Raw genomic sequence first — 112,635 nt, 5'->3', positions numbered from 1 at the left:
CCCGGTGTCGGGCAGCGACAGCACGGCGATGTCGAGCGCGGGGTCGTAGAGAACGACCGACGCGGTCACCGAGGAGCCGCCGACCTCGACCTCGGGCCGGGTCACCCCGGCGACGACGTGGGCGTTGGTCATCAGCCGGCCGGGGGCGTAGAAGAAGCCCGTGCCCTCGACGCCGCCGCCGCAGCCGTTGGTGCCGCGGACCTTGACCACGCTGGCCTCGGCCGCGACCACGTCGGGGTCGGTCAGCATCCTGGGGTCGCCGGGACGGACCGCCACGATCCGCTCGGGTGCGAACGGCTCGAGGTAGCGCGGGAAGAACGTCGTGCCGACCACGTTGTTGAACGCCTGCAGGACCTTGTCGGAGTCGGTCGGCAGCGTCTGGTCGACCTTGGCCAGGATCGCCGAGTCACGCACCAGCGGCGTGAAGGCGCCGATGCGCGTGCCGGAGACGGCCACACCGAGCGCCCAGGCCACGAGCAGGACGGCCACTGCGCTGAGCGCCGATCCGCCGATGGCGTCAACGGCCCGGATCGGCTGCCAGGTGATGCGGTCGCGCAGCCGCGCACCGACGTACTGGAGGAGCGCCTGGCCGAGCGAGGCCGAGATGATCACGATGAAGAGCGCACCCAGCGACACCCACAGCGACGGGGCGGCGTCGCCCAGCGCGAGCGGCGCGGCCCAGATGCCGGCGAGGCCGCCGAGCAGCAGGCCGGCGGTCGCGCTGGCGCCGGTGATGAACCCCTGCCAGTAGCCCGAGAGGGCATAGATCCCCACGAGTGCGACGAGGCACCAGTCGAGGACGTTCATGGCTGCTACTCCTCGAGCCTGGTGTTCTGGGGCGTGTTGTCGGGTGTGTTGGGGGCGAGGTCGGTGCCCTGGGGGACACCCTGCAGCATGTGGTCGGGCAGGTCACGCACCCGCGCCCGGTCCCAGTCCTCGGCCCACCCGAGGTAGCTGAAGAGCCGGGCGATGATGCCGGCGGTGAAGCCCCACAGGATCACGTCGCGTCCGGCACCGATGAGGAACCCCGGCCCGAGCCATCCGCTCGGGTGGCGCACCATGATGCGGTTGTCGGGATCGAGCAGGTCGGCGATCGCCACGTGGTGGATCTCGTGGACCTCCTCGGGGCTCTCGATGCGCACCTCGCCGCGGTCGCGCCAGTAGCCGAGGATCGGCGTCACCGCGAAGTTGCTCGGCGGCAGCCACAGCTCGGGCAGCTCGCCGAAGACCTCCACCTCCGCCGGCACCAGCCCGATCTCCTCGTACGCCTCGCGCAGCGCCGCCTGCTCGGGGGTCTCGCCCTCGTCGAGCGAGCCGCCGGGGAAGGACACCTGGCCGGGGTGGGAGCGCATGTAGTGGTTGCGCTCGGTCAGCAGGAGCTCACCACGGTGGGCGAGGTCGTCGGGGGCGGCCGGGTCGGCCTCACGGTCGGCGAAGACCATCAGCACCGCACCGCGGCGGGGGTCGCTGCCCTCCGGCGGCATGAAGCGGGTCAGCTCGTGGACGGTGATGGTGGAGGCAGCCTCCACGACCGGCGCCAGCCAGCCCGGCAGAGCACTGTTCACAACGTGATCCCGAGGTGCTCGGCGACCTTGGACCGGATCTCCGCCACGGAGTCCACGCCGCCGGAGTCCTGCGCGACCACGACACCGTCCTCGTCGACGAACACGAACGCCGGCAGCCCGCGGCGGGCGACCGCGAAGGCGTCCTCGACCATCAGCTCGCCACCCGGGTCGGCGATGGAGGGATAGGTCGCCCCGGTCTCCTCGGCCAGCGCGAGGGCGCCGTCGGGGTGGACGTCGTTGAAGTCGATGCCCAGCACGGGCACCCGGTCGCCGTACTGCTGGTGGAACTCCTCCAGCGCTGGCATCTCCTGGCGGCACGGCTCGCACTGCGCCTGCCAGAGGTTGATCACGACAGGCCCGCGCAGCGAGGACAGGTCGACGTCGGGTCCGCCACCCAGGCACGGCAGCGTCAGCTCGGGGAGGCCTCCCTCGACCGGATCGCCGGTGCCGGGCTCGCAGTCCTCCATCCCGATGCGCGCCTTGACCTCGCGCAGCGCCGGGGTGTCGACGTCGACGTCGGGAGGGCGTACGTCGATGCTGCTGCCGCTCATCGACGACCAGGCCAGGGCGCCCACGGCGACGCACGCGGCGAGCGCCAGCGCCAGGAACAGCTTCCTCATGCAGGTCCCTGGGTGGTGACCAGCTTCTCCGCCTCGACCGGGTCGGTCGGGCCGGCGCCGAACGACGGGCACAGCCGGGCGACCGGGCAGGCGCCGCACGCGGGCTTCTTGGCGTGGCAGCGGCGGCGACCGTGCCAGATGAGGTGGTGCGACAGCATGGTCCAGTCGCGCTTGGGGAAGAGGGCGCCGACGGCGTGCTCGACCTTGACGGGGTCGGTCTCCTCGGTCCAGCCGAGGCGCCGCGCGAGCCGGCCGAAGTGGGTGTCGACGGTGATGCCGGGCAGGCCGAACGCGTTGCCCAGCACGACGTTGGCGGTCTTGCGCCCGACGCCCGGCAGCGTCACCAGGTCGTCGAGGCGGGAGGGCACCTCGCCGCCGAAGTGCTCGACGAGGGCCTGGCTCAGCTTGAGCACGGAGTCGGTCTTCTGCCGGAAGAATCCGAGCGGGCCGAGCAGCTGCTCGAGGTGCTCGCGCGGGGCGGCCGCCATCGCCTCGGGCGTCGGGTAGGCCGCGAATAGCGCAGGGCTGGCGGCGTTGACCCGGCGGTCGGTCGTCTGCGCGGAGACCACGGTGACGACCAGGCACTCGAACGCGTTGGTGAAGTCGAGCTCGGCGCGGGCGTCGGGATAGGTCTCGGCGAGGATCCGGTCGACCTTGCGCGCCCGTCGCACCAACGACGTGTCGGGCTTGGGGAGCGCGGCCGGGACGGCCTTGGTGGCCTTCGGGGTCACCTTGCGGGCGGGGGCGGGCACGCGCCCCAGCGTACGGTCCGGCTCCGACACCACCTAAGCCGAAGCCGCCGCGAACGGCGCCTCGCCCGCGCCGAGTCGCGGTTGTGAGCCGGACCACGGCTAGGATCGTCCCGGATCCCGAGCAGCACCCGTCGGGACGCACCCCACTGGGAGGATTGACGTGGACAACGACGTGCTCCGGCAGGCACCGCTGTTCAGCTCGCTCGACGACGAGGCGGCAACGGCGCTGGGCGGTTCGATGGCCGAGACCAAGCTGCGTCGTGGCGACGTCCTCTTCCACGAGGGCGACTCCGGCGACAAGCTCTACATCGTCACCGAGGGCAAGGTGAAGCTCGGCCGCTCCTCCTCCGACGGCCGCGAGAACCTCCTCGCCATCATGGGCCCGGGCCAGATGTTCGGCGAGCTCTCCCTCTTCGACCCGGGCCCGCGCTCCGCGACGGTCACCGCCGTCACCGACGCCTCCTTCGGCTCGCTCTCCCACGACGACCTGCTGCGCTGGCTCGACGGCCGCCCTCAGGTCGCGCGCGGCCTGCTCTCGCAGCTCGCCTCGCGGCTGCGCAAGTCCAACGACGTGGTCGCCGACCTCGTCTTCTCCGACGTGCCCGGCCGTGTCGCCAAGGCGCTCCTCGACCTCGCCGACCGCTTCGGCCGCACCGCCGACGACGGCGTGCACGTCCACCACGACCTCACCCAGGAGGAGCTCGCCCAGCTGGTCGGTGCCTCCCGCGAGACGGTCAACAAGGCGCTCGCCGACTTCGCCTCACGTGGCTGGTTGCGCCTCGAGCCCCGCTCCGTGGTGATCATGGACCTCGAGCGCCTCTCCCGCCGCGCCCGCTGAAACTTCTTCGTCCGCACTGACCCCCGTGGCGACGCATCCGTGCGTCGTACCTCGTGAAGGGGGTCACCGTGACTGATCGATCGGCGTTCGACGGGTTCGTGCACGCACGCGGACCCGCGCTCGCGCGCACCGCCTACCTGCTCACCGGCGACCACCACCTCGCCGAGGACCTGGTGCAGGCCGCGCTCGTGCAGGCGGCGAAGCACTGGGAGCGCATCGAGACCTCGCCCGAGGCCTACGTGCGGCGCACGATGTACCACCAGAACATCTCCTGGTGGCGCCGGCGCAAGCTGGTCGAGACCCCGCTGGAGTCGTACGACGCCCCGGTGGCCGCGGCCGACCCGACGCTGCGGCTGACCCTCGAGCAGGCCCTGCGCCGGCTCACCGCGCGCCAGCGGACCGTGCTGGTGCTGCGCTACTTCGAGGACCTCACCGAGGTCCAGACTGCCGCCGAGCTGGGCATCTCCAGCGGTGCGGTCAAGTCCATGTCGCGCCAGGCCCTCCACCGGCTGCGCGTCCTGGCCCCCGAGCTCGCCGACCTGGTGGGAGCAGACGCATGAGCACAGACCTGCGCGAGGAGCTCGACGCCCTCGCCCGCACCCAGTCCTTCTCCCCCGACCCCTCCGCCTGGGACCGCGGGCGCCGGGCCCGGCGTCGTTCCCGGGTCGCTGCCGGTGCGGCCGCCGTCGCCGTCGTCGCGGTGGTGGCCGGCGCGGGCGCCCTGGCCGTGCGTCCCTCCGCCGTCGGGCCGGCGGGCGACGTCGTACGCGAGGGCGCGATCCCGAGCCGGATCACCGAGCCGGACGGCCCGGTGGTCACGGACCTCGCGATCGGCCAGGCCTCGGTGGCCTATGTCGCTCCCGACGGCTCGCCCGTGCTCGTGGACGCGACCACCGGTGAGGCGCACCCGGTCGAGCTCCCCGACTTCCCCACTCCGGAGGTGGTCGACGTCGGAGCCGACTTGCGCCGGGGGCCGTGGCTCGCGCTGTCCCCGGACGGCCGGCGGCTGGCCTACCCGACCACCTCGGGGTACGTGCGGGAGCCGGGAGAGCTGCTCACCGTCCAGACCGCCTGGTACCGCGTCGTCGACCTGGCGACCGGCGAGAGCGACCTGGTGGACCTGCCTCCCGAGGGCGGCACGCCGCTCGCGATGTCCTGGACCACGGACGGGGAGATCGCGGTCGACGTCTTCGGCAGGCCGACGAGCCGGCCCACCAAGAACAATCCTCCGCCGACGATCAGCTGGACCATCGACCCGGTCACCGGTGACAGCAGCTCGGCGCCGCTCACCGGCGTCACCGCCCCCGGCCTCGGCATCAGCGCGCCCTTCCCGACCGACGACACCGCCGTCCGCGCGGTGCCCTTCGAGACCGCGACCGGCACCGACCCCGACCGGGCCCTGCCCGATGACCTCTATCCCGACGGTGCCGTCGTCACCCCGGTCGGCTGGGCCGACAACAGCCTGCTGGTGGCTGAGGTCGACGCCCCCTCCGGCAGCTTCGTCGAGGGTCCACACCTGGCGCTGATGACCTCGCCCGACCGGCCCGAGTCCGAGTGGACCTACCGGATCCTGGTGCGCGACGTGCCCGACTCGCTCGGCGTCAGCCTCGCCGTCGACCTGGTGCCCGACCTCGACGGCACCTCGTCGCAGGAGCTCACCCACGACTTCGACGCAGCCGACGAGCCCCCCGCGCCGCTCGGAATCGAGCTCTCGCTGTTCATCGGGCTCGGGGTGGCGGCCGCGATCGCCGTCCTCCTCGCCCTCCGGTGGCTCTGGCGTCGCCTGTCGTAGACGCACGGACAGAAGTCGGCCCCTGCCACCCTGTGCCCGCGAGCCAGCGGTGCGGCAGCGGGGGTTGTGTCCGCGCGGCTACGGATGCGGGCCGTCGTACGGACCCAACCCAAGGCGCCGCCCCGGCCACGCGAGAGCCAGGCCCGGCCGGACGCCCTTCGGTCCGTACGACGACTCGCGCGAGGCCGCGGCCGGCCCGCCGCGGGGTAGTCCAGTGGAAAGTGGTCGGAGATCGGCCTCCCCCACGACCAATCCGCACTGGACTACCCCACCCACAAGCCATTGCTCACTGGACTACCGGCGGGTGCGGGCGCGGCCGACCCAGGACGTACGCCGGGTCAGGCGCGGGGGTCGCGTCCGGCGAAGGCGACCAGCCGGTCGTAGGGCGGGGCGTCGTCGGGCACGTCGACCGGTGCGCCGAAGGCCTCGCCGCGGTTGTCGCCGGTCAGCCCCTGCTGCATGAACGCCAGGCCGCGCTCGGCGACCTCGTCGTCCAGCGGCATCGGCCGACCGAGGGCGCGCACGAGGTCCCAGGTGTGCACCCCGATCTCGGCGCTCTGCCAGTCGGCCTGGGCGACCTGGTCGTCGGGCTGGCCGTGCCAGTGGTGGAGGAGGTCGTCGGCGTGCAGGCGGAAGTGCGTCGCCAGGCGGTCCGGCTCGACACCGGCGCCGGCGCTCCAGTCGACCTCCTCGCCGCGGCTCAGCTGCAGGAAGTGCTCGGGAGCGGCGGCCAGGTGGTCGGCGAGCTCGCGCACCGTCCAGCCGTGGCACGGCGTCGGCTTGTCGAGGTCGCCGGGATGCACGACGGCGAGGACGTCACCGGCCTGGTCCAGGGCACGGGACAGGACGACGACAGGCTGGTGGGGGCTGGTCATCTGGGTGGTGTCCATGCCTCCACCTCACTCCTCGGGCGGAGCCGGCGCAAGGGTCATTTGCCCTGGAGGTAGGCCAGCTGGGCGCGCACCGACAGCTCCGCCGCGCCCCACAGCACGGGGTCGACGTCGGCGTACACGACCTCGACGATGGCGCGCGGCAGGTTCTCGTGCGGGAACATGCCGCCCTCTCGCTCGATCGCGTGCAGGTCGCGCAGGGCGCCGCGCACCTGCTCCAGTCGCTGCTCGCGGTGGGCGAGGTAGTGGTCGAGCGCACCGAGTGCGTCGTCGATGACCGGGCCGTGGCCGGGCCAGACGGTGGTGATGCCCTGCTCGCCGCAGAGGGCGTGGAGCCGTTGGAGCGAGGAGAGGTAGGCCCCGAGCTGGCCGTCGGGGTGCGCGACGACGGTCGTCCCGCGACCGAGGACGGTGTCGCCCGTGAGCACGGCGCCGTCCTGCGGCACGACGAACGACAACGAGTCCGACGTGTGGCCGGGCGTCGCCACGACGTGCACCTCCAGCCCGCCCACCGCGACCACGTCTCCCTCACCGAGGCCCTCCGAGCCGAGCCGGTAGGCAGGGTCCAGGGCGCGTACGCCGCACCCGTGCCGCTCGGCGTACTCCCGTGCCGCCTCGCTGTGGTCGGCGTGGTGGTGGGTCAGCAGCACCACGGACACGTCGCCGGCAGCCGCGTCGATCGCGTCGAGGTGGGCGTCGATCGAGGGGCCCGGGTCGACGACCACCGAGCGCGAGGAGTCGGGGTCGCGCAGCACCCAGGTGTTGGTGCCGTCCAACGTCATGATGTCGGCGTTGGGGGCGAGGACGCACGTGCCGGTGGCGCCGAACGTGCCCCCGGTCCAGCTCATCGAGCGGCCATGAGCTCGGTGTAGCGCGGTGGGGTGGAGAGGATGAACTCGTCCCCGTCGGACACGACCTCGGGCATGAACATCTCGACGGTCCGGCCGCTCGCCTCGGCGAGCACCGCGGCCGGGTCGGCGTGCTGGCCCACCTCGAGGCAGGTCAGCCAGGTCGGGGGCAGCATCAGGATCTCCTGCTGCTCGACGCGCGACACCGCGTCCATCGCGCCGGCCCACATGACCGACGACGACTCGCTCGAGACGTCTCGGGTCACCTGGCCCTCGGGCAGCCGGGCGACGAAGAACCAGGTGCGGTAGCGCCGCGGCTCGAAGACCGGCGTCAGCCACCCCGACCAGGCGCCGAGCAGGTCGGTGCGCAGCACGAGGGAGCGGTCCTCCAGGAAGGCGGTCAGCGAGACCTCGCGGGACTCGAGCGCGACCCGGTCGGCCTCCCAGTCGTCACCGGTCGTGTCGGCGACAACCGAGTCGGCGCCGGCCCCGGCGAGCAGCACCCCGGACTCCTCGAAGGTCTCGCGCACGGCGGCACAGACCAGCGCCCGCGCCTTCGCCTCGTCGCAGCCGAGCCGCAAGGCCCACTCCGCCGGCGACGGACCGGCCCAGAGCCCGCGGTCTACCAGCTCGTCGTCGAAGTCGCGCGGGTCGACACCGCCGCCGGGGAAGACGCACATCCCGCCGGCGAAGGCCATCGAGGTCTGGCGTCGCAGGAGGTAGACGTCCGGGCCGGACGCACCGGGGCGCAGCAGCACGACCGTCGCCGCGTCGCGCGGCTCGGCGGGTGCAGCCTCGCCCGAGGCGTACGACCTCGCCTGCTCGACGAGGGCGTCAGGCAGTGGGAGGCGCTCCATGCGGGACAGCGCTCAGACCTCGACGACGATCTCGACCTCGACGGGCACGCCGAGCGGGAGGGCGGTCACGCCGACGGCCGAGCGGGCATGCTTGCCGGCGTCGCCGAAGACCTCGGCGAGCAGCTCGGACGCGCCGTTGGCGACCTTGGGCTGGCCGGTGAAGTCGGGCGTCGAGGCGACGAAGACGACGACCTTGACCACGCGCTTGACGTCGTCGAGGGAGCCGATCTCGGCCTTGACCGCGGCGAGCGCGTTGAGGGCGCACTGGCGCGCGCACTGGTAGCCCTGCTCCTCGCTGACCTCGCCGCCGAGCTTGCCGACGGCGATCATCTCGCCGTCGCGCGCGGGCAGCTGGCCGGCGGTGAAGACGAGGTCGCCGGAGCGGGCGGTGGGCTGGTAGGCCGCGACCGGCGGGACCACCTCGGGGACGGTGATGCCCAGCTCGGCGAGCCTGGCCTCTGCCCCGGAACCAGACGCCGCCACGTCAGGCCTTCTGCTTCTTCAGGAAGGCGACGAGGCCGCCCTGGGCGTTGGTGTGGATGGCCACCAGCTCCCAGCCGTCCTGGCCGAAGTTGTTGAGCATCAGGGCCTCGTTGTGGAGCGGAATCGGCGCCACCTGGTATTCCCACTGGGTCATGGCTCGCACCCTACTCGGGCCCGACCGGGCGCCGCGCGCCGTCCTCCCGTGGTCTGACGCACCGCGACGGCACGACGTCTAACGTCTGCACCATGCGCGAACGACGGGACCAGCACCCGCGGCGCCTCGGTCCGCGCGGGCGGCGGTGGCTCGACCGGTTGCTGGTGGCGTTCGTGGTCGTCGTGGGTGGCGCGGGGCACGTCGCCGCGGGTCAGCCGGTGGCCACCGCCTTCACCGTCGCCGAGGCGTTGCCGCTGCTGTGGCGGAGACGCCACCCGTGGCCGGTCTTCCTCGCCGTCGCGGGGTTGTCGGCGCTGCAGGCGTGGGCGTACGACCAGCCGGCCGTCGGGCAGCTCGCCTTCCCGGTCGCCGTCTACTCCGTCGCCCGCTGGTCGCCGCGCTGGCAGGGCATCGCGGCGCTGCTCGTCGGGTACGCCGGTGCGCTGGTCGCCGCCACCCGCTGGCTCCACGGCTTCGGTGCCGGCGACCTCACGCCGGGCAACCTGGCGCCCTACACCGTCACCATCGGCGCGATCGTCACCGCTGCGTGGGCCCTCGGCACCGCCGCGCAGACCCGGGAGAGGTACGTCGCCTCGCTGGTCGCGCGCGCCGAGCAGGCCGAGCGGATGGCCGAGCGCGAGATCGAGCTGGCCGCCCGCGACGAGCGCTCCCGGATCGCTCGCGAGATGCACGACGTCGTCGCGCACGGGTTGTCGGTGATCGTCGTGCAGGCCGACGGTGCGCGCTACGCCGCGGCCAAGGACCCGGACGTCGCGGTCGGCACCCTCGAGACGATCTCGGCCACCGGCCGTGAGGCGCTCACCGAGATGCGACGGCTGCTGGGCCTGCTCCGCGAGGGCGACACCGGTGTGGTCCCGCAGCCGGGGCTCGACGACGTACGCCACCTGGTGGACGAGGCGCGGGCCGCCGGCACGCTGGTCACCGCCGACCTGCCACCGCACACGCCCGGCGTGCCCGACGGCGTCGGCCTGGCGGCGTACCGGATCGTCCAGGAGGCCCTCACCAACGTGCGCAAGCACGCGGGGCCGGATGCGCGGGTCGACGTGCGCGTCGCCGTGGACCGCGCCGTCACGATCGACGTGCGCGACGACGGACGCGGCGCGGCCGCCCGCCCCGACGGCCGCGGCCTCGGGCTCGTCGGCATGCACGAGCGCGCGGCCGTGCACGGCGGGACGCTGGAGGCCGGACCGGCGCCGGGCGGCGGGTTCGCGGTGTCTGCGAGGCTGCCGCTGTGAGCGAGCCGATCCGGGTCTTCCTCGTCGACGACCAGCAGATGGTGCGCGCCGGCTTCCGGATGCTCGTCGACAGCCAGGACGACATGGAGGTCGTGGGCGACGCCGGCGACGGCGCCGAGGCGCTGGAGCAGCTCGCGGTGACCGCCGCCGACGTGGTCCTGATGGACGTCCGGATGCCGCGCGTCGACGGGGTGGAGGCGACCCGGCGGCTGCTCGAGCGGGACCGGCCGCCCCGGGTGATCGTGCTGACCACCTTCGACCTCGACGAGTACGCCTTCGCCGCGATCCGCGCGGGCGCCTCGGCGTTCCTGCTCAAGGACGCCGCCCCACCCGACCTGCTCGGCGCGATCCGGGCCGTGATGGCCGGCGACGCCGTCGTCGCGCCCAGCACCACCCGGCGGTTGCTCGACCACTTCGCCGCGCTGCCCGACCCGGCCGGGCCGACGTCGTACGACGACCGGCTCGCGCGGCTCACCGAGCGCGAGGTCGAGGTGCTCACCCTCATCGCCCGCGGCCTCACCAACACCGAGATCGCCGAGCACCTCGTCGTCGCCGAGACGACCGTGAAGACGCACGTCGGCCGGGTGCTGGCCAAGACGGGCTCGCGCGACCGCGTCCAGCTCGTCGTCCTCGGCTACGAGTCGGGCCTCGTCACCCCCTGACCGCGTCCTCCCGTGGTCGTACGCCGACCGCGCGTGGTGGGCCCGCCGTCGGACGCCGGGTCCGTGCCGCGGGCCGACGCCCCGGAGGCCGCGCTCGACGAGCGTTGTCCCCATGACGACGACAGCACAGAAGACCCGCACCGCCGCCAGCGCCCGCGGCCTGACCCGCACCTACGGAGCGGGCGACAACGCCGTGCACGCCCTGCGCGGCGTCGACCTCGACCTCCCGGCCGGGCGCTTCACCGCGATCATGGGGCCGAGCGGCTCCGGGAAGTCCACCCTGATGCACTGCCTGGCCGGACTCGACGCCGCCACCTCCGGCGCGGTCACCGTGGCCGGGCGCGACCTCGCCGGCCTCGACGACACCGCCCTGACGATCTTCCGCCGCGAGCACATCGGCTTCGTCTTCCAGGCCTTCAACCTGCTGCCGATGCTCACCGCCGGCCAGAACATCGTGCTCCCGCTCGAGCTCGCCGGTCGCGCGGTCGACCGGGAGCGCTACGACCAGGTGGTCGGCGTGCTCGGCCTCGCCGACCGCGTCGGCCACCTGCCCAGCCAGCTGTCCGGCGGGCAGCAGCAGCGCGTCGCGATCGCCCGCGCCCTGGTCACGCAGCCCGACATCGTCTTCGCGGACGAGCCGACCGGCAACCTCGACAGCGAGGCCAGCGCCGAGGTGCTCGGCCACCTGCGCAGCTCGGTGCGCGAGCTCGGCATGACGGTGGTCATGGTGACCCACGAGCTCGCCGCGGCGGCGTACGCCGACGACGTGGTGGTGATCCACGACGGCGCGGTCACCGCCCACCTCACCGACCCCGGCCAGGACGAGCTCGTCGCCGCGCTGCGCGGGCGGAGCGCCTGATGCGCACCGTGCTCCTGGCGTCGATGCGCCACCACACCCGCCGGTACGTCGCCGCGTCGGTGGCCGTCGTCATCGGCGTGGCCTTCATCGTCGTCATCGGCATGCTCACCGGGGCAACCCGGTCCGGGTTGACCGCCGACGCCGGCGCACCCGTCCGCGCTGTCGACCTCGTCGTCACGCCGGACGCTCCCCGCGACGTCGAGCGCCTCGTCGACGCAGCCGCCGACGAGGGACTCCCGGCACTGACGCTCGGCTACGCCATGGAGCCGGTCAGCCGCGACGGCGTCCAGCTCGCGCAGTCGGTGGACGTCGCCGAGGCCTCCCTCGATCCGCGCCTGCAGTGGCAGGAGCTCGAGGACGGCCGCTTCCCCACCGCCGCGGGCGAGGCGCTGGCCGACGTCAACCGCGCGAAGAGCAGCGGCGTCGCCCTCGGCGACGTCGTCCGGATCGGCAGCGGGCCCGCTGCCACCGACGTCGAGGTGGTCGGCCTCGTCGACAGCCCGGCGGCGATGGGCGCCGCGCTCTACGTGCCGTGGGACGACCTGCGCCGCTTCGAGGACACCCTCTGGGTCGACGCCGTGGCGTGGGGCGGCACCGAGGAGCAGGCCGGCAACGTCGCCCGCGGCGCGACCGTCGAGACGGCCGCAGACTGGGTCGCTGCCCGGCAGGCGGAGATCTCCCGCGGCGTGGACGTCATCGCGATCATGGCGCTGCTCTTCGTGGTGATCGCCCTCTTCGTCGGCGTGCTGGTCATCACCAACACCTTCGCCATCCTCTTCGCCCAGCGGATGCGCGACTTCGCGCTGCTGCGCTGCGTCGGCGTCACCCGCCGCCAGCTGCGCCGCGCGATCCGGCTCGAGGCGCTGGCACTCGGCCTGGCGGCCGCCACGCTCGGCGTCGCCGTCGGCGCCGTCGCCGGGGTCGGGCTGGTGGCCGTCGTGCGGCACTGGTTCACCGACATGGGAGCGGCTGCGCTCGACCCGGTGTGGACCGGTACGGCGTTCGCGGTCGGCACCCTGGTCACGCTCGGCGCCGCCTGGCTGCCGACCCGCACCGCGACCCGGGTCCCACCCCTGGCTGCGCTGCGCCCCGACACCGGGGTCGACGTACGGTCCGCGGCCGGACGCTGGCGCCTGGCCCTTGCGGCACTGGCGATCACGGCGGGGGTCGCGCTGCTCGGCGTCGCGGTCGCCGCGAGCTCGGTGCCGGCGATGCTGGCCGGCGGCATCGTGTCCTTCGTCGGCGTGCTGCTGCTGGGGCCTGTGCTGGTGCCGCGTCTCGTCCGCCTCGTCGGCGGGCTCCCGGGCGCCGGTCCGGTCCGGCGGCTGGCCACCGGCAACGCCGTGCGCAACCCGCGGCGTACGGCGACCACCGCGGCGTCGCTGCTCGTCGGGGTCACCCTGACCACGGCCGTCCTGACCGGGCTGGCGTCCTCGCGCACCGCGATCGACACCGACATGGACCGGTCCTACCCGCTCGACGTCACCGTCACGGCGGGTGCCGAGCCCCTGGACGGTGGCCTCGTCGACCGCGTGGCCGCCACGACCGGAGTCGCCGGGGCGACCGGGCTGGACGGTGCCCCGGCGAGGATCGGGACGTTCGACCTGCCGCTCCTCGGGTCGGCCGGTGGGCAGGGGGTCGCGCGCGGGCCCGCCCACCTCGAGCCCGACGACGGGGTGCTGCTGCTGCCCTACGAGGTCGTCGAGGACCTGCCGGCCCGGGTGGCCGAGCGCGTGTGGGACGACGGCGAGGTGGCCGTGACGGTGGGCGGCCGGGAGCACCTCATGGAGGTGGAGACCGGGAGCGGGTGGGGACGGGCGGGCCTCGTGTCCACCGCGACCCTCGCGTCGCTCGAGCAGGACCCGCGGCCCATGGCGGTGTGGGCCCGGGCGAGCGACGGTGCCGACGCCGAGGACCTGGCAGGCGACCTGGCGGCGCTGGCCGGGGCGGCCGGCGCGGAGCTCGACGGCGGACACAGCAACCGGAGCTGGGTCTACCTCCAGCTCGACATCCTCACCGGCGCGGTGGTCGGGTTGCTGGCCGTCGCGATCGTGATCGCGCTGGTCGGGATCGCCAACACCCTCGGCCTCTCCGTGCTGGAACGGGCCCGGGAGAACGCCCTGCTCCGGGCGATGGGCCTGACGCGCCGGCAGCTCGGACGGGCGATGGCGGCCGAGGGGCTGCTGCTGTCGTCGGTGGCGGCGCTGATGGGCACCGCCATCGGGCTGGTGTTCGCGTGGGTCGGGGTGCAGGTGATGGTGTCCTCGGTCGTCGAGGACGCTGCCTTCACCGTCCCGGTCTGGCAGGTCGGGGCCGTCGCGGCGGTCGCCGCCGTCGCCGGCCTGGCCGCGTGCGTCGTACCCGCCCGACGCGCCGCGCGCGTGACGCCGGCTGCCGGTCTCGCGCTCGACTGATCACGACGCGAGCGCACGACGAGGGCCCCGGACCTCCTCGGGGGAGGGGTCCGGGGCCTTCTGGTGGGGGTCGTCAGTCGGTCTTGCGGCTGACCAGCACGCCGAGGACGGTGTAGCCGACGAGCAGGTGGACGACGGCCACGACGTGAGCCACCGAGTCGCCGAGCAGCACGAGTGTGGGGACCGTGACGACCGCCCAGCTCTCGGCGACCATCGGCCAGAAGCGCGTGACGCCCGTCCAGCGGCCGGCGATCGCGATCCGGATGCCGATGAGGAACATGCCCAGCATCGACAGCGGCCAGAAGGCGTCGAGGATGACGAAGCCGACCTTGTCGAAGTCGGTCAGCCCCAGCCCGTCGCTCGCCGTGGAGCAGATGGCCAGACCGACGGCGACGGCCTCGACGCGGAGGACGGCACGCGCGACCCGTCCCTCGCCGAGGGCCTTGGTGCGCCACAGGGTCCGCAGCAGGAAGAGCAGACCGACCTGGAAGAGGCCCGAGGACAGCGAGAACGCCACCTCTTCGCCATGGCCCTGCGGGTCGATGCCGACAACGGCCATGGTCGCCGCCCAAGCGAAGGCACCGGCGGCGAGCACCCGGCCGTGGACGGCGTACGGGCGGCGGCTCGTGCCGGTCGGCGCCGGGGTGGTGACGTCGGAACGAGCGGGAGCGGGAGAGTGCTGGATCGTCACGGTGGTGACTCCTGTCGAGGTGATGTGCGGGAGCCGCGGTCTGCGGCACACCGGAACTGTCGCCGTCCCGACGACCCGGCCCCCAGGGAGAGCGGTCCCGTCGCCGGTCCCCTCGTGGTGTCCCGTCGAGGAGGGACAGCAGTCCCCTGACGACGGGACCCCTGCGCGGTGATACTGCTCGCGTGAGCAGACTCCTCGAGCCCGTCGCGGTGGCGGCGGTCGCACTCGCCGCGGTCGTCACCGCGGTGTGGCTCGACCTCAGCACCACCGACGCCGAGCGGGCCGCCGCCTCGACCGGTCTGGCAACGCCGACGGCGCTGCCGGGCCTCCTGCTCGCCGCGGCCTCCGTCGTGGTGCTGCTCGCGCGGCCGCGCGACACCGTGGGCCGGATCCTCGGCGTGGTCGCCCTGGTGTGGACCATCGACGGAGCGCTCGACGGCTGGATCTCCTACAGCCTCGCCCACGACCTCCCGGGCACCGACTTCGCCTACTGGTTCGTCGCGCGGCTGGGAGCACTGCTGCTGACGGGCCTCGTCGCGCTCCTGCTCCTCTACCCCACGGGACGCCTGCTCCCCGGCCGCTGGCGGATCGCCGCGATGGTCGTCGTCGGCGCCTCGCTCGCACTGCCGGTCGCGCTGCAGCTGGCTCCCGACTCCGTGGTGCTCGCCGCCGGCGAGCCGGTGGGCTCGACCGAGCTCGTCGCCTTCCCGTGGTCCGATGCCGCCGCCGAGGCGATGCTCCGCGTCACCCAGGTCGTGACGCTCGGTTCGATCGTCGCCGCGGTCGGGCTGGTGTGGGCGCGGCACCGGCAGGCGCCGGCGACGGAGCGCACGCAGCTGAGGTGGCTGCTGTGGGCCGGCATCATGTGCGTGCTGATGGTCCTGGCGGCCGTCACCCTCTCCGTCGGCGGGGCCGTCACCTCGATCCTGCTCGACCTGGCCGTCGCGGCGCTCGCGGTCTCGGTGACGATCGGTCTGCTGCGACCCGGGCTGGGCGACGTCGACGCCCTCGTCGCCTGGACCCTCACCACCGCCGTCGTGGCGGCGATCGTGGTCGCCGTCGACCTCGCCGTGCTGGCGGCCGGCACCGCCCTGCTGGGCGACCGGCTCGACCAGCGCGACGTCACGCTCGTCGTGCTGGTGCTGGCCGTCGTCGTCTACGGGCCGCTCCGCGCCTGGCTCGGCGGGCTCGTCCACCGCGTGCTGCTCGGTCGGCGCAGCGACCGGTACGGCGCGGTTTCCGCGCTCGCGGCCCGGCTGGAGACCATCGGGACCGTCGACGAGCAGCTCCCCGCGCTCGCATCCGCGGTGGCGGACACGTTCAAGGTCCGTCACGTCCGCGTCGAAGTCCTCACCCCCGACGGCGGCCTGCTGTCCGCCTCGCACGGCACCCCACCCGCGGAGGTCCAGGAGATCGACATCGCCTACCAGGACGAGCGCGTCGGCCGGCTCGTGCTGCCCGCCCAGGGCTACCGCTCGATGCTGTCGCGGCGCGACCAGGGCCTGCTGGTCGACCTCGTGCGGCAGGCGGCGGTCGCCATCCGCGCCGGCCTGCTCGCGGCCGAGCTCCAGACCAGCCGCGAGCGGCTCGTGCTCGGCCGCGAGGACGACCGCCGCCGGATCCGCCGCGACCTGCACGACGGCCTCGGCCCGGTGCTGGGTGGGGTCGCGCTGCGACTCCAGGCCGCCGGCAACGCCATCGACACCGACCCCGGGCGCGCCCGCGAGCTGGTGGGGCTCGCCCGCAGCGAGGTGAGCGACGCCCTCGACGACGTACGCCGCCTCGTGCACGACCTGCGCCCACCCGCGCTCGACGACCTGGGGCTGGAGGCCGCGGTGCGCCAGCAGGCCGAGCGGGTGCGGTCCGAGGTCGACCTGGACGTGTCGGCCGCGGACGTGACGGGACTGCCCGCGGCCGTCGAGGTCGCGGCCTACCGGATCGTGTCGGAGGCGCTGGCCAACGTGGTGAAGCACGCCGACGCCCGCCACGTCGACGTACGCCTCACGGGCGACGGGTGCGCGCTGACCGTCACCGTCGCGGACGACGGCCGCGGCATCGGTCCCGACGTCACCGCCGGTGTCGGCCTGCTGTCGCTGCGCGAGCGCGCCGAGGAGCTCGGCGGCCGCTGCGAGGTGCTGTGCCCGGAGTCCGGCGGCACCACCGTCCGTGCGGTGCTGCCGTACGGCACCGCCACCCGGACCAGTCCCCCCGCCGAGCCCGTGAGGAGCGCCCGATGACCCAGCCGCCGACCCAGCCGACGACGCCGGTGCGGTTGCTGATCGCCGACGACCACCCCGTCTTCCGCGACGGCCTCGCCTCGCTGCTCGACCCGCTGCCCGGGATCGACGTGGTCGCCCGCGCGTCCGACGGCGCGGAGGCCGTCGCGCTCGTCGACGAACACCGGCCGGACGTCGTGATCATGGACGTGCAGATGCCGGTGATGAACGGCATCGACGCCACCCGGGCGGTGGCGGCGGCCCACCCGGAGGTCGGGGTGCTGGTGCTGACCATGGGCGAGGACGACGGCACGGTGCTGTCCGCGCTGCGCGCCGGGGCGCGGGGCTACCTCCGCAAGGGCGCCGAGCAGGACGAGATCGTCCGCGCGGTCTCCACGGTGCATGCCGGGGGCGTCGTCTTCGGCGCCTCGCTCGCGGCCCGCATCGCGGAGGTGCTCGCCCCCAGCGCCCGGCCCGAGCGGCCCTTCCCCGAGCTGACCGAGCGCGAGACCGAGGTGCTCGACCTCATCGCGGCCGGTCGCTCGAACGGCCAGATCGCGCAGGAGCTGTTCCTCTCCCCCAAGACGATCCGCAACAACATCACCAGCATCCTGGCCAAGCTGCAGGCCACCGACCGCGCCGACGTCATCATCCGAGCCCGAGACGCCGGACTCGGCCGTCAGGGGTGAGGACCCCGACCACGTCGCGGCACTAGATTCCGCTCATGGAGCAGCGCACCGATGCGGCCGAGAGCCGCAGGAAGAAGGAGGGGCTCGACCCCTTCGAGCGGTTCGTCGAGCTGTCGACGAAGGTGATCAGCCGGGCGCCGTTCTTCGCCGTCGTCGTGGCGATCGTCGTCATCTGGGCCGCGAGCTACCCGCTGTGGAAGTCGACCACCAAGTGGGAGCTGGCCATCCACACCTTCGGCGCGGTGCTCTCGCTGCTGCTGCTGGTGCTGCTGGAGAACGCCGGCCGCCGCAACACCGAGGCCATGCAGGAGAAGCTCAACGTGATCGCCGAGGCCCTCGCCGCGCTGATGGACTCACGCGCGGCGGACGACCCCGACCTCCGGGAGGCGGCGGAGGACCTCCGCGACGCGGTCGGGCTCGAGGAACGCCACTGACCGGTCAGGCGGCGAGCAGGCGCAGCGTCTCCTCGCGCGCGGGCGAGGTGCGTACGTCGGTCCCGGACGCGGCGCCCGCCACCGGGTGCACCATCACCTCGTCGACGCCGTGCTCGGCGGCGAGCTCCTCGATGCGGGCCCGCGCCTGCTCGGGCGAGCCGACGATCCAGCGCCGGGCCATGGCGTCGCCGAAGGAGCGCTGGTCGGCGGTCATCTCGACCGACTCGGCCTCCTCGACGAGTCGCTGCGGGTGGAGCGGAGCGCCGGTGCGCAGCGCGATCATCTGATGCACGTTGGGCAGCGCGCGTCGCCGCGCCTCCTCCTCGGTCTCGGCGACGACGGCGTTGACGGTGAGGAAGGTCCGCGGCTCGGGGTACTCCGGCGACGGGCGGTAGGACGAGCGGTAGAGGTCGAGGGCGACGCCGGTCCCCTCGCCCGAGAAGTGGTGCGCGAAGACGTAGGGCAGGCCCTTCTCGGCGGCCAGGCGGGCGGAGTAGTCGCTCGAGCCGAGCAGCCACATGTCGGCCAGGGTGCGGGCCGACGGCGTGGCCCGCAGCGGCTGGCGACGCGGGCCGACCTGCAGCTCGACACCCTCGGTCGTCATCAGGGTGCGGATGTCCTCGACGTATTCGGGGAACTTCGCCACCGCCTCGTCGGCCGACTCGGCGCTGCCGCCGCGCAGCACGTACCTCGTGAGCGGGTCGGTGCCGGGCGCGCGGCCGATGCCGAGGTCGATGCGACCGGGGAACGCGGCCTCGAGCAGCGCGAACTGCTCGGCCACCACCAGCGGCGCGTGGTTGGGCAGCATCACGCCGCCCGACCCGACGCGGATCCGCTCCGTCGCCGAGGCCAGCATCGCGATCAGGACCGGCGGGTTGGTGGCGGCCACGGCCGGCATGTTGTGGTGCTCCGCGACCCAGTAGCGGCGGTAGCCGAGCTCGTCGGCGACCTGCGCCAGGCTGCGGGACGCGGCGATCGCGTCACCGGTGGTCTGGTCGCTGCGGACGGGCACGAGGTCGAGCACGGAGAGGGCAGTCACTGTGGGCCCAGCGTCTCCGGCACCGCACTTATTCCGATTGACCTCAGGTGTACTGGAGGTCCTACCGTCGGGCCGGTGACCACCCGCACGACTCCGACCCAGCCGCGCGAGCGCATCCTCTCGCCGGCCTACGCCGCGACCACGATCGCGATGTTCGGCCTGATCGCCTTCGCGGCCTTCGAGGCGATGGCTGTCACCACCGTGATGCCGACGGTCGCGCGCGACCTCGGTGGCCTCGACCTCTACGCCCTCGCGTTCGCCGCGCCGCTCGCCAGCGGCGTCGTCGGCATGGTCGCCGCCGGCATGTGGAGCGACCGCACGGGTCCGGTGGTGCCGCTGCTGGCGTCGCTGGCGCTCTTCTCGGCCGGGCTGCTGGTGTGCGGGCTCGCGCCGTCGATGGAGGTGCTGCTGGCCGGTCGGGTGCTGCAGGGCCTCGGCTCCGGCGCGATGATCGTGGGCCTCTACGTGATCGTGGGGCTCGTCTTCCCCGACACGTTGCGGCCCGCGGTCTTCGCGTCGTTCGCCGCCGCCTGGGTGCTTCCGGCGCTGTTCGGCCCCGCGCTCGCGGCGTTCGTCGCGGACGTCTGGTCGTGGCGCTGGGTCTTCCTCGGCACCGTCGTGCTGGTGGCGGTCTCCCTGGTGCTGCTCGCTCCGGCGCTGCGCGGCCTCGAGCCGCACGCCGAGGGCGTGTCCACGCCGGCCGTACGCCTGTGGTGGGCGCTGCTGGGCGCGGTCGCGGTCCTCGTCCTCGAGCTGGTCGGCTCCACCCGGGGCATCGCTGCTCTCGGCGCCCTCGCCGCGCTGACCGTCGTGTGGGTGTCCCTCGGCCGCCTGCTCCCCGCCGGCAGCCGCACCCTGCGCCGGGGCCTGCCCGCGGTGATCGCCACCCGCGGCCTGCTCGCCGCGACGTTCTTCTGCGCCGAGGCCTTCATCGTCTACGTCCTGCAGGAGCACTGGGGCCTCTCCCCCGGCCGCGCCGGCATCGCGCTGACGTGCGTCGGCATCGTGTGGGCGAGCGCCAGCCAGGTCCAGTCCCGGCTAGGCCGGCGCGTGTCCCACACCCGCGCGATGGTCGTCGGCACCGGCCTGGTCCTCACCGGCCTTGCGGCGCTCGCCCTCACCGTGCTGCTGCACGACGCCGGCGCGCGCCCGTCCGCCGTCCTGCCGGCAGCGGCGTACGTCCTCGCCGGCGCCGGGATGGGATTCGCCTACCCGCGCACCGGGGTGGCGATGCTCGAGGCGTCGACCGACCGCGACCGGGGCTTCAACTCCTCCGCCCTCACGGTCGCCGACTCCCTCGGCGCCGCCCTCGCCCTGTCGGTGGCAGGCGCCGCGTTCGCCGCCGCGGAGCGGCAGGGCCTCGATCCGTTCCTCACGGTCTTCACCTTCGCCGCTGTCGCCGCGGTGCTGGGTGTGCTGGCGGCCACGCGGACCCGAGCCTCCGCCGCTCAGCCAGGTACCTGAGGACGTGGTGGTAGGTGCGATGGCCCGATCACCTACCGGGACGTCCTCAGGTATCCCGCCTGCGGACCGCGGCGTCGTGCTCAGCCGGCCGAGGCGACGCTGATCGCGGTGATCCTCTGCATGTTGACGTAGTTGGCACTCGTCCCGAAGCAGGACAGCGTGACGTCCGTCCGAGCGTCGGTGGTGAAGACGATCTGGGTCGACGTCGACTCGTACGCATAGCCGGGGCCGGCGTTCGTGACCAGCTGCTGGTCGACCTGCCCCCCAGCGGCCAGCTCACACTGCACGTGCCCGCCACCGCTGCCGTTGGTTCCGATCGTGGCCTTGGCGAAGGCGGCGTAGGTCCCGGCCGGAACCGACAGGGACGCCACCTGCTGCGGGGAGCCGGGCACCATCCAGGTGGAGTTGTTGACCGCCAGCGAGTACGCGCGCGACGGGAACGATCCGCCGGCAGGCCCGGCAGGCCCGGCGGGACCCGTGGGACCCGTGGGACCCGTGGGACCCGTCGACCCAGCGGGTCCTGCCGGACCCACGTCGCCGGACAGTGCCTCCTTGGCGGCCCCGGACATGTCCCTGACCTTGATCGTCTTGTCCTTGATGTCCTTGGTGGAGATCGTGTTGTTCTTGATCTGCTCGCCGGTCACGACGATGGCGGCGTAGGACGCGCCGCTGCATGCCACGACGAGCGCCAGCGTGGATGTGATCGCGGCGTAGCGTCCGCTGGTGAAGAGGCGCATTGCCCGCTCCTCCCTGAAGGTGGCCGCGCACGCGCGAACGGCCTCGGAGGGCTGACGCTACGGAGCGCACCGGCCCGCGAGAAGAGCGTCGGGTCCCGTCCGGGGCGGGACCTTCGGCCAGACCAGCGGCGGCTGCGTCCTGTGCGCCTAGGGGAAGTCGAGCGTGTCGCCGTCGACCAGGCCGTCGGCGCCCACCACCCAGGCCCCCTCGTCGTACCGGCTCACCAGCTGCTCGACGAAGTCGGCCGGGCTCGACCACCTGACGCGCTGCCGGTCCTCTGGCGGCGCGTCCCACCACACGACGTGGACCGTGTCGGGCTCGAGGTCCAGGGCGACGAGGCCCTTCCCGGACAGCCGCAGCACCGGGAACCACGACGAGCTCCAGAGCTGCTCGGCGGTCCAGGGCACACCCGGGTCGGCGCCGAGCTGCCGGGCGACGTCCCTGGCCTGTCGGCACTCGCCCGCGAGCAGCTCGGCGGACAGCAGCTCACAGCCCGGTGCGGCCTCGACCTCGCGCGACGGCGTACGACCCGGCTCGCCCGCACCGTCGTGCCAGCCGAACCACTCCCGCAGGGTTCGCTCGGGTCGAGGCCGAGCGGCTGCAGGACCTCCTGCAGCCGGCCCGGCGCCAGGCCCGGACGGGCGTGGGCGACGACCACGGCTCCCCGGTCCCGCAGGTGCGACTCCAGCCGCTCCAGTGCCTCACCCACCACCTGCCACCCCCGATGTCGACGTCCTGTGCGCGCAAGGACTACCGGTTCCGGCTCACCCCACGCAAGCACGACCGGTATCTGAGGACGTGGCGGTCGCCGATCACCCGAATCCACGTCCGTCACGTCCTCAGACATCCCGATTGCGGCCAGCGGATGACCTGAAGTCGCCCTAGCCTCGAGGCATGGACATGAAGCTCGAGCTGGTGATGGTGCCCGTGACGGACGTCGACCGGGCCAAGGAGTTCTACGAGAAGGTCGGCTTCGTCGTCGACCACGACCACGCGGTCAGCGACGACGTGCGGTTCGTCCAGCTCACGCCACCGGGGTCGGCGTGCTCGATCGCCATCGGCAAGGGCCTGACGCAGCTCGAGCCGGGGTCGCTCGACAACCTGCAGATGGTCGTCGCCGACGCCGACGCCGTACGCGCCGAGCTGGTGGAGCGCGGCATCGAGGTCAGCGACGTCGACGAGCTCCAGTGGGGCCGGTTCGTGTTCTTTGCCGACCCCGACGGCAACGGCTGGGCGCTCCAGCAGCTGCCCGACTGGTCGGCCGGTGCCGGGACCCAGGGGCTCAGCCCCTGAGGCGCTTGCGCCTCCCGGAAGCCTGCACGGCCGACCAGGCCTGCTCGAGGTCACGGGTCGCGGCGTCGGCGCGGGCCTGCTCGACCGCGTGCAGCCGCCCCAGGCTGAAACCGTTGAGTCCGTCGGTGTGCATGCGCGCTCCGAGCTCACGCAGGAACGCACGCGACATCACCGTGTCCTGGTGCTCGCCCAGGACCTGCTGCACACCCTTGGCGGCGGAGGCCAGCTCTTCCGCCGGCCGTCCCAGCGCCGGGACGGCCAGCTCGGCGGCGTACCGCAGCCGCTTCGCCTTCTTGCGGGCCGTGTGCAGCGCGACGTCACGCGCCTTCCCGTCCTCCGCCTGACGTGCGTCGCGGACGGCGCGCCGCAGGCGCGTGACGTCACTGCGCAGGAGTCGGGGCAGCACCTCCCGCGCGGGCGCGCCTCCGTCCCTCGTCATCGGGAGGTCGAGGACGAAGGCGTCGAGCGCGTCGAGCATCCGGAGGTAGCGAGGGTCGTCCAGCGCCTCGAGTGCCCGCGCCCGCCCGGATCGCTCGGCGGCACCCAGCGCGTCGTCGATCGAGACCGCCACCGGTCCCATCACGAGCTCCGACGGCTCCTCCGCCACGAGGCGGCGGAGCCGCTCACGCAACACCTGGGCGTCGCGGGCGGCGCTCAGCTCGCGTCCGAGCCACCGCAGGTCGTCACACAGGACGACGTACCCGCCGTCCTCGAACAGCGGCGCACAGGTCTGGAGGGCCGCCCGGAGTCGTCGCGCCGCGATGCGCATCTTGTGGACGGAGTCCGCCTCGCCCGACCGGACCCGCCCGTCCTCCCGCAGCAGCGCGCCGACGTGCTCGACCAGGTGGGCCCGTACGACGTCCGCTGCCGTGCCGTCTCGCAGCGACGCGGCGGACGGCGATCGTTCCGGGCCCGGCAGACGCCCGTCCAGCGCTCGGGCGAGCTTCGACGTCGAGGACGCCGACTGCGCTCCCGCCGCGCGGAGGCGTGCCTCCATCTGGTCCAGGAGCGACTCGTCGCCCGCGGCCAGCTCGACCTCCCACTCGCGCCACTCGACGACATCGCCGTCCTCGAGGAGCTGCTCGGCCCGGACCCTGTCGTCGCAGACCAGGGCGAGCACGGTGTGGTCGTCGTCGCGCAGGGCGTGCTCGGTGCGGTGCGTGCTGATGCGCACGACAGGAGCGAGCGTCCGCTCCCGGACGTGCGCGCGGACCCGTGCCAACAGGTCGCCGGGCACGGCCTCGTCCCCTGCACCCAGGGGGACGTGCAGCTCGGTGCGGGAGTCCCCGGAACGGGGGAGCTTGAGGTGCCACCCGTCGTCACGACCACCCGTACGTCGCCGCAGCGTGAAGCCGCCGCGCGCGAGGGCCAGGTCGGCCGTGTCGTGGTAGGTCGCCTCCAGCGCGAGCACCACGGTCGTCGTCGACGCCACCTGGCCCTCACCAGCCAGCGGCGGCAGCGCCAGGTCCGAGGTGACGTCGTAGGTGCGTTCGACCTCTGGTTCCTGCTCGACCGCCATGCCGCCATCATCCGGCACCCGGTCCGCCTCAGACCAGCGGCGGCTGCGTCTTCTCCCGTACCTCGTCCTCGGTGACGCCCGGGGCGAGCTCGACCAGCCTGAGCGCGCGGTCGCCGAGGGTCCCGGAGGGGGCGACCTCACCGGTCGCGGGGTCGATGACGTCGATCACCGCGAGGTCGGTGATGATCCGCTGCACCACGCGCTTGCCGGTGTAGGGCAGGTCGCACTCGTCGAGGATCTTCAGCGAACCGTCCTTGGCGGTGTGCTCCATCAGCACGATCACCCGCTTGGCGCCGTGGACCAGGTCCATCGCGCCGCCCATGCCCTTGACCATCTTGCCGGGGATCATCCAGTTCGCGATGTCACCGACCGCGGAGACCTGCATGGCACCCAGGATCGCGGCGTCGATCTTGCCGCCGCGGATCATCCCGAACGACTGCGCGGAGTCGAAGAACGACGCGCCCTTGCGCAGCGTCACCGTCTCCTTGCCCGCGTTGATCAGGTCGGGGTCCTCCTCGCCCTCGAAGGGGTACGCACCCACGCCGAGGATGCCGTTCTCCGACTGCAGCACCAGCTCCACGTCGTCGGCGACGTAGTTGGGCACCAGGGTCGGCAACCCGATCCCGAGGTTGACGTAGGAGCCGTCCTTGAGCTCCGAGGCCGCCCGCGCGGCCATCTCCTCACGCGTCCAGCTCATCTCAGCCTCCCAGTCCGTGCGTGGCCGAGTCCTCCGCGGGAGCGGGGTCGGTCGGTCGCGGCCGCGTCGTGACGCGCTCGATCCTCTTGTCCGCCGCCTGCTCCGGGGTCAGCGCGACCACGCGCTGCACGTAGACGCCGGGGGTGTGGATGTCGTTGGGATCGAGCTCGCCCGGCTCGACGAGCTCCTCGACCTCCGCGATCGTCACCCGCCCGCACATCGCGGCCAGCGGGTTGAAGTTGCGCGCCGACTGCCGGTAGATCAGGTTGCCGTGGCGGTCGCCCTTCCAGGCCCGCACCAGCCCGAAGTCGGCGACGATGGCCTCCTCGAGGACGTACTCCTTGTCCCCCTCAGCGGTGGAGAACACCTTGGTCTCCTTCGGCGGCGACGAGACGATGACGTTGCCGGAGTCGTCGTACTTCCACGGCAGACCGCCCTCGGCGACCTGCGTGCCGACGCCGGTCGCGGTGTAGAAGCCCGGGATGCCCGAGCCGCCGGCGCGCATCCGCTCGGCCAGCGTGCCCTGCGGGGTCAGCTCGACCTCGAGCTCGCCGTGCAGGTACTGCCGGGCGAACTCCTTGTTCTCCCCCACGTAGGAGGAGATCATCCGACGGATCCGCTTGGCGAAGAGCAGGCGGCCCAGGCCCCACTCGTCGACACCGCAGTTGTTCGACACCGCCTCGAGGTCCGTCGTGCCCGCCTCGAGGATCGCGTCGATCAGCACCGACGGGATGCCCGAGAGGCCGAAGCCACCGACCGCGAGGGTCGCACCGTCCGGGATGTCAGCGACCGCCTCGGCCGCGGAAGAGACCACTTTGTCCATGCCGCAGACCCTAGCGGGGGTGTGACCGGCGCCACCGTGTGGGCGGGCACCACAGTGTGCGGCCACAGGTGTGGGGTGGAGCCCCTGTGGAGGCACGCACGGCCGGACATGGAAGAGCCGGACCCGGGGAAGAGGCACCCTCCCCGGGCCCGGCCAGTCTCGGTGCCGGACCTGCTCGCTCAGCGCTTCGCCAGGCGCTCCTTCACCTGTGCGAGCAGGGCGGCGCGGAGCTCCCCGTCGAGCTTGCGACGGACCAGCTTGCGCAGCTGCTTCAGCTCCTTCTTCGCTGCCCGCCGGTCGCCGGAGCGCTCGGCCTTGCGAGCGTCCTTGTCGGCCTGCAGCAGCTTGGTGGCGAGCCTGGGCCCGACCTCACCGTCGGCAGCCAGCGTCTTCACGACCCTGGTGACCGACTTCCCGGTCGCCCGGACGGTGAAGACCACGGTCTGCGAGCTGGCGTTGCCGGCCACGTCCGTGGCGGTGACCGTCAGGACGTGACGACCCGTGGACAGCGTCCACATCTGCCACTCGCCCGGCTCGACGCTCTCGCCGTCGAGCATCGCCCGCACGCTCCGGACGCCCGAGGTCGAGTCCGTGCCCGTCCAGCTCACCGAGGCCGTCTTGTGGCTCGGGTAGCTGCGCTCCCGGATGCCTCCGACGAGCGCCTCGGGCTGCACGGTGTCGACCGCGAGCTCCTCGGACTGCGCCGTCTCGACGTTGCCGGCCTTGTCGACCGACCGCACCTCGAGGACCTGGCGGCCCTGCTCGGTGATCGTGAACGGAGCGGTGTACGCCGTCCACGCGCCGCTGCCGATGCGGTACTCGGTGCGTGCCACCCCGGACCCGTCGTCCGTCGCGGTGAGCGTCACCTTCGGGGCCGTGGTGAACCAGCCCGCGCGGCCGTCCGGCGCGGTCGGGTCGGTCCGCACGGTGGTCACCGGGGCTGTGGTGTCGGCGGACGGTCCGTCGACGGTGATCGTGAGGGACTGCTCGTCCTCCACGTTGCCCGCGACGTCGGTGGAGCGGAACCCGACCGTGTGCTCACCGGCTCCGGTCACGACGACCGGGTCGGCGTACGCCTTCCAGTCACCACCGTCGACGCGGTACTCCGTCGCGGCCACGCCGGAGGTGGCGTCGCTTGCCGTGAGCACGACCCGTACGCCGTCGCCGGCCTCCTCCTGGGTCGCCCCGGTCGCGGGGGTCACGGTGTCGACCGTGACCTCCGAGGACTGGTCGTCCTCGACGTTGCCGGCCTCGTCGGTCGAGCGGTAGGCCACGACGTGTGTGCCGTCGCCGTCGACCTGCACCTCACCGTCGTACGTCGTCCACGCACCGTTGCCGATCTTGTACTCCGTCGACGCGACACCCGAGCCGTCGTCCTCCGCCTCGAGCGTGAAGCTCGGAGCGCTGACGTACCAGCCCTCCTCACCGTCCGCCTCGGCCGGGTCCCAGGTGATGCTCGTGGTCGGGGCGTCCTCGTCGGCGGCCTCGACGACGACCTCGACGGACTTCACCGTCTCCTCGTTGCCGGCCCCGTCGGTCGAGCGGTACTCGACCGTGTGGGTGCCGGGCTCGCTGATGGTGAACGGAGCCGTGTAGTCGGTCCACTCCCCCTCGTCGATGCGGTACTCGGTGGAGGCGACGCCGGAGCCGTCGGTCTCGTCGGTCGCGGTCAGCGTGACCCGCACACCGTCCTCGACCACGGCCTGGGCGGCGGTGGTGACCGGTGCGGTCGTGTCGGCCGGCGGCTCCTCCTCGGTGTCGAGGTGGAAGTAGTCGAACTCGACCGTGGCCGGCTCGTCCTGCTCGGGACCGATCGCCATGATGCCCAGCGAGTTGAGTGGTCCGTCGTAGGTGATGCCGTCACCGATGGGCGTCCACGACGCGCCGGCGGTCGACTTCACCGCGGCGGTGTACTTCGTGCCGACCTTCGTCACCTGCACCCACCAGTAGCCACTCTCGGTGGTGTCGGCGATGTCGATCTGGTCGCCACCTCCGACGCCGCTGCCGCCCTTCTCCGCCGCGAGCTCTGCCCGCAGGTCGAGCGCGGCGCCCGGCGCGTTGTAGGCCACGACGTCCGCCTTCGCGTAGTTGTCGTCGTCGCCGTACATCAGCAGACCGGCCAGCTGCCAGCGGTGCTTGAGCGGGGCCTTGAGCTTGGTCTCGGCCACCCAGTCGCCCTCGGGCGCGTCCTGGAGGACGAAGTTGCTCGGCTGGACCGGGTTGTTGCCGTTGATGTCGCCCGGCTCCGTCTCGATCTTCAGGTGCCCGCCGGACACCGCCGCGGTGGTGGAGTCGTAGCGCACTGACTCCGCCCAGCGGCAGCCGTCGAGCGCGTGGCCGTCGAACTCGTCGTCGGCCTCGACCGCCTCAGCCGTCCGGTCCGGGGTCACCCGGAACCAGTCGACCTGCGCCACCCGCGGCGTCGTACCGAGGTCACCGGCCGCCATCAGGCCGATCCGCGCACCCGAACCGGTCTTGAGGTCGAGCGTGCCGTTGAGCGAGGTCCAGGCCTCGCCGTCGGCCGAGTAGGCGCCGCTCAGCTTGCCTGCGACGTTGGTGAGCCGCAGGTGGATCGTGCTCGGGAAGTCCGCTGCCACGACCGGGGCGGCAGGCGTGGTGCGCGAGCCGTTGGTCTCGGACTGGAACTCCACCAGGCGCGTCCCGTTCTGGTGACGGACGAAGGCCAGCTTGTTGTACTCGTCGTCCGACTGGTGCACGACCAGGCCGGCCCACTGCCAGTGCGAGCTGTGGTCGAGCGTGATCTTCGTGGTCGCGGTCCAGTCGCCGGCAGGCACCGGCTGGCCGGCGAAGCTCACCGGGCCGGGGCTCGCCTCGTTGATGTCACCGGACGTGACGGGCAGGCGCAGGGTGCCGCCGGCCTGGGTGATCGGCGCGCCCGGCGCGTTGCGCATCGCCCACTTGGGCAGCAGCGCCGGCGAGTCGAACTCGTCCGAGACGGGACCCGTCACGCAGGTGAGGGGCTCGCTCGGGGTCTCCGGCTCCGGCTCCTCCTCCTGCGGGTCGGTGTCGATCGCGAACTGCGAGAAGTCGGCGGTCCGGACCGCGGACTCGTGGGCCATGATGAACATGCCGACGTCCTGCGTGTCGGCGATGCCCGTGAGGGTCACCGTGGTCCCGACCTGGGTCCACGAGTCGCCGTCGTTGGACCAGTACGCCGACACCTCGGCGCCGCGGCGGCTCAGCTTGAGCCACTTCGGCACGGTGCTCGCACCGCCTGCGGTCGAGGCGTTGAGCTGGCCGTTGCCGTCGGGGTCGGACAGGAACTCCATCCCGGCGGCCCGGCGCCACGCGAGCATGGCGTAGCCGGGCGACGTGCCGGGCTGCGTCATGTCGTTGCGGATGATGAGGCCGGCCTTGCCGGAGTTGTGGTTGAGCGTGCTGGCGTCGACCCGCACGATCGCGTCGTAGGAGTCGTCACCGCCGCCGGGCTTGAACAGGGTCGTGTACTGGTCGGTGCCCTGCCAGGCGTTGGCGCCGGCGCCGGAGATCCGGAACGCACCGGCCCCGAGTCGCTCGAACTCGCCGTCGACGTTGCTGAAGGGGACGAGGTCGCCGAAGAGCTCGCCGACCTGCACCTGCACCAGGCGGGAGGTGGTCACGTTGCCGTCGTCGTCGGTCGCCTTCGCGGTCAGCTCGACGAGGCCCTCCTCGGCGGGAGCGGTCCACGTCGCGGTGTACGGCGCGGTGTCGTCCTCGCTGATCTTGGTGTCCCCGGCGAAGAACTCCACCTTCGCGATCGAGCCGTCGGCGTCGGTCGCGTCGGCTGCCACGGCCACCTCCGCACCCGGGTCGAGCTTGTCGCCGTCGACCGGCTCGGTGATCGCGACCACCGGCTTGGCGGTCGGGGAGATGCCCTGCCCGATCGCCTCGGTGAAGTTGAGCTTGATGTCGCTGGACCCGGTGAACACCAGGTACAGCTCCATCGACTCGCTGCCGACCTCGCTCACGTCGACCGCGACGTCGCGGAACTGCTGCCCGGTCGCCGGGACCTCGGCCGTGCCGATGACCTCACCGGTCGGGCTGCCGTCGCGCAGCTCGATGGTGCCACCGGCCGCAGCGGCCTGTACGCGCAGGTTGAAGGTGTCGATCTGGTGGAAGCTCACTGGCTCGAAGTTCACCCAGGCGCCGTCCTTGCCGACCACGACCTGGCCGCCGCCCGCGGCGTCGCGGCCGGGGGCGAGGGTGGCGGTGTCCGACTTGGCGTCGAACCACTCCGCCTGCCGCAGCTTCGGGAAGATCACCGACGTGTCGGAGCCCATGAGCGGGTTGTCACCGTCCGCGCCACCGGTGTCGGTGTAGCGGGCGTCGACGGCGTAGAAGATGTTCTCGTCGGCCGCGTGGCCACCGATGGTCGTGACGGTGCTCCCGGTGAGGCCGCGGGTGGCGGTCAGCGGGTGGGCGTGGTCGTCGTGGCCCAGCGCCGGCTGAACCTCGACGGCCTGCGGGTCGACGTCGTCGCCCTCCTCGGGGTCGGTGACCTGCACCTCCCAGCTGATCTCGTCGCCGAAGTCGAAGAACGCGCCGTCGGGCGGGGTCTCCAGCTCCACCACCGGCCGGGTGTTGCCGACCGTGATCGGCACCGTCGTCGTGCCGGTCTTGTCGGCCGGGTCGGTGACGGTCAGGCGGGCGTTGAACACGCCCGCCTCCGGGTAGGTGTGGGTCGCGGTCTCACCGGTGGCGTCGGTCGTGCCGTCGCCGTCAAAGTCCCAGGCGTAGGTCAGCGCCTCTTCCTCCGGGTCGGTGGAGCGGGAGCCGTCGAAGGAGACCTCCAGCGGAGCCTGGCCCGAGTCGGGGGTCGCGTCGATGCGTGCGACCGGCGAGCGGGAGCCGCTGATGTAGTCGATGCGGTAGAGGCCGGACGTGGGGTTGTCACGTCCGTAGCCGCCGCCCCAGTCCAGGACGTACATCGAGCCATCGGGACCGAACTTGGAGTCGATCGGCGCCAGGAACGGCACGTCGGGGAGGAACGGGTTGACCTTCTCCACCTGGGTGCCCTGCTCGGCGGCGGGGTCCTTGAGCTGGATGTTGTACATCTTGTTGCGCGCCCAGTCGTAGAAGAAGGGCTTGCCGTCGTAGGACGCGGGGAACTTGGTGTCGGACTCCAGCTCCTCGTCGTAGCGGTAGATCGGGCCGCCCATCGGGGCCAGGCCGCCGCCCTGCGGGATCGCGCCGACCGAGGACCGGCGGTAGCCGTAGTACATGTCCGCGGCGCGGGCCGGGGGCAGGTTGGTCAGGCCGGTGTTGCGCACCGAGTCGTTGACCGGGTTGGCGCAGTCGAAGTAGTCACCCACGACGGGCGGGTTGAGCGGCGTCGTGCTGCCGTAGTCGACGTCGCGGAACGGCTCGCCGTTGGGGTTCGTGCCCTGGTGGTTGCCGCCCATGCAGAGCGGCCAGCCGTAGTTGCCGGGGCTCTTGATGAGGTTCCACTCCGCGATGCCGGCCGGGCCGCGGGTCGCGGGGGCGTCGGTGCCGTTGTCGGGCGAGTAGTCGGCCATGCTGAGCCAGCCGGTCTCGCTGTCGATGGAGAAGCGGAACGGGTTGCGGAAGCCCATCGCGTAGATCTCGGGAAGGGTCTTGTCGCGGTCGACGTCCTCGGCCTCCGGGAACAGGTTGCCCTCGGGGATCGTGTAGGTCGACCCGGCACCCGGCTCCTCGCCCGGCTCGTCGACCGGCGTGATGCGGAGGATCTTGCCGCGCAGGTCGTTGGTGTTGGCCGAGGTCTCGCGGGCGTCGTGGAAGGTGCCGGCGCGCTCGGACAGGGGGGCGTAGCCGCCGGACGGCTCGGAGTGCGGGTTCACGTCGTCACCCACGCCGATGAAGAGGTTGCCGTCGTCGTCGATGTCGAGGCCGCCTCCGGTGTGGCCGGGCTCGTCGGGCAGGCGACGGGCGGGGATCTCGATGATCACCTTCTCCGAGGCGGGGTCGACGGACCCGTTCTCGAAGGTGAAGCGCGAGACGGTGGAGACGAAGTTGTCGGGGTCGGAGTTGTCGGGCGACTCGGCGGAGCGGTAGAGGAAGACGTGCCCGTTGGTCGTGAAGTCCGGGTCGAGGGCCACGCCGAGCAGACCGTCCTCACCGCCGGAGTAGACCGGCAGGCTGAGGACCGTAGTCACGGCCTGCGACTCCGGGTCGTACATCCGCAGCTGGCCGCGGACGAGCTCGGTGTAGAAGACCTTGCCGTCGTCGGCGACGTCGATCGCGAAGGGGGCCGAGGTGTTCTGGTCGAGCGGGATGCGTTCGTAGTTGCTCCACACCGTGCCGCCGCAGTCGCCCTCCTCGAGGCCGGCGACGTACTTCACGCCGCCCACGAGCTCGGCCATGAAGTCGGGCTCGTCGTAGTGGGAGGGGAAGTGGCCCAGCGCGGTGCCCCAGAAGCGGCCGCCCTCGTAGGGCTTGCACCAGGTGATCGGGTGGTCGTAGCCCATGGTGCCGCCGGAGTAGGTGGACTCGTCCATGGACTGGAGCACGTGGGCGGTGCCGCGCACGTTGTTGCTGAAGTTGTACCACTCGTCGTTGCGCGTCCAGCGGGTCACGTCCTCGGTGCCCTCGAAGTGCTCGGTGGACGGGTGGGTGGTGTCCTCGTTGCGCACCACGCCGGACGGGCCGGGGTCGGTGCCGGTGGGCGCGTGGCCGGGCATCAGCGAGCCCACCATGTTGTCCCACCAGGGGTAGTTGCCGCGCATGTCGAGCGCGTTGTGCACCGCCGCGATGCCGTTGCCCGCCGCCTGCCAGCGCTCCAGTGCCGCCTTCTCGGAGGCGTTCCAGGGGTCGCCGTTGGCCTGGAAGACGAGGATCGCGTCGAAGGGCGCGAGGCCCTCGTCGGTGAACACCGCCTCCGAGCCCCCCGCCGTCTCCTTGTGCACGACCTCCACCGTCATGCCCTCGGCCTCGAGCGCGGCCTGCACCTTCGGCGTCGCCTGCGCGATGGCGGCGTCATGCCAGTCGCCGGCGGCGTCCTCGGTGAAGATCAGCACGTGCCCGTGCCCCTCGTGGGCCTGGGCGGGCGCGGCCGCGACGACGCCGAGCAGGACACTGCCGACGAGCGCGAGGGCGGCGGTCAACGCGGTGCCGACGGACGATCGCCGGACGATCGGTCGCGACGAGGTGGTGAGGAACATCCCGGAGCCTCCAGAAGGCGAACAACGTGTGAACAGGGCGTGGGCAGCAGGCAGCCGCGCTTGTGACGTGGGTCACGGACCATCTCGGGCCGACGCTCGCAGACTTTTGTTTGGTCGTCAAGCAAAAGATGGCTTACATGAACATAAAGACGCATAGAGATGCATGAAAGGCCGTGCCGGGGGGTCTGACCGGGCTGGCTATCCTCGGCTCGTGACCGCCAGCGCCGACCGACCCGTCGACTGGCCGAAGGTGCGTCTCCACGTCATCACCGGCAAGGGCGGGACCGGGAAGTCCACTGTCGCGGCTGCGCTCGCCCTCGCGCTGGCGACCTCGGGACGCAACGTGCTCCTCTGCGAGGTCGAGGGCCGCCAGGGGATCGCGCGGATGTTCGACATCGATCCGCTGCCCTACGAGGAGCGCCGCATCGCCAAGGGCGCTCCCGACGAGGACGGCCGCGCCGGTCAGGTCCATGCGCTCCACATCGATCCCGAGTCGGCGCTGCTCGAGTACCTCGCGATGTACTACAAGCTCGGTCGCGCAGGGAAGGCGCTCGACCGCTTCGGGGTCATCGACTTCGCCACCACCATCGCTCCCGGCGTGCGCGACGTGCTCCTGACCGGCAAGGTCTACGAGGCCGTGCAGCGGCCCCGCGGCGGACGGCACAGGGACCAGATCATGTACGACGCCGTGGTGCTCGACGCGCCGCCCACGGGTCGCATCTGCCAGTTCCTCGGCGTCAACTCCGAGCTGGCCGGGCTCGCCAAGGTGGGACCCGTCAAGGCCCAGGCCGACAAGGTGATGGAGCTGCTGCGCTCACCGCGCACGGCCGTGCACCTGGTCACGATCCTCGAGGAGATGCCCGTGCAGGAGACCTCTGACGGCATCGCCGAGCTCCGCGCGGCCGGCCTGCCCGTCGGCGGTGTCGTGGTCAACCTGGTGCGCCCGCAGGCCCTCAGCCCGAGCGCCCTCGCGCAGGTGCGCGGCGACACCGTCGACCCGACCGCGGTCACCTCCGACCTGACCCGCGCCCGGATCGACGTCGACGCCGCGCTCGTGGAGTCCCTCGTCGCCGAGGCGCGCGACCACGCCGTACGCCGGCACCTCGAGGACGAACAGCGCGAGCTCGTCGCGGCCGAGGGCGTGCCGACCTACGAGCTCCCGCGCCTCGCTGGCGGGATCGACCAGGGCGCGCTCGTCGAGCTCGCCCAGCTGCTCCGCCGCCAGGGGATGGCATGAAACCCACCCCAGCGCCTGGAGATGTGCCCGCGCCAGCACTCGACGTCGACGCGCTGCTCGACGACCGGACCACCGAGATCATCGTGTGCTGCGGCGCCGGAGGCGTCGGCAAGACGACGACGTCGGCGGCCCTCGCGCTGCGTGCCGCCGAGCGGGGTCGCAAGGTGGTCGTGCTGACGATCGACCCGGCCCGCCGCCTCGCGCAGGCGATGGGCATCGAGCAGCTCGACAACACGCCGCGCCCGGTGCCGTCGGTGGACGCCCAGGCGGGCGGGTCGCTCGACGCGATGATGCTCGACATGAAGCGCACCTTCGACGAGGTGGTCGAGTCGCAGGCCAGCCCGGAGAAGGCGAAGCAGATCCTGGAGAACCCGTTCTACATCGCTCTGTCGAGCTCGTTCGCCGGCACCCAGGAGTACATGGCGATGGAGAAGCTGGGTCAGCTGCACCGGCAGGCGCTGGCCGACGGCAGCCACGACCTGATCGTGGTCGACACCCCGCCCTCGCGCTCCGCGCTCGACTTCCTCGACGCCCCGGAGCGGCTGTCGAGCTTCCTCGACGGGCGCTTCATCCGACTCCTGCTGGCCCCGGCGCGCGGGCCGGCCCGGCTGATGACGGCCGGCTTCTCGGTGGTCACCAACGCCCTGACCAAGGTGCTGGGGGCGCAGGTGCTGCGCGACATGCAGACCTTCATCGCGGCCTTCGACACCCTCTTCGGCGGCTTCCGGCAGCGGGCGGACACGACCTTCGCGCTGCTCCAGGCCGACGGCACGGCCTTCCTCGTGATCGCCGCGCCGGAGCCCGACGCGCTGCGCGAGGCGGCGTACTTCGTCGACCGGCTCACCGACGACGACATGCCGCTGGCCGGCCTGGTCGTCAACCGGGCCAGCCCCTCGGCTCGAACCGAGCTGTCGGCCGAGGCGGCGATCACGGCCGCCGACCGGCTGCAGTCGGGCGACTCCTCGTCACTGACCGCGGGGCTGCTGCGGCTGCACGCCGACCGGGTCCGCATCATCGAGCGCGAGAAGCACCTGCGCGACCGCTTCGCGGCGGCCCACCCTAGGGTCCCGACGGCGGTCGTGCCGGCGATGGCGAGCGACGTCCACGACCTCGACGGCCTGCGCGCGATCGGCGAGAGCCTGGCGCAGCAGCGCTGAAGGTCAGACGGAGACGGAGGGCGTCTCGACCTTGGTGCGGGCCGTCTCGAGGATGGTGCGCCACGACGAGCCGGGCCGGCGGCGGAGCAGCGCACGGCGCTCACGCTCGGTCATGCCGCCCCAGACGCCCCACTCGATCTGGTTGTCGAGTGCCTCGGCCAGGCACTCGGTCCTCACGGGGCACCCCGCGCAGACCTGCTTGGCCTTGTTCTGCTCCGCGCCACGCACGAACAGCGCGTCCGGAGTGTCGCCCTTGCATGCGGCGCGTGCTGCCCAGTCCTCGACCCACATAAGTCAAACCCCACGGTGATTGTCGAGCCGGTCGGCCGCCCCCATAGCGGCCATCCCTGACTCAGAATGAAAAGTAAACGAATCACCCCCGGTCCAGACAGGGACCGTGTGGCTCAATTCGTATAGCCCGATGTGACTATCCGGCTGCGCGGTTGGAATTCCGGGTGGTAGGCGTCCGCCCCGTACTCTGGTGCGCATGTCCTCACGCTCGTCCTCCACCTCTGGGCGCCCCCAGGGCCGTCCTGACGCCGGTCGTGTCGCGTCCCACCTCGCGGTCATGGCGGCCGTCGCGGTCGTCATGGGTGTCCTCGTCGCCTGCCTCGCCATCCCGTTCGCGGGCCTGGTCGGCGTCGCGGCCAAGGACGTCAGCAAGGGCATGGTCAACCTCCCCGAGTCCCTCGAGGCCAAGGACCTGTCGCAGAAGACCCGGATCTACGACGTCAACGGCAACCTCATCGCCTCCCTCTACGACCAGAACCGCATCAACGTGCCGCTCGGCTCGATCTCGCGGCCGATGGTGAAGGCAATCGTCGCGATCGAGGACTACCGCTTCTACGACCACGGCGCCCTCGACCTCAAGGGCACGCTCCGCGCCTTCATCACCAACCAGGCCAACGGCGGGTCAGTGCAGGGTGGCTCGTCGATCACCCAGCAGATGGTCAAGCAGACGCTGCTCTACCAGGCGGAGACCGACGAGGAGCGCAAGGCCGCGACCGAGGAGACCTACGCACGCAAGATCCGCGAGCTGCGCTACGCGATCGCGTTCGAGAAGAACCACACCAAGGACTGGATCCTCGAGCGCTACCTCAACATCGCCTACTTCGGCGACGGCGCCTTCGGCGTCCAGTCGGCCGCGGTCCACTTCTTCTCCAAGAACGCCAAGGACCTCAACCTCCTCGAGGCGGCCACGCTCGCGGGCCTGGTGAAGAACCCGGTGGGCTACGACCCGGTCGACAACCCCGAGCGGGCCCAGAGCCGCCGCAACGTCGTCCTGGACCGCATGGCACAGCTCGGCATCCTGACCGAGAAGAAGGCCGAGCGGCTCAAGGCCACGCCGATCGAGGAGACGCTGAAGATCAAGACGTCGCCCAACGGCTGCCAGCAGTCGCGCGCGCCGTTCTTCTGCGACTACGTCGTCAACTGGCTGCTCAAGGACCCGGTGCTCGGCGACACGCCCAAGGAGCGTCGCCGCACCCTCAACAACGGCGGCCTGACGATCAACACCACGATCGACCTCGACATGCAGAAGGGCGCCGACGACGCGGTCTCCAGCCACGTGTTCCAGACCGACCAGGCCATCGGCGGGCTCGCGATGGTCGAGCCCGGCACCGGCGACGTACGAGCGATCTCGCAGTCCCGGCCGATGGGCAAGGACAAGCAGGGCGGCGAGACCTACCTCAACTACGTCGTGCCCAAGAAGTACGGCGACGCCAACGGCTTCCAGGCCGGCTCGACCTTCAAGGTGTTCGTCCTCGCCGAGGCGATCAACCAGGGCATCCCGCTGAGCACGACGATCAACTCGCCGCAGGAGATGACCATCCCGGACGAGGCGTTCGAGAACTGCGACGGTCCTTACCGCGGCGACGGAGAGGGGTGGAACGTGTCCAACTCCACCGGCTCCGGCACGTTCGACCTCTACTCCGGCACCCAGCAGTCGGTGAACACGTTCTTCGCCCAGCTCGAGACCCAGACCGGCATGTGCAAGCCGCTCGAGCTGGCCAAGGAGATGGGCGTCAAGGTGCCGCTGGCGCAGAAGGTGCCGTCGTGGATCCTCGGCGTCTCCGACAGCAACCCGCTGGAGATCGCCCAAGCCTACGCCACCTTCGCGGCCCGCGGCCTGCACTGCGAGCCGCGCCCCGTCACGCAGGTGCTCGACTCCTCCGGGCAGGTGCTCAAGGACTTCGCCCCCGACTGCGAGCAGGTGATGCCGGGTGCGACCGCCGACGCGGTCAATGACATCCTGCGCGGCGTCATGGAGCCCGGCGGCTTCGGCTCGTCGCTCGCCATCGACAAGCCCTCGGCCGGCAAGACCGGCACCAACCAGAACAACATGTCGGTGTGGTTCGCCGGCTACACCCCGACGCTCTCGACGGCCGCGATGGTCGCCGGCGCCAACCAGTTCGGCGAGTGGGTCAGCCTCAACGGCCAGGTCGTCGGCGGCAGCACGATCTACGAGGCCTTCGGCTCGACCGTCGCCGGCCCCATCTGGGGCGAAGCCATGGCGGCCGCCTCGCCCAAGCTCCCCTACGAGGACTTCCAGACTCCCCCCGGCGACGAGATCGCCGGCGTCCTCAGCACGGTGCCCGACGTCGCGGGCCAGAGCGTCGAGGCGGCCACAGCCGCCCTCGAAGGCGCCGGGTTCACCGTCGCCGACGGCGGGCAGGTCAACTCCGAGACCGGTGCCGGCCTCGTCGCCTACAGCTCGCCCGAGGGCGGCGCCCAGCTGAGCAGCGGCGACACCGTCACGCTCTACACCTCGACGGGCTACGTGCCTCCCCCGCCGTCCACCGACAGCAACGGCAACGGCAACGGCAACGGCGGTGGTCGGGGCCGCGGCAACGGCGGCGGGCGGGGCTGACCGGGCCCTCGGTGCCCGTCAGCCGAGCTGCTTGCGCACCTCGGCCGCCACGGCGCCGCCGTCGGCACGGCCCTTGACCTGGGGCGTCACGACGCCCATCACCTTGCCCATCGCGCGCATGCCCTCGCCGGCAGCGCCCGTCTGCTCGATCGCGGCACGGACGAGCTCGCCGATCTCCGCCTCGCCCAGCTGGGCGGGAAGGTACTCGGCGATGACCTCGCCCTCGGCCGCCTCCTTGGCCGCCATCTCCGTGCGACCGCCCTCCTCGAACGCCACGGCCGCCTCGCGGCGGCGCTTGGCCTCGGTCGAGAGCACGCCGATGATGTCGTCGTCGGAGAGCTCGCGCGCCTCCTTGCCGGCGACCTCGGCGTTGGTGATCGCGGTCAGCACCATCCGGATGGTCGAGGAGCGCAGCTCGTCACGCGCCTTCATGGCGGTGGTCAGGTCGGCGCGGAGACGGTCCTTCAGAGCACTCATGAGGACCATTGTGGCAGCCTTGGCGAATGCCTCTCCTCCCCGTCGTACGCCGCACGCTCGGGCTCGGGACGCTCGCGGGCGTGGGCCTGGCGTCGTACGCCGCATGGGAGGCCCGGCAGTACACGCTGCGGCACGTCACCATGCCCGTGCTCCCTGCCGACCACGCACCGCTGAAGGTGCTCCACCTCAGTGACATCCACATGGCGCCCGACCAGCGGGCCAAGCAGGAGTGGCTGCGCGGGCTCTCCGCCCTCGAGCCCGACCTGGTCATCGACACCGGCGACAACCTCGCCCACATGCGCGCCGTGCCGGTCGTCGCCGACGCCCTCGGCGGACTGCTCGACGTCCCGGGCGCCTACGTCCTCGGGTCCAACGACTACTACGCACCGGGCATGCGCAACCCGCTGCTCTACCTGCTCCCCGACACGGGCAAGCGCAACACCTCGACCCCCCAGCTCCCGTGGCCCGACCTCAAGAAGCGCTTCGACGCCGCCGGCTGGCTCGACCTCACCAACGGCTTCGGGTCGCTGACCGTGCGCGACACCACGATCGCGTTCGCGGGCGTCGACGACCCCCACCTCGCCTACGACGACCTCGAGCGGGTCGCCGGGCCGGCCGACCCCGCGGCCGACCTGCGCCTGGCCGTGGCCCACGCGCCGTACCTCCGCGTGCTCGACCAGTTCGCGGCCGACGGCTACGACGCCGTCATCGCCGGCCACACCCACGGCGGCCAGGTGTGCCTGCCGGGCGGCCGGGCGCTCACGACCAACTGCGACCTCGAGCCCGCCCGCGCCCGCGGCCTGCACCGCCACCCCGCCGACTCCGCTCCCGGGGACGAGGGCTCGTCGTGGCTCCACGTGTCGGCCGGGCTCGGCACCAACCCCTACGTCCGCTTCCGGGTGGCCTGCCGCCCCGAGGCGACCCTGCTGACGCTCGAACCCAGCCCGCGCTGAGGCCGCCGGTCCGCCCTTCCGCCGCCACCGAAGTTGTGGTGGTCTGTGGGGCACGGAGGGGGCATCGTGCAGGAGCTCATGATCGACGTCATCGTGTCGCTCGACGGGTGGACCGCTGCCGACGGCTGGCCGGGGTTGTGGGGCATGGGCGGCCCGGAGTACTTCGCCTGGCTGGGTGAGCAGCCGGAGCACACCGTCCTGATGGGCGCCACCACCTACCGCCTGATGTCCGGGATGGCCGACGAGGAGCCCGAGGCGATCGCGGCGCTGGGCGAGATGTCGAAGGTCGTCTTCTCCGCCAGCCTCACCGCCCCGCTCGACTGGGCGAACAGCGAGCTGGTGGCGACGGATGCGGCTGAGGCCGTCCGGGCCTTGAAGGAGCACGGACCCCTGCCCCTCCGGACGCTGGGCAGCCTGAGCCTCGGCCGGTCGTTGCTCGTGGCGGGCCTGGTCGACCGGCTGCGCCTGGTCGTCTTCCCGGTGATCAACGGCGCGACGGGTCGGGACCGGATGTTCGACGGCTACCCCGACGTGCGGCTCGAGCTGGTCGAGAGCCGCACCTTCGACGGTCGGCTGCAGCTGCTCGACTACGTGCCCACCGTGATCGACCACCCACCTCTCGACTGAAGGAGCCCCCCGTGCCACTCGTCCGGGTCCACAACTTCTCGATCTCCCTCGACGGCTTCGGCTCCGGCGAGCCGCAGTCCCTCAGCGCCCTTCGGCCACGCCGGGCAGAAGCTCCACCAGTGGATGATGGCCACGGACCACTGGAGGACCGGCGGCGGTGTCGGCGTCGACAACGCGTTCGCCGCACGCCACGACGCCGGGTTCGGCGCCGAGATCATGGGCGCCAACAAGTTCGGTCCACCCGGGTGGCAGGACGACCCCGACTGGCGGGGCTGGTGGGGCGAGGAGCCGCCCTTCCACACGCCGACGTACGTCCTGACGCACCGCCCGCGGCCTCCGCTCGAGATGGCGGGCGGGACGACCTTCCACTTCCTCGACGCCTCCCCCACCGAGGCTCTCGCGGTCGCGCGGGAGGCGGCGGGTGACCTCGACGTGCGCCTGGGCGGCGGCGCGACGGTGGTCCGCGACTTCGTCGCCGCAGGCCTGGTCGACCACCTGCACCTCGTCGTGGTGCCCATCGTGCTCGGGCGGGGCACCCGTCTCTGGGACGGCCTCGAGGCGCTCGAGGACAGCTTCGACGTCGAGTCGGTGTCCTCGCCCAGCGGCGTCACCCACCTCACCCTCACCCGCAGGCACGCCTCCTGAGCCGCCCCCGACCCTCCGGCCCGGGGCGATTTCCAGAGCCCCTGACCGCTCCGGTATGCTCGCCGACGTTGCCCTGACGAGTTCTCTCGGTCAGGGCGGCGGGCTGTGGCGCAGCTTGGTAGCGCGCCTCGTTCGGGACGAGGAGGCCGCAGGTTCAAATCCTGTCAGCCCGACCGTGAGATGTCTCAGGACATCAGCGACAACGGACCTACGGAAACGTGGGTCCGTTGCTCATTTCCGGGTGGGTCAGGTCCCGGACCCGACGGGGGACGTCGGCGCCTCGCGGGTGTCGGCGTCGCGGAACACCACCAGCGCGATCAGCCCGGCCGCGACGCAGCATGCGGCGGCGCCCAGGAAGATGGTCTGCAGCTGGACGAGCCCGGCGTCCTGCAGGATCCGGCTGAACTCGGCGCACCGGCTGTCCCCGGCCCCGCAGACCTCCATGGGCTCGGGCAGGTCGGCCTGCGTGGCGAAGTAGCGTCGCAGCCCGATCGTGGTCAGCACGCTGATACCGACCAGCTTGCCGACCGTGCGCGCCACGATGAGCAGCGCGCTGGCCAGGCCGTGGACCCCGGGGTCGGTGGCCGACAGCAGCGCGGCGTTCACCGGAGCCATCGCCAGGCCGATGCCCAGGCCGGCGGCGACCAGGGGCGCCGTCGCCACCGGGCTCTCCAGCGCCTCGAACTGCCACTGCGACATCCACCCGAACCCGGCCGCGGAGTCCGCCATCCCGAGGGCGGTCACCACCCCGGCGCTCGTCCGGTGGGTCAGCCACCCGCCCAGGAACGCGCCCACCGGCAGTCCGACGAGGAACCGCAGGAGCACCAGCGCGGCCATCAGCTGCGAGTCGTTGTGGACCGTGATGCGGGCGAAGATCGGGATGTCCACCAAGGCGGCGATCACCGCCGCACCGATGAAGAAGCTGACCACCAGCGCCCCCCACGCCGGCGTCGCGGTCACCGCGCGAGGCGGCACCAGCGGGTGAGGGACGGAGCGGTTGCGAAGCCAGAAGAGCACGGCCGCCGCCGCGCCCACCACCAGCAGCCACGGGCCGGCCGGCGAGAGCACCTGGACCTCCGGGTCGGCGGTGGCGAAGGCCAGGATGATCGTCGCGAGCACCGCCGAGAGCAGGAACGCACCCGGAAGGTCGACCTCGGTCAGGGTGCCTCGCCAGGAGCGGACGTCGACCAGCGGCTCGCGGGCCGTCAGGCAGCGGAGCACCAGCAGCAGGGACAGCGCGAAGCACACCAGCGCGAGGGGCGAGAGCCACCGGCTGTCCCCGACCACCGGGAGGAAGGCGAGCCCGGCCGTGACGTCCGACAGCAGCCGTGGGGGCTGGACCATCACCAGCACGAGACAGCCGAGGGCCGCGGCGGCCAGGACCAGGCCGGGCACGTCGACCCGCCGAGGTTCGACGGGCTCGAGGGTCGTTCCGGCGGCTCGTTGCCGGAGGGCGGCGGCCAGGACCAGGCCTACGGCCAGGTTGATCCAGAAGATGGTGCGCCAGCTCCCGAACGCGAGCACCACGGCGCCGTACACCGGCCCCACGACGTTCCCGAGCTCCTGCACGGCGCCGACCACGCCGAGCGGCACGCCCCGACGACGGGGCGGGTACAGGTCGGCCACCAGCGCGAGGGTCGGGGGCAGCAGGCCGCCGGCGCCGACTCCTTGGAGGAGGCGGCCGGCCACCACGCTGGTGAGGTCGTAGGCCGTGGCCGTCACCAGCGAGCCGAGCGCGAAGACCACGAGCGAGCCGACGAGCACCGGCAACCGGCCGCGGACGTCGGCGATGCGCCCGATCAGCGGCAGCATCGCGACGTACCCGAGCAGGAAGCCGGAGATGATCGGCGCGGCCCGCTGCAGGTCCTCCGCCGACAACCCCGCCGATCCCATCATGTCGGGCAGGGCGAGCACCACGACGTAGTTGTCCGCCGCGGCGAACCCCACGGCGACCGCGGCCAGACCGAGCAGCACCCGCCCGCGCCGGTCGACCTCGTGCTCCGGTGCGTCGGACCCGGTCACGGGCGGCTGATGTCCTGGTCGGTCCCGTAGTCGTCCACGCTGACCGTGTAGTCGACCGTGCCCTCCTGGCCGTAGAACGGGCCGGAGACGTCCACGGCTCGGAGCCGGCCGTCCTCGTCGATCCGGAACGTCGCGGGGAACGTGGCCCCCTCGTCGGCGCTCGGGATCGACGCATCGACCACGCGGCCGGGTAGCGTCCCGGTGTACGAGCTCAGCACGACCTCGCCGTCGCGGACCCGCTCGCCCTCCTCGACATCGGTCGCGGCGGTGAGCCAGGACGACAGGCCGCTGTCCGGGTCCATGAGCCGGGCCGGGTCCGGGGCGCCGTAGTCCGCGGGGTCGACCTTGCTGAACGAGCTCGTGAACGGCAGCCGGGCCCAGACCGTGGAGTCGACCGAGACCACTGGCACGTCCACCTCCAGCCCGTTCACGAGGACGACGAGGTCGCCGTCGAAGGCTGGCGCGCGGGTGGCGACACCCGTCGCCTCCAAGACGCCGTCGACGCCCTCCGGGAGCTCCTGGGTGGTCAGCGACAGGGTCACGCCGCTGGTCTCGTCGAGCGCTTCCTTGGCCGAGGCGAGCACGTCCTCGGGACTCTCCTCCGGCTCCTGGCTGCCGCCGTCGGAGCACGCCGCAAGCGTCGTCGTCAGTGCCGCCAGGGCGGCCAGCGACGCAGCGCCGCGGCGTACCCGCTCCATGGTGTCGGAGCCTACGGCCGCCGCCGATGGGCGGACAGGGGACAACGTCCTCCGAGGAGGGTCCTTCGGACTGTCGCCCGGCGACCGGCGCGGCGAGCCCGGAGGTGCGGGAGGCCCCGTCGGGCTCCTGTCCTGTGGCACTGTGCCTCCCATGGCAGACGACGCCCCCGACGACGGCCCCTCGCTCGAGATGCCCTCCCTGTCGCTGCGGCGCAGGAGGGACGCACCCGACGTGCCTGAGGCGACGCCCCAGTCGACTCCGGGACGCAGCCGGCGGCACCTCCCGACCGTGTCGGTGAGCGGGCTCCCCGCAGCGGCCGTCACCGGCGTCGTGGTCGGCGGGCTCGCCGTGGCGCTGGCCTGGCTGGCCGGCGTCGGGTGCGAGGCCGTACGCGGCACGTCGGCGTGCGGCGGCGGGCCCGGGCTGCTGATCCTCGTGGTCGTGGTCGCGGCGCTGGCGTGGGCTGGCAGCCTCCTGCTGCGCCTCCTCGGCGTGCCGCACGCCGGCTCAACCAGCGTCCTCGCCGTCGGCATCCTGGCCGTGCTGGTGCTGGTCTTCGTGATCGGCTCGCTCGACGAGTGGTTCGCGCTCGTCGCCGTACCCCTCGCGTCGGTGATCGCGTACGCCGCCTCGTGGTGGGTCACCACGACCGTCGGCGAGGAGCAGCCGCGCGACACCCGCTCGTCGTACGACGTCCGCTGACGCCGACAGCCACTACCCGAAGGTGTCAGGCCGTGCACGGGCTGACTTCTTCAGGAATCACCGGATGACCGGGGATCGCTGATCTTGTCGGCCTTTGCACGGGCCGACATGTTCAGCGAGCAGCGGCGATGAGCTCCGCGATCTGCACCGTGTTGAGGGCGGCGCCCTTGCGCAGGTTGTCGTTGCTGATGAAGAGCGCGAGACCGCGGTCGTCGGGGACTCCCGGGTCCTGCCGCAGCCGGCCGACGTAGGACGGGTCCTTGCCGGCCGCCTTGAGCGGGGTCGGCACGTCGTCGAGCTCCACACCGGCGGCGGAGGCCAGGATCTCGCGGGCGCGGGCGGGAGTCATCGGCCGCTCGAACTCCGCGTTGATCGCCAGCGAGTGGCCGGTGAAGACGGGGACGCGCACGCAGAGGCCGGAGACCAGCAGGTCGGGCAGGCCGAGGATCTTGCGCGACTCGTTGCGGAGCTTCTGCTCCTCGTCGGTCTCGTTGAGGCCGTCGTCGACGACCGAGCCGGCCATCGGCAGCACGTTGTACGCGATGGGCTCGACGTACTTCACCGGGTCGGGGAAGGCGATCGCGGACCCGTCGTAGGCGAGCTCGCGCGCCTTGTCGCCCGCAGCGGCCACCGCGTTGGCGAGCTCGTCGACGCCGGCGACGCCCGACCCGGAGACGGCCTGGTAGGACGACACGATGAGGCGGGTCAGACCGGCCTCGTCGTGCAGCGGCTTGAGCACCGGCATCGCGGCCATCGTCGTGCAGTTGGGGTTGGCGATCACGCCGCGCCCGGCCTCGACGACACCGGCCATCGCGTCGGGGTTGACCTCCGAGACGACCAACGGGATGTCGGGGTCCTTGCGGAACGCCGAGGAGTTGTCGACGACGATCACGCCGGCCTCGACGAAGCGGGGCACGAGCGCCCGCGAGGTCGTGGCGCCGGCGGAGAAGAGCGCGATGTCGAGCCCGGTCGGGTCGGCCGTCTCGGCGTCCTCGACGGTGACCTCGCGGTCACCGAACGGCAGCACCGTGCCGGCCGAGCGCGAGGAGGCGAAGAAGCGGACCTGGTCGGCGGGGAAAGAGCGCTCGAGCAGGATCTGGCGCATCGCAACGCCGACCTGCCCGGTAGCACCGACAATGCCGATGTTCACCATGTCAGCGCCCCGTCCCGCCGTAGACCACGGCCTCGACCTCGTCGGCGTCGAGGTCGAACGCCGTGTGCGTGGCGCGTACGGCGTCGTCGACGGCGTTCTCGTCCACGACGACCGAGATGCGGATCTCGGAGGTGGAGATCATCCCGATGTTGACCCCCGCCGAGGCGAGCGCGGCGAAGAACTTCGAGGTGATGCCGGGGTGGGACCGCATGCCGGCACCGATCAGCGAGACCTTGCCGATCTTGTCGTCGTAGAGCAGCTTGTCGTAGCCCACCTCGGCCTGGATGCGCGCCAGCGCGGTCATCGCGACCTGGCCGTCGGTGCGCGGCAGCGTGAAGGAGATGTCGGTGAGGCTCGTCGCGGCGGCCGAGACGTTCTGCACGATCATGTCCAGGTTGATCTGCGCGTCGGCCAGGGCCTCGAAGATGCGCGCGGCCTCGCCCACCTTGTCGGGCACGCCGACGACGGTGATCTTGGCCTCGCTCCGGTCGTGGGCCACGCCGGCGATGATGGGCTGTTCCATGGTGTCTTCCTCGGTGGGTCCGCTGAGGCTGGGGTGGGCCTGGGGGTCGCTGACCACCCAGGTGCCTTCGAGCTGGCTGAACGACGAACGGACGTGGATCGGGATGCCGTAGCGGCGGCCGTACTCCACGCACCGCAGGTGCAGGATCTTCGCGCCGCAGGCGGCGAGCTCGAGCATCTCCTCGTAGGAGACCTTGCCCAGCTTGCGAGCGCTCGGCACGATGCGCGGGTCGGCGGTGAAGACGCCGTCGACGTCGGTGTAGATCTCGCACACGTCGGCCTCGAGCGCCGCGGCGAGCGCCACCGCGGTGGTGTCGGTGCCGCCCCGGCCGAGCGTGGTGATCTCCTTGGTGTCGGCCGAGACGCCCTGGAAGCCGGCGACGATGACGATGTGGCCCTCACCGATGGCCTGGGTGATGCGCCCCGGCGTGATGTCGATGATCTTGGCCTTGCCGTGCACCGAGTCGGTGATGACGCCGGCCTGGGAGCCGGTGAAGGACCGTGCGGTGTAGCCCAGGTCGCTGATGGCCATGGCGACCAGCGCCATCGAGATCCGCTCACCGGCCGTGAGCAGCATGTCCATCTCGCGCGCCGGCGGCAGCGGCGAGACGCCGTTGGCCAGGTCGTAGAGGTCGTCGGTCGTGTCGCCCATGGCGGACACGGCGACGACGACGTCGTGACCGGACTTCTTGACGTCCACGATGCGCCGCGCGACGCGCTTGATGGCGTCGGCGTCGGCGAGCGAGGAGCCGCCGTACTTCTGCACGACAATGCCCACGGTTGGTCCTCGGGATCGGTGTGCGGCCGCCATGGGCCGCGGTGCTCTGGCGTGCCCGCGGCGCCGTTGCCGCCAGGCCACCGCCGATTCTACGGCTGGGCGGTGGGGGCGCTCCCGAGCATCTCATCCGCGACCGCCACGGCGTCGGCATCGGCCTCGAAGTCGGTGTCGAACCGGTCGTGCGCCACGACGGTCAGCAGGGCGTTGAGCGCGGCGCCGGCGAGGTTGCCCCAGTTGTTGACGTAGGAGAACTGCCACCACCACAGCGCCTCGTCGACGTTGCCGGCCCGGAAGTGGCGCAGGCCGTTCTCCAGGTCGATGGCGATCGAGGCGAGGTCGTCGGAGAGCCGGCTCTCCACCACCTCGGGGACGTAGGGGTCGAAGACGAAGGTGTAGGCGTCGACGCCCTCGAGCATCTCCGCCAGCCGCAGCCGCAGGTCGTCGATGTCGGCCTCCGGGCCGACGTCGGGCTGGTACTCCTCGCGCGGGGTGAAGTCGTGCTGCGCGCCCATCCGGGCACCGGTCAGCAGGACCTGGCTGATCTCGAGGAGCAGCAGCGAGACGGCCTGCGCCCCGTTGCCCTCACGGGCGATGGCACGCAGGGCGAGCAGGAAGCTCTCCACGGAGTCGGCGATCTGCTCGCCGAACACCCTCTCGTCGGTCGTCATTCGGCTGATCTCCTTCCGGCGAATGCTCGGCCGAGCGTGACCTCGTCGGCGTACTCGAGGTCACCGCCCACCGGCAGTCCACTCGCCAAGCGGGTGACGCGCAACCCCATCGGCAGGAGCAGGCGCGTGAGATAGGTCGCGGTGGCCTCGCCCTCGAGGTTGGGGTCGGTGGCGAGGATGACCTCGGTGACCGTGCCGTCGGCCAGACGCGGCATGAGCTCCTTGACGTGGAGCTGGTCGGGACCGATGCCGTCGATCGGCGAGATCGCCCCGCCGAGCACGTGGTAGCGGCCGCGGAACTCGCGGGTGCGCTCGATCGCGACGACGTCCTTGTACTCCTCCACGACGCACAGCACGCTCGGGTCGCGGCGCTCGTCGCGGCAGATCCGGCACCGCTCGTCCTCGCTGACGTTGAAGCACGTCGAGCAGAACTTCACCCGCGCCTTGACCTCGATCAGCACGTCGGCGAGGCGGCGTACGTCGGTGGGCTCGGCCTGCAGCAGGTGGAAGGCGATGCGCTGCGCGCTCTTGGGACCGACGCCCGGCAGCCGGCCGAGCTCGTCGATCAGGTCCTGGACGACACCCTCGTACAACGAGGTCCCCTCAGCCGAGCCCGGGGAGGCCGGGCATGCCGCCGCCCCCGCCGAGGCCGTCGGTCAGCGGGCCGAGCTGGTCGCCGGCCAGCGCCTCGGACTTCGCGCGCGCGTCGCGGTAGGCGGCGACGATGAGGTCGGAGAGGTCGGACAGGTCGTCGGGGTCGCTGCCGTCGAACTCGCCCGAGCGGATGACCACGCCGACCAGCTCGCCGACGCCGTTGGCGGTCACCGTCACGGCGCCGCCCGCGACGGTGCCCTCGACGGTCTGCTGGGCGAGGTTGGCCTGCGCCTCCTCGAGCTGCTGCTGCATCTGCTGCGCCTGCTGGAGGAGGGCGTTCATGTCGAAGCCGCCGCCACCGAGGGCGTCGAAGGGGTTCTGGGTCATCGGGTCTCCCGCTGCGGGTGTGGGGTGGAGGTGGAGGTGGTCATCGGGTCAGTCGTTCCTGATCTCTTCGATCAGCTTGGCGCCGAGCGTCTGGCTGAGCAGCGACTCGGTGTCGACGGCCGCGGAGTCGGCGTCGGGGTCGTCGGGGTCGACGTCGTCGTCGGCCGAGCGCACCGGCGCGTCCGGCACCGCCGGTCCGCCGGCGCGGGCCGCCTCGAGCGCCTCGCGGGCGGGTGCGGCCGAGACCGGCGGGGCGGCCGGAGGAGCCGCGGGCGTGGCGGCGGCGTCGCCGGTGACCCAGTCGGGCGGGCCGTCGGGGGCCTCCTGCGGCGCACCGCCGGGAGGACCGGCGGAACCACCGGCGGCGGGCGCGGGGCCGGGCGTCGCGGTGGGGTCGGTGGCTGCCTGATGCACGACCGGTGCCTGCGCGGCGGCTCCGGACGGGTCGACGATCGACTCGACGCGCCAGTCCATCCCGACGACGTCGATCGCGGCCTGCCGCAGGATCTCGTCGCAGCCGCCGTTGACGAAGGAGTCGCGCGCGCCGGCGTTGGCGAAGCCGACCGTCAGGCGTACGCCGTCCACGTCGACCACGTGGGCGTGCTGGGACAGCACCATCCACGCGAGGCGGCGGCGGTTCTTGGTCTGCTCGAGGATGTCGGGCCACAGGCGACGTACGTCGACGAGGCTGAGGCCGCCCCGTGGACCGGCCGGCTGCTCGGCGACCGGGGTCTCGGGCCCTGCGGCGGCGGCCGGTGCCGCTGCCGGCTCGGCGACCACCGCGGGTGCCTGCGGCGAGGACTCCTGGGGAGCCGCGCCCGGCATCGGCGGGGGCGGAGGCGGGCCGTCATCGCGCGACGGCGCGGCTGCTGGGGGCATCGGCGGCGGCGGGGCCGGGTCGTCGCGCGGGGGCTGGGCGGCGACCCGGGGCGCAGCGGCCGCGGCCTCCGTCGGCGCCGTGGGAGCGGGAGCCGCTGCCGGAGCAGCTGCGGGGGCGGCCGGCCGCGACGCCGGGGCGCCGGTCGCCGGACCCGCGGTGGGGGCCGGTGTGCCGGTGACGTCCATGCGGCGCTCGAGCCGCTCGAGGCGGGCCATCACGCCGTCGGCCGTGTGGTCGGCGCCCGGCAGCAGGACCCGCGCGCACAGCAGCTCGAGCAGCAGGCGGGGGGCCGTGGCGCCGCGCATCTCGGTGAGGCCGGCGGCCACGATGTCGGCGGCCCGGCTGAGCTCGATCGCGCCGAAGCGCGCGGCCTGTGCCACGAGGCGCTCGCCGGCGTCCTCCGAGACGTCGATCAGCCCGGTCGCGGGCGCGTCGGGCACGGCGGTGACGATCACGAGGTCGCGCAGCCGCCGCAGCAGGTCCTCGGTGAAGCGGCGCGGGTCCTGCCCCGTCTCGACGACCTTGTCGACCACCGAGAACACCGTCGCCCCGTCGCGGGTGGCGAACGCCTCGACCACCTCGTCGAGGAGCGAGTCGGGGGTGAAGCCGAGCAGGTCGGTCGCGAGCTTGTGGGTGACCCCGGCCGGTCCGGCCCCGCCGAGGAGCTGGTCGAGCACCGACAGGGTGTCGCGCGCCGACCCCGCCCCGGCGCGTACGACGAGCGGCAGCGCCGCCGACTCGATCGCCACGCCCTCCTCGCCGGCGAGCTGGGAGAGGTAGTCGCTCAGCAGGCGCGGCGGGATCAACCGGAAGGGGTAGTGGTGGGTGCGCGAGCGGATGGTCGGCAGCACCTTGTCGGGCTCGGTGGTGGCGAAGATGAACCGCAGGTGTGGCGGCGGCTCCTCGACGAGCTTGAGCAGGGCGTTGAAGCCCTGCGTGGTGACCATGTGGGCCTCGTCGATGATGTAGACCTTGTAGCGGTCGCGCACCGGCGCGAAGAACGCCTTCTCCCGCAGGTCGCGGGCGTCGTCGACGCCTCCGTGGGAGGCCGCGTCGATCTCGATGACGTCGATCGAGCCCGGTCCGCCGCGCGCGAGGTCACGACAGCTGTCGCACTCGCCGCACGGGTCGGAGATCGGCGCCTGCGCGCAGTTGAGCGCGCGGGCCAGGATGCGCGCCGAGGTCGTCTTGCCGCAGCCGCGCGGACCGGAGAAGAGGTAGGCGTGGTTGACCCGGTTGGCCGCCAGCGCGGCTCGCAGCGGCTCCGTCACGTGGTCCTGCCCGATGACCTCCTGGAAGGTCTCGGGCCGGTAGCGGCGATAGAGCGCGAGCGGTGACTCCACGTCCTGAACCCTAACCGTGCCCACCCACAGTGCCCACCGTGGGAGAGCTGCGCGTGGACAGCGGCGGCACGAGCACGCAGCCGGAGACGCGGCCGGGCATGAAGAGGCCCCCCACGCACCCGTCAGAGCTCACTTACCCTTGCTGCCTTCCGGCCCTGGGGGAATTGGGCGAGGTGACGCCGCGTGGGGGGTTGCCGGGAGTCTAGGTGAGCCCGGGACCGGCACCCAAACCCGGCCCACACCCAGGGGTCGGCAGGCGATTTCACCGCCCACCGGACCGACCGGTACTCTCCTCGGCGGAGGTATCGCCTAGTGGCCTATGGCGCTCGCTTGGAAAGCGGGTTGGGTTAATAGCCCTCGGGGGTTCGAATCCCCCTACCTCCGCCGCCACGAGGGCCCCGCACCGTTCAGTGCGGGGCCCTCGTCGTACCGGGTGTCACGCGCGGAGCCGACGCAGCACCACGGCGAGCACGGCCGCCGTCCCCAGCCCGACCACGATCTCCTGCGGCATCCGGTCGGCGGACTCCCGCGTCTGGATGCGGGCGTGGAGGTCGTCCACGGCCCGCGGGAAGGGTGAGGCGCCGAGGACGACCTGCCCGGGCTTGTCGAGGTCCGGCACGGACGCCCCCGCCATCCCGGCGAGGACGCGCAGCCGCCACCGCGCCGGCGTACGCCGCCACACGACGGCGATCGCGGTCAGGCCGGCGAGGCCGTCCGCGACCGCGATCGGCATCACCTCGTCGATCGGTCGATCGCCCCAGTGGGGAACCACGTCGAGCGCGACGTGCGAGGCCACACCGGCCACGAACGCCGAGACGGGTCCGGGGCAGGCGAGCCCGACGAGTGCTCCGGTGAGCACGTGGTTGGTGACGAGCACGGGCGTACGACGCTCAGCGCAGCTGGGCCTTGAGGCCGTAGCGCCACTCCTCGGAGATCAGCAGGCTCCCCTCGTCGAGACGTCGCTCGACGGCGTCGACGAGCATCGCGGAGGCCTTCTCGGGGTAGACGCGGTCCCACGACAGCTCGGCGCGGTGCTCGAAGACGTTGTGGATGACGCTGGTCATCAGGTCCTTGTCGACGGGCGGGGCGAGGAAGTTGCTGCCGGCGAGGAAGGTCTCGGAGCGGTCGGACCCGAAACGCAGGGTCACGCACGGCACCTCGAGGACGTTGGCCTCCTCCACGATGCTGCCGGAGTCGGTGACGATGACCGCGCACATGGACATCGCAGCGACGACGTCGAGGTAGCTGTCCCACACGGGCGTCGAGATGAGCGCGTCGCCGTAGCGCGCCTCGAGGTCCTCGAGCCACTCGCGGCGCCCGAAGTTGTCGATCGCGGCCTCGGTGCCGAGGAGGCGGATGAAGAGGATGTGGTGGCCCTGCTCGAGCAGCGCCTCCATGGCGTCCATCAGCAGGTTGAAGCGCTCCCGGTTGGTGGTGTTCTCACGCCGGTGGACGCAGAAGCGGAGGAACGACCCGTCGCCCATCTGCGGAAACTTCTCGAGCACCTGGTTCTTGTCGCTGCCGGCGATCGCCTGCGCGAGGGCGTCGACGACCGAGTTGCCGACGACGTCGATGGCCGCCGGGGCGAAGCCCTCGTCGACGAGGAACTCGCGGTTGAGCTCGACGGGGGCGGCGTGCAGGTCGGAGCCGGCGTCGGCCACGCGGGTGTTGAACTGCTCGGGCGAGGGCTCGCGGCTCCCCTTGGCCCAGCTGTTCCGGTCGATCGACTGCTCGCGGAACGACGCCCAGTCGAGGTCGGCGCCCTGCTCGAGCCAGCCCTTGAGGACCTCGGGCTTCGGCGAGAGGGTGCGCAGCCCGGCCTCGACGTGGACCAGCGCCTGACGCTCGCCGAAGGTGGCGAGAGCGCCGGCCATCGCGGTGGTCGTGTCGCCGTGCACGTAGGTGATGGGGAAGCCGCCGCGCTCGGAGAAGCCGCGCAGGTACTGCGCCAGCTTGGCCGTGATGCCGGAGACGAGGTCGTTGACGCCGCCGCGCACCTCGAGGTTGATGTCCTCGCGGACGCCGAACTCGTCGAGCATCGACTGCGAGAGGTTGTGGTCGTAGTGCTGGCCGGTGTGGCACAGCACGACGTCGTGGCCGCGGTCGCGCAGCTCGTGGTAGATCGGCGCCTGCTTGATGATGTCGGGCTTGGTGCCGACGACGACGATGTGCTGGCTGTTCTCGTGGGACATGTGTTCCTTCAGGTGGGGCGTGGTCCAGGGGTCCGCGGAAGCGGCGTCAGAGGAGGTCCTCGCGGGTGCTGGCCGCGAGGAGCGAGCGGAGCCGCTCGAGAATGCCGGTGTCGAGGGCCTTCTGCCGGTCGAGCACGTAGACGGCGTCCTCGTGCGTCACGACGATCAGGCCCCGCGCGCCGAGGGTGACGACCGGTCGGCCGTCCATGCTGGCGACCAGGGTGTCCTCGGCGTCGAGCTGCAGGGCCGGGCCGATCGAGGTGACCCGCTGGTCGTGGAGCACCCGCTCCAGGCGGGGCCAGGTGCCGACGTCGGTCCACCCGAGCTGCCGCGGGACGACCAGGCACTCCATCCCGGCCCACATCAGCGGGTAGATCTCGTGCCCGCCGATGGCGGCACCGCGGTAGGCCTTCTCGGCCGTGGCGCCGCGGGCGAACCGCTCGATCGACTCGAAGATGAGGGGCAGCGCGCTGCGGTAGGCCTCGCACGCCCGACCCACCCGTACGCCGTAGCAGGCGGTGTTCCAGTAGAGGTTGCCGGACTCGCCGAGCTCACCCACGACGTCCTCGTCGGGCTTCTCGTGGAAGGAGTCGATGACCTGGACGGCGTCGTCGCCGCCCTTGGTGTGGATGTAGCCCAGGCTCGGGTCGAAGCGAGTCGGCTCGGCACCGAGCACCACCATGGACTCGGGCGTCCGGTCGAGCTGCTCGAGCATGTCGCGCGACGCCTCGTTGAAGGCGTCCTCCTCGGTGATCAGGTGGTCCGAGGGGGCGATCAGCGCGGGCGCGTTGCCGTACTTGTGCGACAGCGTCGCGATGCTGAGGGCGAACGCGGTCGCGGGGCCGGCCGGGTCCTCCTCGAGGATCAGGTTCTCAGGCGGCACCGGGCCGAGCGTCGCGCGGGCGGCGTCGGCGAAGCGGGCGCGGGTGGAGACGTGGATGCGGCTGGGATCGACGATCTCGCTGAGCCGCTCGATGGTGCCCGTCAGGAGCGGGCGGTCGCGCACGACCGGCTGGAACTGCTTGGGGGCGCGGTCGCGGCTGATCGGCCACAGGCGTGAACCCTGGCCGCCGGCTAGGATGACGGCGACGGGCGCGTCCGAGGTGTCAGGCATGGCGTGATTCCATCATGGAAGCATCGGCCGCGGCTCAACGTCGCAGCAACGGGCGCAGCATGAAGGCCAGCGCCAGCAGCGAACCGGCCACCAGGCCCGACCACAGCAGGATCGCGCGGGGCGTGCCGAAGAGGTCGATCCGCTCGGGCGCCGGCGGCGCCTGGGCGTCGGCACGGACCTCTTGGACCGTGGTCTCGACCTTGCCCTGGCGGCCCGGCCTGATCTCGCGGGTGAGGGCGTCGTGCGCCTGGACGACACCCGCTCCGGTCCACGGGTTGGCCGCCTTGCCGTCCGGGCCCTCGGGAGCACCTGCACCCTCGGTGGTGGCCTGCAGCCGGGCCACGAGCTGCTGGGGCGTCTCGCGGGGGAAGCGCTGCTTGAGCAGGGCCATCACCCCGCTGACCTCGGCGCTCGCCCACGACGTCGCGACCTGGTCGACGACGCAGACCTGCTGCGTCGCGTTGACCGAGACGGCCCCGAGCGTCGGGGCGGCGACGTCGGTGTCGAGGTTGGGGAGCACGTAGGTGCTGGGGTTCTCGTCACCGGGCGGGATCGCGCTGACCGCGAGCACGCCGGGGTAGTCGGCGGGGAAGACGTCGGCGTCGTTGTCGGGCGTGCCCTCGAAGCCGGAGTCGGGGGTGCCGACCGCGGCGTTGCCCGCGGCCGCCACCACGACGACGCCGAGGTCCACGAGACGCGCGACCGCCGCCTCGAGCGCGGGGTCGGGCTCGCGGACGGCGAGGGAGATGTTGACGATGTCGACCTGCTGCTGCGGCTGCGCGCGGATCACGGCCTCGATGCCCGCGGCGATGCCCGCCGAGGTCACGGGTCGTTCACCCTGGGTGGTGTCGGCGTCCTCGGAGTCGTAGACCTTCACGTCGAAGACCTGGGCATCGGGTGCGACTCCCCGCGGCCCCGCGATGAGCCCGGCCACGATCGTGCCGTGGCCGGACAGGCGGGTGGCAGGGTTGACGCCCGCGATGGCCGCGCCGCCGGTGACGTCGAGGCCTTCGATGCCGACCGTCCCGCTGTCGATCACGGCGACCTTCACGCCCCGGCCGGTGGCGAGCTCCTGGGCCTGCTCGACGTGCATCCGCTCGAGGGCGGGGTTGTCCTTGGCGTGCGTGTCGGCCAGCCGCTCCGAGCCCGGCACCTCGGTCACGCTGCAGGGGGCATCGTGGTCGGCGGCGGCCGGGGCCGCGCCCAGCGGCACGACCGACGCTGCGAGCAGGCCCGCGGCGAACGTCGTACGCACGGCGGCGCGGCGCGGCTGGGACGGGCGGACCATCAGCCCGCGTCCGCGGTCGCGTCGTCGGCGGGCGGGGCGTCCTCGGGGACCCGGCGCGCGCTGTTGGTCGACAGCTGCACCCCCGGCTCGAAGAACTCCAGCCAGGCACTCGGCACCAGCGGCGGGTCGACGTCGCCGTAGCCGAGGAAGTCCGGCACCTCCGACCCGACCAGCTCGTACTTCTCACCCTTGGGGTCGATGACGTAGCGGGTGCCGGCGTCGGCGGCCTCACCGGAGCCGGACAGCACGTAGGCCCCGGCGCTGGGCTCGACGTCGACCGCGTGCCGGCCGGGTCGTACGTCGGCGGCGTAGGGGTCTGCCGCGCCGGTGGGGTTCGTGGCGAGGCTGAAGGTGGCGTCGGCACCGGTCGCGGGGTGGAGCACCGCGCACAGCGCGCCGTTGTCGACCGGCTGCGGGACCTCCGTGGGCCACTCCGCCGGCGTGCTGGGGTCACCGAACGACGCGGACAGGTCGCCGGGCAGCTCCTGCGCCGGCTGCTCGACGACGCCGTAGACCATGCCCGCGAAGTCACTGAGCCGCTCCGGCTTCTCGTCGCCGAGCAGGTAGTAGGACCCGCTGCTCGAGAGCAGCAGGTCGCCGATGCGGTAGCGCGACAGGTCGGTGCCGGTGCTGCCGTAGGGCACGCGCTCACCGGGACGGGTGATGCCGAAGGACGACTTCTCGAGGGGCTCGCCGAGCCGGAACAGGTTCAGCCAGTCGGCGTCGACCTCGGTCGCCGAGGCACCGAACCCGAGCCTGTCGCCAAGCGTGGAGGACTGCGTCTCGTCCTCGGGCATCGGGAAGCGGTAGGCGCTCCCCTGCTCGCTCCCGACGGGCGGCGCGGTCGCGATCAGCCAGGTCGTGCCGTCGCTGCGCACGAGGAAGGCGGACCCGGCCAGGTCCTCGACCGTGTGCTCGCGCTGCACGGCGACCTTGATGCCGACGCCGTCCCCGGTGCAGGCGGTCCAGCCGTCGTCGACCAGCTCGCCCGCCGACGGGAGGCTGGCCGGGGCGGCGTCGATGCCGAGGTCCTCGCCGAGCTGCACGGTGCGGATGTACTTGTCGCGGACGGTGTAGGGGGTGAGCTCGGCCTGCCCGAGCAGCAGCTGGGCCGAGACGTAGTTGGGCACCCGCTGGAGCAGCGGGTCGTCACCGCCGCGCAGGACGACGTACTGCTCGCCGGTGTCCTTGGAGATCACGAAGCTGCCCTCGTCGAGCCACTGCGCCGGCGGCCGGCCCAGCAGGAACCCCGCGATGGCCGCCCCGGCCAGGAGCAGCACGGAGAGCGCGACGCCGCCGATGAGCACGCGGCCCGGTCGCACGGGCTCCACCTCGCGGCCGCCCGGAGCACCGGATACGAACGCCGTGACGAGGCGGCGACGGCTGAAGGCGTGCGCCTCGACCAGGTCCTTCTTGGTGGCCATCGATCAGCCCGCCACCGCGGAGACGAAGCCGGCCGCGAGCACCATCAGGGGGAGCAGCGCGAGCAGCGTCATCGTCTCGACCACGTCACCCATGCGGCCGCGTCGCACCGACGGCGACGCCGGGACGAGCGTGAGCGCGAGCAGCACGGCGCCGATGCCTGCGAGGCCGATGGCGGCTCCCGCGCGCCAGCCGTCGTGGATCAGCAGCATCGACACGGCCACCGAGACCAGGCCGAGGATGCCGGAGACGAGGCCGGCGAGGACTTCCGAACCGGTGCGGTACTGGCGGGTGCGGAACATCACCGCCAGGCAGCACACGGCGGCGAGCACGGTGCCGTAGACGCCGCGACCGACCGCGAAGGGGGCGAGGAGGACGAGCAGCGTGCCGACCGTTGCCGAGACCGCGAGCAGGATCTCGTGCCCGACCCGGGCGTCGTCGGCGACCTCGTCGGCGTCGATCTCGTCGGGGTCGGCGGTGATGTCGTGCAAGGAGTAGAGCTGGTCGACGCTGGTGCCGGTCACGCCGAGCGCGAGCCACGGGAAGATGCTGCCGGCCAGGACGACGAGGGTGAGCAGGACGACGAAGACGGTGGACGGCTCCAGCGAGAAGACCCGGATCAGGACGGTGCCGGCGACGACCACCGCACCGACCACGACGGCAGGGATGACCAGGGCTCGGCCGTCCTGCAGGCCGACCACGGCGACCAGGCCGACGGCGAGGACGCCCAGCCCGGCGTAGAGGAGCGGGTCGGTGAAGAAGGCGTCGTCGAGGGGCCAGCTCCAGGCGGGCAGCACGCCCGGCGCGAGCAGCAGCCCGGCGACCGCGGCGTAGAGGGCGGCCAGGAGCGACACGGCGACCCCGGCCTCCGGTTCGTCCTGCGCGCGGGTCAGCACGATGCCGCCGACCACGAGGAGCCCGGCGATGACCGCGGCGGCGACGCCGCCGAGCACGCTCTCGCCCTGCAGGAGGAGCGCCAGCGCGCCGAGGCCGAGCAGGATGCTGCCCGCGCCCAGCGCCGTACGCCGCCCCGCCGCGGGCTCCCACGGCTTGAGCTCGTTCTCCACGACGTCGGCCATGGCCTCGACGACGTCGTCGTAGACGCGCGGAGCCTTGTCGTCGACCCCGGCGGTCACCGTGAGCAGGCCGCCGTCCTCGATGCCCTGCATCGTCAGGCCGGCGTTGTTGACGAGGATCCGCCCCTCCTGGGTCACGAGGCGGTAGCCGCCGTAGACCGTGGAGGCGTCGAGCAGGCCGACGGAGCGGGCGAGCTCAGGGACGAGCTCGGCGACCGGGATCGAGCCCGGCAGCACGAGATCGACCCGTCGAGATCCCGAGGCGATGGTCACCCGGACCAGGCCTGAGGCGACCGAGGACCCCTGACTCATTGGTGTTCCCCCTGATTGTCCTTGCACGCACCTGCGTCGGCCGAGGGGCCGGAGCACTGAACGGGGAGCAGCCTAGGCGACAGCCGCTCGCTGAAATGCCGCGAGGCCGGACGTCCCCGGAGGGACGACCGGCCTCGGACGGTGTGCGCTGCTCAGAAGCGGTTGGCGCCCCGGGCATCGGCAGCCTTGTACTCGGCGTTGGACGCGTCGACACCCTGGCTGGCCTGCTGGAGCAGGAGGGTCATCTCGGTCATCGCCTGGTCCCACTTGGCCTTGGCCTGGTCGTAGGCCATCTTGGCGTTACCGTTCCAGTCCGACTTGAGGGGGTTGAGCTCGTTCTCGAGCTGGTCGAGGCGGGCCTCGATGTCCTTGGCCGCCTTCATCACGTCGGCCGCACCGGCGTCGAGGCTGCCGTGCTGGACCTTGATTCCGTCGAAAGTCATGTCGATCTCCTAGATCTCAGAAGTCGGGTGTCGGCGTCAGCCGAGACGGCCCTGGAGGTTGGCGTGGGTGGCGGACTGCGACTCGTCGGTCGAGACGTTGTCGCGCTCCGTCTCCTTCATGGAGGCCGAGAGCTGGTCGAGGGCCTTGAGGATGGTCTCCTGCTTCTGGTCCCAGGCGATCATCAGGTTGTTGAACGCGGTGGCACCCTGGCCGCCCCATCCACCCATCATCGTCTGGATGTTGCCGGACAGGACACCGCACTTGTTCTTGACGTCGGCGCGCGCCTGGTCGACGGCCTCGGCACCCTTCGAGAGGGCCTTCTCTGTCTGGCCGTACATCTCGCTCATGAAAGATCCTTCTCCCTCGGCGGTCGAACCGACCGAGTGTGTGTGTTGGTGACTCACTGGACTGGTGATCCGGTGCTCGGGGAGACGTCCCGGCCCCCCGCGCTGACGTGCATCTACCCGACCGGTTTCGGGCTAAACATGAATCCACCGATCGACGCCGGCGCGGGTCACGAGGTCATCTCCCACAGACGGCGGAAGACGCCTGCCGCGACGACGGCCGAGGCGAAGGCGAGGCTGCCGCACAGGGACTCCGCGACCTCGGCGCGGCGCGACCACCACACCGACCGCCACCCGCGGCCCGTGGCCACGGCCGCCGCGAGGGCGATGACCCCGAGCGCCACGGTGACGTAGAAGAACGTGTCGACGTGACCCGCACCCGGCCCGGAGACGAGGTGCACCGCCAGCGCCACCAGCGCACCGAGCCCGGCCAGGCGCAGCAGCACGCGCGCAGCGGCGTGGCGGTAGGACCGGGCCGCGAGGAGCAGCGAGCACCCGGCGAAGAAGACCAGGCAACGGGCGCCGATGCGGTCGAGGTCGATGGTCGCAGCGTGCAGCAGCAGCGGGCTCGCGACGAGGACCGTCACCAGGATCGCTGCCGCCGCACCGGTGACGATGCGGGAGGCGCGGTGCACCAGGCGTTCCATGGCGTCGGAGGCGACGACGATGCGGCCACGACGGCTCCTGCGCTGGGTGTCGCGGGCCGACCACGCGGTGACGGCGAGGCGGTCGAGGTCGAGCAGAGCGTCGTCGGGCACGTCGACCGCGAGCGAGGGTGCGAACCGCGCGGCCATCATGGACAGGAAGACCAGCAGGGTCCAGGCGACCCGGGCGTCCCAGCCCAGCATGGCCGGCACGGCGCAGCAGGCGAAGACGGTGAGCCCGCTGACGATCCACACGGTGCTCACCTCGTCGCTGCCGACCGACAGCGCGCGACCGATCCCGGCGACCACCGCTGCAGCGATCCCGGCCGCGCCGAGGATGGCGGGGAGCAGGTGGACACCCGGCTCGTAGAGGGCCGCGAAGGCAGCGGCCGCGGCGAACGCAGGAGCGGCGGCGGCACGCTGACGAGCGTGGCGGCCGAGCGGCAGCACCCCGACGAGCGAGCAGGCGAGCAGCAACCCGACGGCGACGGTGCGGACGACGTCGTCGCCCGCGCGACCGGCGTACCAGGCAGCAAGGGCGGCGACCAGCGCGGCGACCCAGGCGATCATGGCGGCGAGCGCGGGACTCTCGGGCGCGTTCTTCGCCGCCTGCAGCAGCGTCACCCGACGTGGCCGGTGCACGCCGGTCGTCGCCACCAGGACGTCGCCGGGCTGGATGCCCGCCTCGCCCAGCGGGACGGCCGCGTTGAGTCGCTCGCCGAGGGCGGTCTGCAGCAGCGGGATGCCCGGCACGTCCGCCTGCTTGGCGTACTCGCGTGCCACGTCGACCGAGGTGGCGCCGGTCGGCACCACCAGGTCGAGCACCCCGGCCGGGCCGTGGATGCTCACCGCGATGGTCGCGCCAGCGCTGCTGGACATCGCGACGTCCGACACGGATCCCCCCTTCGCGTTGCCCGCCCGACGAGCACCGTTGCGCTGAGAGTAGTCGCAGGTCCGCTGGAGAGCAGTCGCTGGTGCGGGCGGTGCGGCAGCCCACCTATCATCGGGGCGACTTCATCGGGCACGGCACTGGGGGACGCGTTGAGCACGACACTGCGAGGTGGCCAGAGGCTCGACGAGCCGGAGATGCCGGGCGGCCAGATCGTGCTGCAGCCGCCGCCCGAGCTGCAGGAGGGCGAGGGCGCCGGGGGCGTGCTGATGAACGCCATCCCGATGCTCGGCAGCCTCGGCTCCATCGTGCTCGTCGCGACCATGGGCGGCGCGAACAAGAGCCGCAGCTTCCTCGCGGCGGGCATGTTCCTCTTCGCCACCCTGGGCTTCATCATCGTCCAGATCGACCGGCAGCGTAGGCAGCGGGCGCAGCAGGTCACCGGCTCACGGACGGAGTACCTGCGTTACCTCAGCAACATCCGCAAGGTGGCGCGCGAGGCGGCCGACCAGCAGCGCCGGGCCCTCAACTGGCACCACCCCGAGCCCTCCGCGCTGCCCTCCCTGGCCGAGGACCGCACCCGGCTGTGGGAGCACACCGCGTCGGACGACAACTTCCTGCACGTGCGCTACGGCCTGTGCTCGCAGCCGTTGTCGCTGGAGCTGGTGCCGCCGGAGAGCGCCCCGGTCGACCAGGTGGACCCCGCCGCGGCGTCGGCCCTGCACCGGCTGCTCGTCGTGCACCGCCTCCAGCCCAACCTGCCGGCGTCGATCGACCTGCGCGCCTTCGACCGGATCGAGCTGTGCGGCGACGCCGAGGAGGTCCGCTCGACGGCGCGCGCCATGATCTGCTCCGCGACGGCGTTCCAGAACCCCGACCAGCTGATCGTCGCGGTGCTGAGCTCGGAGCAGAACCTCACCCACTGGGACTGGGTCAAGTGGCTGCCCCACGCCCAGAGCACCCGGGAGGTCGACGCGGTCGGCCCGATGCGGCTGGTCTCGACCTCGCTCGACGACCTCGGCAGCCTGCTCCCGCCCGACCTCAGCGACCGGCCCCGCTTCGGCGCCGACGAGCGTGCCGCCACACCCCACATCCTGCTCGTCATCGACGGCGGCCACCTGCCCCCCGGCAACCACATCGTCCCGCCGGACGGCCTGCACGGCGTCACGCTGCTCGACCTGCCGAGCCGGTGGGACGAGCTCGAGGACTCGACGAGGCTGCGCCTGGAGTTCGCAGACGCGCCCGACGAGCTGGGCAAGCGCCCGGTGAGCGCGCTGCGCCTGCGCGGCGAGCCGGTCCGCGCCCTCGCCGACCAGTGCGACATCGCCACGGCCGAGGCCTTCGCGCGCCGTATCGCGCCCCTCAAGACCGCGAGCGCCGAGTCGTCGTCGGCCGGCGGCGCCGTCGACATCACCTCGACGACCCCCGACCACATGGACCTGCTCGGCCTCGGCGACATCTTCAGCTACGACCCCGCCACCGCCTGGCGCCCCCGGCCGGCCCGCGACCGGCTGCGGGTGCCGATCGGCATCGGCGACTCCGGCGGCCTGATCCACCTCGACATCAAGGAGTCCGCCCAGCAGGGCATGGGCCCGCACGGCCTGGTGATCGGAGCGACGGGCTCCGGAAAGTCGGAGTTCCTGCGCACGCTGGTGCTCGGACTGGTCATGACGCACTCGTCCGAGCAGCTCAACCTGGTGCTCGTCGACTTCAAGGGCGGCGCGACCTTCGCCGGCATGGCCGACATGCCGCACGTCTCGGCCGTCATCACCAACCTCGCCAACGAGCTCACCCTCGTGGACCGCATGCAGGACGCCCTGTCCGGCGAGATGACGCGACGCCAGGAGCTGCTGCGCGACGCCGGCAACTACGCGTCGGTGCGCGACTACGAGAAGGCCCGCGCCAACGGCGAGCCCCTCGAGCCGATGCCGTCGCTGTTCATCGTCGTCGACGAGTTCTCCGAGATGCTCTCGGCCAAGCCCGAGTTCATCGACCTCTTCGTCGCCATCGGCCGCCTCGGCCGCTCGCTGGGCCTGCACCTCCTGCTCGCCTCGCAGCGCCTCGAGGAGGGCCGCCTGCGCGGCCTCGAGTCCCACCTGTCCTACCGCGTCGGTCTCCGCACCTTCTCCGCCGGCGAGTCACGGGCCGTGCTCGGGGTGCCGGACGCCTACGAGCTCCCCGCCGTGCCGGGCCTGGGCTACCTCAAGCCCGACCAGTCCACGCTGCTGCGGTTCAAGGCGGCGTACGTCTCGGGGCCCCCGTCGAGCCGCACCCGGGTCACCCGTGACGAGGGCGGCGCCATCCGCGGCATCCTGCCGTTCACGATCTCGGAGGTGCAGGCGCTCGAGCCGACCGAGGAGGTCGCCGAGGTGGCGGCGCCGCAGGCCCAGCAGCAGGGGGAGCAGCCCTCGCTCCTCGACATCGCCGTGACGCGGATGGTCGGCAAGGGGCCGGCCGCGCACCAGGTGTGGCTGCCGCCGCTCGACGTGCCCGACACCCTCGACGAGCTGATGCCCGACCTGGTCGAGAGCCCCGACCTGGGCCTCACGTCGCCGCAGTGGCGCAACGTGCCCGGCCTGGTGATCCCGCTCGGCACCGTCGACCGTCCGCGCGAGCAGCGCCGCGACACCATGACGCTCAACCTCACCGGCGCGGCCGGCCACGTCGCCGTCGTCGGCGGCCCGCGCTCGGGCAAGAGCACGATGCTGCGCAGCATCGTCACGAGCATGGCGCTGGTGACCACGCCGATGGAGTCGCAGTTCTTCGTGCTCGACTTCGGCGGCGGCACGTTCGCGCCGCTGACCCGGCTCCCCCACGTCTCCGGTGTCGCGACGCGCTCCGAGCCCGACGTCGTACGCCGCGTCATGGCCGAGGTCGAGGGCATCGTCGACCGCCGCGAGGCGTACTTCCGCCAGAACGGCATCGACTCCATCGAGACCTACCGCTCGCGGCGCACGCAGGGCCGCGCCGACGACGGCTGGGGCGACGTCTTCCTCGTCATCGACGGCTGGAGCACGCTCCGCGCCGAGTTCGACGACCTCGAGATGGACATCCAGCAGCTCGCCGCTCGCGGCCTGACCTTCGGCCTCCACATCGTCACGGCCTCCACGCGGTGGGCCGACTACCGCGCCGCGATGCGTGACGTCTTCGGCTCCAAGCTCGAGCTGCGGCTCGGTGACCCGCTCGACAGCGAGATCGACCGGAAGGTCGCTGCCCTCGTCCCGGTCGGTCGTCCCGGGCGCGGCCTGGTGCCGTCCAAGCTCCACTTCCTCGGCGCGCTGCCGCGCATCGACGGCGACGGCAACGCCGACACGCTCGGCGACGGGGTCGACGATCTCATCGACCGGATGGCCGCCGCGTGGAAGGGCCCGCAGGGACCCAAGCTGCGGCTGCTGCCGGAGAAGGTCACGCTCGACGCGGTCCGCGAGGACGCCGTGCGCCGCAACGTCCCGGCGAAGCACATCCTGCTCGGCATCAACGAGAAGGAGCTCGCGCCGATCGGCCTCGACGTCGACGCCGAGCCGCACATGCTGATCTTCGGCGACGGCCAGTCCGGCAAGAGCGCGCTGCTGCGGACCTACGTCCACGAGATCATGCGCACCCGCACGCCCAAGGAAGCGCAGATCGTGCTCGTCGACTACCGCCGCTCGATGCTCGGCGAGGTGCCCGACGAGTACCTCCTCAACTACCTGACCTCCGCGACCCAGGCGACGCCGACCCTCAAGGACATCGCGAGCTACCTCGAGGGCCGCATCCCCGGTCCCGACGTGACGCCCGACCAGCTGCGCAGCCGGTCGTGGTGGACGGGCGCGGAGGTCTTCGTGGTGGTCGACGACTACGACCTCGTCGCGACCGCGCAGTCCTCACCGGTGTCCTCGCTGCAGCCGCTGATGGCCCAGGCACGCGACGTCGGCCTGCACGTCGTCGTCGCGCGGCGCACCGGTGGCGCGTCCCGCGCGCTCTACGAACCCGTCATCCAGTCGCTCCGCGACCTCGCGATGCCCGGCGTCATGCTGTCCGGTCCGCGCGACGAGGGCGTACTCATCGGCAACCTCCGTCCGCAGCCCGCCCCCGAGGGCCGCGCCCGCGTCGTCACCCGCGACGGCGGCACCCAGACCGCCCAGCTGGCCTGGCTCGACCCGACCATGTGACCTCCGCCCGGCTGGGGCGGCTGCTGACGCGAGGGACCTACCGGCGGCCGCTCTTGAACATCCCCCGGGCGATCTCGCGGGCGGCGGTGCTCATGAAGTCCTTGAACGCCCGCGACTTCACGACGCTCTCCATCATGCTGTCCTCCTCCTTCGGCGCGGACCGCCGGGAGGAGGGCTGCGAGGACTTCTCGGTGACGCGCGCGTTCTTCTGCTCGCGCGCCATCTCCTTGACGCGGGCGTCCTCCGCGGCCTTGCGGGCGCCCTCCTCGAGCTTCTTGGCGAGCAGCTCGCGGGCGGACTCGCGATCGATCGCCTCGGCGTACTTCGCGGTGAGCGGGGAGGCCGCGACCGCCGTCTCCATGTCGGGGGTGGGGGCGGGGTCCATGAGCGACTCCGGCGCCCGCAGCCGCGTCCACGCGACGGGGGTCGGGGCGCCGCGCTCGTTCATGACCGTGACCACGGCCTCGCCGATGCCGAGCGACGTGATGACCTCGCCGAGGTCGTCGTACGCGCTGGTGGGGTAGGTGTTGACGGTCGCCTTGAGCGCCTTGGCGTCGTTGGGCGTGTGGGCGCGGAGCTGGTGCTGGACGCGGGAACCGAGCTGGCCGAGCACCTCGTCGGGTACGTCGGTGGGCGACTGCGTCACGAAGAAGACGCCGACGCCCTTCGACCGGATCAGCCGCACGGTCTGGGCGATCTGGTCGAGGAAGGCGTCGGAGGCGTCGTTGAACAGCAGGTGCGCCTCGTCGAAGAAGAAGACCAGCTTGGGCTTGTCGAGGTCGCCCTCCTCCGGCAGGTCGTGGAAGAGGTCGGCGAGCAGCCACATGAGGAACGTCGAGAAGAGCGCCGGCCGGTCCTGGAGGTTGGGCAGCTCGAGCAGGCTGACGATGCCGCGGCCGTCCTCGGCCGTGCGCAGGAACTCCTTGGTCTCGAACTCCGGCTCGCCGAAGAACACGTCGGCGCCCTGCGCCTCGAAGGCGACCAGCTCGCGCAGGATGACCCCGGCGGTCTGGGGCGAGAGGCCGCCGATCGTCTTGAGCTCGGCCTTGCCGGCCGCGTCGCCGGTGAGGTACTGCAGCACGGCGCGCAGGTCGGCCAGGTCGAGCAGCGGCAGCCCCTGCTTGTCGCAGTAGTAGAAGACCAGGCCGAGCGAGGACTCCTGGGTCTCGTTGAGGCCGAGCACCTTGGCGAGCAGGGTGGGGCCGAACGCGCTCATCGTGACCCGGACAGGTACGCCGATGCCTTGGCCGCCGATCGCGTAGAACTCCGTCGGGAAGCCGGTCGCCGTCCACTCCTGGCCGACGCTCGACGTGCGCGCGGTGAGCTTGTCGCTGGGCTCGCCCGGGACGCTGATGCCGGAGAGGTCGCCCTTGATGTCGGCGGCGAAGACGGGGACGCCGTGGGCGCTGAGCTGCTCGGCGAGCAGCTGGAGGGTCTTCGTCTTGCCGGTGCCGGTGGCTCCGGCGACGAGGCCGTGACGGTTGAGCATGGCGAGCGGGATGCGGATGCGTACGTCGCTGAGGCGCTCCGCGTCCAGCATCAGGCCGCCGAGCTCGAGGGCCTCGCCCTCGAACCGGTAGCCGGCTGCGACCGCCTCCGAGATCGGGTCCGAGATCGGGTCGGGGACCGGGTCCGAGATCGGGTCGGTCGCCGCCGGCGGCTGGGCCTCAGGGGTCTCGCTCATGCCGGCGAGCCTAGCCACGTGGGGAGGCGACGACGAGGTCCCTCGGGGCGGCGTCGTTATGATCACCGCCGTGATCTTCAAGCGGGTGGGCGACGGCCGGCCCTACCCCGACCACGGGCTCGACTCGCGCGGCTGGGCCGACCTGCCCCCGCGCCAGGTGCGGCTCGACGAGCTGGTGACCACCAAGGACACCCTGCGGCTCGACACGCTCCTCGACGAGGACTCGACCTTCTACGGCGACCTGTTCGCCCACGTCGTGCAGTGGAAGGGCGACCTCTACCTCGAGGACGGCCTGCACCGCGCCCTCCGCGCCGCGCTCCAGCAGCGCAGCGTGCTGCACGCGCGCGTCCACCAGGCGGACGCCGGATGACGGGCGCCGCCCGGTCGGCGCTCACGCTCGCCTTCCTCACCCTGGTGGTCGCGGTCGCCGCCGTCTGGGGATGGGCCGCCTTCACCGAACCGTTCCCCGAGGACGAGCCGGTCGCGATCTGCGAGGACACGACCGTTCCTGCCGGCTCCGAGGTGCGCCGCGACCAGATCGTCGTGAGCGTCTTCAACGGCAGCAAGCGCAGCGGGCTGGCCGGGGCCACGAGCGCCCAGCTGGCCGAGCGCGGCTTCGTCGAGGGCACTGTCGGGGACTCGCCGCTGCCCGCGGCCACCACCCAGATCTGGTCGTCCGAGCCGACGAACCCGGCCGTCGTCCTCGTCAAGAAGCAGTTCAAGCGGGCCAAGGTCGTCGAGGGCGACGCCCTCGGCCCCGGCGTCGTCGTCGTGGTGGGCGAGAAGTTCCAGTCGCTGAAGAAGAAGCAGATCGAGTCGGTGGTCGCCGAGGCCGACGCGACCATCTGCCGAGCCACCGGGTCGGAGTGACGCTGCGCGTCGCCGTCAGTCCCGGTCGCGGCGCTTCGGGTCGCCGACCCACTGGGCGAGCCGGCCGTTGTCCGAGACCTGGCGCATGCGCGCCTCGGTGGCGTCGCGCAGCTTCCGGGGCGTGACCACCAGCAGGTCGTCGCCGTGCCGCAGGACCGTACGTCGCTCGGGCACGAGCACCTCGCCGGACCGGATGACCAGCGAGACCGAGGCTCCCTGGGGCAGCCGCAGCTCGCCGACCTCGACACCGTGCATCTTCGACGTCGGCGCGATGGTCACCTGCAGGAGGTCGGCGGCGACCCGGTCGAGGGGCGCGGCCTCCACGTCGAGGCCGCGCGGCCCCGACCGGAGCGCGACGCCGAGCGTCCGGGCAACCCAGGGCAGCGTGGGCCCGGTCAGCAGCGTGTAGACGACGACCATCACGAAGACGATGTCGAACAGGTCCTCGGCGCCGGTCACCCCCTCCGAAAGGGGAATCGTGGCGAGCACGACCGGCACCGCCCCGCGCAGGCCCGCCCACGACAGGAACGCCAGGTCGCGTGGGCCCATGGGCTGCACGATGCTGCTCGCCACGACCGACAGGGGCCGGGCCACGAGGGTGAGCACGAGGCCGGTCGCCAGCGCCTGGACGACGGTGTCGAGGTCGATCCGCGACGGCGACAGCAGCAGCCCGAGCATCACGAACAGCCCGATCTGGGCGAGCCACGCCACGCCCTCGGAGAAGGAGCGGGTGGCCACCCGGTGCGGCAGCTCGCTGTTGCCGAGGATGAGCGCGGCGACGTAGATCGCGGCGAAACCCGAGGCGTGCAGCGCCGACGAGGCGCCGTACGCCGTGAACGCGAAGCACAGGACGGCGATCGGGTAGAGGCCCGAGGACGGCAGCGCCGCCCGTCGCAGGACCCACGCCCCGCCCACGCCGATCGCGGCGCCCACCAGACCGCCGGCGATGAGCTCGAAGACGATGAGGCCGCTGGTCTGCAGCAGCCCCGACTCGCCCACCGCGCCGGTGGAGATGATGCCGACGAGAACGACCACGGGGGCGTCGTTGAGCCCCGACTCCGCCTCGAGCGCACCGGTGAGGCGCTTGGGCAGCGGCAGCGCCCGCAGGACCGAGAACACCGCGGCCGCGTCGGTGGGCGAGCAGATGGCGCCCAGCAGGATCGCCAGCTCCCACGGCAGGCCGAGGAGGTAGTGGGTGCCGACGGCGACGACGGCCACCGACACGGCCACGCCGATGGTCGCGAGCGAGAGACCCAGGCCGACGCTCGAGCGCATCTGCCGCCAGTCGGTCGTCAGGCCACCCTCGGCCAGGATGATGGCCAGCGCCCCGAATCCCAGGGCGTGGGCGACCTGGGCGTCCTCGAAGGGGATCCCGAACCCTCCCTCGCCCAGCAGCACGCCGATGAAGAGGTAGATGAGCAGCGACGGCAGCCCGGCGCGCGCCGACACGCGCACGGCCAGGATCGCCGCCAAGGTCACGACCGCACCGACCAGCACGAACTCGTCGAGCTGGTGGACGTCGAACGTCATGCACACCTCTGGGCGGCGCTTCGGGTTGCGGGGCCACTGGATCCTATCGGCCGGCAGGCGGCGCCGCGGCCGTCTCGCGCGGCGTGGACGGTCCGCCCCGCTGCACCGCGAGGGCCTCCTGCGGCACAATCGCGTGCGCAGGAAGAGGACGTTTGGGGTCGCGCCCGACCGGGTAGGCGTCTCCGGACGAGAGGGAGTGATCGATGTACGGCGACACCGCCGCGGGCCGCAAGCGCGTCGCGCAGCTCCGGGAGCAGGGCGGCGACATCCGCGCCCTGGCCGCCCGTCTCGTCGCCCAGGCCGAGGCCGTGCCGTGGCGCGGCAAGGCCGCCGACGCGATGCGCGAGCGGGTCAAGGAGCGGGCCTCGCACCTGCGCGCCGCCGCCGCCCACCACGAGACCGCTGCCGACTCGCTGGCCCAGCACCTCGCGGAGGTCGACACGCTCAAGGAGGCGATCGACCAGCGCGCCCACAAGGCCACCGGCCTCGTCGAGGACGCCCGCACCCGCGCCAGCCACTCCGCGGGGTCCGACGGTGCGTCGGACGAGCCCGACGCGACCGACGCCGCCCTGCTCGCCTTCGACCCACCCCCGGCCGGGCACAAGGACTGGCTGACCATCACGCTCCCGGGGCTCTGACATGGTGACCATCGACCTGACCGCGCCCCCTCCGGCGCCCACGAGCTTCATCGACGCGATGGCCCGGCGCCTGGCGTTGACGCTGCCCGAGCTCCGCCTGGTCGCCGAGCTCGCCGGCGGGGCGCCGCTGCCGTTCGACCTGCCCGGTGACGCCGACGAGGCCGTCGATGCGGGATCGCTCTCCGGACGGCTGGGGCAGAGCCGGGGCTCGGTGGAGGACACCGCCTACAGCGACGCCCTCCGCACCCTCCACGACCCGAAGGACACCCTGAGCCGCCGCGGGCTGGTGACCGACGCGGGCGCCGACCCCGGCCTCCTCGGAGCAGTCGGCCTGCTCGCGACACCACGGCTCGCCCTCGACATCGACGTCGCGGCGGGGGCGACCCAGGTCAAGGCCTGGCACCGCCAGTCCGGCGGCGCGGTCGCCAGCCTGTCGACCTGTGACGGCATCGTCTTCGAGCTGGCATGGTTCCCCGTCGACCAGTGGACCACCGAGCTCGCCCGGGTCACCGCCCCGCCGGAGGACCTGCCGCTCGGCACCTCGCACGTGCCCGCCCGGCTCGACGTCCCCTACGCCCTCGCCGACACCGTCGGGGAGGCGCTGCGCTCCGGCCGGTCCGACCTCGTCCCGGTCCTGGTCGGCCAGTCCGACGGGGCCGTCCTCGCCGACGGCCGGGAGATCAGCGGCCCCGAGGCCGTCGACGCCGTGTCCGCCGTGCACACCGAGGGCCGCGGTCGCATGCGGATCCTCGCCGCCGAGGTGTCCGAGCGCGCCACCACCTCGGTCGGCGTCGTGTCGTGGGTGCTGCTCCGTGACGGCTGGCACTCCCTGACCCCCCGCCACGACGACGGTGCGCGCGTCGCGGTCGCCCGCGTCGACCCCGACGACCTGGCCACCGAACTGGCGCCCGTGCTGGCACAGGTCACCGCCCCGGAGGCCCTTGCGCATGAGTGATCTCGACATCCCCCGCACCCACGACGGCCCGCCGGACGACTCGTCCGCCTCCGTCGCCGCCGACAAGTACGACCAGATGCTGGCGCTGGCCGACCTGTTCGACAGCTCGGGCACCGAGATGCGCACCCGCGCCCGGCTGGGCAGCGAGATCCTCGGCGACGACGACGTCGTCGACTCCGGCGAGCTGTCGAAGGCGACCTGGGGGCAGGCCGAGGAGGACATCCGGGCCGCCACCACGGGCAAGAACGGGCTGCTGACCCGCTCGGTCGAGCTCGACGCCGACGCGCTCGTCGTACGCGCCACGGTCCTCACCTACCGCTGGATCGACGAGCTGCAGGAAGCGGCCTACAAGACCCTCGGCTCCATCGCCGGCCGCGCGATCGGCTACCTCGCCCCGGAGGTCGCGCTCGGCGGGGCGATCGTGAGCGCCGGGCTGATCGAGACCGACACGCTCGACCGCGACGGCGTCACCGCCTACCTCAGCGAGCTCGCCGAGAACAACCCCGACCTGATGGACCACCTGTCCGGTGGCGGCGGCCTGCTCGACGGGCTGCACATGCGCTCGCTCCTCACCGCCGGGGCGCTCGCGTCCGACCACGGTGCCCACGCCGCACGCGGAGGCCTGCGGGCGATCGGCGTGGACCCGTTCCCCACAGACGCCGTGTCGGCCTTCCGCGACTCCGCGGGGTCGTTCGTCGAGGTCGAGGCGCCGGTCACGGAGGTCGACAGCAGCACCGCGACGGCGCCGCGCTCGCTCGAGGAGCTGATGGCCAACCTCCTGGCGGAGGACCGTCGCATCAGCGTCCAGCGCGTCGGCACCGGTCGCTACATCGCCTACCTCCCGGGTTCGCTCACCCCCGACACCGGCCGGCTCCGGCTCGTCGGCGCCGACCCCACCACGTCGGCAGGCCAGGTGGTGCGGGCGATCGAGGACGCCGTCACCGAGGACGACGCCCGCGTGATGCTCGTCGGCTCGGCTGGGGGCGGAGCGATCGCCGCCGAGATCGCCGCCACCGCCCGCTCGTCGCGCTTCGTGGTCGACCAGGTCGTCACCGCGGGAGCCCCGTCCGCCCAGGTGCCCCGGATCCCCGAGGGCACCCGGGTGCTGTCGCTCGAGGACCGCTCTGACCCGGTGGTCCTGCTCGGCTCGCTGATCAACGCCTCGACGGCCAACCGCCTCACGGTGGTCTTCGACGCGGCCGGCGCCGAGGGCACGCAGCTCTACGTCGCGGGCGCGCGGGCCGCCGACACGGCCGAGCACCCCGAGCTGCGGGCCGAGATCAGCCGGATGCAGGACCTCGGGTTCCTCGCGGGCTGACCGCCCGGTCAGACGATGCCGTGCACGAACTCGCCGAGCTGTGCGAGGTTGCGGCACTCCACCATCGGCACGATCTCGCCGTAGCGGTCGGCGGCACTGTCACCCGTGCCCCAGTGGCGGGGGTGCTCCGGGTTCAGCCACCACGCGTGCCGTGCCCGCCCGGCCAGGTCGCCGAGGACCGGCAGCGCGAGGTCGCTGTAGTTGGACCGGCCGTCGCCCAGCACCAGCAGCGAGGACCGCGGCCCGACCGCGTCGGGGTGCTCCTCGGCGAACCGCGTGAGGGCCCGCCCGTAGTTGGTGCGCCCCCACATCGCGGCCTGCGAGATGCGCCCGGCCAGTGACTCCATCACCTCGACCACGTCGGCACCCGGCCGGAAGCTGTCACTGACCTCCACGACGTCGTCGACGAAGGTGAACGCGCGCACACCGCTGAACGCCTCCCGCAGCGCGAACACCAGCATCAGGGTGAACTGCGCGAAGTTGGCCACCGAGCCGCTGACGTCGCAGAGGACGACCAGGTCGGTGCGGTGCGGACGCTTCGGGCGGTGGTGGGTGGTCAGCGGCACCCCGCCCGTCGCGATCGACGCGCGCACGGTGCGGCGTACGTCGAGGGGTCCGCGCCGACGCGCGTGCTGCTCCTTGGTGAGCCGGGCTGCGAGCCGACGGGCGAGCGGGTAGATCTCGCGACGCATCTCCTCCAGGTCGCTGCGGCGGGCGGCGGTGAAGTCGAGCCGGTCGATGGTCGGGCGGACGGTCACGTCGGTGACGTGCTGGGGCCCCTTCTCCTCGGCGATGCGACGGCGGACGTCTCCTTCGACCAGGCGCGTGAAGTCGCCGATCCGGCGACCGGCCACCCGCTGGGCCTGCTGGTCGTCGATGCCCTGGCCGAGCAGCCCCTGCACGAGCCGGTCCATGAGCTCGCCGGGCGACACCCGCTGGAGCGAGGTGTAGGCCGACCAGCTCGACAGGCCGGGTCCGCGCCCGGGCATCGCCCCGAAGCGGGCGACCGCCTCGACTGCAAGGTCCTGCAACGCCTGCTGGTCGCCGGAGGCGAGGGCGTCGGCCAGCGCCTCCCGGAAGCGTTCGAGGTCGGCCCCGGTGTCCTGCGGCGCGGACGCCGGCTCGAGGCCGCCCCCGGCGACGCCGCCGCCGACGAGTCGCGGGAACCAGATGTCGAAGACCGCGTCGAAGGTGACCCGCTGGGGCTGCCGCTTCACCAGCGTGGCGGCGTACGCGGCGCGCACGGTCTCGCGGTCGTGCCAGTGCACCTTCTCCAGCGCGCTGATCGCGTCGAGGCCCTCGGCCAGCGACACCGACAGGCCCGCCGAGCGCAGCGCCTCGACGAAGCCGATGTGGGTGTCGAGAAGGCTCATCTCGCGGCCAGCTTGAGCTCCCTGGCCGCGCGCTGCAGGTCGGAGGCGTGCTTGAGCACGACGCCGAGCGTGCGGGCGACCGTGGCCTCGTCGAGGTCGCCCACCTGGAGCGCCACCAGCGTGCGCGCCCAGTCGACGGACTCGGCGATCGAGGGCGCCTTCTTCAGCTCCAGCTCCCGCAGGCGTACGACGACGTCGACGAGCTGGGCGACGACCCGGTCGTCGAGTCGCGGCACCTGTCCGGTGACGATCGCGCGCTCGCGCTCGGCGTCGGGGTAGTCGAGGTGCAGGAACAGGCAGCGGCGCTTGACCGCCTCGGAGAGCTCGCGGCTGGCGTTGGAGGTGAGCACGACGAACGGGCGGCGCGTCGCGCTGACCGTGCCGAGCTCGGGGATCGTGACCTGGAAGTCGCTCAGCACCTCGAGCAGCAGGCCCTCCACCTCGATGTCGGTCTTGTCGACCTCGTCGACCAGCAGGACCGTCGGGTCGTCGCGCCGGATCGCGCTGAGGAGCGGCCGAGTGAGCAGGAACTCCTCGGTGAAGATGTCGTCGTGGGTCTCGCTCCACGCCTGGTCGGTTCCCGACGCCTGGATCCGGAGCAGCTGCTTCTTGTAGTTCCACTCGTAGAGCGCCCGCGCCTCGTCGAGGCCCTCGTAGCACTGCAGCCGCACCAGCTCCGCGCCCGTCGCCCGGGCCACCGCCTTGGCGAGCTCGGTCTTGCCGACACCCGCGGGACCCTCGATGAGCAGCGGCTTCTCCAGCGCCCCGGCGAGGTACGCCGTCAGCGCCGTGGCGTCGTCGGTGAGGTAGCCGACCTCGCGCAACCGGGTCGCAGCGTCGTCCGGGGACTCGAACCAGGTCGTCACCGGGCGAGCCTAGCCGCCGCTGTAACGCCGGGTTGCTGCCTGTAGCCCCCCTGATGCATCTGGGTGGGTAGTTGCACCAACCCGGCGTTACAGCTCGCGGCATGACCGAACCTCCACAAGATGTACAGGTTTTTGTCCAAGTTTCCCATCCGAGGTGAGGGCCGCTCCGAACCGAGGGCATCAGGTACCCCCACGAAAGGAACAGCCCGATGAAGAAGACCACCGCCCTGCTGTCGGCCGCTGCCCTGCTCGCCGCGCCCGCTGCCATGTCCGCGCCCGCCTCCGCCTCCCAGGCCGAGGCGACCGTGTCCGTCCTGCACGCCGTCCCCGGCCTGACCGTGGACGTCTACGCCAACGGCGAGGAGCTGATCCCCGACTTCACGCCGGGCACCCTCACCGATCCCCTCCAGCTGCCCGCCGGCACCTACGACCTCCAGGTCTTCGCGGACGGTGACGCCCCGGGCAGCGGCCAGCCCGCCATCGAGGCGAACGGCGTGGAGGTCCCGGCCGGCGCCAACGCGACGGTGGTGGCCCACCTCGACTCCGACGGCAACCCCGTCCTCACCCCGTTCGTCAACGACGTGTCGTCGACCGAGGCCGGCCAGGCGCGCGTCGTGGTGCGCCACACCGCCGCGGCGCCCGCGGTCGACGTCCGGGCCGACGGCGACGTGCTGTTCCCCGACCTGGCCAACCCCGACGAGGCGTCCGCTGACGTCCCGGCCGGGGGCTACTCCGCTGATGTGACGCTGGCCGGGGAGAACGAGGCAGTCCTCGGCCCCGCCGACCTGCAGCTCACGGAGGGCACCGCGACCATCGTGTACGCCTGGGGCTCGGCCGAGGACGGCAACCTCGACCTCGCGGTGCAGACCATCGACGGGCTCCACTCGGCTCCGTCCGGCGTGCCCGGCGGGGAGACCGGCGCGGCCGCGCTCGGCGGGGGCACCCCGCCGTGGGCTCTCGCGCTCGCTGCCGGATCGCTCGCGGCGCTCGCCCTGGCCGCGACCCGGCTCGTCCCGGCGCGCACGCGCCGCTGACGGCCCGGAACCGTCGAGGAGCGACAGCATGACGAGGCTGGGCAGGAGCGCCTGGTGGGCCGTGGCCACCGCTGCGGTCATCGGGCTCCTGCTCAGCCTCGTCGTCGCCACCGGGAGCGACGACCTGCAGGACGTCGCGCAGGTCCGGGGCGACGCCGCCGCCTCGGCGGTGAAGACGGGCACTCCGCCCGTCCGGGACGGGGGTGGACGCTCCCCCGGGGACGTCGGCCGCTCAGCGTCCACCGTCGGACGCACCGACGCCTCGCTCGGCGCGCGACCGGCACGTCGCACCCCCACCCCCACGCGCGTCCGGGTGCCCGCCCTCGGGCTGGAGGCCGCGGTCCGCCCGGTCGGCGTGGGCGGGGACAGGCAGATGCAGCTCCCCGCCGACCCGCGGGTCCTCGGGTGGTACCGCTTCGGGGCCGCCCCGGGAGACCGGGGGTCCGTGGTGCTCGCGGGGCACGTCGACTCCCGACGCTTCGGCGTCGGACCGCTGGCCGACCTCCGGGGGATCGCCGTCGGCGACCGGGTCGAGGTCGCCACCGGCTCGGGCTCCCTCCGGACCTACCGGGTCGACAGCATCGAGACATTCGACCGACAAGCACTGTCGGCGGACGTGTTCGCCCGCACCGGCCCCGAGCGGCTGCGGCTCGTCACCTGCACCGGCCCGTACCTCCCCCAGGCCGGTGGCTACCAGCAGAACCTGGTGGTCACCGCCGTACCGGCGTGAGCTCGGCGGAGCGCTCGCTGCGCTCACGCTCCTTGGGTCAAAGATGCCTCTGCGGAGCCCTCGCTCCGCTCGTGCTCTGCAGAGGGGGCGGGATTCGAACCCGCGGTAGGTCTCCCTACGACCGCTTTCAAGGCGGTTCCGATCGGCCGCTCCGGCACCCCTCCTCGTACGACGCCGGGGCGCCGCACACCGCGGGACTCTACCCAACCGCCATGGACCACCAGGCGCGTGATGAAATCTTCGGCGTGACGACCGAGACCGCCACCGTCCACCGCCTCGCCCCTGCTGTCGCGGCGCGCCTGCTGGGCGTCGTGCTGTGCGGTGTCGCCGTGCTGATCCTGGCCAGCACGCTGGCGATCGCGGTCCTCGACCTGCACACGGTCTTCCTGCTGGTCCCGGTGCTGCTCACCGTCGCGGTGCTCGTCGCCTGCTGGTGGGTGTGGCGCACGAAGGGCTGGGTGGTGCGGATGACGTCCGAGGGCTACCGGGTGCAGTGGGTGCGCGGCGTCGGGGCGGCGTCCGCACGGTGGAAGGACGTCGAGGACGCCGTCACCACCACGGTCGTCGAGGCTCCGGTCGTGGTGCTGCGCCTGCGCGACGGGCGTACGACCACGATCCCCGTCGAGATGCTCGCAGTGGACCGCGAGGCGTTCGTGCGCGACGTCCAGGACCACCTCCAGCGCGGACACGGCCTCCGCAAACTGTGACCTGATTCGGCGCACGACCGCCGAGCCTTGTAACCTTCTGTGCGCCCGGCCCCGGTCGGGCATGGAGGCGTCGCCTAGTCCGGTCTATGGCGCCCGCCTGCTAAGCGGGTTTGGGGCTAAAACCCCATCGAGGGTTCAAATCCCTCCGCCTCCGCCAGTGTCGGCCCCCTCCGCCCGGAGGGGGCCGGCCGGTCTGCCGTGCGTGTATTTGCAGGAACCTGCAATGCACAGACCTGCAGTCGACTGGACGGGACGTGGCTGCGCACGGTGGGCGACAATGGACGAGTCATCCCCTGTGACATGACCCAAGAGGTGGAAACCCCATGAGCCCAGTACGCCGTATCGCCGCCGCCGCACTCGTGGCAGTTCTCGGATTCGGTGTCGCCGCCATCGGCGCTGCGCCGGCCCACGCCGGAGACACCAGCTGGGGGCGGGCCGTCATCCGCTGAACCGAAGCCAGTCGTGCCATGATGGGCACGCAATGAAGAGCTGGGACACGGACCCCTCAACCCCCCACGAGTTCTGGTCCGACGGCCTCCCCCACAGGCCAGTCCCGGCATGAGGGCAGCACCTCCTCGGAGGTGCTGCCCTCCCCCTTTTGCCCGGCCGCAGGTGCCGGACCCAACGCCTCAGGCGGACGGGGTGTCGGCCTCCCGGCCGGAGATGCCGCGCTTGCCCATCTCGTAGCCGAGCTGGAACCTCGTCTCCACCTCGAACTCGCTCTTCAGGTCCGCCACGTAGGCGGCATAGGTGCGCGGGCTGACGCCGAGACGCTTGGCGCCGGCCGGGTCCGCCCGACCCTCGAGGAGCATCCGGATCGTCATCGCCCGCTGCTCGGCGGCGATGTCGCGCATCAGCGAGGTCTCGCTGCTGGTGAAGGGCCGAGCCCGCTCCCAGTGCCGCTCGAACATGTCGACGAGGTAGCCGACCATCGACCTGTCGCTGATCACCATCGCCGAGTCGGTGCCCTCGTGGCCGGGGATGAGCGCCACCCGACGGTCGACCACGATGAGGCGGTTGAAGAACTCGTCGAGGGTGCGTACCTCCGCACCCGCAGCGGTCACCGCGGCGACGTACTTGCGGGTGTCCGCGCTGCGCCGCGCGGCGTGCTGGTAGAGGGTGCGCATCTTGACGCCCCGCTTGAGGGCGGCGATGTCGCGCGCGCCGACACCTGCGTCGAGCTGCTTGACGCCCCGGCGGTACTGCGGCTGGGCGGTCAGCAGCTCCTCCTCCGCGTCGCTGACGAGCGAGGCGAGGAAGTTGCCGATGGTGGCGAGCCCGCGGATCTCCGCGAAGGGACCTCCCACGGCGCTCGGGGAGCGACGCCACACGTGCGAGACGGTGTTGAAGGCGTTGGCCCAGTGGGCGGACTCCGCGATGAGCTCGGCACCCTGCTGGCCCAGCGGAGCGACCACCCGTGCCTGAACGGCGGCGGGGTCCACAGCGGTCCACGTGCGTCCGTCGTCGCCCTTCGTCACCAAGCCGACGTCGACCAGCAGGGCGAAGGCGGCATGCAGCTCGCCCCCCTTGGCGATGCGCGTGTCGGCGGCGTTGATGCCGCCGGACGTCACGATCTCCTCGTAGAGGGGGGTCGCCTGCTCCTCGAAGACGATCCGCTCATCAGGCCCCAAGGGCATGGTTCACTCCGCTCGACCGACATCCCCTGGGGAGGATGGTGCCACACCAGCCCCAACTGCCACCTCCGCGGACGACCGGGAAATGCGCCGACCCGCCGACCGGAGGCCCGGGCGGCGGGTCGGTGTCGCGAGGCGCGGGTCAGGCGTCGAGGCGCGCCTTCAGCGTGTCGAGCTCGCTCCAGAGCACGGCCGGGAGGTCGTCGCCGAACTTCTCGAACCACTCCTGGATCTGCGGCAGCTCGGCCTTCCACTCCTCGGCGTCGACGGCGAGGGCCTGGGCGAGCTCGTCCTCGGTGAGGTCGAGGCCGTCGATGTCGAGCGAGCCCGGCGCCGGGACGTGCCCGATGGGGGTCTCCACGGCGGCAGCCTGACCGTCGATGCGCTCGATGACCCACTTGAGGACACGGCTGTTCTCGCCGAAGCCCGGCCACAGGAAGCCACCGTCGTCACCGCGGCGGAACCAGTTGACGTAGAAGATCTTCGGCAGCTTGGCGGCGTCGTTGTCCTTGCCGATGCCCACCCAGTGGCCGAAGTAGTCGCCGGCGTTGTAGCCGATGAACGGCAGCATCGCCATCGGGTCGCGGCGTACGACGCCAACGGCCCCGACCGCGGCAGCGGTGGTCTCCGAGGAGAGCGTGGCCCCCATGAACGTGCCGTGGTTCCAGTCGCGGGCCTCGGTCACCAGCGGGATCGTGGTCTTGCGGCGGCCACCGAAGAGGATCGCGTCGATCGGCACGCCGCGCGGGTCGTCGTACTCGTCAGCGAGGATCGAGCACTGCTTGATCGGGGTGCAGTAGCGGCTGTTGGCGTGGCTGGACAGCTCGCCGGTCTCCTCGGCCAGCTCCGGCGTCCAGCGCTCGCCCTTCCAGCTGGTGGCCTCGGCCGGGGTGTTCTCCAGGCCCTCCCACCACACGTCGCCGTCGGGGGTCAGCGCGACGTTGGTGAAGACCGAGTTGCCCCTGCGGATGGTCTCCATGGCGTGCGGGTTGGTGTGCTCGTTGGTGCCCGGCGCGACGCCGAAGAAGCCGAACTCCGGGTTGACCGCCCACAGGCGGCCGTCCTCGCCGATCCGCATCCAGGCGATGTCGTCGCCGATGGCCTCGACCTTCCAGCCCGGGATGGTGGGCTTGAGCATGGCCAGGTTGGTCTTGCCGCACGCGCTCGGGAAGGCCGCGGCGACGTACTTGGTCACGCCCTGGGGCGAGGTCAGCTTGAGGATGAGCATGTGCTCGGCGAGCCAGCCCTCGTCGCGCGCCATGACCGAGGCGATGCGCAGCGCGTAGCACTTCTTGCCGAGCAGGGCGTTGCCGCCGTAGCCGGAGCCGAAGCTCCAGATCATCCGCTCCTCGGGGAACTGGACGATGTACTTGGTGTCGTTGCAGGGCCACGCGGCGTCGGCCTGGCCGGGCTCGAGCGGCATGCCGACCGAGTGGAGGGCCGGCACCCACTGCGGGGCCTCGCCGGCTGCCTCGAGCTCCTCGATGCGGCGCAGCACGTCGGTGCCCATGCGGGCCATGACGCGCATCGAGACCGTGACGTAGGCCGAGTCGGTGATCTCGATGCCGAACATCGGGTGCTCGGCCTCGAGGTGGCCCATGACGAACGGGATGACGTACATGGTGCGACCCCGCATGCAGCCGGCGTAGAGCCCGCGCATGAGGTCCTTCATCGCCTCCGGGTCCATCCAGTTGTTGGTGGGCCCGGCGTCACGCTCGTCGACCGAGCAGATGTAGGTGCGGTCCTCGACGCGTGCCACGTCGGTGGGGTCGGAGGCCGCGTGGAACGAGTTGGGCATGATGTCGGGGTTCAGGCGGGTGAACGTGCCCGTCGCCTCGAGGGACGCGGTGAGCTGGGCCCACTCCTCGTCGGAGCCGGTGCACCAGTGGATGGCGTCGGGCTGCGTCAGCTCGGCCACCTCGTTGACCCAGGCGAGGATGCCTGGGTGCGTGGTCGGTGGCGTCGTCTGGGTGTCGATCGTTGCGGTCATGCCGGTTCCTCACAGCTTGCGTCGCGGGTTGTTCGCGCGGCCTCGTTGTCGGCGACTTGTCGCGGACGTTAACGCTCGTGAATCGGCGCACATATTGGATCGATCACAGACCTGTGACGTGCGTCTCGCTACTCCCGCGTACGCCGGTGCGGCTGGGTGAGGCGGTCGCCGAGCGAACCTCCCGTGGGTCCCCCGACCGGGGCGTCGGGATGGATGCTGCGGGTCTCCGCGCGGCGGTTGCCGGCCGCGAGCCAGTCGCGGAGGTAGAACTTCGGGAGGATCTTGGCCACGGCGAGCGTGACGTAGACGATCGTGTTGATCGCGACGAAGGCCGCGAGCACGGCGATGACGTCGTTGCGCAGGATGCTGTCGGGCAGCAGCACGCCCATGGGGACGAGGGCCGGGACGACGGCGGGGAGCAGCACGGTCGGGATGGCCACGTCAGTTCTCCACCCGTACGCCGGAGTCGGTCTGGACCACGTGCTTCCACGTGGCCTGCCTCGCCAGGGACAGGTCCCAGATGCCCTTGAGGTAGACGATGTTGAGGAACATCGCGTAGAAGAGCTCGGGGAAGAGGGAGAGCCCCAGCAACCGCGCCTTCCAGCCGCCCCGCCACACCGTCACGACGCGTTCGAGGGTGAAGACCAGGCCGATGCCGATCCAGAACGGGAACCACACCCAGTTCGACGTCGCCAGCACCATGAGGATGATGAGCGCGAGGTAGGACCCGAGGGCGATGACCCCGTAGCCGATGCCCAGCTGCTGCATCCAGTAGCGGAAGGTCTGCGGCCGCAGTCCGTAGGCGCCGAGGTTCTCCAGGGCTCCTCGCTGCCAGCGCAGCCGCTGGGCCCACAGGGACCGCCACGTCGGCATCACCTCGGTGACCACGGTGCACTCGCTCGGCGAGATCATCAGCGCGCCGAGGGTCTTGAGGGCGATGGTCAGCTCGTTGTCCTCGGTCAGGGCCACCGTGTCGTAGACGTCGCCGGGGACGCCGGGCAGGATCTTGCCCCGCTCCTCGGCCACCGCGCGCAGCGCTCGCGGACGGAACACCGACGCGGTGCCGGTCAGCACGAAGACCCGGCCCCGCCGACGCCGCAGGTCACGCTGGTAGCGGGTGTACTCGTTGCGCTGGAACTGACCGATCAGGCCGAAGCCGTCCTCGCCGTAGAACAGGCCGCCGACCGCCATCAGCGCGCGGTCGTCGGTCAACCGACGGGCCGCGCCCTCGAGGAAGCCGGCGTCCAGGGTGGTGTCGGCGTCCATGACCATCACACAGTCGTTGTCGCCCTGGCCGGGCAGGACCTCGGCGAGCGCCTGGTTGAGGCCGCCCGCCTTCTTGTGGGTGTTGTCCACCGTCTCGAAGACGTCGACACCGGCCTCCCGGGCGAGCCGAACCGTCGCGTCGGTGCAGTTGTCGGCGACGACCACGATCCGGGCCGGCGGCAGCGACTGCGACTGCAGGGACGCCAGGGTCTCGGAGATGCAGCCCTCCTCGTTGTGGGCCGGGATGAGGACGGTGATCATCACCGGACCGGCGTACTCCCCGCGGGTCTCGGTCATCACGAGCTTGGGTGCGAGCGGCATCCGGTTGCCGTCCTCGCTCCGGCGGGCCCGGGTGAGGAGCCGCCGCTCGATGCCGGCGACACCCGCCGCGAGGAGCAGGGCCACACCGACGGCGGCCAGCAGCACCCGGGGAGCGGGCATCTCGGTGTCGTAGAAGACCCGCCAGATGCCGAACAGCAGCCCTTCGTCGGGGGCGCGGCCCGCCTCCGGGTCTCCGGCGGCGACGGCGACCCACAGGGTGCCCGCGCCCAGTGCTGCTGCACCGATGATCGCCAGGCCCACCGACCGTTGAAGCCACCGCATGTACGTCAATCTCCTGTTCCCCCCGTCGGGTGCCCGCCCCGGGCCGTCAGTCGTTCGGCGCCGTCCCGACGGCGGATGGCATGAAGTCGCGGACGAACTCGTCGAAGGCCACGGGCCTGCCGATCAGGTAGCCCTGGGCGAAGTCGACGCCCTCGTCGCGGCACACCTCGAGGATCTCCGGCTCCGAGACGAACTCGGCCACCGTGCGCTTGCCCAGGTCGCGGGCGATGCCGACGATCGAGCGCATGATCGTCCGGTCGACCGCCGACTCGTGCACGTGGGCCACGAACTCCCCGTCGATCTTGACGTAGTCGAAGATCAGGTGCTTGAGGTAGTAGAACGACCCGAAGCCGGCGCCGAAGTCGTCGAGCGCGAAGGCGCAGCCGAGCTCGGTCATCCTCTCGGCGAAGGTCCGCGCCAGCGCGACGTCGGCCACCGCCGCGGTCTCGGTGATCTCGAGGATCAGCGCGTGCGGCTCGACGCCGTGCCTCTCCAGCGAGGCGACGATCGCCTTCTCGATGTCGGGGTTGCCGATGGAGTGGCCCGACAGGTTGACCTCGAACTCGAACGCCGGGTCGTGGTCACGACGCATCCGCGCCAGCAGCTCGAGGCTCTTGTCGACCACCCAGGCATCGACCTGCGGCATGAGGCCCACGCGCTCGGCGATGTAGACGAACCGTGACGGCGGCACGAGCTCCCCCTCGTCGCGCAGGCGAAGCAGCACCTCGGCGGAGCTGATCCGGCCGCTCGCGATGTCCATGATCGGCTGCAGGTGGAGCTCGAACCGGTTCTCGGCGAGCGCCGCCTCGATGCGGCTCTGCCACTGCAGCCGGGCCGCGGTGCGAGGCCCCCGCTCGTCGCCCTCGGACAGGACGACCGCCTGGTTGCGACCGGCCTCCTTGGCGTCGTACATCGTCATGTCCGCGAGTGCCAGCACGTCGGCCGCGTGCTCCGAGGCGGCCCGGAACGTCACCGCGCCGACGCTGGCCGTGACCCGGCGCGCCACGCCGTCGAGGGTGGCGGCGTGGGTGGCGATGCGGTCGACGACGAGACCGGCCACGCGCTCGGCGTCGACCTGCTCGCAGTCGGTCAGCAAGATGGCGAACTCGTCACCGCCGAGGCGGGCCACGACGTCGGTGCTGCGGATGGATCGACGCAGCAGCCCCGCGATCGTGACGAGGAGCTGGTCGCCGGCGTTGTGGCCGAGCGTGTCGTTGACCTGCTTGAAGTTGTCGAGGTCGAGCAGGAGGAGGGCGCCGGTGGGTCCGTGGCGACGGCAGCGGTCGAGGTGCCGGTCGAGCTCGTTCTCGAAGCGACGGCGGTTGGCCAGGCCGGTGAGGACGTCGTGGTCCGCGAGGTGGGCGAGGCGGTCGAGGTAGCGGCGGCGGTCGGAGATGTCGACGACGTTGACCATCACGATCTCGCCCATCTGCGCGTCGCCGACCACGGTGCTGCTCAGGGACACGTGCACGTCGTTGCCGCCGGAGTCACGGAAGTTGCACTCCGACTGCAGGGAGTCGCCGCGATAGGCCAGGAGCCGGCCGAGGTGGTCCTCGATCCTGGTCTCGCCCGGCGTCTCGAAGTCGGCGAGGCGGTGCCCCACCATGTCGGGAGGGTCGAGGCCCACGAGGACGGCCATCGAGATGTTGACGCGGATGATTGAGCCCGACGGGTCGAGGAGCGCGACGCCGTGCGGCGCGTCGTCGAACAGCTTCTCCACCCGCTCGTTGGAGACGCGAGCACGCCGGCTCTGCCGCTCCAGGTCGCGCACGATCCGTTGGAGGACCGGCGCGAGGACCAGCGCGACCGCACCCCACATCAGGGCGCGGCGCCAGTCGCCGAGCGCGTAGTCGGGCGGCCCGATCACCAGGACCGGCACGACGAGGGTGGCCACGGCCAGGCCGCTGGCCAACCACAGCTCCCGCGGAGTGCCGGTGATGGCCATCCAGAGGATCGGGACGAGGAGCAGCACCGTCATGCCCGACGACGAGCCGCCGCTGCTCGCCCCGGCCGCGTCGTTCACCAGGGCGGCGTACGGGAACAGCAGGAAGGCGGGGAGCGGATCGAGCCAGCTTCGCTCGGGTCGACGCCGGCTGACGACGAAGAGCACGACGACCACCGCCAGCAGGAGGGCCGCGAGGGCGGCCACCCACCACGGCCGCTCGTAGGGCGGGAGCAGCACGGTGAAGAGGCCGAGCGCGGCCACCACACCGAAGGGCGCGGCCAGGGCAGGGCTGCCTCGCCTGAGGTCGGAGGGGGAGGACCCGGGCGCGGCGGTCCCCGAGACACGGCGTCGCACCCCGCCAGCCTAGTGGCGGGGGCGACGTCGCGCGGTCTCAGTCCTCCGCGTCGAGATCGGCGGCGACGCGGCGGTGCGCCTCCCAGATCTCCTCGGGCATCCGCTCGAACTGCGCCAGGTGCTCCTCGCGGAAGCCCATCTCCTGCTGCCAGCGCGCCTTGTCGATCGTCAGGATCCGCTCGAGGTCGGCGGCCGGGACGTCCATGCCGGTGAGGTCGAGCTCGTCCTCGGTCGGCAGGATGCCCACTGCCGTACGCCGCCCCTCGACCTCGCCGTTCTTGAGCTGCAGGAGCCACAGCAGCGGGCGCAGGTTGTCGCGGTATCCCGGCCAGAGGAAGTGGCCGTCGTCGGGGTCCTTCTGGAACCAGTTGACGTGGGCGAAGATCGGCTGCTCCTTCGCAGCCCCGACCACGTCGAGGTAGTGGCGGGCGTAGTCGCCCTCGCCGTAGGCCATGAACGGGCGGTTGGACATCGGGTCGTACCGCAGCTGCCCGTCGACGCCCTCCGCGGCGAACGTGGCCTCGGCGCCCAGCGTGAGGCCGTCGTACACACCCTCGGCGAGGTCGGTGATCGCCCGGATCAGCGGCTCGCGGTCGCTGGTGCGGCCGCCGAAGATGATGGCGTCGATCGGCACCCCGGCCGGGGCGTCGTAGTCGGGCGCGATGTTGGGCACGTTGGCCAGCGTGGTGGTGAAGCGGCTGTTGGGGTGGGCCCAGGCGGCCGTGTCGTTGTCCTTGCGGTCGGCCAGCGGAGAGCCCGTCCAGTCGAGCCAGCCGCGGACGTCGGTCGGCGGCTTGGGCGTCTTGCCCTCCCACCAGACCTCGCCCGTGGAGGGGTTGTAGGCGACGTTGGTGAAGATCGCCTGCGAGCCCTCGTCGATGGAGTGCAGGGCGTTGGGGTTGGTCTTCTCGTTGGTGTCCTTGGCGACGCCGAAGACGCCGTACTCCGGGTTCATCCCCATGAGCCGCCCGGACTCCTCGTCGACCCACAGCCACGCGATGTCGTCGCCGTAGAACGACACGTGGTAGCGGTCACCGAGGGCATCCGGGGCTGCCATCATCGCGAGGTTGGTCTTGCCCGAGGCGCTCGGGAAGCCACCGCAGACGTGCCAGGTCTTGCCGGTCTCCTTGTCGTGGATGCCGATGAGCATGTACTGCTCGGCGAGGAACTTCCTGCTCGCCCAGCCGTCGTACGCCCCCTGCCGCAGGCCGTGGGCGATCTTGCCGAGCAGCGCGTTGCCGCCGTAGGACGAGCCGAAGTGGAGGATCGTGCGCTCGTCGGCGACGGTGACGAAGTAGCGCTGGTCGTCGGGCGTGCCCTGCCCGAGGTTCTCCAGGTCGCCGGTGACGTGGACGGCACGGACGAACGAGTCGGGGTCCTCGAGGTCGTTGACGAACTGCACGCCGACCCGCGCCATGCGGATCATGTGGAGCACGACGGTGCGGGTGTCGGTGAGCTCGACGCCGGCGGCCCACGGCTCGAGCGGGTTGCCGGCGGGGGCCATCAGGTAGGGGACGACGTACATCGTCTTCCCCTCCGACGCCCCGCGCATCCGGTCGTGCAGCATCGGCTTCATCTCCGAGGCCGGCCGCCAGTTGTTGTAGACGCCGCGGTCCAACTCGTTGTTGGTCGCGACGATGGTGCGCTCCTCGGAGCGCGCGGTGTCCTTGTAGTAGCTACGGGAGTAGTAGCGACCCTCGCCGGCCATCTGGAGCTCGCCGTCCGCGACGGCCTCCTCGAGGAGTCGCGCATCATCGGAGGCGTTGACCACCTCGATGCGCTCGGCGCCGGTGAGCTCGGCGTACTCCTTCACGAACTCGCGGACCTTCGGGTTGGTCAGTCCGGCTTCGTCCATGACTGCCTCGAGATCTGCCATCGCGCTGCCTCTCGTCGTGCGGCGGTGCCTCGCCGCGGTGCGGGTGCTAGGCACCCTAGGGCACCGGTTCGGCGCGGCGGAGCGGACCGAGGGTCCTGATGACCTCCGGCAAAGGTCCTGTGTCGCTCCCCCTGATTTCGTCCGCCGAGCAGGGTCGGCTATTCTCGACCAGTCCTCGCAGCCGCTCGGCAGCACGGACGAGCGCCTGTAGCTCAACGGATAGAGCATCTGACTACGGATCAGAAGGTTTGGGGTTCGAATCCCTACAGGCGCGCAGCGAGATTCAGCGAGAAAGACCCACCGGAACGCTTCATCCCGGTGGGTCTTTCTCGTTCTGCATGTGCGGGCACCTGGTCTCCCCGCCGGGACCTAGGCTCGACCCCGTGCCACCCATCGACGACGCCACCCGCCCGCGTGTGGCGGGCTCGGTCGAGCTGACGCCGCGGCAGCGCGGGGCCGGCGAGCACCTGCGGATGATCCACGACCACTTCCGGCACGATCTCGAGACCCTGACCCGGGCGGTGGAGTCGTTGCGCGACGGGGCGGGCGACGTGGACGCCGTACGGTCCGGGGTGCACGCGCTGGCGCCGTCGCTCACGGCCCAGCAGGTCGCCGGGCTGTGCGGCCAGGTGTGCCGCTTCCTGACCATGCACCACACGATCGAGGACCAGAACCTGTTCCCCGCGGTCGCCACGATGGCGGCCTACGCCCCGGTCGCGAAGCGACTGGCCGAGGAACACCTCGTCGTGCACGCCCACCTCGAGCGGGTCGACGACCTCGCGATCGCCGTGCGCGCCGATCCCACGCGGGTCGGGGAGCTGGTCGAGGCCGTCGACGAGCTGCGGACCGACCTCGAGTCGCACTTCGTCTACGAGGAGACCGAGATGACCGAGCCGCTGGGGCTGCTCGGGCTCGGCGTCTGAAAGCAGTCAGACCTGCTCGGCCCGTTCGGGGTCGTAGAGGACGGTCATCCGCCCGTCGGGGTCGAGGCGGGACAGGAGCGCGTCGCCGATCTCCTTGAGCTGGCCGACCTGCTCGGGGGTGAGCGGGTCGAGCACGCTGCGCCGGACGGTGTCGACGTGCCCCGGGGCCGCGGCCACCACCGTGTCCCACCCGGCGGTCGTCAGCCGGGCGTTGGTGGCGCGGCCGTCCTCCGGGCAGGGGAACCGCTCGACGAGCCCGCGGTCCTCGAGGCGTCGTACGACGTGGGAGAGGCGCGGCAGCGTGGCGTTGGTGCGCTGGGCCAGGCCCGTCATGCGCAGGGTGCGCTCGGGGGCCTCCGACAGCATCGCGAGCACGAGGTACTCGAAGTGGGTGAGCCCGGAGTCGCTGCGCAGCTGGTGGTCGAGCACCCCCGGGAGCAGCTCGGCGACCGCGATCAGTCGCAGCCAGGCCTCGCGCTCGGTGGGGTCGAGCCACTGCGTCTCCATGATCCCCAGCCTAACCATTACTTGATGGAACAACCAACGCTCGGAGAGCGTTACTTGAAGCAACAATCGATCTCCGACCGGGAGCACCCATGACCGTCAACGCCGTCCGCCTCAACCACGCCGTCCTCTACGTGTCCGACCTCGAGCAGAGCATCGCGTTCTACTCACAGGCGTTCGGCATGAAGGTCATGGCACGCGAGCCCCGGGCCCACGCCGCCTTCCTGCGGCTGCCCCGTTCGGGCAACCACCACGACCTCGGCCTGTTCGGGGTCGGCGCCCAGCCGCCGCGCCCCCGCCGAGCACTGGGCCTCTACCACCTCGCCTGGCAGGTCGACACCGTCGACGAGCTCGAGCAGGCCCGCGTCACGCTCGCCGAGCTCGACGCCTACACCGGTGAGTCGAGCCACGGCGCGACCAAGAGCGTCTACGGCAAGGACCCCGACGGCAATGAGTTCGAGGTCATGTGGATGCTGCCCCGGGCCGAGTGGGGCTCCTACGCCGACGCCGCACCCGTCGAGCGGCTCGACCTCGCCGGCGACGTACGCCGATGGGGCGGGGTCCGCACCGCCGGCGAGCTGGTCCCGCTCGCCGCGGAGGACGCCCGATGAGCCCGGCTGCCTTCGCTCCTCCGGTGGTGGCCACGCACGGCTCCGCCGACCCGGCAGCGCCGCTGGTCGTGCTGCTGCACGGCCGCGGCTCCGACGAGACGCAGATCCTGGGCCTCGCCGCCCACCTGCCGGCCGGGCCGGCGTACGCCGCTGTGCGGGCGCCGATCGCCGAGGGCGGGGGCTACGCATGGTTCGCCAACCGCGGCATCGGCCGCCCCGTCGAGGAGTCGCTCCGCGACACGATGGACTGGTTCCGGACGTGGCTCGACGAGGTCGCGCCCGCCGGCCGTCCGGTGCTCCTCGTAGGCTTCAGCGGTGGCGCCGCCTTCGCCGGCGGCCTCGTGCTCGACGACCCTGAGCGCTTCGCCGGGGCCGCGATCCTCTACGGCACGCTGCCCTTCGAGGCTGGCCTGGCGACCACCCCCGGCCGGCTGTCCCACCTGCCGGTGCTCGTCGCCCAGGGCGACGCCGACCACGTCATCCCGCGCGAGCTGCTCGACCGCACCTGGCACTACCTGCTGTCGGAGTCGGGAGCCTCCACCGTCGCCCACCGCGGGCCCGGCGGTCACCAGCTCACCCCCGACGCGGTCCACCAGCTCGGCGACTGGATCGACGCCACGCTGGCCGGCTGACGGCGTCTACCGTGGGAGCGTGAGACGGGTCGTCCTCGACGTCGACACCGGGATCGACGACGCGCTCGCGATCCTGTACGCCGTCGCGAGCCCGTCCCTCGTGCTGTGCGGGGTCACCACCGTGGTCGGGAACGTGCCGGCGGACGCGGCGGCACGCAGCTCGGCAGCGGTCCTGGCGTGCGCGGGCGCGGACGACGTACCGGTCGCGGTCGGGGCCACGCACACGCTCGCCGGGGCCGGACCGCGAACCGGTCCGAGCGATCACGGCCCCGATGGGCTGGGTGGTGTGGGCCTGCCGGCTGCGCCCGAGCGGTCGTACGACGACCCGGGGTCCGTGCTGCGCGACGTGGCCGCTGGTGGTCCGGTCACGCTGGTCGGGCTGGCGCCGCTCACCAACGTCGCCGAGCTGGCGGGCGCGGCGACCGACGTCGTCCTGGTCGCCGGCGAGCTGCGCACCGAGGAACCGCCCGAGCTCAACGCGGGCCACGACCCGATCGCGACCGCGCACGTCCTGGCCGGCAGGAGTGCGGCCACCCTCTACGTCGCCGACGTCTTCGAGCAGGTGTCGGTCGCGCCGGCCGACGTCGCGCGGCTGCGGTCGTCGGGCCGCCCCGCCGCGCGCCTCGCCGGAGACCTGCTGGCCGCGCGCCGGGCCCACCTGGTCGGCGACGCCGGGGCGCTCGTGCTGCTGACCCACCCGCACCTGTTCCGGGTCGAGCCGCACCGGATGGGGCAGGTCGGAGGCCACCTCACCCGGACGGACGACGGCCGATCGCTGGACGTCGTGGTCGAGGTCGACGCGCCTGCGGTCGCCACCGCGTACGTCGAGACCCTGCTGGCCCACTGACGTAGGCAGTTCGCCCGCGTCGGCGCGCGCTCACGCGGGGGCACGGCGTCGCGCGCCCTGAACTGCCTACGTTGGTCAGTGCGGGAGGGGGCCGTGCTTGTCGCCGTGCGCGTGGCGGGCGGTGAATCCGCGCTGCTCGCGGTTGGCGCCGAGGAGGAACAGTCCCATGCCGACGACGAACAGGATCGCCAGGGCGAGGAAGAAGAGCGCGGCCAACGTCGGTGACCAGTCGTGCTGGGTGTACATCGGGACCTCCTGGACTCGAGGGTTTCCCTCCAGCATCCGCGCCTCGAGGCGTTGCCGCTAGGTCCAAGGACCCCCGTCCTTCGGGACGGTCGTTGCGCTCAGCGGTCCAGGAGCGGCCGCGCCGGGTCCCAGGTGGTGCCGTCGCGCTCGTCGCGGCGCTTGCGGGCGATCGCGGACAACGCCTCGAGGACCACACGGTTGGCGAGGGCCGCGGTGATGTCGGCGTGGTCGTAGGGCGGGCTGACCTCCACCACGTCGATCCCGACGACGGGCAGCTCGAGGCAGATCCGGCGTACGGAGTCGAGCAGCTCGCGCGCCGACAGCCCGCCGGGCTCCGGCGTCCCGGTCCCGGGCGCGTGGCCGGGGTCGCAGACGTCGATGTCGACGGAGAGGAAGACGCCCTCGCACTCGTCGGTCGCGATGGTGAAGGCCTCGGTGAGGCAGTCGGTGAGCCCGCGGTGGACGATCTCGGTCATCTCGTAGGACCGCATGTTCTCCGCGGCCATCCAGTCGAGGGTCTCGGGCCCGGGCCAGTAGCCGCGGAGCCCCACCTGGAGGAAGCGGTCGCCGCGCAGCGCCCCCGACTCGATGAGCCGGCGCATCGGCTGACCGTGCCCCCAGAGCGACCCGAACTCGATGTCGCCGGTGTCGGCGTGCGCGTCGAAGTGGATCATCGACACCCGACCGTGGCCGAGGACGTTGGCCACGCCCTTGGCGTCGGGGTAGGCGATCGAGTGGTCGCCGCCGAGGACGACCGGGATCGCGCCCGCGCGAGCGACCTTCTCGACGGCCGCCTCGAGCCGGCCGAGTGTGGTCTCGATGTCGCCGGGCGGGAGCTCGACGTCGCCGGCGTCGACGACCCTCAGGTCCTGCAGCGCGTCGGTGCGCAGCGCCAGCGAGGGCCGGGAGCCGTCGTGGGGCAGGTAGTCGGTCATCCGGATGGCCTGCGGGCCGAACCGCGTGCCCGGCCGGTGCGACGTACCTCCGTCGAAGGGTGCGCCGACGACCACGACGTCGGCACCGGCGTAGGTCGCCTCGTCGTCGAGGTCGCAGGGCGGGACGCCGAGGAACGTGATGTCAGGCCCGAACTGGGCGCCGTAGCGAGCCATGGGGAGACTCTAGGCTGGCCCGATGGGGGACGACACGTTGCGGCGCGACGCCGAGCGCCACGGCGACTCCTGCTGCGCCCCGGCCGCCGCCCGGAACGAGCCCGAGCCCGAGCCGTCGCAGGCGTCCGTCCCGACCGGCGAGCGGAGCACCCGCGGCCAGGTCCGGATCCCGGCAGGCACGTTCTGGATGGGCGACAGCCACGGCGACGGCTACGCGGCAGACGGCGAGCGACCCGTGCACTCGGTCAGCCTGTCGTCGTACCTGATCGACGCCAAGGCCGTGACCAACGCGCAGTTCGCCGCCTTCGTGAAGGCGACGGGCCACGTGACCGAGGCCGAGCGCGACGGCGTGTCCGCGGTGTTCCACCTCGCCGTGCAGGCGGCTCCGGCGGACGTGCTCCAGCGGGTGTCCGACGTGCCGTGGTGGCTGGCCGTGCGCGGCGCCGACTGGCGCCACCCGGCCGGCCCGCTCTCGGACATCGGCGACCTGCAGAACCACCCCGTCGTCCACGTCTCCTGGCGCGACGCCCAGGCGTACGCCCGGTGGGCCGGCAAGCGCCTGCCGACCGAGGCCGAGTGGGAGCACGCGGCCCGCGGCGGCCTCGACCGCGCGCGCTACCCGTGGGGCGACGAGCTCACCCACGGCGGCCGGTGGCGCTGCAACATCTGGCAGGGCGACTTCCCCCGCCACAACACGCTCGAGGACGGCCACCTCACGACCGCGCCCGCCACGGCGTTCCAGCCCAACGCCTACGGCCTGCACAACACCGTCGGCAACGTCTGGGAGTGGTGCCAGGACGCGTTCCGGCCCCGCGAGTACGCCGACCGGGCCGGCGCAGACGCGGTCGTCGACCCGATCGCGGCGGAGCCGGTCGACGTGGCCGACGGACTGGTCCCGCGGGTCATGCGCGGCGGGTCCTACCTCTGCCACGACAGCTACTGCAACCGCTACCGCGTCGCCGCACGCTCCTCGAACACCGCCGAGTCCTCGTCGGCCAACATCGGCTTCCGTTGCGCCAACGACGCCTGACGGTCCGCCCTGTCCCAGTCCCCCAGCGCCGCGAACCGCTCGCCGATGAGCCGGTGGGTGGCCGAGTCGGGGTGCAGGTTGTCGGGGAGGGGCAGCCGCTCGGCGTCCGCTGGGCCGTAGAGCGCGAGCCCGTCGACGTACTCCAGCTGAGGGTCGCCACGTCGGTCGACCACCTCGGCGAGGACCTCGCGCACCACCTCGAGGGTCAGCGCACCCCGCGCGACGGCCTCCGGGTCGCCGGTGGCGACGAACGCCACGCGTCCCTCGGCGAGCGCCTCCATGTCGGGCCCGGTCGGGCCGGGGACGGCCTCGTGGATCCCGCAGAAGACGGGCGAGACGAGACGGATCGGCGTCTCGGGGTGGCCGTCGCGGATCGTGTCGAGCCAGCCGTGGACGGCCGGGCCGAGGGCGCGACGGCGCACCAGGTCCTGGTTGACCAGGTTGATGCCGATCTTGAGGCTGATCACGTCGGCCGGGGTGTCGCGGATCGTGCGGGCGACGAACGGGTCGAGGAGCGCGCTGCCGCCGAGACCGAGGTTGACCAGGTCGAGCCCCGCGAGCCGGGCGGCGACGACCGGCCACGGCTCGGTCGGGTGGACCGCGACCGACCCGTGGCTGATCGAGCTGCCGTGGTGCACCCACCGCCGGCGGTCGTCGGCGACCGGCGCGACCGGGGCGTCCGCCCGGAGCGCGATGAGCTCGGTCTGCTCGTCGTGGGGCAGCCAGACCGCGACGTCCTTCTCGCCCGCGGGCAGCGCGATCGCGAGGGTCGTCGACTCCCCGGCGGTGGGGGTGCTGGCGCCGGTCATCATGTCGACGTCCAGCACGTTGCCACCGGGCGCCTGCTGCCGGTCGACGAGCTCGCCGCCGACCAGGACGTCGTACCAGCCGTCGGGCCGGGCCGGCGCCCCGACGTAGCGCCGCTTGGTGGGCAGCACGTCGAGCTCGAGGCGGGCGGCGCTCGTGCGCAGGACGAGGCGCACGCCGGCGGGCTGGGTCTCGACGAGGTGGAGCTGCGGGTCGTCGGACTGCGCCCGCGCCCACGCGGGGAGCCGGTGCGGCAGCAGGCCGCGGTCGGTGCGCTCGAGCTCGAGGGCGCCCCGCACGAGAGAGGCGAGGAGGTCGAGGGGTACGTCGGTCATGGGGTCTCCCAGGAGCGGATCAGGGTGTCGAGCCCGTCGATCACGCGCTCCCACGTGTCGTCGGACGCAGGCACGGACGGCCCGCCGTGACTGAAGGCCCCGGCTGCGTCGAGCGCGGCGTAGCCGTGGAAGGTCGCGCCGATCAGGCGGACCGCGTGGGTCTCGTCGTCGGTGGACAACGCGTAGCCCCGCAGGGCGGCGCGGGAGAGCTCGGCGTGTCGCGGGCCGGCGCTGACGGCAGCCGTCGAGGCGTCGAGCGGCTGTCGGGTGGCGGCGTACCGCCCCGGGTGCTCGCGGGCGTAGGCACGCCAGACGCCACCGACGGATGCCAGCGCGGCGCGGCCGCTGACCCCGGCGAGGGCGTCGGCCACCAGGTGGGCGGTCTCGTCCAGGGCCAGCAGCGCGACCCGCGTGCGTACGTCGGCGCTGCTGCGCACGTGCGTGTAGAGGCTGGGCGTCGCCACCCCGAAGTGCTTGGCGAGCGCCGTGAGCGTCACCTGCTCGAGCCCGACCTCGTCGGCCAGGTCGGCGGCGGCCTCGGCGACGCGGGTGCTGGTCAGTCCGGCACGGGGCATCACGCCCTCCTCTCCTCATGTCATGAGGTCAAAACCTTAGGACATGAGGAAAGGGGACCGCGAATCAGCGCTTGCGCGCGGCAGCCTTCCGCGCGGCGCCGACCTCGTCCTCGGCGCCGGCCGACACGAGCGCACCGCTCGTGCCCTGCAGGTGGGCGCGGACGAACCACTGGTACTGCTCGAGGTCGCCGGTCTGCCCGATGAGGATGTCCTCGGTGACCGGGTCGTCGCCGACGGCCTCGATGGCCGCGCGGTGGTCCTCGATCACGCCGGTGTAGACGAGGTCGAGGGCGGCGAGGTGGGCGGCGGTGTCCGCCCGGTCGAGGTCGTAGTCGTCCCACGTGCGGGCGGCGACCAGGGCTCCGGGGAGCCCGTTGGGCGGCACCCCGAGGGTCGACATCCGCTCGGCGAGGACGTCGACCATGTCGCGCACGCCGTCGATCTGCGGGTCGAGCATCTCGTGGACGCCGATGAAGTGCGGTCCCACGACGTTCCAGTGCGCGTGCTTGAGCGTCAGCTGGAGGTCGTTGAGGGCGTGCACCCGCATCTGCAGGGCGTCCGCGACGGCGTGGCCCGTCGTGGGGTCGAGCCCGGGGACGGTCAGCGGCGCGTCGGCGTCGCTGGTGACCGGGGAGGTGCTGGAGCGTCGTGTCTTCTTGGCCATGTCGCCAACGTAGGCACGCGCCCCAACCCCGCACACCACCTCGTCAGCTGGTGCTCGCGACCCGCTTCGGCAGCACGTACAGGAGGCCCGCGAGCACCACCACCGCGCCGACGGCGCCCGCTGCAGCCGCCTTCCGGTCGAAGACCATGTCGACGACCAGGAAGAAGATGCCCCCCATCAGGAGCGCGATCATCACGAGGGCCACGCTGGTGAGCCGGTGTCCCGCCTGGACGAGCTCGGGCTTGGCGTCGGACTGGAACACGCGCCGGTGGATCGCCACGGGAGCGAGCATCACGGCAACGGTGGCGAACGCGAGCGCCAGCAGGCCGACGTACCAGGCCCGCTGGAAGGAGTCGAGCTCCTCGAACCGCGACTGGAACGGGAGCGTGACCAGGAAACCGGCGAGCACCTGGACGCCGGTCTGGCTCACCCGGAGCTCCTGCAACAGCTCGTTCCAGTTGCGGTCAGCCCGCTCCTCGCGGGTCTCGTCGCGCGCCTGGTCGCCCATCCTCCGGACGCTACTCGCGGCGCCGCGCGCGCCCACCCCCTGACGGGTGAGCAGGGTCCGGAGGGGTGGTGGCACGGTGGAGCGCATGGCCGAGAAGAAGAAGGATCCGGGACCGTCCGTCAAGGACGCAGAGGTCTACGAGGCCCTGCGCGACGACGGCGCCAGCAAGGAGAAGGCGGCTCGCATCGCCAACGCGTCCGCTGCCCAGGGCCGCTCGAAGGTCGGCAGCCGGGGCGGGCACGCGGAGGACTACGAGGACCGCACCGTCGACGAGCTGCGCGAGCGCGCGGCCGAGCTCGACATCGAGGGCCGCTCGTCGATGACGAAGGACGAGCTGATCGACGCGCTCCGCAACCACTGAGGCTGCAACCACTGAAGGTGCTGCGCGACCCGTCAGCGCGGGTCGAGCTCGGCGAGCGCGCGCAACCAGGTGCGGTCGGCGTCCACCGCCGACGTCGCCGGCAGCGGTGCGGCCACGTCGAGGAGCCGGGCGGCCGCGGGAGGTACGTCGCCGCCGGCCGCGCGCACCACTCCGGCGAGCACGCGGCCTGCCGCCGTCGCGACCCCGCGGTGGGTGCTGATCACCGCCTCGTAGACCGGGGGTCCCTTCGCGACCGGCACCTCCCACGCGGCGACGAGCGCGGCGTACGTCTCGCTCAGGCACACCACCGCCCACTCCCGGCGCAGCGGGGAGTCACCGGGGAGCTGGCAGCGCACGGGCGAGGCGTCGAGGTCGGCCTCCCCGTCGAAGTCGGCGACCACCGCCGCCCAGGCAGCCGTGCGCCCGAGCTCCTCCCAGCGGTGGCGCGAGGACTCGTAGCGATGGCCCAGCTGGAAGGCACCGAGCACGACCGACCGGTCGCCACGGGCCAGGCACTCGTCCTCGACCGCGTGCGAGGCGGCGATGAGCGGACGGCGGTGCAGCCGGAGGGGTCGTACGCCCGCGACGGCCTCGGCGGCCGCCGCGAAGACCGAGCGCTCCTCGCCGGCCTCCCGGGCCCGCACGACCGAGTCGATGGCGACCTGCAGCGGCAGGCCGGAGTCGCGCACCTCGAGGACCTGCCGCACCAGGGCGACATCGGCGTCGGTGAAGCGACGGTGGCCGGAGGCGGAGCGCTCCCCGCGGGGGAAGCCGAACCTGTTCTCCCAGGTACGCAGCACTCCCGGCGTGACGCCCGCACGCGCCGCCAGCACCCCGATGCTGAACCCCTCCGAGACCCGGTTCGACACGTGAGCTCCTTCAAAAAGATCGCTGCCTGACCTTGCCAGACATGCTCGCATAATTTATACAGGTGTGTAGAGGTTTTGTCCTCATCCACCCCCACCCCAGGAGACTCCCATGACCGCCATGATCCTCATCAGCACGGCCGCCATCCTCGTCGCGATCGTCGGCTGCGCGGTCATCTGGCGCATGGACGCCCTCCGCGCCGACGAGATCGAGCACACCCGGCCCCCGGCCCCGCGCCCGGCGACCCCGCAGCTCGGCAGCCCGGACGGCTCCCACCCCGCGTCGCTGCCGTCGACCTGACCCTTCCCAGGTCGGGGCCGACGACCCCGGGTGGGCCGGCGCACGACCCCCGGCCCGGCCCACCCGCACGGGTGTCGTTGGGCGACCACCCCCGTGGCAGGTTGGAAGAACGGGCCGCCTCGGTCCGTACCGACCTCACACCAGGAGGAACGACGATGGGTCTGGACGACAAGTTCGACAACAAGTCCGACGAGCTCAAGGGCAAGGCCAAGGAAGCCACCGGCAAGGCGACCGACGACGAAAAGCTCGAGGCCGAGGGCAAGGGCGACCAGGCCGGCGCCAACCTCAAGCAGGCCGGCGAGAAGGTCAAGGACGCCTTCAAGGGCTGACGGGTTCTCCTGACCACACGTGCCCGCCGTCGCCCGCATCGGCGACGACCAGCACCTCACCGCCGGCGGCCACCGACATCGTGTGGTCGCCGGCGGTCTGCGGTTCGAGGGGCACCCCCACCCGCTGCCACGCGCGGCCGTCCCCGGTGTGCCACAGCTCGTAGTGGTCGCCGGTGCTGACACTGGCCAGCACCCCGGCGGAGGTGGTCGCCAGGGAGGCGACGTACGGCGCCCCGCGCCAGGAGTCCGCGATCCGACCGAACTCCACGGGGTCCTGCCAGCCGTCGTCGTCGCGCACCCAGGCGGCGTACGCGTCGTCGCTGCGCCCCACGGCCAGCAGCCGGCCGTCGTCGAGGAGCGTCACGCGGTGCACGTCCTGCGCGCCGTCGGCAGCCGGCATCTCGTCCGGCGCCCAGGTGAGGCCGTCCGGCGAGGTCCACGCGAGCGGGTCCGGGTCGAGGTGGCGACCCGTCCGCGCGCCCGCCCCGACGACGACCCACTCCTCCCCCGCCCAGCCAGCCCCCTGCGCGAGCGACTCCAGGTCGCCGTCGTCGGTCAGCCCTGGCTCGGCCTCGACCCGCACGAACTCCCGCGGGTCGTCGGTGACCCAGACGCCGGGGCCCGACGTCCGGTTGCCGGTGATCAGCCAGCCGGCCGGTCCGCCCGCGATCGGTCCGACGTTGGTGGCGCTCACACCGCCGTACTGCGTGAACACCGCTCGTACGTCGACCAGCGTGTCGTCGTCCAACCAGAAGGTCGTGACGCGTGGGTTGCCGTGCGCGCCACCGGAGCGCGCGCCCACGACGGCGATCCGGTCGCGCGAGCAGGCGACCGAGTTCAGGATCGCCCGGCGCCCCCAGTAGGTGCGGGCGTCCACCGGCACCGGCTGCCACTCCTCGCGGTCGGGCGAGAACCACAGCGCCGGCCGGGTGTCGCGGGTCTCGCTCGGCCGGTCCAGGAACACTGCCCCGGCGACCCACCACCCCTCGCCGCACTCCACGGCGTCGCGCAGGACCGTGCGGCCGGCCGCGCCCGGGTGCGCCGGCAGCGCGTGCTCCACCCAGGTCATCTCCACCTGCTCGGGCGGGGTCGGCCGCGCCTCGCAGCCGGCCACCGCGACGGCACCCAGCAGCGCCACCGCGACGAGGGCCCGGCCGTGCATGCACCGATCATGGCGCATTGGGGGGCCGGGCGCTGGGTACGAACAGGCATGACCCACGGCCACGACCCCGACCGGATCGACCCCTCGAACCAGAGCGGTCGGCCCGTCCTGGTGACGGGCGCGATCGTCGGCATCATCCTGGCGGTGCTGCTGATGCTGGTGGTCTACCTGCTCTCGCGCTGACGCCTCCGTCCACAGCCCGACGGCGTTGCCCGCACGGGTGTCGGTCGCCGCTCATAGGGTGGCGCCCGTGACCCTGCACCTCCACACCGGCGAGCGCACCGACGCGCTCGCCGACGGCCTCGCGGACCTGCTGGTCACCCCGCTCCCCGACCCGTTCGCGCGCGAGGTGGTCGTCGTGCCCGCGCGCGGCGTCGAGCGCTGGCTCACGCAACGGCTCTCGCACCGGCTCGGCGTGGGCGCCCGCGGTCGCGACGGCGTCTGCGCCGGCGTCGACTTCGTGACCCCCCACTCGCTGGTGTCGATGCTGCTCGACCGCGACGCCGACGACCCGTGGAGCCCCGACCGGCTGGCCTGGCCGCTGCTCGAGGTGATCGACGAGGCGATGGGCACCCCCGGCTTCGACGACCTCACCCGCCACCTGGGCGGCGGCGACCCCCGCGACGACCGCTCGTCCCGCCGCTACGCCGTGGCCCGCCGCCTCGCCGGGCTGTTCTCCTCCTACGCCGTCCAGCGCCCCCAGCTCGTCCGCGACTGGCGGGCCGGGCACGACACCGACGGCGCCGGAGGCCTCCTCGACCCCGACCTGCAGTGGCAGGCCGAGCTGTGGCGCGCACTGGTCGCCCGGGTCGAGGCGCCCGCACCCGACCTCCGCCACGCCGCGACCCTCGGCCAGCTGGGCGACGGCGCTGACGGCCTCGACCTGCCAGGTCGGCTCTCGCTGTTCGGGCACACCCGGCTGCCGGTGACCGAGGTCGAGCTCCTGCGCGCGCTGGGTGAGCACCGTGACGTCCACCTGTGGCTGCCGCAGCCCTCGCCTGCCCTGTGGGAGGCGCTGGCGCCGACCGCTGCTGTCGGGCCGGTGGCGCGGGCGGACGACCGGTCCGCCGACCTGGTCGGTCATCCGCTGCTGGCGTCCCTGGGTCGGGACTCCCGCGAGCTGCGGCGCACGCTCGGTTCCCTCGAGGCCGAGCAGCACGCGGCGGGCCACGCCGACCCTGCGACGCTGCTCGGCTGGCTCCAGTCCGACCTCCGGGCCAACCGGGCGCCGGACGGCGACGTCCTCGCCGCCCGGGTCCGCCCGCCCACCGACCTCTCGGTGCAGGTGCACGCCTGCCACGGCACCGCGCGCCAGGTCGACGTGCTGCGCGAGGTCCTGGTCGGGCTGCTCGAGGACGACCCGACGCTCGAGCCCCGCGACATCCTCGTGATGTGCCCCGACATCGAGACCTACGCGCCGCTCATCTCGGCCGGCTTCGGGCTGGCCGACGTCGCGCGTGAGGACGTCGGCCACCCCGCCCACCGGCTCCGCGTCCGCCTCGCCGACCGGTCTCCCGGTGCGACCAACCCGCTGCTGGGCGTCGCCGCCGACCTCGTCGAGCTGGCGTCCGGCCGGATGACGGCCACCTCCGTCCTCGACCTCGCCGCGACCGAACCGGTGCGCGCCCGCTTCGGCTTCACCGACGACCACCTCGAGCGGATGGCGCGGTGGGTCGACCAGGCGGCCATCCGCTGGGGCTACGACCGCGACCACCGCTCCGCGTTCGGCCTCGACCTCGACGCCAACACCTGGCTCACCGGGCTGCAGCGGGTGCTGCTGGGTGCGGCGATGTCCGGGGAGGGTCACCGCTTCGTCGGCCGCACGCTGCCGCTCGACGACGTCGGCGACGGCCACCTCGAGCTCGTCGGCAGCTTCGTCGAGATGGTCGACCGCCTCCACACCTTCGTGAGTGCAGCCTCGTCGGCGACGTCCGTCGCCGACTGGACCACCGCCCTCGGCCGGGCCGTGCACGGGCTCACCCTGAGCGGGTCCGACGACGCGTGGCGCGTCGCGCAGTTCGACCGCGAGCTGGCCCGCATCTCGGCCGGGGTCGGCGACCACGAGACGCGCCTGCGCCACGCCGACGTACGCGCCCTGCTCCGCCACCGGCTGCGCGGGCGCCCCACGCGCAGCAACTTCCGCACCGGCACCCTCACCGTCTGCACGATGGTGCCGATGCGCTCGGTCCCCCACCGCGTCGTGTGCCTGGTCGGGCTCGACGACGGCGTCTTCCCGCGGCTCGAGGCCGTCGACGGCGACGATGTCCTGGCCCGGCGACCGATGACCGGCGAGCGCGACATCCGCTCGGAGGACCGCCAGCTGCTGCTCGACGCGATCGGCGCCGCGACCGAGACGCTCGTGGTGACCTACGCCGGTCGCGGCGAGCACACCAACGACGACAAGCCGCCGGCCGTGCCGCTCGGCGAGCTCCTCGACGCGCTCGACCGCACCAGCAGCGAGCCGGTGCGCGACGACGTCCTCGTGCACCACCCGCTCCAGCCCTTCGACGAGGCCAACCTGGCCGCCGACGCCCTGGTGGGCTCGGCCGACCGGCCCTTCTCCTTCGACCGCACGGCCCTCGCCGGCGCCCTGGCCGCGCGGGCGCCGCAGCCGGCCCCGCGCGCACTCGTTCCCCTGCCCCTCCCGCCACCCGAGCCCCCGATGGAGCAGCGGGAGGTGGCGCTCGCCGACCTGCACGAGTTCTTCGCCCACCCCGTGCGCAGCTTCCTGCGCCAGCAGCTGCGGATCAGCACGCCCTACGACGTCGACGAGACCAAGGACGCCATCCCGATCACGCTCGACGGCCTGGAGAAGTGGGACGTCGGCGACCGGCTGGTGCGCGACGTGCTCAGCGGAGGCGACCCCCAGGCAGCGATGCTGGCCGAGCAGCTGCGCGGCCTGCTGCCGCCCGAGGACCTCGGCTCGGCCATGCTCACCGAGATCGTGCAGCGGGTACGCCCGCTCGTGGAGGCGGCCATGCCGCTGCGCACCGGCCCCGCCCGCACGCTCGACGTCGACATCGACCTGGGCGACCGCCGCCTGACCGGCACCGTCGGCAGCGTCTTCGGCAACAACCTCGTCTCCGTGAGCTACTCCAGCCTCGGGGCCAAGCACCGCCTGGCCGCGTGGCTCGACGCCCTCACCCTCTCCGCCGGTCACCCCGACGAGAACTGGACCGCCCACACGATCGGTCGCTGGGGCAGGTCGGGCCGACGGGCGCTCGTGTCGCCCATGCCCGACCACGAGGCACGCGCGCACCTGCGCGACCTCGTCGCGGTGATGGAGCGCGGCCAGTGCGAGCCGCTGCCGCTGCCGGTGAAGACCACCCTGGCCTTCGCCGAGGAGTTCGCGATCAGCGAGCGGTCCGGCGGCGGGAGCCAGGCCGACCCCGACGCCAAGGCGCGCGCCGAGTGGGTGACGCCGCGGTTCAACGAGACCGGCTTCCCCAAGGAGGACGGCGACCAGTGGCACGTGCGCGCATGGGGCGAGCAGGCGCCCTACGACCTGCTCGCCGCGCCGCTGCTGGCCGACGAGGAGGGACCGGCGCCCCACCGCCTGGCCCACTACGCGCTCCGCGTCTGGTCGCCGCTGCTCACCCACGAGCTGGTGCGGGGGATCTGACGTGACCGACCTGCCCGCATCCCCCGTGATGGACACCTTCGACATCTGCGGTCCCCTGCCCACCGGCACGACGCTGCTCGAGGCGAGCGCCGGCACCGGCAAGACCTGGACCATCGCCGCGCTGGTCACCCGCTACCTCGTCGAGGGCGTCGCCACCCTGGAGGAGATGCTCGTCGTCACCTTCACGCGCGCGGCGAGCCAGGAGCTGCGCGACCGCGTACGCCGCCAGCTCGACGACGCCGCGGCCGTGCTCGCCGACCCCGCCACCGCCGACCCCGCCAACCGCCTCCACGACTGGCTGCTCGACGCCGACGAGACCGAGCGCGCCGTCCGGCTCGGGCGGCTGACCGACGCGCTGACGTCGTTCGACGCCGCGACCATCGCGACCATCCACCAGTTCTGCCAGCTGGTGCTGCGCAGCCTGGGCGTCGCCGGCGACACCGACACCGGGGCCGTGCTGGTCGAGGACCTCGAGCAGCTGACCACCGAGGTCACCGACGACCGCTACCTCCACCTCTTCGCCCGCGAGCAGCAGGCGGCGTGGAGCCGGGAGGAGGCCATCGGCATCGCCCGCGCGGTGGTCGGCGACCCTCGGGCGCGGGTCGCGCCGCAGGAGGCGCTCGCCGAGGACCCGGACGGCCGGGCCGCCGCCCGGGTGCGCTTCGCGTGCGACGTGCTCGACGAGATCGACCGGCGCAAGCGCCGCCTCGGCGTGCTGTCGTACGACGACCTCCTCGGCCAGCTCGCCGACGCGCTCGCCGACGATGACGCGCCGGCCCGCGCGCGGATGCGCCAGCGGTGGAAGGTCGCGCTGATCGACGAGTTCCAGGACACCGACCCCGTGCAGTGGCAGGTCTTCGAGCGCGCGTTCCACGGCGTCGCCACGCTGGTGCTCATCGGCGACCCCAAGCAGGCCATCTACGCCTTCCGCGGCGGCGACATCGTCACCTACCTCGACGCCGCCGAGCAGGCGACGACCCGGCAGACGCTCGGCGTCAACTGGCGTGCCGACCAGCCGCTGCTCGACGCCCTCCACGTGCTCGTCGAGGGTGCGGCCCTCGGTGACGAGCGCATCTCCGTGCATCCGGTGAGCGCCCACCACGGCGCCCCCCGGCTCGACGGCGCCGGACCGCCGTTCCGCCTGCGGGTCGTGCGCCACGAGGAGCTGGGGCGGCGGCGCCCGCGCATCGGCGACTGGCGCGAGCACGTCCTCACCGACCTCGCCGCCGACGTCAAGCGCCTGCTGACCAGCGGCGCCACGGTCGGCGCGGGCGACGACGCGCGCCCGGTCGAACCCCGGGACGTCGCGGTCCTCGCGGCCCGCCGGGCCGACCTGCTCGCGGCGCAGGACGCCCTCGCCGCGGTCGGCGTACCCGCCGTGCTCAACGCAGGTGGGTCCGTCTTCAAGACCGCCGCGGCCACCCAGTGGCTCACCCTGCTCGAGGCGCTCGAGCAGCCCCACCGCGCCGACCGCGTGCGCGCTGCGGCGCTGACCGACTTCTTCGGGCGCAGCGCCGACGACCTCCAGGCCGACCCCGACCCGACCGACGAGCTGAGCGAGCGCGTACGCCGCCTCGCCGACGTCTTCGCCACGCGCGGGGTCGCGGCGGTGCTGGAGAGCGCGGTGCTCGACGGCCTCACTGCCCGGGTGCTCGGGCGCGTCGGCGGCGAGCGCACGCTGACCGACCTGCGCCACGTGGGCGAGGCGCTGCACAAGGTGACCGTCAGCGAGCGCCTCGGCGTGGTCGGGCTGCTCGGCTGGCTGCGCACGCAGGTGGCCGACGACAAGATCGAGGTCGCCTCCGAGCGCACCCGCCGGCTCGACTCCGACGCGGCCGCCGTCCAGCTCGTCACGATCCACGGCAGCAAGGGGCTGGAATACCCCGTCGTGTACCTCCCGACCCTGTGGGACCGATGGGTGCGCGACGAGGACGTGCCGCTCTTCCACGACGCCGACGGCGAGCGCTGCCGCGACGTCGGCGGACCCAGCCGCTGGCGCGACGCCGCCGTCGCCGCGAGCCGGCACGAGGACGCCGGGGAGTCGCTCCGGCTGCTCTACGTCGCCCTCACCCGGGCCCAGTCTCAGGTCGTCGCGTGGTACTGCCCGACCGCCAACAACACCGCCTCCGCACCACTCCACCGCATGCTGTTCGGGCGCGCGCCGGGGCACGCCCGGGTCAACGACGAGCAGCCGGTCGTCGGCGACGACGAGGTCGTCGAGATCCTCGGTCGCTGGAGGACGGCCGGCGGTCCGCAACCCGAGGTCGCCGCCCTCGCACCGGTCGACACGACCCCGATCCAGCGAGACCTCCCTCCGCTGGCCGTGCGCACCTTCGACCGCGACGTCGACACCAACTGGCGCCGCACCTCCTACTCCGCGCTCTCCGCCGCCGGCGCACCCCACGCGGGCGCACCCGACCGGGTGCTCTCCGAGCCCGACGACGCGCCCGACCTCGACGACGTGGAGCTCGAGCCGCTCGACGACGCACCCGTCCCCGACCCCGATCTCGCCCTGACGGCCGTGCCCTCGCCGATGGCCGACCTCCCGGTCGGTGCCGCGTTCGGGTCCCTCGTCCACGAGGTCCTCGAGCACGCCGACCCGGCCGCGCCCGACCTCCGGGCCGAGCTCCTGGCCCAGGTCGAGGAGCACCGCGCGTGGTGGGCGGTCGAGGTCGACGCCGACGCGCTCGCCGACGCGCTCGTCGCGGTCTGCGACTCCCCCCTCGGACCGCTGGCCGGCGGGCTGACCCTGCGCGACATCCACGTCCCCGACCGGTTGCGCGAGCTCGACTTCGAGGTGCCGCTGGCCGGTGGCGACCTGACGTCGGCACGCGACGCTGCCTCGGTCGTGCTCGGCGACCTCGCCCCGCTGCTCCGCCGGCACCTCCCCGACGGCGACCCGCTGCTGGCCTTCGCCGACACCCTCGAGTCCGACGCGGACCTCGCCGGGCAGCGGCTGCTGGGCTACCTCACCGGGTCGATCGACGTCGTGGTCCGGGTGCCGGTCGAGGGCCGCACCTGCTACGTGACCATCGACTACAAGACCAACTGGCTCGGCGACCGCGCGGCGCCGGCCACGGCGTGGGACTACCGCCCCGACGTCCTCGACGAGGCGATGGGCCACTCCGACTACCCGCTCCAGGCGCTGCTCTACACCGTCGTGCTCCACCGCTACCTGCGCTGGCGCCTGCCCGACTACGACCCGCACCTGCACCTCGGCGGCGTGCTCTACCTCTACCTCCGCGGCATGTGCGGGCCTGCCACGCCGCTCGTCGACGGCAGGCCCTGCGGGGTGTTCTCCTGGGAGCCGCCCGTCGCCCTGGTGACCGCGCTGTCCGACCTGCTCGACGGAGTGACTCCGTGAGTGAGCACCCCACGACGTTCCTCTCCTCCGCTCCGCTCCCCCGAACAACGCCGAGGGGACCCCGCAATGAGTGACCTCTTCGAACCGATCGACGCCACCGACGCCCGCCTCGCGCTGGGCGCGACCGGTCTGCTCGGCGCCTTCAACGCGGCCGGCGTGCTGACCAGTGCCGACGTCCACGTCGCCGCGGCCCTCGGCCGGCTCGGGCGGGAGGGCGACGAGCGGGTCCTGCTCGCCGTGGCGCTCGCCGTGCGGGCCGTGCGTGGCGGGTCGGTGTGCGTCGACCTCGCGACGGTGGCCGACCCACCCGACCTCCCGTGGCCCTCACCCGACGAGTGGGCACCGGCCGTGGCCGCGAGCCCGCTGGTGGCGGCCGGGCTGGTCCGCTGGCACCACGACCTGCTCTACCTCGACCGCTACCACGCGCAGGAGACCCAGGTCGTCGACGACCTGCTCGCCCGCGCCGCGACCTCACCCGACCACGACCCCGACCTCATGCGCGCCTCCCTGGACCGCGTGGTCACCGCGATGCAGGCGGCGGCCGTCGCCGCCGGCCGGGAGCGTCCGTCGTACGACGAGCAGGTCGCGGCGTGCCTGGCTGCGGCGGGCCAGTGGACCACCGTGCTCACCGGCGGTCCGGGCACCGGCAAGACGACCGCGGTCGCCTCCCTGCTGGTCGGGCTCCTCGACCAGCACCCGGCGGGTCTGCGCATCGCTCTCGCCGCGCCGACCGGCAAGGCGGCCGCCCGCCTGCAGCAGGCGGTGCACCAGGAGGCCGAGGCCTTCGAGGAGGCCGACCGCCTCCGACTGGCCGGGGTGACCGCGTCCACGCTGCACCGGCTGCTCCGGCCCGACCCGGGCAACTCCACCCGGTTCCGCCACCACCGCGGCAACCGCCTGCCCCACGACGTGGTCGTCGTCGACGAGTCGTCGATGGTGTCCCTGACCCAGATGGCGCGCCTGCTCGAGGCCGTCCGCCCCGACGCGCGGCTCGTGCTGGTCGGAGACCCGCACCAGCTGTCGTCGGTCGAGGCCGGGGCCGTGCTCAGCGACGTGGTCCGCGGCTTCCAGGGCCGCTCCGACTCACCCGTCGCGGCGCTGGAGTCCACCCACCGCTTCGGTCCCGAGATCGGCGCGCTCGCCGAGGCGCTCCGCACCGGCGACGCCGACCGCGCCATCGAGGTCCTCGCGGCACGGCACGAGGCGGTCGAGTGGGTCGACGACGCCGACCCGGCCTCGCGCATCCGGACGACCGCGCTCGACGCGGCCCTGGCTGTCCGCGACGCGGCCGAGCGGGGCGACGTCCCCGGGGCGCTCGCCGCGCTCGACCGGCACCGCCTGCTCTGTGCGCACCGCGACGGTCCCTTCGGCGTACGCCACTGGAATCGTCGCATCGAGCACTGGCTCACCGCCGAGACCGGCGACCCCCTCTTCGAACGCGCCTACGTCGGCCGCCCGCTGCTGGTCACCGCCAACGACCACCAGCTCGGTGTCTACAACGGCGACAGCGGGGTGATGGTGCTGACGCCGGCCGGTCCGCGCGCCGTCATCGCGGCCAGCGACGGCCCGCGCGACCTCGCCCCGTCACGGCTGGGCGACGTCGAGACGATGCACGCGATGACGATCCACAAGTCCCAGGGCTCGCAGGCCGACGTGGTCACGGTCCTGCTGCCCGACGAGGACTCCCGGTTGCTGTCGCGCGAGCTCTTCTACACCGCCGTCACCCGGGCCCGGTCCCGGGTGCGCGTCGTCGGCTCGGAGGCGGCGATCCGCGCGGCGATCGGTCGTCGGGCCCAGCGCGCGAGCGGGCTCGCCGTCCGCCTCGCTGCCGCCGACCGCGCCACCGCCCGCCCCGCGTCCGACGGCGTCCCGCCGTCGCGCGGGTGAAACGCCGCCGACACAGATCACCGATAACCTCCTCGCATGCCCTACCTGCTGCGAGTCGAGCTCCCGGACGTGCCCGGGTCGCTGGGTCGCGTCGCGAGCGCGATCGGTGAGGCCGGCGGCGACATCGAGGCCATCGAGATCGTGGAGAAGCGCGACGGGTTCGCCGTCGACGACGTGCTCCTCGAGATGGTCCCGGGCGTCATGCCCGACTCGGTCGTCTCCGCCTGCAGCGTGCTCGACGGGGTCAGCGTGCTGTGGATCAACCGCTACGCCGCCGGGGGCAACCTCTTCCTCGACCTCGAGGTCGTCGAAGCGCTCACCGAGGACCCCGCCTCGGCCCGCGACCGCCTCGTCGACCTCCTGCCGGTCGCCTTCCGCGTCGACTGGGCCGCCCGCGTCACGCCGGGCGCCGACGGGGTCGCCGCCACCGTCGTCCATGCGACCGACGCCGCGCCGTCGGCGTACGACATCCAGCGGATCGCCGCGCCCACCCGCCTCCCGGGCGACGAGGTCTACGTCGAGTGCGCCGCTCCCTTCGGCGACGACCTCGTGCTGCTCGGTCGCCGCGGCGGCCCGGAGTTCCTCGACTCCGAGCTCGCGCGTCTCGAGCACCTTGTCGGGCTCGCGATGACCATCAGCCACTGACGCTGCCGCTCCCGCCGCCCCGACCGAGCGGTGAGTGAGACACGTTCCAGGCCCGACCTGCGTCACTCACCGCTCAAGGGCGCGATCCGGGGGCTCAGGCGACCGACTTGATGCGCGTGACGAAGACCGAGCCGAGGACGCAGAGCACGAAGCCGACGAAGTAGACGACGCCGTAGCCGAGCGACCAGGCCTCCCCCTGCGTGGCGACGGAGCCGCCGAGCTCGCGTACGACGACGAGGATGAGGCCGGCGATGGCGGGGGCGAGCACCTGTGGCAGGGCGGAGGCGATGTTGATGACGCCGAGGTCCTTGGCCCGGTCACCGGCCCCGGGCAGGACCTGCGTGATGAGCGCGAAGTCGACGGCCTGGTAGACGCCGAACCCCGCACCGAGCACCACGGCGGCCAGCAGCGCGCCCGGCCAGTCCTGCCACAACCCGAGGACGAGCGAGCTCGCCCCGATCAGCACCCCGGACCAGATCACGAAGACCTTGCGCCGGCCCACGCGGTCGCTCCAGTGCCCGACCACGACGGTCGTGGCGACGGTGCACGCGCCGTAGATGAGGACGAGCGTCCCCAGCTTCGCGGTGGCGTCGTCGTCGCCGAAGCCGAGCCCGTCGGTGAGGAAGTAGTAGAGGTAGTTGAGCGCGATCCAGTTGCCCAGGTTGACCAGCAGCCGGGTGAGCCAGGCCCAGGCGAAGTCGGGGTGCTCGCGCGGCGAGACCCAGAACGATCGGAGCAGCCGCCGCCAGTCCGTCGGCTCCAGCGGGTGGTCGGGTGGCAGCGCGAGGTCCCGCGAGCCGACGAGGTACGGCACCGAGAGCAGCAGCATCACGACCGCGATCACGAGGTAGCCCTGCGCGATCGAACCGGTCACCTCCGCGATCTTGATGCCGAGCAGCACGCCGACGGTGCCGGCGATGGCGACGAGCCCGCCGATGAGGCCCCGCCGCTCGACGGGGACCTGGTCGGGCACGGCCGCGACGCCGCCGGCCCACGCCGCGTTGAGCGCGAGCTGGACCAGGCACCAGGCCAGCACCATCAGGGCGGCGCTCTCGGCGACGGACAGCAGCAGCAGCGAGGCGGCGCCGAGCACCACGCCACCCAGCACCCACGGCACGCGGCGGCCCAGGCGCGAGCGCGTACGGTCGCTGAAGGCGCCCCACACCGGGTTGGCGAACAGCGACACCGCGGCACCGCTGAAGAGGACGACGGCGAGCAGCGCCTCCTTGCTCATCCCGCCGGGCTCGGCGGCCGCGATCCGGTCGGCCTGCTGGGCCAGGAGGACCTGGATCGGCCCGAACCACCCGGCCATCACGCCGAGGTTCAGCAGCACCAGTGCGCCGACCCAGCGTGCCGGCGGGTTGTCGACGGGCTCGTCGAACGCCGAACGGGTCGGCAGCGTGGTCGTCACGGCGTCATTGTGGGGGCCGGGACGTCCCGGCGGGAAGGGTGGCGTGACGGGGGCGCCGCCCGTGCGATCACGCCAGCGCGAGCGGGGGTACGTTCGACCCACCCGACGACAGGAGGTTGTGATGACGGACCAGGCAGGGAGCGACATCCCCGACGAGCTGGAGCAGGCGGCCGAGCCGTTCGAGCCCGAGGCGCCGGCCCACCTCGACCCGGACGCCGAGACGGTCGTGCACGACGAGGACCTCGACGAGGAGGCGGTCGTGGACGAGGAGGAGCCGGCGCTCGACGAGCCGGCGACCTGACGTCAGGCGCGCTCGAGGAGGAAGAGCGGGATCTCCCGGTCGGTCTTCTCCTGGTAGGAGGCGTACGTCGGCCAGGTCGCGACGGCGTGCTCCCACCAGTCGGCCCGCTCGTCGCCCTCGAGGATGCGGGCGGTGTAGACGTGCGCCTCCGCCCCGTCCTGCAGCTCGACCTCGGGGTGGGCGACGAAGTTGTAGTACCACTCCGGGTTGTCGGGCGCGCCGCCCTTCGAGGCGACCGCGAGGTAGGCCCCGTCGCGCTCGACCCGCATCACCGGGTTCTTGCGGAGGTTCCCGGACTTCGCGCCGACCGAGGTGATGACGACGATCGGGTAGCTCGTGTTGGGCAGCGTGTTGGCCTTCTCGCCGTCGCTGGCCTCGTACTCGGCCACCTGCTTGCGGACCCACTCGGCCTTGCTCGGGACGTACGTTCCAGTCAGTGCCATGCCGCCACAACACCACGGGCGGCGACGATCTTCCTCACCGCTCGGGGTAGTCCACCGGGAAACGGTCGTCGAGGGGCGGTCCGGGCGACCCGCCCGCCGCGCCGAGCGGGGTAGTCCAGTGAGTAGTGGCTGGCACCTCGGTAGTCCAGTGGGAAGTGGCTGGAAATGCGGCACAGGACGACCACACCCCACTGGACTACCTCCCACGGCAGCCAGAAGTCACTGGACTACCGCCCACGGCAGCCAGAGGTCACTGGACTACCCCGGCCCCCGGTGCGAGCCGACCGATAGCCTCCGGGCCATGAGCGAGCGCAGCGAGCGAATCATCCAACGCAGCGTGCCTGGTGCCTCATGCGCGCACGGAGCGAAGCGAGTACGTGCATGAGTGCGATCGAGGGCGTCAGCGAGATCTTCGACCCCGAGGCCTGGGACGTGGTGCCCGGCTTCGACGACCTCACGGACCTGACCTACCACCGCGCCCGTGAACACGGCACCGTCCGCATCGCGTTCGACCGGCCCGACGTTCTCAACGCGTTCCGCCCGCACACGGTCGACGAGCTGCTGCGCACCCTCGAGCACGCGCGTACGTCGGCCGACGTCGGCTGCGTCATCCTCACGGGCAACGGCCCGAGCGCGAAGAACGGCAAGTGGGCCTTCTGCACCGGCGGCGACCAGCGCATCCGCGGCCGGGCCGGCTACCAGTACGAGACCGACGGGCACACCGACGCGGGCGCCGAGCCCAACCCCATCGACAAGGCGAAGCTCGCCCGGCTCCACATCCTCGAGTGCCAGCGGCTGATCCGCTTCATGCCGAAGGTCGTCCTCTGCGTCGTTCCCGGCTGGGCGGCCGGCGGCGGCCACAGCCTGCACGTCGTCGCCGACCTCACCCTTGCCAGCCGCGAGCACGCCCGCTTCAAGCAGACCGATGCCGACGTCGGCTCCTTCGATGGCGGCTACGGCTCGGCCTACCTCGCGCGCCAGGTCGGGCAGAAGTTCGCCCGCGAGATCTTCTTCCTCGCCGACGAGTACGACGCCGAGGAGATGCACCGCATGGGCGCGGTCAACCGCGTCGTCGAGCACGCCGACCTCGAGAGGGTCGCCCTCGACTGGGGCCGGAAGATCAACGGCAAGTCTCCCACCGCGCAGCGGATGCTGAAGTACTCCTTCAACCTCCTCGACGACGGCCTCGTCGGCCAGCAGCTCTTCGCTGGCGAGACCACCCGCCTGGCCTACATGACCGACGAGGCGCAGGAAGGGCGCGACCAGTTCCTCGAGAAGCGTGAGGCGGACTGGTCGCCCTACCCCTGGTACTACTGACTTCGCGGCCGCCAGGCCGGCTACCAACGGTCGGCGGGGTCGGCGTCGTGCTGGTCGGTGACCTCGAGGAGGAGCTCGCCCGCCGCGTGTCGGTTTCCCGCGGTGCTGCCGGCCAGGAGCGCCTCCTCGCCCTGACCCGGCGTGAAGTCCGGCGGCACCACGAGCAGAGTCAGCCGTCGGCCATCGCTGAGCTCGGCGATCAGCACGTGCGTGTCGTCGCGTGGGAGCGCCTCTACCTCGACCACCCTCCCACCGGCCGTGAGCCTGCGAGGTGCTGTGTCCCAGTCGGGGCGCGAGTACACCGCCCGACTGATGCGCCCGTGGGTGGGCGGGAACTGGTGCACGAGGTCCGACATCTCGGACTCGAGGTCGCGGCTGTAGGGCCACCACGCACCGTCCAGCCGGTCCTGGCCGGGAGGGCGACCCAGCCGCAGGCGCAGCGGGCGATTGCTCTGGGGAGTGGAAACGATCTGCGGCGCGGTCATGGCGTCCGCCTCTCGACCGGCACTCGATGCCGAGGTGACGTCGATCGCATGGGTCCTGGGCTGGAACCCTACTACTCACGTCGACGGTCACGGGCCGATCGCGGTCAGGCCCGCTGCTGCACCTGACGCCAACGTCGCTGGTCGGTCTTCACCACCCGTGCTCCCGGAGAAGACACCGGCGGCGGCTCGAAGTGGATCCCTTCCAGTCGCGATCGGACAGGCGTACTGTCGAGAACGCCATCGGCGACACGACCAGACCGCGGTGTCCCGGTCTCAGCCGGCGGACCCATCGAGGCCATCGAGTTCACCGGGGTCCGAGGTAGGAGCGTGTCATGGCAGGCGCGGAGCGGAACTGGTCACACGGCACCACCCTCGAGGCCACCCCGATCAGCGCGGCCGGAGCCCGAGCCTTCGTCAGCCGTCATCTCGTCGACCATCGACTGACGCTCCTCGTCGAGCCGGTTCGTCTGGTGGTCAGCGAGCTCGCGACCAACGCGTTGGTCCACGGACAGACCCCGTTCGTCGTGACGCTGTCCCGGGAGGACGGCACGGTCCGCGTGGCGGTCAGTGACGACTCGGCCTGGATCACGGCCCATGACTCGGACCAGGCGCTGTCGGCGGGCGGTCGCGGCCTGGGCATCGTGAACGTGATCAGTCGTGACTGGGGGGTCATCACCGGCGTGAGATCGAAGACGGTGTGGGCCACCTTCGAGATCAGCACGGCGGGCACGTGATGACGTCGATCGACACGGGCGGCCTGTCCGCCGAGGTCCAGGCGATCCTGGCCGCCGGCGACGAGCGTGACGCAGCCGCCGATGCACGCGACGCAGCTGCTGACGAGCGGGACCGCGCGATCGACCTCGCAGAGATGCTCGACGCCGAGAGCAGCTACGGGGCTCAGTGGTCCCAGCGACGGGCGGCCGCTCTCGACCGCCGGCAGGCCCACGAGGACCGGGCAGCGTCCCGGAAGGACCGCTGGGCCCTGGCCCGGCGCCTGAACAGCCTGCCTCCCGGTAGGGGCTGAGGTGCCGGAGGACAGGGATCAGCTGGTCGCGAGGCTCGTGTTGTCGATCTCGGGGTAGTGCTTGCGGATGTTCACCTTGCGCTCGAGCTCGGCGATGATCGCGGGCGCGAAGTTGACCTCGTAGAGGCTGTGGGCGCTGCCGAGGCCGCCGGGGCTGAAGACGTTGATCTCCATCAGCTTGTCTCCCACGATGTCGAGCCCGACGAGGAACATCCCGTCCGCGACCAGCTTGGGGCGCACGACCTCGACCATCTCGAGCATCTCGTCGGTGACCTTGACCTTCTCGGCCTTGCCGCCGGCGGACATGTTGGAGCGGATGTCCTTCGTCGACGGCGTACGCCGGAACGCGGCGTACTCGCCGTCGACCATCAACGGCTCGCCGTTCATCACGAACATCCGCACATCGCCCTTGGCGGCCTCGGGGAGGTACTCCTGGGCGACGACGTAGCCGTCGCGCGAGATGGCCTCGATGATCTGCTTGAGGTTGGGCGCCTCCTTGCGGTCGACGAGGAAGACCCCGGCCCCGCCCGAGCCCTGGAGCGGCTTGAGGACGGCCTTGCCGCCGAGGTCGGTGATGAACTCCTCGATCATGTCCTCGTCGCGGGAGATGAGCGTGCGGGGTCGGACGATCT

Annotated in this window: 105 protein-coding genes, 5 tRNA genes and 1 other RNA gene (2 of these 111 running past the window's edge); 50 read left to right on the top strand and 61 right to left on the bottom strand. The window is 72.5% G+C overall.

Annotated elements, in window-relative coordinates:
• The 4 genes in view from HOO61_RS06020 to nth are tightly spaced (at most 5 nt apart) and all read right to left on the bottom strand, a layout consistent with a single transcriptional unit that may run on beyond the window.
• Positions 1-807: the 5' portion of a MarP family serine protease gene (locus HOO61_RS06020; protein ID WP_172257703.1), read on the bottom strand. It extends 369 nt beyond the left edge of the window; 807 of the gene's 1,176 nt are visible here — the first part of the coding sequence; it begins with the start codon at positions 805-807; its stop codon lies off the left edge, out of view.
• Between the two features lie 5 nt (positions 808-812).
• Positions 813-1,565: a CoA pyrophosphatase gene (locus HOO61_RS06015; RefSeq protein WP_367650042.1), complete on the bottom strand. Its 753-nt coding sequence runs from the start codon at positions 1,563-1,565 to the stop codon at positions 813-815.
• Entirely contained in the window at positions 1,562-2,185 is a 624-nt protein-coding gene (locus tag HOO61_RS06010; protein WP_172257702.1) for a TlpA disulfide reductase family protein, read from the bottom strand. Before HOO61_RS06010 ends, HOO61_RS06015 begins: the two co-directional genes overlap by 4 nt.
• Positions 2,182-2,916, bottom strand: a complete 735-nt coding sequence (gene nth, locus HOO61_RS06005) for an endonuclease III (RefSeq protein WP_367650077.1) — start codon at positions 2,914-2,916, stop codon at positions 2,182-2,184. The genes HOO61_RS06010 and nth overlap by 4 nt, the downstream gene beginning before the upstream one ends.
• A 181-nt stretch (positions 2,917-3,097) precedes the next feature.
• Here nth and HOO61_RS06000 point away from each other — a divergent pair, with 181 nt between their 5' ends.
• From HOO61_RS06000 to HOO61_RS05990, 3 genes are all read left to right on the top strand, one after another.
• On the top strand, positions 3,098-3,775 hold the full coding sequence (locus HOO61_RS06000; protein WP_299931229.1) for a Crp/Fnr family transcriptional regulator: 678 nt from the start codon (positions 3,098-3,100) through the stop codon (positions 3,773-3,775).
• Between the two features lie 68 nt (positions 3,776-3,843).
• Complete coding sequence (locus HOO61_RS05995) at positions 3,844-4,335, top strand: SigE family RNA polymerase sigma factor (protein WP_172257701.1); 492 nt, start codon at positions 3,844-3,846, stop codon at positions 4,333-4,335.
• A complete protein-coding gene (locus tag HOO61_RS05990; RefSeq protein WP_172257700.1) occupies positions 4,332-5,567 on the top strand; it encodes a hypothetical protein in 1,236 nt (411 codons plus the stop codon). The genes HOO61_RS05995 and HOO61_RS05990 overlap by 4 nt, the downstream gene beginning before the upstream one ends.
• 338 nt (positions 5,568-5,905) lie before the next feature.
• Here HOO61_RS05990 and HOO61_RS05985 read toward each other — a convergent pair whose 3' ends face one another.
• Genes HOO61_RS05985 through HOO61_RS05965 form a run of 5 tightly spaced genes read right to left on the bottom strand, consistent with a single transcriptional unit; the run spans position 5,906 to position 8,799 of the window.
• Positions 5,906-6,457 carry a maleylpyruvate isomerase family mycothiol-dependent enzyme gene (locus HOO61_RS05985; RefSeq protein WP_172257699.1) on the bottom strand — a complete coding sequence of 184 codons (552 nt, stop codon included), beginning with the start codon at positions 6,455-6,457 and terminating at the stop codon, positions 5,906-5,908.
• Between the two features lie 38 nt (positions 6,458-6,495).
• On the bottom strand, positions 6,496-7,305 hold the full coding sequence (locus HOO61_RS05980; RefSeq protein ID WP_172257698.1) for an MBL fold metallo-hydrolase: 810 nt from the start codon (positions 7,303-7,305) through the stop codon (positions 6,496-6,498).
• A complete protein-coding gene (locus tag HOO61_RS05975; RefSeq protein WP_172257697.1) occupies positions 7,302-8,162 on the bottom strand; it encodes an NUDIX hydrolase in 861 nt (286 codons plus the stop codon). The genes HOO61_RS05980 and HOO61_RS05975 overlap by 4 nt, the downstream gene beginning before the upstream one ends.
• Before the next feature lie 12 nt (positions 8,163-8,174).
• Entirely contained in the window at positions 8,175-8,645 is a 471-nt protein-coding gene (locus HOO61_RS05970; RefSeq protein WP_172257696.1) for an Atu1372/SO_1960 family protein, read from the bottom strand.
• A 1-nt stretch (position 8,646) separates the two neighbouring features.
• Entirely contained in the window at positions 8,647-8,799 is a 153-nt protein-coding gene (locus HOO61_RS05965) for a hypothetical protein (protein ID WP_165354369.1), read from the bottom strand.
• A 92-nt stretch (positions 8,800-8,891) separates the two neighbouring features.
• Between HOO61_RS05965 and HOO61_RS24800 the strand changes: the two genes are divergently transcribed.
• The 4 genes from HOO61_RS24800 (at position 8,892) to HOO61_RS05945 (ending at position 13,990) form a co-directional block, all read left to right on the top strand.
• On the top strand, positions 8,892-10,055 hold the full coding sequence (locus HOO61_RS24800; protein ID WP_172257695.1) for a sensor histidine kinase: 1,164 nt from the start codon (positions 8,892-8,894) through the stop codon (positions 10,053-10,055).
• Complete coding sequence (locus tag HOO61_RS05955; protein ID WP_172257694.1) at positions 10,052-10,717, top strand: response regulator transcription factor; 666 nt, start codon at positions 10,052-10,054, stop codon at positions 10,715-10,717. The genes HOO61_RS24800 and HOO61_RS05955 overlap by 4 nt, the downstream gene beginning before the upstream one ends.
• Before the next feature lie 112 nt (positions 10,718-10,829).
• Positions 10,830-11,576: an ABC transporter ATP-binding protein gene (locus HOO61_RS05950; RefSeq protein ID WP_172257693.1), complete on the top strand. Its 747-nt coding sequence runs from the start codon at positions 10,830-10,832 to the stop codon at positions 11,574-11,576.
• The gene (locus tag HOO61_RS05945) at positions 11,576-13,990 is read left to right on the top strand and encodes an FtsX-like permease family protein (protein ID WP_172257692.1); all 2,415 of its coding nucleotides are present in this window, start codon (positions 11,576-11,578) and stop codon (positions 13,988-13,990) included. The genes HOO61_RS05950 and HOO61_RS05945 overlap by 1 nt, the downstream gene beginning before the upstream one ends.
• A 73-nt stretch (positions 13,991-14,063) precedes the next feature.
• On the opposite strand, the gene HOO61_RS05940 is transcribed toward HOO61_RS05945, so the two are convergent.
• Positions 14,064-14,681: a hypothetical protein gene (locus HOO61_RS05940; RefSeq protein WP_172257691.1), complete on the bottom strand. Its 618-nt coding sequence runs from the start codon at positions 14,679-14,681 to the stop codon at positions 14,064-14,066.
• 182 nt (positions 14,682-14,863) lie between these two features.
• Here HOO61_RS05940 and HOO61_RS24795 point away from each other — a divergent pair, with 182 nt between their 5' ends.
• From HOO61_RS24795 to HOO61_RS05925, 3 genes are read left to right on the top strand one after another with little or no spacing between them, the layout of a single operon-like run.
• Positions 14,864-16,918, top strand: coding sequence for a sensor histidine kinase (locus tag HOO61_RS24795; protein WP_172257690.1), 2,055 nt, complete (start codon positions 14,864-14,866; stop codon positions 16,916-16,918).
• A complete protein-coding gene (locus tag HOO61_RS05930) occupies positions 16,915-17,586 on the top strand; it encodes a response regulator transcription factor (RefSeq protein ID WP_172257689.1) in 672 nt (223 codons plus the stop codon). The genes HOO61_RS24795 and HOO61_RS05930 overlap by 4 nt, the downstream gene beginning before the upstream one ends.
• Positions 17,587-17,621: 35 nt before the next feature.
• Positions 17,622-18,020: a low affinity iron permease family protein gene (locus tag HOO61_RS05925; protein ID WP_172257688.1), complete on the top strand. Its 399-nt coding sequence runs from the start codon at positions 17,622-17,624 to the stop codon at positions 18,018-18,020.
• Positions 18,021-18,024: 4 nt separating this feature from the next.
• On the opposite strand, the gene HOO61_RS05920 is transcribed toward HOO61_RS05925, so the two are convergent.
• Complete coding sequence (locus HOO61_RS05920) at positions 18,025-19,059, bottom strand: LLM class flavin-dependent oxidoreductase (RefSeq protein ID WP_172257687.1); 1,035 nt, start codon at positions 19,057-19,059, stop codon at positions 18,025-18,027.
• Between the two features lie 75 nt (positions 19,060-19,134).
• Here HOO61_RS05920 and HOO61_RS05915 point away from each other — a divergent pair, with 75 nt between their 5' ends.
• Positions 19,135-20,523 carry an MFS transporter gene (locus HOO61_RS05915; protein ID WP_172257686.1) on the top strand — a complete coding sequence of 463 codons (1,389 nt, stop codon included), beginning with the start codon at positions 19,135-19,137 and terminating at the stop codon, positions 20,521-20,523.
• An 80-nt stretch (positions 20,524-20,603) separates the two neighbouring features.
• On the opposite strand, the gene HOO61_RS05910 is transcribed toward HOO61_RS05915, so the two are convergent.
• Positions 20,604-21,260: a hypothetical protein gene (locus HOO61_RS05910; RefSeq protein ID WP_172257685.1), complete on the bottom strand. Its 657-nt coding sequence runs from the start codon at positions 21,258-21,260 to the stop codon at positions 20,604-20,606.
• Positions 21,261-21,407: 147 nt separating this feature from the next.
• Positions 21,408-21,668 (bottom strand): hypothetical protein, encoded by a 261-nt coding sequence (locus tag HOO61_RS05905; RefSeq protein WP_172257684.1) that lies wholly within the window; start codon positions 21,666-21,668, stop codon positions 21,408-21,410.
• A 487-nt stretch (positions 21,669-22,155) separates the two neighbouring features.
• Between HOO61_RS05905 and HOO61_RS05900 the strand changes: the two genes are divergently transcribed.
• On the top strand, positions 22,156-22,554 hold the full coding sequence (locus HOO61_RS05900) for a VOC family protein (RefSeq protein WP_172257683.1): 399 nt from the start codon (positions 22,156-22,158) through the stop codon (positions 22,552-22,554).
• On the opposite strand, the gene HOO61_RS05895 is transcribed toward HOO61_RS05900, so the two are convergent.
• The 4 genes from HOO61_RS05895 to HOO61_RS05880 all read right to left on the bottom strand — a co-directional run bounded on the left by HOO61_RS05895 (position 22,544) and on the right by HOO61_RS05880 (position 32,732).
• Positions 22,544-24,073, bottom strand: a complete 1,530-nt coding sequence (locus tag HOO61_RS05895; RefSeq protein WP_172257682.1) for a CYTH and CHAD domain-containing protein — start codon at positions 24,071-24,073, stop codon at positions 22,544-22,546. The two genes, HOO61_RS05900 and HOO61_RS05895, sit on opposite strands and share 11 nt — an antisense overlap.
• Before the next feature lie 28 nt (positions 24,074-24,101).
• On the bottom strand, positions 24,102-24,770 hold the full coding sequence (locus tag HOO61_RS05890; protein WP_172257681.1) for a 3-oxoacid CoA-transferase subunit B: 669 nt from the start codon (positions 24,768-24,770) through the stop codon (positions 24,102-24,104).
• Position 24,771: 1 nt separating this feature from the next.
• Positions 24,772-25,593, bottom strand: a complete 822-nt coding sequence (locus tag HOO61_RS05885; RefSeq protein ID WP_172257680.1) for a CoA transferase subunit A — start codon at positions 25,591-25,593, stop codon at positions 24,772-24,774.
• Positions 25,594-25,772: 179 nt separating this feature from the next.
• Positions 25,773-32,732 (bottom strand): ThuA domain-containing protein, encoded by a 6,960-nt coding sequence (locus HOO61_RS05880; RefSeq protein ID WP_172257679.1) that lies wholly within the window; start codon positions 32,730-32,732, stop codon positions 25,773-25,775.
• Between the two features lie 211 nt (positions 32,733-32,943).
• Here HOO61_RS05880 and HOO61_RS05875 point away from each other — a divergent pair, with 211 nt between their 5' ends.
• Together HOO61_RS05875 and HOO61_RS05870 are read left to right on the top strand one after the other, a co-directional pair.
• A complete protein-coding gene (locus HOO61_RS05875; protein ID WP_367650041.1) occupies positions 32,944-33,969 on the top strand; it encodes an ArsA-related P-loop ATPase in 1,026 nt (341 codons plus the stop codon).
• Between the two features lie 23 nt (positions 33,970-33,992).
• The gene (locus tag HOO61_RS05870; protein WP_367650040.1) at positions 33,993-35,126 is read left to right on the top strand and encodes an ArsA family ATPase; all 1,134 of its coding nucleotides are present in this window, start codon (positions 33,993-33,995) and stop codon (positions 35,124-35,126) included.
• A 3-nt stretch (positions 35,127-35,129) separates the two neighbouring features.
• Here HOO61_RS05870 and HOO61_RS05865 read toward each other — a convergent pair whose 3' ends face one another.
• Complete coding sequence (locus HOO61_RS05865; RefSeq protein ID WP_172257676.1) at positions 35,130-35,417, bottom strand: WhiB family transcriptional regulator; 288 nt, start codon at positions 35,415-35,417, stop codon at positions 35,130-35,132.
• A gap of 196 nt (positions 35,418-35,613) precedes the next feature.
• On the opposite strand from HOO61_RS05865, the gene HOO61_RS05860 reads away from it, so the two are divergent.
• Complete coding sequence (locus tag HOO61_RS05860) at positions 35,614-37,995, top strand: transglycosylase domain-containing protein (protein ID WP_172257675.1); 2,382 nt, start codon at positions 35,614-35,616, stop codon at positions 37,993-37,995.
• An 18-nt stretch (positions 37,996-38,013) separates the two neighbouring features.
• Here the strand turns inward: HOO61_RS05860 and HOO61_RS05855 are convergent, their stop codons facing one another.
• Entirely contained in the window at positions 38,014-38,472 is a 459-nt protein-coding gene (locus tag HOO61_RS05855; protein ID WP_172257674.1) for a GatB/YqeY domain-containing protein, read from the bottom strand.
• A 26-nt stretch (positions 38,473-38,498) separates the two neighbouring features.
• On the opposite strand from HOO61_RS05855, the gene HOO61_RS05850 reads away from it, so the two are divergent.
• From HOO61_RS05850 to HOO61_RS05835, 4 genes are all read left to right on the top strand, one after another.
• Entirely contained in the window at positions 38,499-39,425 is a 927-nt protein-coding gene (locus tag HOO61_RS05850) for a metallophosphoesterase (protein WP_172257673.1), read from the top strand.
• 66 nt (positions 39,426-39,491) lie between these two features.
• The gene (locus tag HOO61_RS05845; protein WP_172257672.1) at positions 39,492-40,052 is read left to right on the top strand and encodes a dihydrofolate reductase family protein; all 561 of its coding nucleotides are present in this window, start codon (positions 39,492-39,494) and stop codon (positions 40,050-40,052) included.
• Between the two features lie 126 nt (positions 40,053-40,178).
• The gene (locus HOO61_RS05840; RefSeq protein ID WP_253941973.1) at positions 40,179-40,697 is read left to right on the top strand and encodes a dihydrofolate reductase family protein; all 519 of its coding nucleotides are present in this window, start codon (positions 40,179-40,181) and stop codon (positions 40,695-40,697) included.
• Positions 40,698-40,796: 99 nt separating this feature from the next.
• Positions 40,797-40,870 (top strand) — tRNA-Pro (locus HOO61_RS05835).
• Between the two features lie 73 nt (positions 40,871-40,943).
• Here the strand turns inward: HOO61_RS05835 and HOO61_RS05830 are convergent.
• Together HOO61_RS05830 and HOO61_RS05825 are read right to left on the bottom strand one after the other, a co-directional pair.
• Complete coding sequence (locus HOO61_RS05830; RefSeq protein WP_172257671.1) at positions 40,944-42,719, bottom strand: MFS transporter; 1,776 nt, start codon at positions 42,717-42,719, stop codon at positions 40,944-40,946.
• Positions 42,716-43,417 (bottom strand): LppX_LprAFG lipoprotein, encoded by a 702-nt coding sequence (locus tag HOO61_RS05825; RefSeq protein ID WP_172257670.1) that lies wholly within the window; start codon positions 43,415-43,417, stop codon positions 42,716-42,718. Before HOO61_RS05825 ends, HOO61_RS05830 begins: the two co-directional genes overlap by 4 nt.
• A 151-nt stretch (positions 43,418-43,568) precedes the next feature.
• Between HOO61_RS05825 and HOO61_RS05820 the strand changes: the two genes are divergently transcribed.
• Positions 43,569-44,120 (top strand): hypothetical protein, encoded by a 552-nt coding sequence (locus tag HOO61_RS05820; RefSeq protein ID WP_172257669.1) that lies wholly within the window; start codon positions 43,569-43,571, stop codon positions 44,118-44,120.
• A 112-nt stretch (positions 44,121-44,232) separates the two neighbouring features.
• On the opposite strand, the gene HOO61_RS05815 is transcribed toward HOO61_RS05820, so the two are convergent.
• The 7 genes from HOO61_RS05815 to ffs all read right to left on the bottom strand — a co-directional run bounded on the left by HOO61_RS05815 (position 44,233) and on the right by ffs (position 50,638).
• On the bottom strand, positions 44,233-45,273 hold the full coding sequence (locus tag HOO61_RS05815) for an aspartate-semialdehyde dehydrogenase (protein WP_172257668.1): 1,041 nt from the start codon (positions 45,271-45,273) through the stop codon (positions 44,233-44,235).
• Position 45,274: 1 nt separating this feature from the next.
• Positions 45,275-46,573, bottom strand: a complete 1,299-nt coding sequence (locus HOO61_RS05810) for an aspartate kinase (RefSeq protein WP_172257667.1) — start codon at positions 46,571-46,573, stop codon at positions 45,275-45,277.
• Between the two features lie 89 nt (positions 46,574-46,662).
• Positions 46,663-47,241, bottom strand: a complete 579-nt coding sequence (locus HOO61_RS05805) for a DUF5063 domain-containing protein (protein WP_172257666.1) — start codon at positions 47,239-47,241, stop codon at positions 46,663-46,665.
• Entirely contained in the window at positions 47,238-47,834 is a 597-nt protein-coding gene (gene recR, locus HOO61_RS05800) for a recombination mediator RecR (RefSeq protein ID WP_172257665.1), read from the bottom strand. Before recR ends, HOO61_RS05805 begins: the two co-directional genes overlap by 4 nt.
• 10 nt (positions 47,835-47,844) lie before the next feature.
• Complete coding sequence (locus tag HOO61_RS05795) at positions 47,845-48,222, bottom strand: YbaB/EbfC family nucleoid-associated protein (protein ID WP_172257664.1); 378 nt, start codon at positions 48,220-48,222, stop codon at positions 47,845-47,847.
• 48 nt (positions 48,223-48,270) lie between these two features.
• Positions 48,271-50,445: a DNA polymerase III subunit gamma and tau gene (locus HOO61_RS05790; RefSeq protein WP_172257663.1), complete on the bottom strand. Its 2,175-nt coding sequence runs from the start codon at positions 50,443-50,445 to the stop codon at positions 48,271-48,273.
• A gap of 102 nt (positions 50,446-50,547) precedes the next feature.
• An RNA gene (gene ffs / locus HOO61_RS05785) (signal recognition particle sRNA small type) lies at positions 50,548-50,638 on the bottom strand.
• 105 nt (positions 50,639-50,743) lie between these two features.
• Here ffs and HOO61_RS05780 point away from each other — a divergent pair.
• Positions 50,744-50,829 (top strand) — tRNA-Ser (locus HOO61_RS05780).
• A 52-nt stretch (positions 50,830-50,881) separates the two neighbouring features.
• Here the strand turns inward: HOO61_RS05780 and HOO61_RS05775 are convergent.
• The 9 genes from HOO61_RS05775 to HOO61_RS05735 all read right to left on the bottom strand — a co-directional run bounded on the left by HOO61_RS05775 (position 50,882) and on the right by HOO61_RS05735 (position 60,175).
• The gene (locus tag HOO61_RS05775; protein WP_172257662.1) at positions 50,882-51,322 is read right to left on the bottom strand and encodes a hypothetical protein; all 441 of its coding nucleotides are present in this window, start codon (positions 51,320-51,322) and stop codon (positions 50,882-50,884) included.
• Positions 51,323-51,335: 13 nt separating this feature from the next.
• Positions 51,336-52,637, bottom strand: coding sequence for a UDP-N-acetyl glucosamine 2-epimerase (locus tag HOO61_RS05770; RefSeq protein WP_172257661.1), 1,302 nt, complete (start codon positions 52,635-52,637; stop codon positions 51,336-51,338).
• A 46-nt stretch (positions 52,638-52,683) separates the two neighbouring features.
• Positions 52,684-53,751: a sugar phosphate nucleotidyltransferase gene (locus HOO61_RS05765; protein ID WP_172257660.1), complete on the bottom strand. Its 1,068-nt coding sequence runs from the start codon at positions 53,749-53,751 to the stop codon at positions 52,684-52,686.
• Positions 53,752-53,785: 34 nt separating this feature from the next.
• A complete protein-coding gene (locus tag HOO61_RS05760) occupies positions 53,786-55,039 on the bottom strand; it encodes a S8 family serine peptidase (protein ID WP_172257659.1) in 1,254 nt (417 codons plus the stop codon).
• The gene (locus HOO61_RS05755; protein ID WP_172257658.1) at positions 55,039-56,463 is read right to left on the bottom strand and encodes a type VII secretion protein EccB; all 1,425 of its coding nucleotides are present in this window, start codon (positions 56,461-56,463) and stop codon (positions 55,039-55,041) included. The genes HOO61_RS05760 and HOO61_RS05755 overlap by 1 nt, the downstream gene beginning before the upstream one ends.
• Positions 56,464-56,466: 3 nt before the next feature.
• Positions 56,467-57,849, bottom strand: coding sequence for a type VII secretion integral membrane protein EccD (gene eccD / locus HOO61_RS05750; protein WP_172257657.1), 1,383 nt, complete (start codon positions 57,847-57,849; stop codon positions 56,467-56,469).
• Positions 57,850-58,001: 152 nt separating this feature from the next.
• Entirely contained in the window at positions 58,002-58,292 is a 291-nt protein-coding gene (locus tag HOO61_RS05745; RefSeq protein ID WP_172257656.1) for a WXG100 family type VII secretion target, read from the bottom strand.
• 36 nt (positions 58,293-58,328) lie between these two features.
• The gene (locus HOO61_RS05740) at positions 58,329-58,640 is read right to left on the bottom strand and encodes a WXG100 family type VII secretion target (protein ID WP_172257655.1); all 312 of its coding nucleotides are present in this window, start codon (positions 58,638-58,640) and stop codon (positions 58,329-58,331) included.
• Positions 58,641-58,807: 167 nt separating this feature from the next.
• The gene (locus tag HOO61_RS05735; protein ID WP_172257654.1) at positions 58,808-60,175 is read right to left on the bottom strand and encodes a hypothetical protein; all 1,368 of its coding nucleotides are present in this window, start codon (positions 60,173-60,175) and stop codon (positions 58,808-58,810) included.
• Positions 60,176-60,322: 147 nt separating this feature from the next.
• Between HOO61_RS05735 and eccCa the strand changes: the two genes are divergently transcribed.
• Positions 60,323-64,321 carry a type VII secretion protein EccCa gene (gene eccCa, locus HOO61_RS05730; RefSeq protein WP_253941972.1) on the top strand — a complete coding sequence of 1,333 codons (3,999 nt, stop codon included), beginning with the start codon at positions 60,323-60,325 and terminating at the stop codon, positions 64,319-64,321.
• Between the two features lie 37 nt (positions 64,322-64,358).
• Here eccCa and HOO61_RS05725 read toward each other — a convergent pair whose 3' ends face one another.
• Positions 64,359-66,005: a helicase HerA-like domain-containing protein gene (locus HOO61_RS05725; RefSeq protein WP_172257653.1), complete on the bottom strand. Its 1,647-nt coding sequence runs from the start codon at positions 66,003-66,005 to the stop codon at positions 64,359-64,361.
• Between the two features lie 70 nt (positions 66,006-66,075).
• Here HOO61_RS05725 and HOO61_RS05720 point away from each other — a divergent pair, with 70 nt between their 5' ends.
• Both HOO61_RS05720 and HOO61_RS05715 read left to right on the top strand, forming a co-directional pair.
• Positions 66,076-66,375: a type II toxin-antitoxin system VapB family antitoxin gene (locus tag HOO61_RS05720; RefSeq protein WP_172257652.1), complete on the top strand. Its 300-nt coding sequence runs from the start codon at positions 66,076-66,078 to the stop codon at positions 66,373-66,375.
• Positions 66,372-66,875 carry a LytR C-terminal domain-containing protein gene (locus HOO61_RS05715; protein ID WP_172257651.1) on the top strand — a complete coding sequence of 168 codons (504 nt, stop codon included), beginning with the start codon at positions 66,372-66,374 and terminating at the stop codon, positions 66,873-66,875. The genes HOO61_RS05720 and HOO61_RS05715 overlap by 4 nt, the downstream gene beginning before the upstream one ends.
• Positions 66,876-66,890: 15 nt before the next feature.
• Here HOO61_RS05715 and HOO61_RS05710 read toward each other — a convergent pair whose 3' ends face one another.
• Positions 66,891-68,405, bottom strand: a complete 1,515-nt coding sequence (locus HOO61_RS05710; RefSeq protein WP_172257650.1) for a potassium/proton antiporter — start codon at positions 68,403-68,405, stop codon at positions 66,891-66,893.
• A gap of 203 nt (positions 68,406-68,608) precedes the next feature.
• Between HOO61_RS05710 and HOO61_RS05705 the strand changes: the two genes are divergently transcribed.
• From HOO61_RS05705 to HOO61_RS05695, 3 genes are read left to right on the top strand one after another with little or no spacing between them, the layout of a single operon-like run.
• Entirely contained in the window at positions 68,609-69,043 is a 435-nt protein-coding gene (locus HOO61_RS05705; protein WP_172257649.1) for a hypothetical protein, read from the top strand.
• 1 nt (position 69,044) lies between these two features.
• Positions 69,045-69,998, top strand: coding sequence for a hypothetical protein (locus tag HOO61_RS05700; RefSeq protein ID WP_172257648.1), 954 nt, complete (start codon positions 69,045-69,047; stop codon positions 69,996-69,998).
• On the top strand, positions 69,991-71,316 hold the full coding sequence (locus HOO61_RS05695; RefSeq protein WP_172257647.1) for a hypothetical protein: 1,326 nt from the start codon (positions 69,991-69,993) through the stop codon (positions 71,314-71,316). The genes HOO61_RS05700 and HOO61_RS05695 overlap by 8 nt, the downstream gene beginning before the upstream one ends.
• Before the next feature lie 8 nt (positions 71,317-71,324).
• Here HOO61_RS05695 and HOO61_RS05690 read toward each other — a convergent pair whose 3' ends face one another.
• Entirely contained in the window at positions 71,325-72,689 is a 1,365-nt protein-coding gene (locus HOO61_RS05690) for a VWA domain-containing protein (protein ID WP_172257646.1), read from the bottom strand.
• Positions 72,686-73,555, bottom strand: a complete 870-nt coding sequence (locus HOO61_RS05685) for a MoxR family ATPase (protein ID WP_172257645.1) — start codon at positions 73,553-73,555, stop codon at positions 72,686-72,688. Before HOO61_RS05685 ends, HOO61_RS05690 begins: the two co-directional genes overlap by 4 nt.
• Positions 73,556-73,764: 209 nt before the next feature.
• On the opposite strand from HOO61_RS05685, the gene HOO61_RS05680 reads away from it, so the two are divergent.
• Together HOO61_RS05680 and HOO61_RS05675 are read left to right on the top strand one after the other, a co-directional pair.
• On the top strand, positions 73,765-74,589 hold the full coding sequence (locus HOO61_RS05680; RefSeq protein WP_172257644.1) for a DUF4397 domain-containing protein: 825 nt from the start codon (positions 73,765-73,767) through the stop codon (positions 74,587-74,589).
• Positions 74,590-74,617: 28 nt separating this feature from the next.
• Positions 74,618-75,319, top strand: a complete 702-nt coding sequence (locus tag HOO61_RS05675) for a class F sortase (RefSeq protein WP_172257643.1) — start codon at positions 74,618-74,620, stop codon at positions 75,317-75,319.
• A gap of 79 nt (positions 75,320-75,398) precedes the next feature.
• On the opposite strand, the gene HOO61_RS05670 is transcribed toward HOO61_RS05675, so the two are convergent.
• Positions 75,399-75,483, bottom strand: a tRNA-Ser gene (locus HOO61_RS05670).
• Positions 75,484-75,531: 48 nt separating this feature from the next.
• On the opposite strand from HOO61_RS05670, the gene HOO61_RS05665 reads away from it, so the two are divergent.
• From HOO61_RS05665 to HOO61_RS24475, 3 genes are all read left to right on the top strand, one after another.
• A complete protein-coding gene (locus HOO61_RS05665; protein WP_172257642.1) occupies positions 75,532-76,026 on the top strand; it encodes a hypothetical protein in 495 nt (164 codons plus the stop codon).
• 63 nt (positions 76,027-76,089) lie between these two features.
• A tRNA-Ser gene (locus HOO61_RS05660) sits at positions 76,090-76,183 on the top strand.
• A 166-nt stretch (positions 76,184-76,349) separates the two neighbouring features.
• Complete coding sequence (locus HOO61_RS24475; RefSeq protein WP_301538948.1) at positions 76,350-76,475, top strand: hypothetical protein; 126 nt, start codon at positions 76,350-76,352, stop codon at positions 76,473-76,475.
• 180 nt (positions 76,476-76,655) lie between these two features.
• Here HOO61_RS24475 and HOO61_RS05655 read toward each other — a convergent pair whose 3' ends face one another.
• From HOO61_RS05655 to HOO61_RS05630, 6 genes are all read right to left on the bottom strand, one after another.
• Positions 76,656-77,663: a TrmB family transcriptional regulator gene (locus tag HOO61_RS05655; RefSeq protein WP_172257640.1), complete on the bottom strand. Its 1,008-nt coding sequence runs from the start codon at positions 77,661-77,663 to the stop codon at positions 76,656-76,658.
• A gap of 139 nt (positions 77,664-77,802) precedes the next feature.
• On the bottom strand, positions 77,803-79,650 hold the full coding sequence (locus tag HOO61_RS05650) for a phosphoenolpyruvate carboxykinase (GTP) (RefSeq protein WP_172257638.1): 1,848 nt from the start codon (positions 79,648-79,650) through the stop codon (positions 77,803-77,805).
• A gap of 128 nt (positions 79,651-79,778) precedes the next feature.
• The gene (locus tag HOO61_RS23685; protein ID WP_216658555.1) at positions 79,779-80,090 is read right to left on the bottom strand and encodes a hypothetical protein; all 312 of its coding nucleotides are present in this window, start codon (positions 80,088-80,090) and stop codon (positions 79,779-79,781) included.
• A gap of 1 nt (position 80,091) precedes the next feature.
• Positions 80,092-81,519, bottom strand: coding sequence for a glycosyltransferase (locus HOO61_RS05640; protein ID WP_172257636.1), 1,428 nt, complete (start codon positions 81,517-81,519; stop codon positions 80,092-80,094).
• A gap of 46 nt (positions 81,520-81,565) precedes the next feature.
• A complete protein-coding gene (locus HOO61_RS05635) occupies positions 81,566-83,818 on the bottom strand; it encodes an EAL domain-containing protein (protein WP_172257634.1) in 2,253 nt (750 codons plus the stop codon).
• A gap of 37 nt (positions 83,819-83,855) precedes the next feature.
• The gene (locus HOO61_RS05630) at positions 83,856-85,694 is read right to left on the bottom strand and encodes a phosphoenolpyruvate carboxykinase (GTP) (RefSeq protein ID WP_172257632.1); all 1,839 of its coding nucleotides are present in this window, start codon (positions 85,692-85,694) and stop codon (positions 83,856-83,858) included.
• A 201-nt stretch (positions 85,695-85,895) separates the two neighbouring features.
• Between HOO61_RS05630 and HOO61_RS05625 the strand changes: the two genes are divergently transcribed.
• Together HOO61_RS05625 and HOO61_RS05620 are read left to right on the top strand one after the other, a co-directional pair.
• Positions 85,896-85,968: transfer RNA gene (locus HOO61_RS05625), tRNA-Arg, on the top strand.
• Positions 85,969-86,077: 109 nt separating this feature from the next.
• On the top strand, positions 86,078-86,617 hold the full coding sequence (locus tag HOO61_RS05620; protein ID WP_172257630.1) for a hemerythrin domain-containing protein: 540 nt from the start codon (positions 86,078-86,080) through the stop codon (positions 86,615-86,617).
• Positions 86,618-86,623: 6 nt separating this feature from the next.
• Here HOO61_RS05620 and HOO61_RS05615 read toward each other — a convergent pair whose 3' ends face one another.
• Entirely contained in the window at positions 86,624-87,124 is a 501-nt protein-coding gene (locus tag HOO61_RS05615) for a MarR family winged helix-turn-helix transcriptional regulator (protein ID WP_172257628.1), read from the bottom strand.
• Between the two features lie 89 nt (positions 87,125-87,213).
• Here HOO61_RS05615 and HOO61_RS05610 point away from each other — a divergent pair, with 89 nt between their 5' ends.
• Genes HOO61_RS05610 through HOO61_RS05600 form a run of 3 tightly spaced genes read left to right on the top strand, consistent with a single transcriptional unit; the run spans position 87,214 to position 89,211 of the window.
• Entirely contained in the window at positions 87,214-87,732 is a 519-nt protein-coding gene (locus HOO61_RS05610; protein WP_172257626.1) for a VOC family protein, read from the top strand.
• Positions 87,729-88,364: an alpha/beta hydrolase gene (locus HOO61_RS05605; protein ID WP_172257624.1), complete on the top strand. Its 636-nt coding sequence runs from the start codon at positions 87,729-87,731 to the stop codon at positions 88,362-88,364. Before HOO61_RS05610 ends, HOO61_RS05605 begins: the two co-directional genes overlap by 4 nt.
• A gap of 19 nt (positions 88,365-88,383) precedes the next feature.
• On the top strand, positions 88,384-89,211 hold the full coding sequence (locus HOO61_RS05600) for a nucleoside hydrolase (RefSeq protein WP_172257622.1): 828 nt from the start codon (positions 88,384-88,386) through the stop codon (positions 89,209-89,211).
• A gap of 75 nt (positions 89,212-89,286) precedes the next feature.
• Here HOO61_RS05600 and HOO61_RS05595 read toward each other — a convergent pair whose 3' ends face one another.
• Positions 89,287-89,457: a hypothetical protein gene (locus HOO61_RS05595; RefSeq protein WP_172257620.1), complete on the bottom strand. Its 171-nt coding sequence runs from the start codon at positions 89,455-89,457 to the stop codon at positions 89,287-89,289.
• A gap of 98 nt (positions 89,458-89,555) precedes the next feature.
• Entirely contained in the window at positions 89,556-90,566 is a 1,011-nt protein-coding gene (gene speB, locus HOO61_RS05590) for an agmatinase (protein ID WP_172257618.1), read from the bottom strand.
• A gap of 22 nt (positions 90,567-90,588) precedes the next feature.
• On the opposite strand from speB, the gene HOO61_RS05585 reads away from it, so the two are divergent.
• Complete coding sequence (locus HOO61_RS05585; protein ID WP_172257616.1) at positions 90,589-91,596, top strand: formylglycine-generating enzyme family protein; 1,008 nt, start codon at positions 90,589-90,591, stop codon at positions 91,594-91,596.
• On the opposite strand, the gene HOO61_RS05580 is transcribed toward HOO61_RS05585, so the two are convergent.
• The 4 genes from HOO61_RS05580 to HOO61_RS05565 form a co-directional block, all read right to left on the bottom strand.
• Positions 91,515-92,738 (bottom strand): SGNH/GDSL hydrolase family protein, encoded by a 1,224-nt coding sequence (locus HOO61_RS05580; protein WP_172257614.1) that lies wholly within the window; start codon positions 92,736-92,738, stop codon positions 91,515-91,517. The two genes, HOO61_RS05585 and HOO61_RS05580, sit on opposite strands and share 82 nt — an antisense overlap.
• Complete coding sequence (locus HOO61_RS05575; RefSeq protein WP_172257612.1) at positions 92,735-93,313, bottom strand: TetR-like C-terminal domain-containing protein; 579 nt, start codon at positions 93,311-93,313, stop codon at positions 92,735-92,737. Before HOO61_RS05575 ends, HOO61_RS05580 begins: the two co-directional genes overlap by 4 nt.
• A 64-nt stretch (positions 93,314-93,377) precedes the next feature.
• Positions 93,378-93,977 carry a Dps family protein gene (locus HOO61_RS05570; RefSeq protein ID WP_172257610.1) on the bottom strand — a complete coding sequence of 200 codons (600 nt, stop codon included), beginning with the start codon at positions 93,975-93,977 and terminating at the stop codon, positions 93,378-93,380.
• Positions 93,978-94,020: 43 nt separating this feature from the next.
• Positions 94,021-94,485, bottom strand: coding sequence for a DUF6328 family protein (locus tag HOO61_RS05565; protein WP_172257608.1), 465 nt, complete (start codon positions 94,483-94,485; stop codon positions 94,021-94,023).
• 85 nt (positions 94,486-94,570) lie between these two features.
• Between HOO61_RS05565 and HOO61_RS05560 the strand changes: the two genes are divergently transcribed.
• Complete coding sequence (locus tag HOO61_RS05560; RefSeq protein ID WP_172257606.1) at positions 94,571-94,846, top strand: Rho termination factor N-terminal domain-containing protein; 276 nt, start codon at positions 94,571-94,573, stop codon at positions 94,844-94,846.
• A 32-nt stretch (positions 94,847-94,878) separates the two neighbouring features.
• Here the strand turns inward: HOO61_RS05560 and HOO61_RS05555 are convergent, their stop codons facing one another.
• On the bottom strand, positions 94,879-95,715 hold the full coding sequence (locus HOO61_RS05555) for a DICT sensory domain-containing protein (RefSeq protein ID WP_172257604.1): 837 nt from the start codon (positions 95,713-95,715) through the stop codon (positions 94,879-94,881).
• Positions 95,716-95,824: 109 nt separating this feature from the next.
• Between HOO61_RS05555 and HOO61_RS05550 the strand changes: the two genes are divergently transcribed.
• Together HOO61_RS05550 and HOO61_RS05545 are read left to right on the top strand one after the other, a co-directional pair.
• Positions 95,825-96,013 carry a hypothetical protein gene (locus HOO61_RS05550; protein WP_172257602.1) on the top strand — a complete coding sequence of 63 codons (189 nt, stop codon included), beginning with the start codon at positions 95,825-95,827 and terminating at the stop codon, positions 96,011-96,013.
• A 155-nt stretch (positions 96,014-96,168) separates the two neighbouring features.
• A complete protein-coding gene (locus HOO61_RS05545; RefSeq protein WP_172257600.1) occupies positions 96,169-96,342 on the top strand; it encodes a CsbD family protein in 174 nt (57 codons plus the stop codon).
• Here the strand turns inward: HOO61_RS05545 and HOO61_RS05540 are convergent.
• The gene (locus tag HOO61_RS05540) at positions 96,332-97,504 is read right to left on the bottom strand and encodes a hypothetical protein (protein ID WP_172257598.1); all 1,173 of its coding nucleotides are present in this window, start codon (positions 97,502-97,504) and stop codon (positions 96,332-96,334) included. The two genes, HOO61_RS05545 and HOO61_RS05540, sit on opposite strands and share 11 nt — an antisense overlap.
• Before the next feature lie 48 nt (positions 97,505-97,552).
• On the opposite strand from HOO61_RS05540, the gene HOO61_RS24470 reads away from it, so the two are divergent.
• The 5 genes from HOO61_RS24470 to HOO61_RS05520 all read left to right on the top strand — a co-directional run bounded on the left by HOO61_RS24470 (position 97,553) and on the right by HOO61_RS05520 (position 107,022).
• Positions 97,553-97,687 carry a hypothetical protein gene (locus tag HOO61_RS24470; RefSeq protein WP_301538947.1) on the top strand — a complete coding sequence of 45 codons (135 nt, stop codon included), beginning with the start codon at positions 97,553-97,555 and terminating at the stop codon, positions 97,685-97,687.
• A 67-nt stretch (positions 97,688-97,754) separates the two neighbouring features.
• Positions 97,755-101,126: an exodeoxyribonuclease V subunit gamma gene (gene recC, locus HOO61_RS05535; protein WP_172257596.1), complete on the top strand. Its 3,372-nt coding sequence runs from the start codon at positions 97,755-97,757 to the stop codon at positions 101,124-101,126.
• Position 101,127: 1 nt separating this feature from the next.
• Complete coding sequence (locus tag HOO61_RS05530; protein ID WP_367650039.1) at positions 101,128-104,490, top strand: UvrD-helicase domain-containing protein; 3,363 nt, start codon at positions 101,128-101,130, stop codon at positions 104,488-104,490.
• Between the two features lie 66 nt (positions 104,491-104,556).
• Positions 104,557-106,377 (top strand): exodeoxyribonuclease V subunit alpha, encoded by a 1,821-nt coding sequence (gene recD / locus HOO61_RS05525; RefSeq protein ID WP_172257594.1) that lies wholly within the window; start codon positions 104,557-104,559, stop codon positions 106,375-106,377.
• A gap of 36 nt (positions 106,378-106,413) precedes the next feature.
• Entirely contained in the window at positions 106,414-107,022 is a 609-nt protein-coding gene (locus HOO61_RS05520; protein WP_172257592.1) for an ACT domain-containing protein, read from the top strand.
• Positions 107,023-107,116: 94 nt separating this feature from the next.
• On the opposite strand, the gene HOO61_RS05515 is transcribed toward HOO61_RS05520, so the two are convergent.
• Entirely contained in the window at positions 107,117-108,433 is a 1,317-nt protein-coding gene (locus HOO61_RS05515; protein ID WP_367650038.1) for an MFS transporter, read from the bottom strand.
• 121 nt (positions 108,434-108,554) lie between these two features.
• On the opposite strand from HOO61_RS05515, the gene HOO61_RS05510 reads away from it, so the two are divergent.
• Positions 108,555-108,734: a hypothetical protein gene (locus HOO61_RS05510; RefSeq protein WP_172257588.1), complete on the top strand. Its 180-nt coding sequence runs from the start codon at positions 108,555-108,557 to the stop codon at positions 108,732-108,734.
• A 2-nt stretch (positions 108,735-108,736) separates the two neighbouring features.
• Here HOO61_RS05510 and HOO61_RS05505 read toward each other — a convergent pair whose 3' ends face one another.
• Positions 108,737-109,177, bottom strand: coding sequence for a nitroreductase family deazaflavin-dependent oxidoreductase (locus HOO61_RS05505; protein ID WP_172257586.1), 441 nt, complete (start codon positions 109,175-109,177; stop codon positions 108,737-108,739).
• Between the two features lie 381 nt (positions 109,178-109,558).
• Here HOO61_RS05505 and HOO61_RS05500 point away from each other — a divergent pair, with 381 nt between their 5' ends.
• Positions 109,559-110,494, top strand: coding sequence for a 1,4-dihydroxy-2-naphthoyl-CoA synthase (locus HOO61_RS05500; RefSeq protein ID WP_172257584.1), 936 nt, complete (start codon positions 109,559-109,561; stop codon positions 110,492-110,494).
• Positions 110,495-110,514: 20 nt separating this feature from the next.
• Here the strand turns inward: HOO61_RS05500 and HOO61_RS05495 are convergent, their stop codons facing one another.
• Positions 110,515-110,979 carry a DUF5994 family protein gene (locus HOO61_RS05495; RefSeq protein WP_172257582.1) on the bottom strand — a complete coding sequence of 155 codons (465 nt, stop codon included), beginning with the start codon at positions 110,977-110,979 and terminating at the stop codon, positions 110,515-110,517.
• Positions 110,980-111,311: 332 nt separating this feature from the next.
• Between HOO61_RS05495 and HOO61_RS05490 the strand changes: the two genes are divergently transcribed.
• Both HOO61_RS05490 and HOO61_RS05485 read left to right on the top strand, forming a co-directional pair.
• Positions 111,312-111,713, top strand: a complete 402-nt coding sequence (locus HOO61_RS05490) for an ATP-binding protein (protein WP_172257580.1) — start codon at positions 111,312-111,314, stop codon at positions 111,711-111,713.
• Positions 111,713-112,003, top strand: coding sequence for a hypothetical protein (locus HOO61_RS05485; RefSeq protein WP_172257578.1), 291 nt, complete (start codon positions 111,713-111,715; stop codon positions 112,001-112,003). Before HOO61_RS05490 ends, HOO61_RS05485 begins: the two co-directional genes overlap by 1 nt.
• 18 nt (positions 112,004-112,021) lie before the next feature.
• Here the strand turns inward: HOO61_RS05485 and HOO61_RS05480 are convergent, their stop codons facing one another.
• Positions 112,022-112,635: the 3' portion of a glutathione synthetase gene (locus HOO61_RS05480; protein ID WP_172257576.1), read on the bottom strand. It continues 427 nt past the right edge of the window; the window shows 614 of its 1,041 coding nt (coding positions 428-1,041); its start codon lies off the right edge, out of view — the gene reads right to left on this strand; it ends in the stop codon at positions 112,022-112,024.

Source organism: Nocardioides sp. zg-1230 (genome assembly GCF_013155335.1).
Lineage (GTDB): Bacteria > Actinomycetota > Actinomycetes > Propionibacteriales > Nocardioidaceae > Nocardioides.
The sequence above is the reverse complement of the archived record's forward strand: the minus strand, read 5'-3'. Positions and strand labels throughout refer to the sequence as shown.

Coding starts and splice junctions, on each gene's coding strand:
- HOO61_RS05895 (WP_172257682.1), bottom strand. CDS start 24,073: ATGGCGGTCGAGCAGGAACCAGAGGTCGAACGCACCTACGACGTCACC.
- HOO61_RS05725 (WP_172257653.1), bottom strand. CDS start 66,005: ATGAGCGAGACCCCTGAGGCCCAGCCGCCGGCGGCGACCGACCCGATC.
- HOO61_RS05585 (WP_172257616.1), top strand. CDS start 90,589: ATGGGGGACGACACGTTGCGGCGCGACGCCGAGCGCCACGGCGACTCC.
- recD (WP_172257594.1), top strand. CDS start 104,557: ATGAGTGACCTCTTCGAACCGATCGACGCCACCGACGCCCGCCTCGCG.
- HOO61_RS05930 (WP_172257689.1), top strand. CDS start 16,915: ATGACCCAGCCGCCGACCCAGCCGACGACGCCGGTGCGGTTGCTGATC.
- HOO61_RS05865 (WP_172257676.1), bottom strand. CDS start 35,417: ATGTGGGTCGAGGACTGGGCAGCACGCGCCGCATGCAAGGGCGACACT.
- HOO61_RS05545 (WP_172257600.1), top strand. CDS start 96,169: ATGGGTCTGGACGACAAGTTCGACAACAAGTCCGACGAGCTCAAGGGC.
- HOO61_RS05665 (WP_172257642.1), top strand. CDS start 75,532: ATGGACCACCAGGCGCGTGATGAAATCTTCGGCGTGACGACCGAGACC.
- HOO61_RS05485 (WP_172257578.1), top strand. CDS start 111,713: ATGACGTCGATCGACACGGGCGGCCTGTCCGCCGAGGTCCAGGCGATC.
- HOO61_RS05540 (WP_172257598.1), bottom strand. CDS start 97,504: ATGCACGGCCGGGCCCTCGTCGCGGTGGCGCTGCTGGGTGCCGTCGCG.
- HOO61_RS05795 (WP_172257664.1), bottom strand. CDS start 48,222: ATGACCCAGAACCCCTTCGACGCCCTCGGTGGCGGCGGCTTCGACATG.
- HOO61_RS05990 (WP_172257700.1), top strand. CDS start 4,332: ATGAGCACAGACCTGCGCGAGGAGCTCGACGCCCTCGCCCGCACCCAG.
- HOO61_RS05840 (WP_253941973.1), top strand. CDS start 40,179: ATGGCCACGGACCACTGGAGGACCGGCGGCGGTGTCGGCGTCGACAAC.
- HOO61_RS05510 (WP_172257588.1), top strand. CDS start 108,555: ATGACGGACCAGGCAGGGAGCGACATCCCCGACGAGCTGGAGCAGGCG.
- HOO61_RS05655 (WP_172257640.1), bottom strand. CDS start 77,663: ATGCCCTTGGGGCCTGATGAGCGGATCGTCTTCGAGGAGCAGGCGACC.
- HOO61_RS05705 (WP_172257649.1), top strand. CDS start 68,609: ATGTACGGCGACACCGCCGCGGGCCGCAAGCGCGTCGCGCAGCTCCGG.
- HOO61_RS05680 (WP_172257644.1), top strand. CDS start 73,765: ATGAAGAAGACCACCGCCCTGCTGTCGGCCGCTGCCCTGCTCGCCGCG.
- HOO61_RS05690 (WP_172257646.1), bottom strand. CDS start 72,689: ATGAGCCTTCTCGACACCCACATCGGCTTCGTCGAGGCGCTGCGCTCG.
- HOO61_RS05695 (WP_172257647.1), top strand. CDS start 69,991: ATGAGTGATCTCGACATCCCCCGCACCCACGACGGCCCGCCGGACGAC.
- HOO61_RS05495 (WP_172257582.1), bottom strand. CDS start 110,979: ATGACCGCGCCGCAGATCGTTTCCACTCCCCAGAGCAATCGCCCGCTG.
- HOO61_RS05820 (WP_172257669.1), top strand. CDS start 43,569: ATGGCAGACGACGCCCCCGACGACGGCCCCTCGCTCGAGATGCCCTCC.
- HOO61_RS05965 (WP_165354369.1), bottom strand. CDS start 8,799: ATGACCCAGTGGGAATACCAGGTGGCGCCGATTCCGCTCCACAACGAG.
- HOO61_RS05580 (WP_172257614.1), bottom strand. CDS start 92,738: ATGACCGACGTACCCCTCGACCTCCTCGCCTCTCTCGTGCGGGGCGCC.
- HOO61_RS05850 (WP_172257673.1), top strand. CDS start 38,499: ATGCCTCTCCTCCCCGTCGTACGCCGCACGCTCGGGCTCGGGACGCTC.
- HOO61_RS05980 (WP_172257698.1), bottom strand. CDS start 7,305: ATGAGCTGGACCGGGGGCACGTTCGGCGCCACCGGCACGTGCGTCCTC.
- HOO61_RS05805 (WP_172257666.1), bottom strand. CDS start 47,241: ATGACGACCGACGAGAGGGTGTTCGGCGAGCAGATCGCCGACTCCGTG.
- HOO61_RS05490 (WP_172257580.1), top strand. CDS start 111,312: ATGGCAGGCGCGGAGCGGAACTGGTCACACGGCACCACCCTCGAGGCC.
- HOO61_RS05745 (WP_172257656.1), bottom strand. CDS start 58,292: ATGACTTTCGACGGAATCAAGGTCCAGCACGGCAGCCTCGACGCCGGT.
- HOO61_RS05615 (WP_172257628.1), bottom strand. CDS start 87,124: ATGGAGACGCAGTGGCTCGACCCCACCGAGCGCGAGGCCTGGCTGCGA.
- HOO61_RS05770 (WP_172257661.1), bottom strand. CDS start 52,637: ATGTCCCACGAGAACAGCCAGCACATCGTCGTCGTCGGCACCAAGCCC.
- HOO61_RS05890 (WP_172257681.1), bottom strand. CDS start 24,770: ATGAGCTGGACGCGTGAGGAGATGGCCGCGCGGGCGGCCTCGGAGCTC.
- HOO61_RS05505 (WP_172257586.1), bottom strand. CDS start 109,177: ATGGCACTGACTGGAACGTACGTCCCGAGCAAGGCCGAGTGGGTCCGC.
- HOO61_RS05595 (WP_172257620.1), bottom strand. CDS start 89,457: ATGTACACCCAGCACGACTGGTCACCGACGTTGGCCGCGCTCTTCTTC.
- HOO61_RS05880 (WP_172257679.1), bottom strand. CDS start 32,732: ATGTTCCTCACCACCTCGTCGCGACCGATCGTCCGGCGATCGTCCGTC.
- HOO61_RS24470 (WP_301538947.1), top strand. CDS start 97,553: ATGACCCACGGCCACGACCCCGACCGGATCGACCCCTCGAACCAGAGC.
- HOO61_RS05910 (WP_172257685.1), bottom strand. CDS start 21,260: ATGCGCCTCTTCACCAGCGGACGCTACGCCGCGATCACATCCACGCTG.
- HOO61_RS05765 (WP_172257660.1), bottom strand. CDS start 53,751: ATGCCTGACACCTCGGACGCGCCCGTCGCCGTCATCCTAGCCGGCGGC.
- HOO61_RS05575 (WP_172257612.1), bottom strand. CDS start 93,313: ATGCCCCGTGCCGGACTGACCAGCACCCGCGTCGCCGAGGCCGCCGCC.
- speB (WP_172257618.1), bottom strand. CDS start 90,566: ATGGCTCGCTACGGCGCCCAGTTCGGGCCTGACATCACGTTCCTCGGC.
- HOO61_RS05565 (WP_172257608.1), bottom strand. CDS start 94,485: ATGGGCGACCAGGCGCGCGACGAGACCCGCGAGGAGCGGGCTGACCGC.
- HOO61_RS05950 (WP_172257693.1), top strand. CDS start 10,830: ATGACGACGACAGCACAGAAGACCCGCACCGCCGCCAGCGCCCGCGGC.
- HOO61_RS05925 (WP_172257688.1), top strand. CDS start 17,622: ATGGAGCAGCGCACCGATGCGGCCGAGAGCCGCAGGAAGAAGGAGGGG.
- HOO61_RS05710 (WP_172257650.1), bottom strand. CDS start 68,405: ATGACGTTCGACGTCCACCAGCTCGACGAGTTCGTGCTGGTCGGTGCG.
- HOO61_RS05740 (WP_172257655.1), bottom strand. CDS start 58,640: ATGAGCGAGATGTACGGCCAGACAGAGAAGGCCCTCTCGAAGGGTGCC.
- HOO61_RS05945 (WP_172257692.1), top strand. CDS start 11,576: ATGCGCACCGTGCTCCTGGCGTCGATGCGCCACCACACCCGCCGGTAC.
- HOO61_RS05520 (WP_172257592.1), top strand. CDS start 106,414: ATGCCCTACCTGCTGCGAGTCGAGCTCCCGGACGTGCCCGGGTCGCTG.
- HOO61_RS05630 (WP_172257632.1), bottom strand. CDS start 85,694: ATGGCAGATCTCGAGGCAGTCATGGACGAAGCCGGACTGACCAACCCG.
- HOO61_RS05700 (WP_172257648.1), top strand. CDS start 69,045: ATGGTGACCATCGACCTGACCGCGCCCCCTCCGGCGCCCACGAGCTTC.
- HOO61_RS05650 (WP_172257638.1), bottom strand. CDS start 79,650: ATGACCGCAACGATCGACACCCAGACGACGCCACCGACCACGCACCCA.
- HOO61_RS05715 (WP_172257651.1), top strand. CDS start 66,372: ATGACGGGCGCCGCCCGGTCGGCGCTCACGCTCGCCTTCCTCACCCTG.
- HOO61_RS06010 (WP_172257702.1), bottom strand. CDS start 2,185: ATGAGGAAGCTGTTCCTGGCGCTGGCGCTCGCCGCGTGCGTCGCCGTG.
- HOO61_RS05560 (WP_172257606.1), top strand. CDS start 94,571: ATGGCCGAGAAGAAGAAGGATCCGGGACCGTCCGTCAAGGACGCAGAG.
- HOO61_RS05975 (WP_172257697.1), bottom strand. CDS start 8,162: ATGGAGCGCCTCCCACTGCCTGACGCCCTCGTCGAGCAGGCGAGGTCG.
- eccD (WP_172257657.1), bottom strand. CDS start 57,849: ATGAGTCAGGGGTCCTCGGTCGCCTCAGGCCTGGTCCGGGTGACCATC.
- HOO61_RS05855 (WP_172257674.1), bottom strand. CDS start 38,472: ATGAGTGCTCTGAAGGACCGTCTCCGCGCCGACCTGACCACCGCCATG.
- HOO61_RS05610 (WP_172257626.1), top strand. CDS start 87,214: ATGACCGTCAACGCCGTCCGCCTCAACCACGCCGTCCTCTACGTGTCC.
- HOO61_RS24800 (WP_172257695.1), top strand. CDS start 8,892: ATGCGCGAACGACGGGACCAGCACCCGCGGCGCCTCGGTCCGCGCGGG.
- HOO61_RS05815 (WP_172257668.1), bottom strand. CDS start 45,273: ATGGTGAACATCGGCATTGTCGGTGCTACCGGGCAGGTCGGCGTTGCG.
- HOO61_RS05605 (WP_172257624.1), top strand. CDS start 87,729: ATGAGCCCGGCTGCCTTCGCTCCTCCGGTGGTGGCCACGCACGGCTCC.
- HOO61_RS05675 (WP_172257643.1), top strand. CDS start 74,618: ATGACGAGGCTGGGCAGGAGCGCCTGGTGGGCCGTGGCCACCGCTGCG.
- HOO61_RS05860 (WP_172257675.1), top strand. CDS start 35,614: ATGTCCTCACGCTCGTCCTCCACCTCTGGGCGCCCCCAGGGCCGTCCT.
- HOO61_RS05550 (WP_172257602.1), top strand. CDS start 95,825: ATGACCGCCATGATCCTCATCAGCACGGCCGCCATCCTCGTCGCGATC.
- HOO61_RS05885 (WP_172257680.1), bottom strand. CDS start 25,593: ATGGACAAAGTGGTCTCTTCCGCGGCCGAGGCGGTCGCTGACATCCCG.
- HOO61_RS05500 (WP_172257584.1), top strand. CDS start 109,559: ATGAGTGCGATCGAGGGCGTCAGCGAGATCTTCGACCCCGAGGCCTGG.
- HOO61_RS05760 (WP_172257659.1), bottom strand. CDS start 55,039: ATGGTCCGCCCGTCCCAGCCGCGCCGCGCCGCCGTGCGTACGACGTTC.
- HOO61_RS24475 (WP_301538948.1), top strand. CDS start 76,350: ATGAGCCCAGTACGCCGTATCGCCGCCGCCGCACTCGTGGCAGTTCTC.
- HOO61_RS05755 (WP_172257658.1), bottom strand. CDS start 56,463: ATGGCCACCAAGAAGGACCTGGTCGAGGCGCACGCCTTCAGCCGTCGC.
- HOO61_RS05640 (WP_172257636.1), bottom strand. CDS start 81,519: ATGCGGTGGCTTCAACGGTCGGTGGGCCTGGCGATCATCGGTGCAGCA.
- HOO61_RS05825 (WP_172257670.1), bottom strand. CDS start 43,417: ATGGAGCGGGTACGCCGCGGCGCTGCGTCGCTGGCCGCCCTGGCGGCA.
- HOO61_RS05570 (WP_172257610.1), bottom strand. CDS start 93,977: ATGGCCAAGAAGACACGACGCTCCAGCACCTCCCCGGTCACCAGCGAC.
- HOO61_RS05985 (WP_172257699.1), bottom strand. CDS start 6,457: ATGGACACCACCCAGATGACCAGCCCCCACCAGCCTGTCGTCGTCCTG.
- HOO61_RS05900 (WP_172257683.1), top strand. CDS start 22,156: ATGGACATGAAGCTCGAGCTGGTGATGGTGCCCGTGACGGACGTCGAC.